The organism is Flagellimonas flava (assembly GCF_900129665.1).
In the GTDB taxonomy this organism is placed as follows: domain Bacteria; phylum Bacteroidota; class Bacteroidia; order Flavobacteriales; family Flavobacteriaceae; genus Flagellimonas; species Flagellimonas flava.
In genome coordinates, this window is the sequence record NZ_FQWL01000003.1 from 115,344 (window position 1) to 230,686 (window position 115,343).

Sequence of the window (115,343 nt, forward strand, 5' to 3'; positions counted from 1 at the left end):
TCATAGAGTTTACAGCGGGATACATTTCCAATGCCCGTACCACAGCTTTAGTGAAAAAGGACATAAATCCTAAGCTTACACCATGCTTCTCTTTAAAAGTTTCCTTGTATTCCTTACGAAGCGCAAAAATAGGCGACATGTCCACCTCGTTAAAGGTGGTCAACATTGCCGTTTCGTTTTTTGCAGCAACCAAACGTTCAGCAACCTTTCTACGCAACATGGAAAGTTTTGAGCGGGATTCACCACGACTGCCGCCAGTTGGTGTTCCCATGGACGGAACTGCTTTTACAGCATCTTCCTTGGTAATTCTACCGTCTCTTCCTGTTCCTGTTACCGCAGCGGCCTCAACTCCTTTTTCATCAAGGATTTTCTTGGCTGCTGGTGATGGTGTTCCAGAAGCGTATGTTTCTTTTTTAGTCTCGGTCGGTTTGGGAGCTTCGGCCTTAGCCGGTTCTTCCTTGGTTTCCTTTGTCTCAGCAGCAGGGGCAGCATCACCTTCGGGCTTTGCGGCACTGGTATCGATCAAACAAACCACTTCCCCTACGGCCACGGCATCGCCTTCCTCTGCCTTCAATGTAATCACTCCGCTTTCTTCCGCTGGCAACTCCAAAGTAGCTTTATCGGAATCGACCTCTGCGATAGCCTGATCTTTTTCCACATAATCCCCATCTTGCACCAACCATTCTGCTATTTCTACCTCGGTAATGGATTCCCCCGGTGAGGGAACTTTCATTTCTAAAACCATCTTATTTTAGTTTTATGCTTTTAAATTTTTTCTGATCATGTTGTCCTTTGACTTATCAAAGACGTATTCCAAAACTTGGGCATGTCTTCTTTGTGAGCGTACTGCGCTACCAGCGGCAGGAGCTCCATAAAATCTTCTTGAAGCCACTCTGAACTCTTTGGCTTCGTCAAAATGCATCAGTAAATGGCCCCAAGCCCCCATATTTCTGGGTTCTTCCTGCGCCCAAACCACATCATCTGCATTTTTGTATTTTTTAATGATGGATCGCATCTCCTCGGCAGGAAGCGGGAACAACTGCTCCAAACGGACCAAAGCCACATCATTTCGCTTGAGACTCTCTTTTTTATCGAGCAAATCATAATAGAATTTCCCGGTGCAGAACACCAAGGTCTTCACCTGGGTCGCTTTTACATTCGTGTCATCTATCAAAGGCTGGAAAGCTCCCTTTGCCATTTCCTCTTTTGTGGAAAGGACCTTGGGATGTCTCAAAAGACTTTTTGGCGTAAAGACGATCAATGGCTTTCTAAAGTTGGCCTTCATCTGTCTACGAAGCAAGTGGAACATATTGGCCGGTGTGGTTACATCTGCCACATACATGTTGTCCTTCGCACATAGCTGGAGATATCTTTCCATCCGTGCCGAAGAGTGCTCCGCACCCTGACCTTCATAACCGTGGGGCAACAATAGCACCAAACCATTTTGAAGCTTCCATTTATCCTCTGCGGAGGATAGGTACTGATCGATTACAATCTGAGCCCCGTTACTAAAATCACCAAATTGTGCTTCCCAAATGGTCAATGTTTTTGGGCTCGCCATGGCATATCCATAGTCAAAGCCCATGACTGCATATTCCGAAAGCAATGAATTATAGATATGGAATTCCCCGTTCTGGTTTTCGCCCAATTCATTCAGCAGTACCACCTCTTCTTCATGCATTTCCGTTTTGATTACAGCATGCCTGTGTGAGAAGGTTCCCCGTTCCACATCCTGGCCGGTCATACGCACATCAAAACCTTCTTCAATAAGGGAACCATAGGCAAGTAATTCGCCCATGGCCCAATCCAATTGGTTGTCCTCAAAGTACATTTTGTTCCTGGCCGTAACCAATCTTTCCAGTTTCCGAAGGAATTTTTTTCCTTCGGGAAGAATTGTGATTCCCTCGGCAATCCTATCCAATTTGGACAATGGATAACTGGTATCTATGTCGCCCAACATGGAATCTTCTGTCACTTGACCAAAACCTTCCCATTCATCTTGCATGAAAGCGGTGATCCTTGTCTTTTCCACCTTCCTAGAATCCAAAAGATCTTCTTCAAGGTTCTTTTTATATTCCGCTTCCAGGCCTTTTACATAATCTTTGTCGATAATGCCCTGGGCAATAAGTTTTTCAGCATAGATATCCCTAGGGTTTTTGTGCTTAGAGATGGACTTGTACAAGAGTGGTTGGGTAAACTTGGGCTCATCCCCCTCATTGTGCCCGTACTTTCTGTATCCCAATAAATCCAAGAAGACATCTCTTTTATAGCGCATTCTGTATTCCAGGGCAAAGGTAGCAGCATGCACTACTGCCTCGGCATCATCCGAGTTCACATGAAGCACGGGTGAAAGGGTCACTTTTCCCACATCCGTACAATAGGTCGATGAACGGGCATCCAAATAATTGGTAGTAAAACCAATCTGGTTGTTCACCACAATATGAATGGTACCTCCTGTGTGGTAGCCATCCAGTCTCGCCATTTGCACAATTTCATAGACAATACCCTGCCCGGCAAAGGCGGCATCACCATGCACAAGGATCGGAAGCACTTCCGAAACATTTTCCTGATGATGACGGTCCTGTTTTGCACGCGAAATACCTTCCACAATGGAGTTTACCGTCTCCAAGTGCGATGGATTGGGAGCTATGTTCATATTGACCACCTTACCAGAATCGGTCTCCCTTCTGGAAGTCCATCCGAGATGGTATTTTACATCACCATCAAAAATGGTTTCCTCGTAATCCTTGCCGTCAAATTCACTGAAAATGTCTTTGGGGGATTTACCAAAAATATTGGTCAATACGTTTAGACGCCCCCTGTGCGCCATCCCCATGACAAACTGTTTTACTCCGGCATCGGCGGCTTTTTCAATAATCACGTCCAAGGCAGGAATCAAAGACTCGCCACCTTCCAAGGAAAATCGTTTTTGTCCTACATATTTGGTATGCAAGAAGCCTTCAAAAGAAACGGCCTCGTTCAGTTTTCGAAGGATGTTCTTCTTTTCCTCTGGGGAAAAGTTGGGATGGTTGTCATTCACATTGAGCCAATCCTGAATCCATTGGATACGTTCAGGGGTTCTGATGTACATGTACTCCACCCCGATGGCATCGCAATAAATCCGTTCCAGATGGGCCACGATATTTTTAAGACTGCTCGGACCAATCCCGATGATTTTACCGGCATCGAAAACCGTTTCCAAGTCTTCATTGGACAACTCAAAGTTTGAAAGGTCCAAACTGGGCTCGTATTTTCTTCTCTCCCGAACTGGGTTTGTCTGAGTGAACAAATGCCCTCTGGAGCGATACCCATTTATCAGTTTAATGACCTGAAATTCTTTTTGAAGTGATTTTGGAATGGTGACTTCCTGTCCATTGGAAAGGGAGAGCACACCATTTGCAGAAGCCAGGTCCAACTCATCCAGAGAGCTTTCCAAGCCAAAATCAAATCCTTGAAAAAAAGCCCTCCAACTGGGTTCAAGACTATCAGGGCTCGTTAGATACTTATCATATAGCTCCGCAAAAAATGAAGTGTGCGCAGCATTTAAAAAGGAATACTTATCCATTGATGTTTTCTAGCAAAATGCTAACCAAAAATTTACTCAAAAATACAACAAATCCGATAGGTTGGTCAACAAACTTGCCCATATTTGACAAAAATGGTCTAGGAGTTATATTTATGCTTAAACCAAACTTTCTGCCATTCCCTTTTCAGAATCAAAAACCCCACTTGCGAAGAGGCATCCACAGCATCCAAAACTGCTAGTTTTTTGATCTCCCTTTCGGAAATATCAACGATATACAAAAGGTTCAGGTATTCCTGAAATTTCTCCAGTATAAGAACATAAAGTTTTTCCTGCACAAGAGCATTCAACGTTTTCGGGTCCATATCCAAATCTATGGCAATGCGCACGTTTGCACGGCTAAAATCCTTCTTCAACTGTGCCAGCAATTGGGTATAGAGGTTTTCTTTTTGTGCGGTTTGGAGTACCTCAAGGCCATTTTTGAACTTAAAAACCATAGGGTACTTACGTCAGATTAAAAGAAAAAGGTTTATTGTGATTTATATACTTTGCCCTCCTTCATAACAAACACAACGTCCTTGAGGGTTTCTACATCTTCTTTGGGATTTTGGTTCACCGCCACAATATCTGCCAAAAAGCCTTCTTTCAGTTGTCCAAGATTGTCTGCCATTCCCAAAAGCTCGGCATTGGTCACCGTTGCTGATTTAATGGCCTCCATAACAGGCATTCCCGCCTCAACCATGTACACAAACTCCCGGGCGTTTTCTCCGTGGGGAAAGACACCCGCATCGGTACCAAAGGCGATGGGAACCCCTTTTTTATATGCCCTTTGGAACATGCCTTGAATCTTTGGTCCTATTTCACTGGCTTTCTTGGCTACCACAGGCGGAAAAAACCCTTCCACCTTGGCTTTTTCGGTAACTTGTTTGCCTGCAGTAATGGTTGGCACCAAGAACGAATTGTATTGCACCATGAGGTCCATGGTCGCATCGCTCATTAAGGTACCATGTTCTATGGTCTTTATTCCACCTTTGACAGCTCTTTGCATACCTTCATCCCCATGGGCATGGGCAGCGGTCAACATACCATAATCTTTTGCGGTATCGGTGATTGCCTTTATTTCCTCAATGGTGAATTGTGGATTTTGACCGCTTTTCGCCACACTTAGAACACCACCCGTAGCCGTGATCTTAATAACGTCGGCTCCATCCTTATATCGCTGGCGGACGGCTTTTCTTGCATCTTCCGGGGAGTTGACCACACCTTCTTTGGGACCTGGATCCCCCATTAGCGCTTTTTTCATTCCATTAGTGGGATCGGCATGTCCTCCGGTTGTTCCAATAGATTTTCCGGCCGTAAAAATACGCGGCCCCTTAACAGTACCCCTCGCTATAGCTTTTTTTAGTGCAATGTTTACACCACTGCCACCCAAATCCCTAACCGTGGTAAAACCCGCCATCAAAGTGTTTTTGGCATGCTGGGAAGCAATAAATGCGACATCGGCCTCATTAAGGGTAAATCGCTGCACATAGGTTTGGGGATTAAATTGTGTTTCGATGTGCACATGCATATCTATAAATCCAGGCAGGACCGTTTTGTCTTTGAGGTCAATAACAACATCCTGATTATTCCCGCTTTGATATCCGTTTTGGATAGCTTTGATGGATTTTCCCGAAACCACTATGGTCTTCTCGGACAATACCTTTCCCGAGTTCACGTCCACAATGCTTCCACATTGCAGGTAAGAGTCTTGCCCTAAGGCAACCGAAACAACTAGTAAGGTTGAAAATAGAAGGAAGTTTTTCATTTTGAATTAGCTATTGGTTATACTGCTAAATGTACGGATTGATTCCTTTTCCTCAACAAATGATGCCCCAACTTTCTATTTAAAAAAATAAAAGCCCGTCGTCTGACAGGCTTTAAATTGTAGCTTAAGATGGCTCTAACTCCGTACTTTTCGTTCCCAATCCCAAGCAGATTTCATGGAATCGTCCAAGGTAGATGCTGCTTGCCAGCCCAGCACATTATTGGCTTTGGCTGTATCTGCATATGCTTGTATAACATCACCTGGTCTTCGGTCCACAATTTGATAGTTCAAATTTTCACCTGAAACACGCTCAAAACTTTGGATTACCTCCAAAACTGAACTTCCTTTCCCAGTACCTAGATTGAATACCTCGTAGTTTCCTTCATTCTTGTCTTCCAACAACCTTTTTAGGGCAACCACATGGGCTTTGGCCACATCAACAACATGGATATAATCCCGAATACAAGTACCATCTTCGGTAGGATAATCATCTCCAAAAACGGATAATTTCTCACGAAGTCCAATCGCTGTTTGCGTAATAAAGGGAACCAAATTTTGTGGAACTCCCAAAGGTAGCTCACCAATTTCAACGGAAGGATGTGCCCCGATTGGATTAAAGTAACGTAACGCTATCGCAGATAAATTCGGATTTACATTGCAGGTGTCGCGGATAATTTCCTCCCCTATCTGTTTGGTATTTCCATACGGAGATTCAGCAGGTTTTACCGGAGCGTCTTCTGTTATGGGCAGTTTATCAGCCTGACCATACACCGTACAAGAGGAACTGAAAATGAAATTGGCATTATCTTTTTTGGTTAGTTCCTGAAGCAAATACACCAAAACACCAAGGTTGTTCTCGTAATACAACAAAGGTTTATCGACACTTTCCCCAACTGCCTTGGAAGCTGCAAAGTGAATTACACCCTGCACATCTCCATGGTTCTGGAAAAATGCCACAACCTTATCTTTATCACGAAGGTCCATTTTCTCAAAAATGGGGCGTTTACCAGAAATGGCCTCGATACCATCCAAGACATCCTCAGAGGAGTTGGAAAGATTGTCGATTATCACTACTTCAAAACCCTCATTCTGAAGTTCAACAACGGTATGTGACCCAATAAATCCAAGACCACCAGTTACCAATATTTTCATAGTTATCCGTTTACGAAGTTAATCACCAAGTTCGTTATAAACTCGATTTGTTCATCGTCCAATTCCGTATGCATCGGCAGCGATATCACCTCTTTCACCAACTGATTGGTAACTGGGAAATTCGCTTCATTGTATCTGTCGTCCCGATAGGCCTTTTGGCTATGCAAGGGAATCGGATAATATACTCCACAAGGAACGCCCTTATCGTTTAAATGTTGCACTAATGCGTCTCTTTTTTCGTTCAATATTCGAAGGGTATACTGATGAAATACATGGCAACTGCAATCCTCACATGGACCCATCTCACAATTTGAGAATTTTGGCACCACAATATTGGACTGACCTTCAAAGGCTTTTGAATATTTTTCCGCAGCATTTCTTCTACTTCTATTGTAGCTGTCCAAATTAGGGAGCTTGGCACGCAGCACACCAGCTTGAATGGAATCCAAGCGGGAGTTCACCCCAACCACATCGTGATGGTACCTTTTATACATCCCATGGTTTACCATTCCCCTAATGGTATGCGCCAGGTCATCATCATCGGTAAAAATGGCACCTCCGTCACCATAGCATCCCAAATTTTTTGACGGAAAGAAGGAAGTGGACGCCACATGGCCAATGGTTCCCGCTTTCTTCTTTTCTCCGTTCTCAAAGGTGTGCGAGGCACCAATGGCCTGTGCATTGTCTTCGATTACGTATAAATTGTGCTTTTCCGCCAATTCCATTATGGCATCCATGTTGGCGCATTGTCCAAAAAGATGGACAGGAACAATTGCCTTGGTTTTCGGTGTAATGGCCTTTTCAATGGCTTTAGGGTCAATATTAAAGGTGTCCGGCTCCACATCTACCAAGACAGGGGTAAGATTCAGCAGCGCTATAACCTCAACAGTAGCTGCAAACGTAAAGTCGGCCGTAATCACCTCATCGCCTGGCTTTAGCCCAAGACCCATCATACAGATTTGAAGGGCATCGGTACCATTGGCACAAGGAATCACATGTTTAACCCCTAAATAATCTTCCAGTTCTTTTTGAAAGGCATGTACATGCGGACCATTGATAAACGTTGATGATTCCAGCACCTCAGTAATGGAATTGTTCACCTCGCTCTTAATCCCTTCGTACTGACCTTTTAGGTCGACCATTTGTATTTTTTTCATCCGACTAAATTGAGTGGCAAAATTAAGAAATAAACATACCATAATCTGCTATTGCCGAAAGAATGTATTTTTGCGGAAATCGATTTCTGTGCGAGGACTCTACAACCTTTTAGTAAGTATTGCTTGGTGGATTTTGCAACTAATTGCCATTTTTAGTTCTAAAATTAGGCTGTTTGTAAAAGGAAGAAAGGCCTCAAAAAAGCTCCTTGCAACTATCTCTACCTCTGACCAACCCTGTATTTGGATGCATGTTGCCTCCTTGGGCGAATACGAGCAAGGACTTCCCATTTTGGAGGAAATCAAACATTCCTATCCGGCACACAAAATCGTACTCACCTTCTTTTCCCCTTCAGGATATGAGGTAAAAAAGGACTCCAAGGCCGCCGACCATGTACTTTATCTTCCCATGGACACACAATCAAATACCAGGCAGTTTCTGGACACCTTCAATCCTTCCTTGACCATATTCATCAAATATGAAATCTGGCCCAATTATCTTGCGCAGCTCAAACAGCGTAAAATTCCAACCTTATTAGTATCCGCTATCTTTTCGAAAAGACAAATTTTCTTTAAACCCTGGGGTGGTTTCATGCGCAAAAGCCTTTTGACATTTGACCACTTTTTTGTCCAAGATCAAAATTCCAAAGTACTGTTAAATACCCTGGGGCATCAGAATGTTACCATAAGTGGAGACACACGTTTTGATCGCGTTTACGAAATACTTAAGCGCGACAATCAGTTGGAATTTATGGCGCGATTTAAGGGCGGAGATTTTTGCTTGGTTGCGGGAAGTACCTGGCCTGAAGATGAAAAAATCTTAGCAGAATACATCAACAATGCCCCAAAAGGTCAAAAATTTGCATTGGCCCCACACACTATAAAACCTACCCATATTCAAAGAATAAAAAATGGTATCTCCAAAAAAACAGTTTGTTTTTCGGAGATGGGCGAAACAGACTTATCACAATACGATGTGCTCATCATAGATACCATTGGGTTGCTGACCAAGATTTATAGCTACGCAGATGCAGCTTATGTTGGAGGTGCCTTTGCTACCGGGCTCCACAACACCTTAGAACCTGCTGTTTATGGTATCCCTGTACTTATTGGACCAAACTATGACGGTTTCAAGGAAGCGGAAGACCTTGTTGCGCAAAAGGGGATTCATTCTATCTCGAATTTAAAGGAGTTCAATTCACGAATGGCCAGTCTTACCACCGACCATCCTTTCAGAACCAAAACGGGCATGATAAATTCAAATTATATCACAAAAAATGTTGGTGCAACCAACCAAGTAATGGATTATGTAAAAACTATTCTTTAATTTTTCCCTAGTTTTAGAAAAATCTGACCTCCATGAACAACCGTATTTTTAGAATTTCCCTCACCGCTGCTCTGGCGGGTTTTTTGTTTGGTTTTGACACAGTGGTAATCTCTGGTGCCAACCTCCCCATAAAAGAACTTTGGAACACCAGCCCATTGTTCCATGGTACTTTTATTATGAGCATGGCGCTTTGGGGAACTGTTCTTGGAGCTTTGCTTGGTGGAATTCCCACAAAAGTATTGGGCAGAAAAAGAACCTTGTTTTGGGTCGGTGTCTTCTTTTTGGTCTCCGCTCTTGGTTGTGCCGTTGCACCTGAACCCTATCTCTTTTCTTTTTTTCGATTTATTGGTGGTGTGGGTGTTGGAGTATCATCGGTGGCCGCGCCTATTTATATCTCTGAAATAACCACCAGCGACAATCGAGGGAAATTGGGTGGATTGTACCAGTTTTGGCTTGTATTCGGAATTTTGGTGGCTTTCATCTCCAATTGGGCACTTAAAGGTTTTGATGGAGGAAATGACTGGAGATGGATGCTTGGAATAGAAGCTGTACCAGCATTGTTGTACACGCTCATGGTATTAAAAATACCCAACAGTCCAAGATGGTTGATTTCGCAAAAGAAAGATGTAGATGCGGCATTGAAGGTGTTCAAGGGCATTTATTCTCCAGAAGAAGCTGAGAATCAAATTCGGGAAATCAAGTCAAATCTCGAAGATTCCACATCCAATGACAGCCTCTTTCAAAAAAAATACTCCAAGGTTCTATGGTTAGGGTTTTTCATTGCATTTTTCAATCAGTTATCTGGGATCAATTTTGTACTGTACTACGCTCCAGAAATATTGGAACAGGCAGGATTGGGTGGAAAAGAGTCACTCTTCAATTCTATAGCCATTGGTATTGTAAATCTGATTTTTACCATTATCGGGGTGCGACTTCTCGATAAATTGGGTCGCCGTCAATTGATTATTATTGGATCCATCGGATATATCTTCAGTTTAATTATGGTGGGAATTTGTTTTCAACAACAACTTGCTCCCTCGTTTACCATTCTATTCATCTGTCTGTTTGTAGCTTCCCATGCCATTGGGCAAGGCGCCGTAATATGGGTATTCATTTCCGAAATTTTCCCAAATCGTGTTCGCGCCTATGGACAATCATGGGGCACCAGCACGCATTGGGTCTTTGCCGCATTGATTACCTTGATTACCCCAATTTTTCTGGATGACCAGGAAGGTTACATGAAGGATTCGGTTTGGTATATCTATTACTTTTTTGCGGCCATGATGATCTTACAACTGTTATGGGCCATCTTTAAAATGCCAGAGACCAAAGGGGTTTCCCTGGAAGAATTGGGCAAAAAACTAAGTTCTGGGAAATAGTCTAAGGCCACACAATTATACAGCACATACCTGAAAGCGCCCATTTAATCGAATATTGGGACTGGTTCCGAGGTGGTTACATGAATAATTCCGTACATTGAAAGGAAATAACACTATTATGACTGATGAAGTTTCTTTTGGCAATAAAATGCTAGTGGGCTTTTTAAGGCTCATGGTTTTTGTATTGGTCCTCATTTTGATCGCTATTCCCGTTTGCATATTATTGGACTTTTTGGGAATTCTGCCCTCATAGGTTCTTTCCTTAAAATGGTGATGAGCAGACCTTCCCATCCACAATGGAGGTCAAGATTAAGGAGGTTGTCAATTCTCCATAAATCGCCAATCTTGTATTTAAATCTTCCAAATGTTTTGGGTCACGGACGTATCCTTTCATTAACATGCAGTCATGCCCAGTCAGCTTATGGCATTCGCATATTTCAGGAACGGAGGCAATGTAGTTTTCAAATTGCTGTACTTGCCCAAATCTAATCTTAATAGAGATATACACTCCCAAGGTATACCCCAGCGAATGCATATTTAATTTGGCATTATAGCCTTGAATAATGCCCGCATCCTCCATTTTTTGAATACGCTCGGCCACAGTAGGCGAAGCCAATCCTACGAGCTTGGAAATTTCTTTCAGCGATATCCTCGCGTCCTGCTGGAGTGCTTCCAAAATTTTCCAATTAATCTCATCAACCTTCATAAATTATGCTTTTTGTTTAAAAAACATTCAAAAGTAACATAAATTATTAATTATACATTATATATTAATTTACAATACAGAGCCTTTGCACTAACTTTGATTTCATTAAACAAAAGCATCTATGAACACATCCGATCTAAAATCCATCGAATACGATCCTTACTATCAAAGATATCTGGATAAAGTCCCACAAGGGACAGAGCTCAAGGAAGGTTTCAAAAAAGGCGGGGACAATATCCTTACGTTTTTCAATTCCATTCCACAAGAAAAGCACAATCATGCCTACCAATTTGGCAAGTGGACCATAAAGGAAGTGTTACAGCACCTTATTGATACCGAGCGGATTTTCATGCACAGGTGTTTTCGAATTGCCCGCGCCGACAAAACTCCTTTGTCCAGTTTTGACCAGAATATTTATGTAGAGCCCTCCCATGCCAACGTGAAAACAATGGCTGCGCTGTTAGAAGAGTTCAGAATCAACCGCCTGGCATCCATTAACCTTTTAAACAGTTTTACCGATGAAGACTTAGAACAGATTGGAAATGCGAACTCCGGAGCAATGTCCGCTAGGGCAGCCGCCTTTACCATTATCGGACATGATATTTGGCATACAGAAATCGTTGAACAAAAATATCTCTAGAAAATGCTAGCTATTAGACCCAATTGCGAACACTGCGACAAAGCTTTACCTAATACCTCCACAGAGGCCATGATTTGTTCCTTTGAATGTACCTATTGTGAAAAATGTGCCAAAGAGGTTTTTAAAAATGTATGTCCAAGCTGCGGAGGCAATTTTGAAAAACGCCCCATCCGACCTTCCGAAATGGTGCAAAAATACCCGGCTAGCACAGAAAAAGTGTTTAAGCCCAAGGACCTTGAGAAAATTCAGCCAAAGATCAGTTTACTGAAGAACATTCCACCCGAAAAAAGATGAGTATGGAATTTGAAGCCTATAGACCCCGAAAAATCAGCTTTCTTCAATTGTCCGAAGTGGATGATTGGAAGGTAAAGATCTATGCAATAACGAATAAAAAGGAGTTTACATCCTACACCATTCTTCAAAAGGCAATCACCAAATTACCCCTTTGGCTGAAAAAGGCTGAAAAATCCAAAATTCCGCTGCACCGAATGGCGTTCCTTATTGTGCACGAGGCCAGGGAAGGAGTTTGGATATTGATCAACTGGTGGACAGGTGGGGAAATGATAGAGACCAAGGTCTATTTTGCGCGCTATAATGCGCCAAACCTCATTCGTAAATCGCCCCACAGCCCCCACTCCCTACTTTGCGTCTGGGAGCTTGAAGTGTTTCTGCATGAACGTAAAACCTGGATCAAGGAAGTGCTTCAAAATCCAGGTCAACCCAGGTTCAACAATTATTTGCACGATGTAATACAGCACTAAAACATGAAGAAAATATTAGTATTAGCATCAGCACTCCTGTGTTGGATGCCAGGAATCCTTTTGTCTCAAGATTCCATCCCAAAACGAATCTACACCACTGCGTCTGTTGGAAAACTTCCATCGCCCAAAATTGATGGCAAGCTTCAAGACAAAGCTTGGGAACTGGTGGAATGGAGCGGAAACTATATAGAGCTAAGTCCACAGGAAAATACCCAACCCACGGAGCAGACCCAGCTCAAAATCATTTATGATGATAAAAACATTTATGTGGCTTTTCGCTGCTTTGATAAAGACCCAGATGGAATTGTTAGAAGACTATCCCGAAGGGATGGTTTTGATGGGGATTGGGTAGAAATCAATATTGACAGTTTTCATGACCTGCGCACCGCTTTTTCCTTTACACTTTCCGTTTCTGGAGTTAAGGGGGAAGAATTCATCACCAATGATGGTGGTAATTGGGACAATACATGGAACCCTATCTGGTATGCCAAAACCAATATTGACGATTTGGGGTGGACCGCTGAAATCCGTATTCCCCTGAGTCAATTGCGATTTGGAAAGGGTAAAGATCAGGTGTGGGGAATCCAATCTACCCGAAGGTATTTTAGGAAAGAGGAGCGTTCCGTTTGGCAACGGAGTCCAATTAACGCGCCGGGCTGGGTAAGCAGTTTTGGGGAATTGCACGGGCTAAAAAATCTGGTCCCGCAGCAGCAATTGGAATTGCAGCCCTACATAGTTTCCTCCATTACTACCTATGAGGCAGAAACCGGAAATCCGTTCAGGGATGGTCGAGATTCGCAATTGAATGCCGGACTTGATGGAAAAATTGGGATCACCAATGATCTGACCTTGGACTTTACCATAAATCCGGATTTTGGACAGGTAGAAGCAGACCCATCTGCCATTGCCTTGGACGGTTTTCAGATTTTCTTTCCTGAGCAACGCCCTTTTTTTGTGGAGAACAAAAATATCTTCGACTATACTTTTTCCGCATCCAGAGCGTGGCTCCCCACTGGAGGAGTGGATAATCTTTTTTACTCCCGAAGGATTGGCAGGGCTCCTCAAGGTTTTGCCAATATTGGTCCATCCGAGTTTGCCGATCAGCCAGCTGTTTCCACTATTTTGGGAGCGGCCAAATTCAGTGGCAAGACCAGGGACGGATGGTCCATTGGGGTTTTGGAAAGTATTACCGAGGAAGAAAAAGCACAGATTTCCGATGGCATTAACGAGCGGAAAGAGGCTGTCGAACCTCTTACCAATTACTTCGTTACCCGAATCCAAAAGGATTTCAACAACAACAATACCTTTATTGGAGGAATCTTTACAGGTGTCAATCGGAAGTTGGTCGACAACCTTGATTTTTTACATAAATCGGCCTACTCTGGCGGTTTGGATGTCACCCATCAATGGAAAAACCGGGCCTATTACCTCAAAGGAAATTTGGTATTTAGTCGGGTAAACGGAAGTGCCAATGCCATTACCAGAACGCAACAATCCATCACCCGTTTGTTTCAGAGGGATGGCGCGGACCATGTATCAGTAGATACCACCAGAACTTCATTGACCGGAACCGGGGGCAACCTACAGTTTGGAAAAGCTTCGGGCAACTGGAGATTTGAAACCGGAGGCACATGGCGTTCCCCCGAACTGGAACTCAATGATGTGGGCTTTCAACTTGTTGCGGACGATTTCAAACACTATCTCTGGGTTCAATATCGCACCACAAAACCACTGGAAAATATCCGGTCCTATGCCATCAATTATACCCATGTGGGCAACCATGATTTTCAAGGCAACTTCAACGACCTTAGTTTTAGGGTCAATGGATGGGTCAACTTCAAAAACAATTGGTGGCTCAATGGCAGCACCACTATAAGTCCCCATCGCTACTCCAATGCCGAACTTAGGGGAGGCCCCCGATTACGTCGTCAGCCCTGGATTGATTACCAATTGGGCATTATATCGGACAGTAGAAAGAAACTACGGTTGAACATGACTTTCAGGGATCTTTACGATTTTGGCACGGACAACAACTACCGGGAACTCAACACCACAATCACCTATCAACCCACAAATGCATTGCAGGTTTCGCTGGCCCCTTTTTATGCTAAAAACAGGAAACAGCTGCAATATGTAACGACTTCAGCCTTCAACAACTCGGCTCGATACATTAATGGAACCATAACTCAAGAAACGCTAAGGTTTCCCCTGCGTGTAGATTATATCATAACCCCAAATCTAAGTTTACAATATTGGGGACAACCATTTGTCTCAAAGGGTACCTACAAGGATTTGAAATACATCACGAATCCATTGGCGAAACGATTCGAGAGTCGTTTTTCTACTTATGATACCCAACAAATCACTTTGGACAACGGTTCATACACCGTGGACGAGGATAGGGATGGAGTCACCGACTATAGTTTTTTCCAACCCGACTTTTCCTTCGTTCAGTGGCGTTCCAATATGGTATTACGATGGGAGTACATTCCCGGTTCCGAACTTTATTTGGTATGGTCCCAGGACATTTCCCAGTTCGGGGATTTTAATGACGGATTGTTTGAAGGACTCAATAACAATATTCTTGATACCAAGCCCCAAAATATTTTCCTATTAAAAGCCACCTACAGATTTAGACGATAACATGAAACTTGATATTAACATCAGACCTGCCAAGCCAGAAGATATTGAGGGCATCATCCCCCTCTGTGCTGCCCATGCAGCTTATGAAAAATGCCCTTACCAGAGTTCCGGTAAAAAAGAAGGGTTAATTACTGCAATTTTTCAGCATCCAAAAAAAATGCATTGCCTAGTTGTGGAGTGCGATAAAATCCTGATTGGCTATGCCACCTACATGGAGCAATTTTCCACCTGGGATGCCAGTCCGTATCTTTATTTGGATTGTATCTTCCTCAAAGAGTATGCAAGAGGGCTGGGGATTGGCGAAAAACTATTGAAACGGATTCAGGATGAAGGCCAACGCATGGGCTGTTTGGAAATGCAATGGCAGACCCCGGTTTTCAATACCAGGGCCGTACAGTTCTATGAACGCCTTGGGGCAAAAAGAAAAAGCAAACTGCGTTTCTTTTTGAACACCCAAGGCTTCAACTAACTAAAATATAACATCTTCCTCCTGCATGGCGGAAGTCATCAATTTGATATAGGCATCAATGGTCTTATCCACTTTGGAAGGCTCCTCAACCTCGAAGTCACCTTTCCAGATAAGCTCCCTTTCCTTGTCCACACAGATACAGTACAATGCGGTTTCTATATGGTACAGATTAAAGGTTTCGTAGTACTCTGGATCGTAGTAAATGTCCTGATGCCCCAAATAATCCGAACTAAAGCGCGTGTAGAGATTACTGAAATTGTTCATCCGCTCCCTAAAAGTGCGCTTGTTCTCCGTACCCACCACCTTGGTAAAAAGTATGGCGTCAAAACCTTTATCCAACAACTGTTGCTCTACTTCGGACAACTCTTGTTCCGATTTCTGGGAGGACGTAAACTCCACATCAAACAGATCTATGCTTCGCATGGCATCAACTCCGGCAGCCTTCAATCTTTCGGTCATACGCGTCTCAAACTCAGTTTGAACCTCCTCATCTTGACTCATCCCCACCACCAATACCTGGTAAGCATCAAACAATACAATATCTGGGTTTTTCCAAGTTCCTACCAACTTTGTTGAAGAACATCCAACCACAAACCACAGTACAAGAAAAATCAACTTTGTTTTCATGGTATTTGTTTTACTATTTTCCTATTGACAATGGGGAATGATCTCAATTAATGTCTGACAAATTGCCCCTGTCTTTTTTCCAATTGTCTTTTTAAATCATCAATTGTTTCGGCCATGGACTTTTCAAAATTATCCGAATTGGACTTCGCAAAAAGCCTAGGTCCGGGTGCACTCAGTTCAATCTCACAGATGTTTCCTTCCCCCGTCCTATCCGGCTCCGTTTTAAATAGGACATTGGCCTTAATGACCCATCCATACTTTGCACTAAGCCTGTTCATTTTTTTCATTAGAATCCTGTTCAAGGATTCGCTGGATTGCATCTTCTGATATTGAATGTTCACAACCATAACGCTATTTTTAAAGTTCTATATAAAACTACTTCTAGCGGTTACGGAATAAAATGACAATTGTCAGGTTTGGGATGCTTCTAAACAAAAAACCCATCAAGTCAAGGGACTTTTAAACTGATGGCTGTTACCTCTTTAATGGAAAAATTTGATCGTGAATGAAGTCATTTCAAAAGAAAAGGCTGGCCGGTACTTTGCAAAACCGAAAACCAAAACTCACTTTCAAGATTGATTTTCTTGCGCTTTTTGGTCACCTCAGAAATAGGGATATAGACAAATTTGTTGTTGACCTTACAGGCAACAAACTTGGTCTTGCCCGCCATGGCACCATGTACGGCATGATAGGCCAATCGGCTGCAATATACACTGTCACGGGAATTGGCCGGCGCACTTCGTACGATATAACTGGGATCAATATACTTGATGGTCACCGGAATGTTCGCATCTTTGAAATAAGAGCCTATTTTTTCCTTTAGGAAAAGACCAATATCTGCATGTTTTATGTTTCCCGAGGCATCTTTAATCCGCTCTTGACCCTGAAAAAGTTGTTGCCCTGCGCCTTCGGCCACAACTATTACTGCATGTTTTTTCCGTTTCAATCGCTTTTGTAAAACACCAAGAAAACCGAGCTCACCTTCCAACTGAAAGTCCATCTCCGGGATAAGGACAAAATTCACGACCGGCATGGCCAAGGCAGCGGAAGCCGCAATGAAGCCGCTATCCCTACCCATCAATTTTACGATGGAGATGCCATTATAAGCACCTGCAGCTTCGTTATGGGCATCACGTATAATTGGACTGGCCACATCAAAGGCAGTTTCAAAACCAAAAGACTCATCTATAAGGTCAATGTCATTATCAATGGTCTTTGGAATACCAACAACACTGATTTTGGCCCCACGTTTTTCAATTTCCTCACCGATGGCGTTTACACCTTTCAAGGTTCCGTCCCCTCCTATGGCAAACAACATATTCACTCCGTTTGCCTCCAAAGTGTCCACCATAACCCCAACATCCTGACCTCCTCTTGAGGATCCTAAGAAAGTGCCCCCAAACTGGTGGATGTCTTTCACCTTATCTGGCGTCAGTTCTACAAAACCATGTCCAATTTCAGGATTAAGACCCTCATAGCCGTATGGAATTCCAATTATTCTTTTTATCCCATAGAAGTAATGCAATCCCATGACCACACCCCGTATCACATTGTTGATTCCCGGACATAGTCCACCGCAGGTTACAATGGCTGCTGTAGCCTCTTTCGGGTCAAAAAAGATGTTTTGCCGCGGACCTGCTTTTTCCAAACATTGCGGTTCCTCCCCATCGGATAGGCATTTGTTATATTGATCCAATGAAATATCAAAGACCAACTTGTCCGATTCGCTGACAAAATTAAATATGTTATCTCCCCTGACAGTACTCAACTGCAGGGGAGATTTAAACTTGGGTTTGCCAAGATCTTCAATATGGAAACTATGGGTGTTGTCCAACTTATGTATTATTAAAAATGTTCGTCCAAACTATGGTGCGAATCAATCAGTGGTCCACCTGCCAATATTTCCTCGGAAGCTTGACTAGCAAACTTGTCAAAGTTAATATGGAACGAATGGGCCAACTGAATGGCCTTGCTTACATAAGCACCTTTTTGCAACCAAGTGTTCATAGGATCCAATATTTCCGTTGGAACGCCTGGACAATATTTTGGCATATGTAAACCAAAGATAGGATGTGCATCGTAATCCACCTCATCCAATTTCCCCTCTAAGATAGCGGAAATCATGGCTCTTGTGTATTTTAACTTGATTCTGGAACCCACACCATAGGGGCCACCGCTCCATCCGGTATTGATCAGCCATACGTTCACGCCCGCCTCGGTCATCTTTTTGCTCAACATTTCAGCATAAGAAGCTGGATGCAAGGGCATAAAAGGCTCACCAAAACATGCCGAAAACGAGGGAACAGGTTCATTGATTCCCGCCTCTGTACCAGCGACCTTGGCCGTGTAGCCTGAAATAAAATGATAGGCGGCCTGACCAGGGGTCAATTTGGATACTGGAGGCAAGACCCCAAAAGCATCACAGGTTAAGAAAAAGATATTTTTAGGATTGGATGCGTAAGAGGGAATTTGAATATTGTCAATATGATCAATAGGATAGCTAACCCGCGTGTTTTGCGTGATGGAACTATCAAAATAGTCTACCTCTTTGGTTCCTTCTTTGAAGACCACATTCTCCAACAGGGCTCCTGGGCGGATTGCCCTATAAATATCCGGTTCTTTCTCCTCTGTTAGGTCGATAACCTTTGCATAGCATCCTCCTTCAAAATTGAAGATGGTATTATCAGCTGTCCAACCATGTTCATCATCCCCGATCAGTTTTCTATCCGGGTCTGCAGAAAGTGTGGTCTTTCCGGTTCCTGAGAGTCCAAAATAGATAGCCGTATCCCCATCTTTACCAACATTGGCAGAACAGTGCATTGGCAATACGTTTCTATCCACCGGAAGAATCAAATTCAAGGCCGTAAAGACACCCTTTTTCATCTCCCCAGGATATTCGGAACCACCAACAAGGGCAATTTTTCTGGTATAATTTAGAATGGAGAAGTTACCTGCAATGATTCCAAATTCTGTTGGGTTTGGACATTCATACCCCGGAGCACATACCACTAACCAATCTTCATCAAAATTTTCCAATTCTTCCTCAGGAAGTCTTAGGAACATATTCTTGATAAAGTAATTGGACCAGGGATATTCTGTAATCGTACGCACATTGGTACGATATTTTGGGTCCGCACATACCGCGGCATCCCTAACATAGATTTCCTTACCGGAAAGATAGTTAGCCACTTCGTTATAAAGCTTATCAAAATTTTCAGGAGAAATGGGCTTATTGATCCTACCCCACCAAATTCTATCCCTGGTATAGTCATCCTTTACCAAAAAACGATCTTTTGGAGACCTCCCCGTAAATTTTCCGGTATTGATACTTAGTGTTCCATTCCCACTTTCCACTCCCATCCCTTTTTCAAGGGTAATTTTCTGTAAAGTTTCTGCGCATAGATTCCAATGCGCAGTTACATTCTCCAAACCATATTTACTAAGGTCTTTGGTTTTTTCAATTACTTCGTCCATAATTTTCTGTTTTAAGGTTAAAAGCTCCATATCATAGGAACCAATACGAGTGTTGCAATAAAAAACAGGAGCAATAAAGGCCCTCCCACTTTTATATAATCCATGAATCTGTATCCGCCGGAGGACATCACCATGGCATTGGTGGTAGTCCCTACCGGTGTTAAAAATGCTGTTGATGCGCTAATGGCCACTGCGATCATATAGGGTTTGGGTGATACCCCCAAGGTTGTCGAGGCCATGATGGCTATTGGTGCCATTAAGACCGCGGTGGCCGAGTTGTTTATAGTTTGGCTAAAGGTTGTGGTAAGCAGAAAAATCCCCGCCAATAAAGCCGTTGGATGTATACTTCCCAAAGCTTCCACCAAGCTATTGGCCGCCATTTGGGCCACACCGGTTTTTTGCAGTGCCAACCCCATTGGTATCATAGCGGCAATCATTACCACACTGGTCCAGCTTATACCCTTGTAAGCCTTGCTTATGGGAACACAACCGGTAAGCATCATGATACCGGCGCAGGCCAGAGCAGCAATTGCCCCTGGGACAATTTTAAATACCAAAAGCAGTACCATTAAGACCAAAGTCCCTAGGGCTATATAACTTCTGGGGGTCAACTCATCCACATTTTTGGACAGGGCCTCTGGACTACCGGAGATTACCAAGTTTTCATACATGGATGTCAGAGCTTCAATGTTCTCCCACTGCCCCCTAATAATGAAGGCATCCCCAGCTACAATCTTAATTTTTCCAGTAAGCGGCCTACTGTTTCTAGAGGCAGCCAACAACTGTACTCCGGCTTGTTTTAGGTAATGCCCAAGTGGAAGAGTTTTGCCCACAAAGACTGATTTGGGGGTTATGATCATTTCGGCCATACCCACCTCTTGGTTGATCAGTTCCTTCTTGAGAAGATCCTTTTCCGGTTTCCAGGGAATGACCCCCAAACTAAGTTTCAATACCAATTTGTCAACATCTCCGGCTTCTCCCTTTACCGTTATGATGTCGTGGTACCTCATCTCTGTCCGAGGGTCGGGTAATTCTACAAATTGATGAATTCCCTGCAAAGGATGGGGATGTCTCCGTTTTAAACGCATCAGGGAAACATTGTGCTCTTCTTCAAAATTCCAGTCCCCAACTTTGGTGTTGATCAAGGGAGACATTGAACGAATGCGTAAACGATACAGGTTATCCCCTATACTGTAATTCTCAATCCATTTATGCATCTCCTCGTCCAAGGCCATGGGTTTATTTTTGGTTCGGTGCTTTGGCAAAAGCCTATATCCCACATATCGGAAATACAAAATGGAAATAAACAACAGCGGTAATCCTATCAAGCTGAACTCAAAAAAGGAAAAGCCTTCAAAACCGTTTTCCACGAGCGCATTACTGGCAATAATATTGGGAGGCGTACCGGTCAAGGTCAGCAATCCACCCGTATTAGATCCAAATGCCACGGGCATCAACAGCTTGGAGGGTAGTGTTCCCGCATTCCATGCGGCTGTAACTGTAACCGGGAGCAAGGCGGCCACCGTGCCTGTATTACTTACAAAACCGGACAGTAGACTGGAACCCAATGTTACGATTACCAATAGTTTTGGAACACTGCTTTTGGCCCATTTTACAAAGCGTTGACCTGCCACGGCTGTCCATCCTGTTCTAGAAAGTCCTTCACCAATAATGAAAAGGGCGGCAATCATAATCACCGTAGAATTACTGAAACCAATCAAAGTTTCATTCAACTCCAAAATACCGGTCAGGTATAACGACAACATAGACATCAGGGCCACCACATCCGGCGGGAACTTTCCCCAAACAAATAATAGAATTGTAATACCAAGTATTACCAAAAGCGTTAGCATAACTGTTGTGTTGGGTGCATCAGTCCAAGGTCAACAAAGGAATCTCGGAGTGCAGCGTTAACAGTTTGGTCAATCGTCCCTCAGATGGGGAACTCAATCGAGTGTGGTTTCTTGGTAAAATTGCCAAAAGATCTATGTTCTTTTTGGTGATATACTCCAAAATACCTTCCTCTACATCTTGGTTCTTGCTAAAGGCATGTTCCACATAAAAATGCTCTAGGTAGTATTCCAGGAGATTTTCAGTACTATCCACAACAGAGTCTTCGGCATAAACCGATTCCTTATATATGGTAAGCACATGTACTCTCGAATTGAAGGTCCGTGCCACATCCAAAAGGGTCTTCAACACTTTCTTATCATCGATCTCCTCTCCACCCATGACCAAAGCAATATCCTTTGGCTCTTTTATGGGGCATCCATAAGGAACAGAAATGACCGGGCAATTAGCCTCCAGTACCAATCGGGAGGTATTGGTAATGGCTTCATCCGTAACCTTATCCCCCATGGTTCCCATCAAAATAATGTCGCTGTCGACTTCATTCTGCTTTTCAAGAATACTGGAGATGACCTCACCGGTAACGGTGGCAAAACTTGGCTTATGCTTTGTTTTCCATTTAAAGGAACCCAATACCTTGTCAAAATCCGTTTTCAATACTTTTTCTTCGGATTCGGAAGTGGGCATAGCGGCCACGTACAATGTTTGAATTTGAATATCCCTTGAAGGGCCAACAAAATTAACTGCATATTCCAGGGCATTTAGGGATGCCTCTGTAAAATCGAACGGAACTAAAATATTCTTGATACCCATACCTAAAAGTTTACTTGATTAAAATCTTCAACTCAAAAGTAGAACTGGACCACCACCTAAAATATGACAGATATCAGGTTTGGATTTTTCACATGGAACGATAACCTTTTCGTAACAAATTTTATGATTTTACATATCTGGCATCTCCATTTTAAATGTCAAAACTTTAAGGAATCCAGCCTAACATGATATGTGTCATATTACACTATATGGTAAATGCCAAACTTTGTGTCGTAATTCCAAAAACACTTGGAAATGGTGTATGTGAAACGCCTGACACTTCCTCTTTTTTTGTTCTTTATCCACATTTCAATTGGGCAGACCTTTGACGAGAATCGTTCGGGATCTTGGTTGGAATTTTCAGGTGTGGGGAAAATTGGAGACGACTGGAGCATTCCCTTGGCTGGGATCTTAAAGCACCGGGATGTATTTGACACTTACGACTTCTCCTTTATTCGAACAGGCATTTCGTACAGGACAAGCCCTTCAACCGTTTTCACCCCGGGAATTGCATTCCTCAATACCAACTCGTTCACAGATAGGGATGCTATATCCGTGACCTCACAATTTTGGGTGTATGAGGAATTTTCCGTGTTCTCGAATCGAAAACGACATGCTTTTTCACATCGGTGGCGATTGGAACATCGGTGGATCCGTAATGACAATAACACCGAATTTAACCATAGGGTTCGCTATAGGCTTCAGTACAAGACTCCCTTACATGGCAATCTATACTTTAAAGTTTGTAACGAGATTTTCTTGAATACGAGGGGACATGCCTTCAACCAAAATCGTTTTTTTATTGGAGTTGGGCGGACACTTTCCGAGTCCATTAAAATAGACCTTGGTTTTTTAAAGAATCATTTCAGGACTTCGGGATACGGTGCCGTTAGAATGGGCCTTTACTTTGACCTTGATTTTACTACTACAGAAGTGGCACAAATTGATAATTAACCAAATTTTAGGCGTTAAAATTGGGAATATTTCAATGAAACTGACTTATATCATGTTATTTGACATTCATTGACTCTACTTTTATTTCAGTTAAATAAGAAAAGTCATGAAACCCAAAAAGAACCCTAACGCTGACATAGGCCGTAATAGCAGCCTATATTTTATGATAGGTTTGACTTCTGTTTTATTTGTTACCTGGCAATCATTTGAGGTCAAGACCTACGAGAAAGAAACCCACGTTTCGGATGTTGTCCACGTTATGGACGATTTAAAAGAGGACGTTCCCGTTACCGAAATTGTGCAGACCACACCTCCACCACCCCCTCCTTCCGCACCAGATGTTATAGAAATTGTGGACGATGTTGAGGATATTGAGGAAACTATAATAGAAAGTACAGAAAGTAACCAAGATGCCTTTATTGAGGATGCCATCGTGAAAATTGATGATGTGATGGTCGAGGAGGAAGAGGAGGAAGAAATTGTTCCTTTTGCCATTATTGAACATGTACCTGTCTTTCCAGGATGTGAAGATTTGACATCTGAAGAAGAGCGCAAGGAGTGCTTTAACCAAAAGGTTCAGGAGCATGTAAAAAACACCTTTAAATATCCAACAGCAGCCTTGGAAATGAATATCACTGGAAAAGTATTTGTTCAGTTTGTGATCGACTCTCAAGGTAGGGTGACCAATATTCAAAAAAGAGGCCCGGATCGATTGTTGGAAAAAGAAGCCGTACGAATAATCTCAACACTTCCCAAGGTTCAACCTGGGATACAACGTGGTAAAGCGGTTAAAGTGACCTACGCCATTCCTATCAGCTTTGTAATGAAGCGGTAGTTTTATTTAACTTGTTCTCTGGCTCCCAGACATAATGTTTGGGAGCCTTTTTTTAGTACCATTTTGAATCTTTGTACTCCCAATTCCGTGAGGCAGCTTCCCTGTTTTTCACAACCAAATGGGTCTTGTCCAATCTTCGAGCACGATAACCTAGCAAATGAAAAAAGGATTTGGCCATAAACCTGGCTATGCGCTGGTCTACAAGAAGTACATCCTTCTTTAATGATGCCCATTGGATACCAGGAAGGTACACCAACAGACCATCTACCCTAAACCATCGAAGTCCCTTGGAAATCCAGAGCAAAACCCTTGGAATTGTCCGGATAAAATAAAAGCCCTCACTTCCCAACTCTTGGTACAACGGCATAAAAATCTGTCGTTTTTTACTGGTCACCAATGGCTTGTTATTCTCTTCAGCGATATCCCTCCCCTTGGGGATAATCTGAAAGTTTCTGAAGCCGGGCAACATCTTAAACCGATTGCCCTTGGTTATCTTATGTTGATAGTAAATCTCATAGAAAGTATTGGTCCTACGATCAGAACTCAAAATCTGTTGTTCCAATACATTTCGCACAGGAGTACTAAGCTGGACAGCACCTGAAATGTTTAAGGTATAGAAGATAAAATCAATAGAATTTCTTATGGAGGAAATATCATCATGCTGTCCGCTTTCATAACCAAGGGAAACATACCCAAGCTCATTGATATAACTTAGTAAGGCCCCAACAAGGTATTCCTCAATTCCAAGTATGATGGGCAAGGGATAGTTAGAGGCAAACTTCCGATTTAACATACTATCGTTCAGCACAACAAAGGGAGCGGTTTCGCTAGAGGTGGTATGCAGGTCAATAAAGTAATAAGGCGCTTTTTCTTGGCTTAATATTTCAAGGAGTAGTTGGTATAGCTCCCAAAGTTCCTTTTCATCAGACCCAAGGTTTTCAGCACTATTTGCAATTTGATTGATTTCCTGAACCGTCCAAATCCGATTAAGGTCTTTCTCCAAGAAGCGAACGTTAGCCTGAAGCGCTTTTAAATTTCCAGCAATAGCGTATATCTGGCCATAAATTGGTGTCTGTCTCACCCGAAGTTCATTCAGCACATGCTTAAGGGCAAAAACCCCTGCTGGCTCATTACCATGAATTCCAGCAAAAAAAACCACTGTGGGACCCGGACAATTTCCAGATAAATGTCCTATTACACGATCAATATTTGTGGACTCCCCCAAGGCGGAACTAAAGACTTTTGCCATAATTATAAATCCACTTTGCTTACAATACCAACCAGATGTGAACCTACACAGACCGGAAGGCAGCCTATTTGATAATCTGCCATTAATTTTTTGGCGGTGGCAATTGTGGTTCTAGGCTGCACTGTTACCACTTTTTTGATCATAATATCGGAAACGCGGGAGTTATTTTCAACCAAATCCGTTTCAAGAGCGGAAAGATGACTCCATGTAAGAAGTCCTGCCAACTCACCCTTGTTATTTTCAACCGGAATATGATGGATGTTATTCCAAGCCATAATGGAAAGCGCTAGGTTTACGTAGTCGTTTTCATATAGTTTATAAAGTCTGGTGGACATGATTTGATCCACCCATTTATAAGGTTCCTTCTTCTTGGATTTGGTGGTAATCAAGGGCCATTCATGAACCGGTGACCGTGATTGTTGATTCTTGTACATGGATTCGGTCAATTTCACCAAAACCGTATCCATTTTCATATGCTTTCTAAGGTTCCTAAAGTTTTTAACCTGCCATTCGGCACCAGTTCCCTTTTTGACCCGTTGTTCTATGATTCCGAGCAAACGGTCACAATCCTCGGCGCTTACCCCATACTTGGTCAAACCATGATGGGCAATGGGAAGGAATTCTTCCAGAATAAGTTTTTTTAGTGTGAGGGTCTTGCCCATCCAAGAGAGTACGGTTTGCCGACCTGTTATGGCCGATTTTACAAAATTGTGTTTGGCCTCCTTAAAGTCCATCACACTGTCCATATCATCAAACTGAACCGGTCTGCCCACCATCAGTCCGACCCAAAAAGCAAAGTTTGCCATTTGATCTATCACTGAGGGGCCAGATGGGATATACCGATTTTCAATACGCAGATGTGGCTTCCCGCCACCTATGCCATAACACGGTCTATTCCAACGGTAAACCGTTCCATTGTAGAGGTTCAAAGCTTCCAGTTTGGGAATGGCACCATGCTCCAGAACCTCCAAGGAGTTTTTGGCAATGGGCTTGGTCAGCACAATTCGGTGCGTAGAGATATCCTCTTTGAATATTTCGGCCACTGATTCCTTTTGCCAGTGGTTTCCAAACCCTACCCTAGCAACCTGTTCCTTAAGTGCGTAAGACCATTTACGTGTGTCCAAGCTCTGCTGAAACAAGGCAATACGGGTTTCTTTCCAAAGTTCCCGTCCCATAAGTAATGGAGAATTGGCACATACACCAAGCACCGGACCGGCTATGGCCTGAGCCCAATTGTAACTGGATATAAAGTCTTCAGGGGGAATCTGAAGGTGTAGTTGAAAGCTGGTATTACAGGCTTCAAAAAGTACGGAATCATGTCTAAGGGTAAGTTCGTCCACGCCCCGTATCTTTAAGGAGAAATGGTCCCCGCGATACTGTTTTAGCACCTCATTAAGCTTATGGTACCTTGGGATGGGCGTCATAAAATCAATTCCCAGTTCACTCTTGCTTATGGTAGGTAAAATTCCTGCCAAAACAATTTTCAATCCAAGTTTTCCAGCTTCACTTTCCGCCTTTTCCAATAATCTTGTCAACTGTTCCTCAACCTCTGAAAAACAGTTTTCCTTAAGCTCAAAAGGGTCCAAATTAGCTTCCATGTTGTAACTGGCCAACTCCGTGGTAAAATGGGAATCGTTAAGATTTTCCAATAAGGTCATGGATGCTCCTGAAGGACGATACGAGGAATCCAACAGACACATTTCCTGCTCGGCCCCAATGCGAACTATATCATCCTCAATTAGGTTTTGTGACAACAGATGCTCCAGTGCTTTTATGTCATCTAAAAGATGCTGCACGAAGGCCTTGCGTTCAATATGATCAAATTTGCTTACGGAAATATGTTCGCCCATATTTAAAGAACTTCACTTTGTATTCAGATGGAATAAAACTACAAAGGGGGCTTTTGTTAAAATATGATTGTTGTCAGTTTGGTTTTGACCCCTTACTGACAATTATCATGTTTTTTGCCAGTGTCCAAGGGTAATTTTGACTTATAAATCTAAACCCCCATGTGTCACTTAGTTCAAAAATATAATGTCCCCGGACCGCGCTACACCAGCTATCCTACCGTCCCGTATTGGGATCAAGATCATTTCTCCGGAAAAAAATGGAAAAGTAGTGTTCTTAGAGCCTATAAGGAATCTGCAAGCGACGGGATAAGTTTGTACATCCACCTGCCATTTTGCGAAAGTATGTGCACCTTTTGTGGTTGCCATAAACGCATTACCAAACGACATGAGTTGGAGCTTCCGTACATCAAGACTGTTCTAAAGGAATGGAAACTATACTGTGATATTTTGGGCTCAAAACCCCTTATTAAGGAACTCCACCTTGGGGGCGGAACACCTACTTTCTTCTCTCCAGAACACTTGAAAATGCTCATAACTGGTTTGTTGCGATGGGGAAAGAAATCTGAAGAAAGTGAATTCAGTTTTGAAGGACATCCAAATAACACAACCAAAGCACACCTGCAGGCTCTTTTTGATGTGGGGTTTAGAAGAGTCTGCCTGGGTGTGCAAGATTACAATCTGACCGTCCAAAAGGCCATTAATAGAATACAGCCCTTTGAAAATGTAAAAAAGGTTACCCAATGGGCAAGGGAAATAGGCTATACTTCTGTGGGGCATGATATCATTTACGGACTCCCTTTCCAGACTTTGAAAAATGTACAGGAAACCGTTGTAAAAACGAACGAACTTCGCCCGGACCGAATCGCATTCTATAGTTATGCCCATGTACCTTGGATGAAAGGAAACGGGCAACGGGGCTATAAAGATTCCGATCTTCCCAGATCTGAAATAAAAAAACAGCAATACGAGTTGGGGAAAAAGCTGCTTACCGAGTACGGCTATAAAGATGTGGGCATGGATCATTTTGCCCTAACAACCGATACATTATACCAAGCCTTGGAAACCGGAACCCTGCACCGAAACTTTATGGGATATACCCCTTCCAAAACCCAATTGATGATAGGTTTGGGGGTTTCGAGCATAAGCGACAGCTGGTACGGATTTGCCCAAAACGTAAAAAGCATTGAGGAATACCAAAATCTTGTTGATCATGGGATCATTCCAATTTTCAGGGGACACATCCTTAACGAAGAAGATGAAACCATTCGAAAACACATATTGAATTTGATGTGCCGGTTTGAGACACAATGGGGGTATGGGGAAACCGGAATTGCAGATTATCAAAAAATAATAGAAAACCTATCGGAACTGGAAGCGGATGAATTGGTCGTTATTGACCCCAACCAAATCAGGGTAACCGAAAAGGGAAGGCCGTTTATACGAAACATCAGTATGGCCTTCGATTTGAAGTTACATCGAAAAAAACCAGAAACCCGATTGTTTTCAATGACAGTTTAACCTTTAAAACCCGAATCCTATGAAAAGTATAATTGTACCCGTAGATTTTTCAGAGCAGTCCGAAAAGGCTCTCAAGGTGGCCGCCACCATAGCCAAGAAGCACGACTCAGAATTGTTGGTTCTTCATATGCTAGAGCTTTCACCTGCTATCATGTCCGAGTCTGGCTATGTATCCCAAGAACAGGTTGTGCACCTTATAAAAATTGGAGAGAAACGATTTAATGACTTTTTGGACAAGCCCTATCTGAAGGGCATAAAAATAATTCCCATAATCAAGCATTACAAAGTGTTCAATGAGGTGAGCGAAGTTGCTGAAAAGCATGAGGCCGACCTCATTGTTATGGGCTCACATGGAACTGATGGTCTTCAAGAGATTTTTATCGGTTCCAACACCGAAAGAGTGGTTCGTACCTCCGAAGTTCCCGTTTTGGTCATTAAAGGCGATATTAAAAAGTTTAAACCAGAACGTTTTGTTTTTGCCTGTGATTTTAAGGATGAAAATATTCCTGCACTTGTAAAAGCAATTAACTTGGCTAAAGCATTTGAATCTAAATTGCACTTAGTGTACATCAACACCCCAGGGGATGAATTCTTAAGCACGGAGGATATTTATAACCGGGTTTCCAAATTCCTAAATCTTGCAAAATTGGGTCTGGAAGTGGAAATCTATAACGACTATACTGTTGAAAAAGGTGTTCTAAACTATAGCGAATCAATTGCTGCGGACCTTATTGGTATTCCCACCCATGGACGAAAGGGCCTATCGCACTTCTTTATGGGAAGCATAGGCGAAAACATTGCCAATCATTCCAACACGGCGGTTGTAACTTTTAAAATCTGATTGGCAATTTAGATTGGGTTTTACGGAGAAAGGGGGAGATTTTAGTTTCCCCCTTTTTTTTGCTTTTTACCTTTCTTGATAAGTTTTAAGGCCCAAACATAGTGACTGGACAGCACTCCAATGATATAGGCGGCCATGGCATTGTTTCCCGTCCATGCATACCTTTTCCTTTCAAACAATTCTTCTTGGGAATGATGCTGAACCAGGTTTGTCACCTCAGCATGGGAATTCGAAAATGCTTTCCTAATGGATTCAAGACTATGGTCTTGGTATTTTTTCCAAATCTCCCGATTGAGATCAGGCAATGTTCTCCAATTGTAGCCTTTTGCAGGTATTGCAGGACGTCCCCCATCCATTCCTTCGGTATACCAACCCAAAAACATAAGGTGCCAATGATGCAGATGCGCAAGTACATCCCTTATATTTCGGTTCATGGTTGGAGTTTCAAAATCACGGAGCTGTTCTTCCAAGGACAAAGAATTGATAAGTCCATTTAGCTTGTCCAAATTTTCTGTGCTTTGGGAAAGAAGCTCGGTTTTGGTCTTGGGTCTGGGCATAGTACGATTTATCTTCCGTTAAATCTCTCGTAGGATGCTTTTTCCAAAACTTCCCGATGCTCGGGATGGGCAATGGAAGTTAATGCCTTCGCCCGTTGTTGCAGATTCTTTCCATATAGATTTACCACACCAAACTCAGTGGCTACGTAATGCACGTGGGCCCTTGTTGTGGTAACTCCGGCTCCCTCTTTTAAAAATGGGACTATCTTGGAAACTCCTTTTTTGGTAACCGATGACATGGCAAAAATGGGCTTGCCCCCTTCTGAGAGTGAGGCACCACGGATGAAATCCATTTGACCGCCCACACCAGAAAACTGGTAACTTCCTATGGTATCCGCACATACCTGGCCGGTAAGGTCTATTTCTATGGCGCTATTGATTGCCGTCACCTTTGGGTTCCTTCGTATTCTAGCCGTATCATTGGTATATCCGGAATCCCTAAAATCGCATATAGGGTTGTCATCAATGAAATCATATAGCTTTCTCGAGCCCACCGCAAAACAGCTCACAATCTTGCCTTTTTTTACAATTTTGTCTTCACCGGTAATCACACCTTGTTCAATCAGTGGTAAAACACCATCGGAAAACATTTCAGTATGAATACCCAGTCTTTGGTGATTTCCCAGATTGTCAAGCACCGCATTGGGGATATTCCCAATACCCATCTGTAGTGTTGCTCCATCCTCGATCAAGGAAGCCACATTGACCCCTATCTCATGTTCAATATCAGAAATGACACCAGGACTATGTTCGTGAATGGGCCTATCCACCTCCGTTGCGAATTCGATCTCATCCACATGGACAATTCCGGTACCGTGGGTTCTGGGTACATGGGGGTTGATCTGAGCTATAATCTTTTTGGCTGTCCGAACTGCTGGTAGTGCAACGTCCACCGAAACGCCCAAAGAGCAATATCCATGTTTATCTGGACTGGACACCTGTACGATGGCCACATCCAAGGGCAAAATATTTCGTTTGAACAACCATGGTATCTCACTAAGAAAAATGGGGATATATCCTGCATCTGGTGTGTTCACACTTTTGCGGACATTCCCGCCTACAAAACACGAATTAAGAGTAAAGGACTCTGAATATGGTTTCTCGGTGTAGGGTGCATTTCCCTCTGTATGGATGGAAACAATTTCAACTTGGTCCAATTCCTTATGACGTTCACAAAGGGCCTCGATCAGTTCATTTGGGGTCATTGCCGCACCTTGGATAAAAACACGGTCTCCAGATTTTACAATTCCAACCGCCTCTTCTGCCGATGTTATTTTCACAATTTTTAATTTTTAAGGTTGATGGCATTCAATGGTTGATGATGCCATGGGAGTCTGTACTTGCTTCGGTGACACATATGGAATTCCCAATCCCATGCCACGAATAATGAACAAAGCTCCAATCAGGATCACAAAAACTGGGATCAATTTTCTGATTCTTGACTTGATTGCATTTCCTATCAAGTTACGGGAAAATACCGTAGCTGTCATTAAGGGAATCGTTCCCATTCCGAAAAGGATCATATACAACCCTCCTTGCCATGGATTCCCCACAGCCAATGCCCCTATCAAAGCCATATAGACCAACCCGCAGGGCAAGAATCCGTTAAGAAATCCAATCGTTAAAAAAGTATCGGGAGTTTTTTTCTTCAGTTCTGCCCCTAATTTTGATTTTAGTTTTCCCAACCATCTATACACGGGTTTGGAAATGATATTAGCATTAAAGGTTTTGGAGGGAATCAGAACAAGGATTATCATAAGCACTCCCATAGCAATGGATAGTTTTTGCTGCATCCCGAAAAGAGAAAGTCCCTTTCCCAAAAAACCGAATACGATTCCAATGCTACCATAGGCCAACATTCTGCCAAAATGATAGATGAAGACCTGAGACGTTTTTTTTGCTATGTTATCGTGGTCCAGTGGCAACATAAAAGCAATGGGGCCACACATGCCCAAGCAGTGCAGGCTTCCCAAAAATCCCAATGCCAAAGCAGATGCCAACATAGTTAATAGGTCAGTTTTTCTTTATGCAAAAAGGTTTTACCTTCATACGTCCACTTTACAGTAATGTCCCAGCGACCGCCCACCAAGCTATTGTCAGGTATGAGCAAATGTGTATTGGACAAACTTATAGGAAAGTCTATATCCAAATGCTTGTTGGACGGTCTGTAAAGGGACACTAATCCTTTTATTTTTTTAGGATCGAACTGTTTTGGAAAAACCACTGTCAATCCGTCCACAGTTTTCTTGATTTTCAATTTGGCATTCATTTTGGAAGCCGAATTGGAAGCGTCTATTTCGTTCTGATAGGCCAATTCTTGCTTGTAATAATCATCGGTCACCAAATCATGGTTGGCACTATCATCCATACTCATCCGTACTACAAAATAAAGTATGAAGCTGATGAAAGCCACAAACGCCAGTACAATTCCCGTTCCCCAGTTTATTTTCATTTTTTCAGTTTTATGCCAATTGTTAATTATAACTTCTTGGTGCCAAGAATTGGGTTACCGTGGTCTCTATCAATTTCTCACCACTGTACACTCCAATCTTCAATTTATCCTTATCACCTGTTAGGGCTGATGCATTAATCTCTATAAACAACGTTCCCTCTGCCAATTCTTCTGCCGGCACTACAAAACGGTCCATGGAAACGAGTTTGATCTGTCCCTTATGTGAAAGTAACTTGAAACTCACATCTTGTACATCCTTAGTGGTCTTGTTCACTAGCTTATAGGTATATACATTGCTAATCATATTGTTTTCCTTTCGCTCATACAACTGACCTGGCAATCTCAAAATATTGGCTTCCAACTCATTTCTCAAGAACAGCATCCCAATCAAAATCCCTGTCAGTATAGCCAGCACAGCAGTATAGCCTTTCATGCGGGGCGTGAACTTGAACTTTGTTTTCTTGTTGATTTCTTCCTCGCTCGCATACCGTATTAGACCTTTGGGCTTTTGGATACTCTCCATAATATGGTCGCATTCATCAATACAGGCCGTACAGTTCACACATTCCAGCTGGGTTCCGTTTCGAATATCTATTCCCGTGGGACATACATTTACGCATTGGAAACAATCAATACAGTCTCCATGACCCAGCACTTCCCGATCTTCGTTTTTCCGAAATTTTTTCCTTCCGCTTTCTCCTTCCCCACGTTTATGGTCATAGGCCACCACAATGGATTTATCATCCAGCAGTACACCTTGTAATCTTCCGTAAGGGCATGCTATGATGCATACCTGTTCCCTGAACCATGCAAAGACAAAATAGAAGACCCCAGTAAAAATCAATAAGGGAACCATGGTGCCCAAATGAGCCATAGGGCCATCAATTACATATCTTATCAGTTTATCGCTCCCAATCAAATAGGCTAAAAACACATTAGCTATGAGGAAGGAAATGATAAAAAACAGGGTCAATTTCAATGATCGTTTCCAGATTTTTTTTCGGTTCCAGGGCGATTTTTTCAACCGTTGCTGCGCACCCCTGTCCCCATCAATCCAATATTCAATTCTTCGGAACACCATTTCCATAAAAATGGTCTGCGGGCATATCCATCCACAAAATATGCGCCCGTACGCCACTGTGAACAGTGCGATAAAAATCACCCCGATAATCATGGAAATCACCACGAGGTGAAAATCCTGTGGCCAAAAGGGAAATCCAAAAATATTAAACCTCCTGTCCACCACATTAAACAGTAAAAACTGGTGCCCCCTTATCTTGATAAACGGCGAAGCAAACAAGAAAAGCAATAAGGCATAGCTTACATATTTACGATACTTGTAGAAATTCCCACTTGGCTTTTTGGGATAGATCCATGCTCTCTTACCGTCATCAGTTATAGTACCTATGGAATCCCTAAAATTTTCCTCCATCGCAATTTTGTTTACCCCTCTGTCCTTTGGACACCTCCCCGAATTTTACGGGGAGGCAATTAATTAAAGTTAGTTCATGGCCACATCTGTGGAGTCTGAGACCTGCTCCATAGGTGCTTCTTCGCTCCCTTCCTCTTCCGGAGCATCGGGATCAATCCAAATCTCTCCCTCAGCTGCCTTTGGATTTGCAGGAGTTGTTCCTCCCATCGTCAGTACATAACTGGCCACCTGGGCAATCTCGGCCGGTTTTAAACTTTGTTTCCATGCCACCATTCCCTTTCCATCGCGACCTCCTTCAGATATGGTGTTGAAAACATTCTTAATACCCCCACCAAGAATCCAATATTCATCGGTAAGGTTGGGGCCAATTCCACCCCCACCATCAGCCATGTGACAGGCTACACAGTTTGTGGTGAATATCTTTTCTCCAGCACTTAAATCGGAAGCCTCGGATAGAAATTCCACGGTATTTACATCCACCAAATCCTTGGCGGTCTTTTTATATTCTTCGATAGCTATTTTTGCTGCCGCTACTTCCTGTTCGTATTCCAAGGCCTGATCGTAATCTCCCATGATATGAAAACGCACGAGATAAACTACTGCAAATACAATGGTACCATAAAATAGGTACACCCACCAGGGAGGTAATACGTTGTCCAGTTCACGGATTCCATCATAATTATGGTCCATGATAATTTCGCTTTCCCTTTCAATCTCCCGACTTTTGGTCAGGCGTCTGTACATATTTTTGGCCCATGTCCATTCCCTTTTCCTTTCCTTTTCCGCTAAATATTTCTCTTTTGCTTCCTCTGAAAGGGTTTGGAACATTACATTTTCAATGGACTTTAGAATAAGCTCTATTGCAATCAAGATCATCAACACCAATAACAGAAAGAACTGGGTTATTGGATATTCAATAATTGCGGGTTTGTCTCCTGAGTCTATAAAGTATTCCATTAATCCGAAGATTAAAAAGAATAATACCGGGATACGAATCCACCAAGGTGTTCTTGTGCTCATAATACTATAGTTTGTTAGGTTGATCGTTATCTAAAGGCAGTTCGCCCATCTCTTTGATATGTTCTTTGGTTGCCGTGAAAACCCACCAAAACAACAAAACAAAAAACACAAAGAAGATCATCAATGATATCATGGGATAGCTTGCTATTCCATCGATACTTTCCATATGGTTTTTTACGAATTTCAACATCTTTTCAGCTTTTTATTCTTTGTTCTGTGATAATAATTCCTCGGTCTCCTGTACTTTGATATCCGTGCCCAAACGTTGCAGATAAGCTATCAGTGCCACGATTTCACGGTTTCGCATTTCCACAAAATCCTCACCATTTTCTTGGGCGTATTTCTTATCCGCCTCATAAGTCTTGGCAAATTCTGGATCTGTGTACAGGTTCTTCTCGATAGTCTCAGCTTGGGTAGCCATGGATTGCTGGGCATTGGCAATGTCCTCATCTGAATAGGGTACGCCAAGTTTTACCATAGCTTCCATTTTGCTTTCCACACCACTGCGGTCATGCTGGTTTCTCACCAGCCATTGGTACGCCGGCATGATGGATCCAGCAGAAGTACTTTGTGGATCGTACATATGATTCAAATGCCAGTTGTCCGAATATTTTCCACCTATACGAAGCAAATCTGGTCCGGTACGCTTACTTCCCCAAAGGAATGGGTGATCATACACAAACTCACCAGCTTTGGCATACTCTCCGTAACGTTCTACTTCGCTTCTAAAAGGTCTGATCATTTGGGAGTGACATCCCACACAACCTTCTCTAATGTAAAGGTCACGACCTTCCAATTCCAAGGGGGTATAGGGTTTGACGCTCGTTATTGTAGGAATATTGGATTTCACCAAGATGGTAGGGACAATTTGAATAATCCCCCCTATTAAAATGGCTACGGTGGCCAAAATGGTAAGCTGCACAGGTCTTCTTTCCAACCAGTTGTGGAAGGTTTCCCCGGCCACACGTCTTTTAGAAACCCTTGTCAAAGCAGGTGCTTCTGCCAGCTCATCCTCAACCTTGCTTCCTTTTCTAATGGTAACGATTACATTATAGACCATTATCAGCATCCCTAAAATGAACATACTACCACCTATGGCCCTCATCCAGTACATTGGGATAATTTGTGTAACTGTTTCCAAAAAGTTACCATAGACCAAGGTTCCGTCCGGGTTAAAGTCTTTCCACATCAAGGCTTGTGTAAACCCAGCAACATACATTGGAAGGGCATATAGAATAATACCCAAGGTGCCTATCCAGAAATGGAAATTTGCCAATCCCTTGGAGTGAAGTGTGGTTTTAAACATCTTGGGAACCAACCAATAAATCATCCCGAAGGTGAGGAATCCATTCCATGCCAGGGCGCCTACGTGTACGTGGGCAATAATCCAGTCGCTAAAGTGGGCTATTGCATTTACATTTTTCAAGGACAGCATTGGGCCTTCAAAAGTGGCCATACCGTAACCCGTAATCGCAACGACCATGAATTTAAGCGTTGCATCACTGCGTACCTTATCCCAAACCCCTCTAAGGGTGAGAAGTCCATTGATCATACCTCCCCAAGATGGAGCTATCAACATCACGGAGAATACCACCCCAAGATTTTGGGCCCAATCCGGTAGTGCAGAGTAAAGCAAGTGGTGTGGTCCGGCCCAGATATAAATGAAAATCAAGGACCAAAAGTGGACTATGGATAGTCGATACGAATAAATCGGTCTATTGGCCGCCTTCGGTACAAAGTAGTACATCAATCCCAAAAAGGGAGTAGTTAAAAAGAAGGCCACGGCATTATGTCCATACCACCATTGTACCAGGGCATCTTGTACCCCAGCGTATACCGAATAACTTTTTAAGGCGGAAACCGGGAGTTCCAAGCTGTTGAAAATGTGAAGCACGGCAACGGTTACAAAGGTGGCGAGGTAAAACCAAATGGCCACATAGAGGTGTCGTTGTCTACGTTTCAGAATTGTAGCGATAAGGTTCCATCCGAAAACTACCCAGACCACGGCAATGGCCAAATCTATGGGCCATTCCAATTCTGCGTATTCCTTGGATGTGGTATACCCCAATGGCAATGTAATTGCAGCGGCCACAATGATCAGCTGCCAACCCCAGAAATTAATATTGCTCAGTGCGTCACTGAACATCCGGGTTTTAAGCAAACGCTGGGTGGAGTAATAGACCCCTGCAAAGATGGCGTTCCCCACAAAGGCGAAAATCACTGCATTGGTATGCAAGGGGCGTAGACGTCCAAAACTGAGCCATGAAATGCCATCAGTAATGTTGGGAAACAAAAACATAAAGGCCAGCAGAAGTCCCACCAGCATCCCAACAACGCCCCAAAGCATGGTGGCGTATAAAAACTTTTGTACGATTTTGTTATCGTAGCGAAACTGTTGTATTTCCATATTTATTGGTTTGATCTTTTAGTTTGTGTGATTTCTTTTTTGGGTTCGGATTGGTCCATATCAGGCTTTACCTCATCATCAAACAACATGCGGACCGACGGGGTATAGGCATCGTCGTATTGTCCGTTTTTAACGGAGAATACGAAGGCGGCAAAAAATATCAATGCAACGGTGATACTTATGGCCAATAACACATATATAACACTCATACCTACCTGAATTATGGTGTAAAACTACTGTTAGGGTCTTGCCAAAAAAATGACATATATCAGCTTTTATTTATTAATCATTCTATTCCTATAATCTTCTTTGAGCAGCGTTAGCAATGCCGCCACAATAATGAGGTTCTTGCCTATATACTGACCGAGCAATGTTGGTACCCATGGAGGTTGTTGAAAAGAGTCCAGGGGAAACAATACCAAAGGGGTGAAGGTGAAGACCATGTGCACCAAAGCGATCAACACCACTTTTCGTTGCCATAGGTTCAAAATCAGAAGGAGTCCTACGGCCACCTCCCATAGTGCCAATAAATTGATGGCCAATCCTTCCGATAAAAAACCGAATGTCAATTGATGGATTGTCCCCTTGGCTAGATTCTCCGCTGGGCTCATGTTTGGGAAAAACTTTAGGCTCCCAAACCAGAGATATACCAACCCAATACTTATGGCCAACATATTTGGCACTATCCACTCCCGAATTCCCAAGATTACCTTCTTTACCATTGTACTGATTTTGTGGGTTGACTTAGTTTTCTTCCTAATAGGTTTGTCATTACCGTTGTAAAAAGCACAATACTTATGGAGCTCAAGGGCATTAAAATAGCTGCAATTACAGGCTGTAATTGGCCCGTTACCGCGAAATAAAGTCCCACAAGATTATAGCACAGCGAGAGTACAAAACTCATCTTGATCACATGAATTGATTTTCGTGATAAAGTCACGAAACTGGAAAGCTGCGTTAGGTTGGTAGCGTCCAAAATGCCATCACAGGCCGGTGAGAATACATTGATATCTTCCGAAACCGCAATACCCACATCACTTTGGGCAAGTGCCCCTGCATCGTTTAATCCGTCACCCACCATCAGCACCCGGTGTTCGGATTGCAATCTTTTAATGTGATTCAGCTTGTCCTCCGGTTTTTGGTCAAAAAGCAATTGGGTCTTAACAGGAAGTATTTTTTCCAGTTGATTTCGCTCACCATCATTGTCCCCGGACAGGATGCCCAGTTGCATGGTTTTCCCCAGTGCTCCAAACAATTCGTGAATACCGTTCCTATAGCTGTTTTTAAAGATGAACTTTCCTTTGAAGTCTTTGCCCGCACTTACATAAACTGAAGTACCCTGCGCTTTACCATCCCCTTGTTGTCCAACATAGGAGGGAGAACCAATTCGAATTGAACGTTCATTGGCCTTTCCTTGAATGCCTTGGCCAGTATGTTCTTCGAATTCGTCCAAGGTCATTATTTCATTGGATTTCAGCAGCCCATACAACGATCTACTCAGAGGGTGGTTGGAAGCTCTCAGGGTAGTTTTGAGCAAGGTGGTTTCTTCCCGAGTGAGTTCCACGCCTTCATAAATGATGGTATCTTTTTGTGTGGTGGTCAAGGTGCCCGTTTTATCGAAAATCGCAGTATCAATTTTAGCGAGGCGCTCAATAACATTGGTGTTTTTTAAATAGAACCTATGTTTGCCAAAAATGCGAAGCATATTTCCTAATGTAAATGGGGCCGCTAGGGCAATGGCGCACGGACAGGCAATAATCAAAACCGCAGTAAAGACGTTCAGCGCCATGCTAGCGTCATAATACAGCCAAAAACCAGTGGATAAGGTAGCGATGGTCAATACAGCTGCGGTAAACCTTTTTCCTATGCTATCCGTTAAGGTTTGAAACGCTCCCGTCTTGTCCTTGGAGAAAACCGCATTGCCCCATAATTGGGTAAGATAACTCTGGGATACCGAATTGAGCACTTCGACTTCCAACGGACCTGAAAGCTGTTTTCCCCCCGCAAACAGTTTTTCGCCAGAATGTTTAAATACTGCATGGGATTCCCCTGTCACAAAACTATAATCAATTTCGGCAGTACCTTTGATCAGGATACAGTCGACAGGAATTATTTCACTGCTTCTAATAAGGAGCTTATCACCTTTTTTTACCTTATATATCTGTACATTTTCTTCAGATTTGTCTCGCTCCAGCTTTGTTACGGCAATTGGGAAGTACGATTTATAGTCCCTTTCAAATGATAAGAAAGCGTAGGTCCTTTGTTGAAAGTATTTCCCTAGCAATAGAAAAAATACCAATCCGGTAAGACTGTCGAAAAAACCTGACCCTAAATCAAAAAATATATCCACTGTACTTCTCAGAAAGAGTGTCAAAATTCCAAGGGCAATGGGGACATCTATATTAAGCAGCTTGGTGCGAATCCCCTTAAAGGCAGAAACGAAGTAATCCCGTGAGGCATAAAAAACTACGGGCAGGGAAAAGGCAAACATCAACCAGCGAAAAACCGGTTTATATTGTTCCAGCCAAAACTCCTCTACCTCAAAATATTCGGGAAAGGACAAGAGCATTACGTTCCCGAATGCAAAACCTGCCACTCCCAATTTATAAATCAGTGAACGGTCGGTCCTTTTATCTTTTTTGTCAAATTCTTCTAGAGAAATATAGGGTTCATAGCCAATACTGCTGAGCATCAGCACCAAACCCTTAAGTGAAAAACCTTCGGTGGCATAGGTTACCCTGAGTGTTTTTTTAGGGAAGTTCACCTGTGAATTGGAAATGGAGGGATGTAGTTTGTTCAAATTTTCCAGTACCCAGATACAGGAACTACAATGGATTGAAGGTATACTCAAATTGATGACCTGCACCCCTTCTTCATTAAATTCGACCAAGCGTTCCACGATTTCAGTATTATCCAGAAAATCGTATTTCTGCCTTACCTCTTTGGGTGTGGTCCCTGCGCCTGCCTCAATATCATAAAAGGTTGACAATCCATGTGACGTAAATATCTCATAGACTGTTTTGCAGCCATGGCAGCAGAAATCCTTGTCATCGAAATGCACCCTATCCCTGCCACAGTCATCACCACAATGATAACATGTCATGTTTGTCATTTACATTTGCTTTACCTATGACAAAATTGGGACGCATCCTTTTCAAAAAATATGACATTTATCAGTTCTTGTTCAATTGTTTAGGCCTAATTTTGTGACATCAGGTAAAGCTAAACGTTATGGAGAGTAGGTGTGAAAATTGTATTATAAGGCAGTTCAATGCCCTAAGGGCCATGAGTAAGGAGGAATTAAAGAAAGTTTCCGATTCCAAAACCACAAAAACAATCAAAAAAGGCGAGCCTCTTTTTGATGAGGGCGATAAGCTCAATGGTGTGTTTTGCGTCCGAAATGGCGTTTCCAAACTTTCCAAACTGAGCGCCAATGGTAAAGATCAAATTGTGAAATTGGCCACCAAGGGCGAAGTAATCGGTCAGCGTTCCGTAATTGCCGAAGAATCTACCAATCTATCTGCTATAGCCGTTAGCGATATGGAAGTCTGTTTTATACCCAAAGAAAGTATCACCAACACCTTACACAAGAATCCGGACTTTACCTTAGAAGTGCTCCGTCATATGGCCCACGACCTTAAGGAAGCGGATGATGTTATTGTAAACATGTCCCAAAAAACGGTAAAACAGCGTATCGCCGAAGCTTTTTTGTATCTCAAAAACAATTTTGGGGAGGATGAGCAGGGATTCCTGGCCCTAACACTATCCAGGGAGGATATTTCCAATGTGGTGGGCACTGCTACAGAGTCTGCTATCCGTATCATCTCTGAGTTCAAGAAAAAGGGACTTATACATACTTCCGGTAAGAAAATTGGCATCAAAAACGAACGAAAGTTAGTGGAACTAGTAGAAGGATTCTAGACCTTCCATTCCAAAAACTGATATTTGTCATAGAATCCCTCTTGGCATAGCGCTAATTTTATTCTGTCTTTATTTTTAGCCAAATGCAGAAAATTTTAATACCTACAGACTTCTCGGATAATGCTTGGAATGCCATTGATTATGCCATGCAGTTGTTCCGAAACAAGGAATGCACCTTCTATCTTCTCAACACCTATACCCCCGTTATTCCAAGCGGGAGGTTTATGGCCAAAATGATTGACGGGGTCCGTATTGTTGATGCAGTGCGCGATTCCTCACAGGAAGGACTCCGAAAAACGGTGGAGCGTATCCAAAGCAAATACCGTAATCCCAATCATAGGTTTGAGACAGTCTCTTCCTTTAATCTGTTGACCGAGGAAGTCAAGGACATTGTGGATTCTTTTGGCATTCATTTGGTAGTAACCGGCACCAAAGGCGCATCTGGAATTGAAGAGGTATTTATGGGCAGTAATACGGTACGCATTATCAAAAACACCAAAAAATGTCCAATTTTGGCCATTCCACAATATTTTGAGTTCGTTACCCCAACCGAAATTGCATTTGCCACCGACTTTAACCGTTTTTATTCTGACTCTGAGCTTGAGCCTTTATTGGAACTATCAAGAATGTTCGATGCCACCATTAGGATCGTGCACGTACAATATGGCATCAAGGCACTCTCCGAACTGCAACAATTTAACCTGAACATGTTACGGAGGTACTTAAATGGGACTGAGCACTATGTGCATACTGTTTCCGAGCTCAATTCAGTTTCCCAAACCTTGGAGGTGTTTTCCCAAGAACTCAACATCCACTTGCTCGCCATGTTAAATTATCAGCACAGTTATATGGAGCAAATGACACGGGAACCTATTGTAAAACGCACTGCGTTCCATACCCAAATTCCATTGTTGGTCATCCCTGAATTGGGCATGGACGGTGTTTCGCCAAACAATTCGAACAAAGTAGAGGAAGTGCTTAAGCACTAGGCTACCTGTTTGTTGTGAAAATCCTCTTTTAGAAAATCAATCTCGTACCTTATTCTGTTTTGGTACCTTTATGGCATTACCATTAAATGAGTTGTTCCACTCTTCAATTATGGTAGGTAGCAGGTATGGCAAACATTATTCAGGAAAAATTACAACGGAGACTACTTAAAATTCGATTGTTCGTGGGCGGTATATATTTTAGCCTGTTCACTAAAACTTATAAACATGCAGGAGTAGTTCTCCATATTCCCTTTGATTTGACGACTTTCAAATTTAGGGGGCGGTTTGCACTGAACCTGTATGAAACGGAAGAGGCGAGATACTTAAAAAAACACCTGTCGCCCAAGGCACATGTATTGGAACTTGGGGCATGCTTGGGGTACGTGTCGTGCTTGGTGAACAATATCCTTGAAAAAAAGGAGATGCAGGTCAGCCTAGAGGCCAATCCCAACTTAATTCCGTGGATAGCAAAGAACAGGGATGCCAACAATTGCAAGTTTAAGGTGGAGCATTCCATTGTTTCAAATCAAAAATCGAATACATTCTACATCCATAGGCTTATAGTTGGTGGAAGTACCAAAAGGGAAACACCCAAGCAAACCGAAGTCAACGGTCTTACTATTGAAGAACTTGAGCAAAAGCACAACATTAAATTTGACACCCTGGTCATGGACATTGAAGGTGGGGAACTTAGTCTTTTGCGAAACTTTAAAGAGCGTATTTCTGGTTTCAAGCAAATCTTTTTTGAAATTCATCCTTTCGCAGGAATACTTACCCAAGAAGAAGCTCAGGAATGTGAGGATATTTTGACCGCTCTGGGTTTCAAATTGATCGTTAGGGATGGACATTTCCAAATTTGGGAAAAATAGGCAAGTCAACTGCTAAAACTGATCTAAAGTCCTTCTGGGTTGTTTCTTTTTTTGGGATTTTAGTGCTACTGCACACCAAAATACCAGCATCATGACAAAAAACACCCTGTACATTATTGGTTTCTTCCTTATCATTTGCTCTATGAACGGCCAGACCTCAAAGGATTCCCTGGAAATCAAACAAGCCGCGTTGGACTATATTGAATCGCAACACAATGTGAAGCCAGAGCAATTTGAACGGTCTGCCCATCCCAGAATGGTAAAGCGCACTTTTTGGACCAATAAGGCCACTCAGAAGGAGTATTTGAGGGAAACCTTTACAGATGCAATGGTGCTATTGGCCCAAACCTACAACCAAAATGGAGATAGGTTCCCGGCCAATCCCAAGAAAGAGGTTATTATCTTGGACGTTTTTGATAAAACAGCTTCCGTAAAACTCATCGCCGATGATTGGATCGACTATATGCACATTGTGAAACTTAATGGCAAATGGCAAATTGTTAATGTACTTTGGCAATTCAACGATTCATCAGTCCATTAATGGAATCCTAAAATTTCTGTCATGAAAAGAAGGAATTTTGTAAAAAATGTTGGGTACTCTTCCCTGTTGTTATCGGGGTTGCCCCTTTTGGGCTGTTCAGGGAATTCCAAACCGCTTAAACTTCTTGTTTTGGGGGGCACCAACTATTTGGGGCCAGCCGTTGTAAATGCAGCCTTGCAGGCAGGACATGAAGTCACACTTTTTAATCGAGGTATTACAAATCCAAATCTATTCCCCAATGTTGAACAATTACTTGGGGACCGTAATTTGGATTCGGAGAATTTGTCCGCACTTGAGACCAATAGAACTTGGGACTACGCTATTGATACTTGGCCGGCCGACCCGCGTATGGTGGAACGAACTACTAAACTCCTTCATGATAGAATTAATGCGTATGCTTTTACCTCATCTATAGCAGTTTATTCCGATAAAACCGTTCCTGGGATTACGGAAAGTTCTCCAATCCATAAAGTGGAAGAATATGTTCCTGGAATGTCCTATTACCAATCCAAAGTCCTCTGCGAGGCGGCGGTCACATCTGTATTCCCGAAAAATCATTTGATTACCCGCCCACCGGGAATCCATGGAAAACGAGACGAAAGTTGGACTCTGGTCTATTGGCTCTGGCGCATAAGAAACGGAGGAGACGTTTTGGCACCTGGAGATGGCAAAGACCCTCTACAGTTCATTGATGTGAATGATGTGGGGCGATTCACGATTCGCGCATTGGAATCCAAAGCCTTTGGACTATATAATACCATTGGACCGAGGAAAGAACCTTTGCAATGGCAAGAGTTTTTGAATACTGTGAATGCCCACTATGGAAACAAAGCCAACTTTATTTGGGTGGACAAGGAGTTTTTAGAAGAAAAACAAATCAGACCCGTAGTAGATCTTCCCATATGGGAACCTCGCACCCGACGAGCCGGTCGCCATACCATGAATTCCCAAAAAGCCGTCGCATCCGGTTTAAATTTCACCGCTATGGGGGAGACCTTCAACAATGCCCTTAACTGGTATGACCACTTTAAATCGCCCACCACCGATCCCGGTTTGGACAAGGACAGACCTTTTAATGGAATTACCCGGGAAAGGGAGTTAGAACTTTTAAAAATGTGGAAACAGTATTCCACCACTTAATTTTTCAAACCGGCCCAAACCCGGCTTTTGATTCTCAAATATTACAATTCAATTTCGGCCTCTAGTTTCATGGCTCTGGAAGAAGCTCCGATCTTAATTTTATAAGCTCCCTTTTCCAAGGCCCAGTTGCCTTTATCTTCATCCCAATAGCGCAAATCTTTTAAGGGGATTACCATTGAAAGACTATCTATAGCTTCTGGCTGTAAGCTTGTAGTTTTGGCAAATGCTTTCAATTCCCTTATAGGACGGTCTATCATGGGGTTTAGTTTTTCAGTATAGCATTGAACCACTTCTTTGCCTTGCACCTGTCCAATGTTCTTAACGGCAAAAGCGATTTTAAGGGTATCATTTTCCACCGTTGTGCTCAAATCGGAGTATTCAAAATTAGTATACGACAATCCATAACCGAAAGGATAGGAAACACTTAGTTTTGCCTTATCAAAATGGCGATACCCTACATAGATTCCCTCATCATAGTGGGTGTAATCCCTATTTTGTACTTTTTCATCCTGAGGACGCTCTTCTGGCGGAAACATAAGTCCCTTTAACAACCCAAAGAATGACAGATGCCCTCCCTGAAGGGGGAAGTCGGAATGGGATGCATGATCGTGGAGGTGCACTGGAAAAGTCATGGGCAACTTACCACTAGGATTTACTTGCCCACTAAGGATATCTGCAACTGAATTTCCACCTTCCTGACCCCCCTGCCACGCCAGAACAATAGCATCTGGCTTATCTTTCCATGAGGCTGTCTCTATTACCCCTCCAATATTTAGCACCACCACTAATTTTTTTCCGGATTCTTGGAAGGCCTTGCTAGTACTCTCAATCATTTCCTGCTCCAAATCGGTCAACAAAAAATCATCCTCTTCAACCCTGTCACCTCCTTCACCGGCGTTTCTTCCAATGGTAAGGATACCCACATCCGAAGTGGCAACAATTTCGTCCAGTTCTTCCTTGGTCAGGTTCAGTTGGGGAGGATTATACGGATTGAACATAGCATCTATACCTTCTGGTTTGACAAAGGCCTCCTCATTGGCTGCTTTATGTATTTCAAAAAGTTCTTTTGCCTTGGAATTGATTTTGAACCCAGCGTTCTTAAGCCCTTCTTCCAATGAAATGGTATACGCCTCGTTCACATCTCCAGAGCCGGTTCCCCCAGCAATAAATTCATAGGAGGTTACCCCAAGCAACGCCACCGTCCCATCAATCTGTATGGGAAGCGCATTTTCATTTTTCAGCAACACAATCCCTTCAGTGGCCGACTGTCTTGTGATGTTCGCATGTGCTTTCAAGTCAGGATTGTTCTCATACTTGTAGTCCTGCATCTTCTTGGTTTGAAAGACCAAATGCAGAATTCTAGCTGCAGACCGATCAATATCGGCCGTGGGCAAGGCTCCATTTTCATGCGCTTCAGTGAGGGCCTTCCATTGCTTTTTTGTTCCTGGTTCCAACAAGTCGTTACCAGCCTTAATTTGGGCTGCGGCATCTTTTCCACCAAACCAGTCAGTCATCACCAAACCTTCAAATCCCCATTCATCCCGAAGGATATCCGTAAGCAACTGTTTATCTTCGGAGGTATAGGTTCCATTGATTTTGTTGTAGGAGGACATTAGGGTCCAAGGTTGCGCTTTTTCTACAATAATTTCAAACCCTTTGAGGTAAATCTCCCTCAATGCGCGATCGGTAATGATCACATCGTTGAAGTTGCGCTCTGTTTCTTGATTGTTGGCCACAAAATGTTTGACAGAAGTGCCCACTCCGTTTGACTCTATACCATTTACTATGGCGGCACCCATATATCCACTAAGTACCGGGTCTTCGGAGTAGTACTCAAAATTTCGTCCACACAACGGATGCCTGTGGATATTGGCCCCTGGACCCAAAATCACATCAATACCATACTCCAAGGCCTCATTACCCATAGCGCTACCCACCTCTTGGACCAACTCCTCATTCCAAGTAGAGGCCAATAATGTGGCAATTGGAAAAGCGGTGCAATAGTAGGTTCGCTCCTCTCCTTCTCTCTTCGGTTCAATTCGAAGACCGGCAGGTCCATCAGATAAATACACGGTCGGAAGCCCCAATCGCGGAGTAGGTACTATGGTTCCCACAGCACCGGGAATGCCCTCTCCCGGCTCAACTGCCCCCATAGCGGATGCCAGACCCGAGCCTTTTAACAGATGGATTTTCTCTTCTAAGGTCATTTGTGATAAAACATCGGCAACCCGCTCCTTGGTTGCCCTTCTATCATCTTCATAAACATCTAGTTCACCATTACCGTTTCTGTCCAAAAAAGTGTATCCATCCAAAGTCAACTTCTTGGGTTGTACATGCTCAACATAATCATCTTCAAAAGACAAAAAAGTGGAGTTGAAATAGTTATATCCCAAGAAACCAAGAATAACGGCCAAGAGAATTAGGGAAGAGAGAAGAATAAGTGTTATTTTAAGGATTCGTTTCATGATAAATCAATTGTGACATGTTGCCACAAATATAGATATTTTTCTTGAATGTGGCATCTTGCCACAATTATTATTTTTGCATTTATGGAAGTACAGGATATCATTGAACATGGCGGAGATTACTTTCTGCCAAATCTATCCATCGATTTTGTGATCATTGGATATAAAGAGGATGAACTAAAATGTCTTTTGCTTAGAATCGGTGATAAATGGGCGTTACCAGGAGGCTACATTGAACTGGATGAGTCTGTGGACACTGCGGTGGGCAGAATACTGATGCAGCGCACGGGTCTGGAAAGGCCCCATTTAAAATTTCTTTCTGTTTTTGGGGATAAAGACCGCAAATTTGATACTGATTTCAAAGCTTTTTTCCAAAGGAAGGGCATGCCTTGGCGCGATGACTACTGGATCAACAATCGATTTGTCACCTTAGCTTTCTATTCTTTGGTTGATATTGATCATACCCATCCAATACCAGGCGAATTTGATGAGGCGGCCGAGTGGTTCAGTTTTGAACAACTTCCCGAAATGTGGATGGATCATAAATCCATAGTAATGGCCGCAAGAGATCGGTTGAAAAATGATATCAAACATGAACAGGTCACCTATAATTTGTTGCCCAAAGATTTTACCATGCCGCAGCTGCACCAATTGCATCAGACCATCTTGAAGGAAAATATAGATCGTAGTCGTTTTCAAAAGAAGATGTTGGCCTCAGGGCTTTTTGAACGCCTGCCACAACTTAAAAAAGAAACCCCTGGTAGAAATCCCTACCTGTACCGGCTAAAAAAATAAAATGGGTGCACGGGCAGGTTCTAATCCCGCTGATAGGTCTTAAAGGAGAACGCTATATTGTCGGTTCCCGAGCTTACCCAAGGATATTGCACGCGCATGGTATTATCCCCATCAAAACTAATTTCGGGGTGTCCCAAAGGATCATTCGGATTATCTGAAAAAATCAACCTGAAATTGGCATTGGGAAAGTTAGTCCCCTCAAATTCGTCATAGGTCCCGTCCCTAGTGCTATCAAAATCGCAATTACTACCATTGGGCCTGAAATTGTCCACCTCAAAGGTATTGTCGGACAAAAACCTATACTTTTGTCCTCCACCGCAGGCATCGGTATCGATTTCCTCACTGCCATCGTCAAAAACTACTCCAAAATTCACCACGGTCCATTCTCCCACAATGGGTCCTTCTTGGGGATCATCCATCATTTGATCATCACTCTCCGAGCTATCAGACGAACAACTTAGTAAAAGAATGGCAAAGCAAAGAGTCATAAGTGTTTTCATGGCGTAAATCTTTTGATAAAAAGTACGATTTTTTCCATAAAAAACCCAGCAGTAAAGCTTTCAAGAAAGAAATATTCACTTACAATTTCAACAAAGTTGAAGCACTCAAAAGTCGAGATATTTACAAAAAAAAAGCAAAGTTTTATTTCTCCAATCTTCCTTGCTCGGAAAAATACTTGTTCTCCAAAAACACTGAAACCCTCTCACGATAGCTTGAACCTATAGGGAATTCTTGTTCACATATCTCAACATCATGTTTTGAGAACCCTGTTAAATATGCGGTATTGATGATATAGGATCGGTGTATTCGCAAAAAACTTGGTTTCAGTTTTTTTTCAAATTCCCCAATATTCTCCTTTACCTTAAGTTCCCCCGTATTTCCATGAATTTTAATGTAATCCTTAAAGCTTTCGATGTACCTTACTTCTTGTAGGTCGACCTTAATTCTACGATGGCCTTGACTTACAAAAAGGTATGCTTTGTCATCTTTTCCGCCTTTTTCCCCAGTCTGGCCATGTTCCCTTTTTTCAACAGCCTTAAAAAATTTCTGGATGGCAAGAAAAAAACGTTCGAAAACTATAGGTTTCAACAGATAATCCACTGCGCTCACCTCAAAACCATCCAAAGCATATTCCCTATATGCCGTGGTAAAAATAACCTGAGGTTTATCCACGAGATTTTTAAAAAAATCGATGCCTTTTATGACGGGCATGTTAATATCCAAAAACAAGAGATCAATTTTTTCCTTGGCTATCAACGAAGAAGCCTCCAACGCATTACTGCACGTGCCCACAACCTTCAATTCAGGTATTTTGGCAACGTACTCCGCTATAAGCTCTTGCGCCAAGGGCTCATCATCAACAATTAGGCAGGTGTAGGTTAGAGACATAACTCCAGTTCAGTGGTGTAGGTATTGGATTTTTCCACAATGTGCAACTGGTGTTTATTAGGATACAAAAGCTCCAGCTGCTGTTTTATGTTCGATAAGCCAAGGGATTTTCGCTCAGTTTCCTGTTGCACCATGCCCGGCTTGGTATTGTTTAACTTAAAAAACAACATATTGTCCCTGTTTTCTACTTGAATGGTGATGGCCGCATTTTCGATAGCCTCGGAAACTCCATGCTTAAAGGCGTTTTCCACAAAGGTCAGTAATAATAGGGGTGCAATTTGCTCCTCTCCGGTAATAGATTCATCAAAGGAAATCTGTACTCGTTTTCCATATCTAATTTGTTCCAGTTCAATGTACTTGTTAATCAGCAAGAGTTCGTCCTTTAGCAGCACATACTTCTTATCACATCGATACAACATATAATCCAAAATATGGGAAAGGTTTTCTATGACCCGCACGGTTTTATCCGATTTTTTAAGTGCCAGAAGATATAAACTGTTCAAAGTATTAAATAAAAAATGTGGATTAAGCTGATTTTTTAGGGCATTCAGTTCAGCTTCCCGTTTTTTCTCATGAAGCATGAGCAATTGCTGCTTTTCCCTGTAAAACAAAATAGCCATAAGGATGATGCATGGATAGGCATAGTACAACGATTTTGAAAAAAACTGGTTAAAGTTAAAATAGATGCCCTGGAAAGAGGTGTTGTCAAATCGTCTTAAGAATGACTCATAGGATGATGGATAGGTAGGCACCAAATACTCCACAAGGTAGAGCGTGCAGACCGCATGAATCAGTGCAAATAGAGTCAAAACCGAAATAGAGAACAGCAAAACTCTCTTTTTGTTCAGCACTTTTGGAACCAAAAATCCAATGATCGTATAAGCCACTGTAATTTGAAGCAGCACCCTAAACCCATACACTTCAAATAGTTCTTGAAGATCCGCATAGTACCAGTTGGCACTCGCCGCTGAGAATGCAAAAACGCAGGCCCAAAAAAACAGGTGCAATAAAGATTCCCGGGTAGATTTTATAGGTTTCATCCTTTACCACAGTTGTTTAGTACTAGACCAAGATACTGGTAATTCCCATAAAACTTTGATGTAGATGACGAATAGCTGATTTCCGCATACGAAGAGTGTTTTTTCCCAAAAAGAAGGATTCATCTCCTAAAACCAGTCATAGTTATCCCAAACCCCATCCTTCGTAAGCGCTTCAAATTTTGCGTTCACCTCGGGATTAGATTTGACCCAAATCAAAAAATCAATTGTTGTGAGATATATCGTAGTGTCTATATTTTTTCTATGGTCCATTATTGCGAACGGACAGTCCTTCGGCTCAATTTCTGGATCGGTCAAGGACAAAATCACTAATCTCCCATTGGCCTTTGCCAGTGTCGTCCTCAAGAACAACCAAGAAAAGGTACTTACCGGTACCATTACCGATGGAAAAGGGATCTTCCAATTTACCGAATTAGCACCTGGAACTTATCTCTTGGAAATTGAGTTTATCGGGTACACAACACAACTTGTTCCGGTTACTTTGAACGACAAGCAAAATGTGGAGTTACCATCTTTGTTCCTATCGGAAAGTGCAGAAATTCTTGAGGGCGTCACCATTACGGCAGAGAAATCCACTATTGAACAACGCCTGGACAGAAAGGTGGTAAACGTGGGTAAAGATTTGATTTCCCAAGGTCCCTCTGCCATCGATTTAATGAACAATTTGCCTTCGGTAAACGTTGGTTCCGATGGAAATATCTCCTTCCGCGGGAGTGAAAATGTGCGAATTCTTATTGATGGAAAATTGAGCAATTTGGAAAACCCGGCAGATGCCCTACAGCAAATTCCATCGAACTCCATTAAGAAAATAGAACTGATCACCAATCCATCGGCCAAGTATAATCCAGATGGGCTTAACGGCATTATCAATATCGTGCTCAAGAAAACCTCACAAGAAGGTTGGAACGTTGCTTTTAGTGCTAATTCCATTATTGCCCAAAGGGAGCGCTATAACAGCAATGTCTCCTTAAATTTTAAGCCAAACAAAACGAATTTCTATTTGGAATACAGTAATGGTTTCGGAGATCAGATAACCGACGGGGTGGTGAATCGTTTTGATTTAAATTCCAACCAGATAACCCGAAACGTTAACAACCGCGAATCCAATGTTATCAGGTTGGGTGCCGACTTCTATCCCTCCAAAAACACCATCTTTTCTTTTTTTACCAATCAAAATTTCTACAATGCGGCCTTTGACGGACAGAAGGATGTGGTCTTTGAGGAAGCTCCGGTGAACGACTTCGCTCTGGACGATTTTTTAACCCGGAACAACCACACCCAAAACTATAATACCGTCTATAAATGGTTGATTGACGGAGCTTCCCATTTTTTGGAGTTTGAGACGAATTACAACCTTTTCACAAGCGATCTGACCAACGATTTTGTATTCCTGGGAAACACCTCAGTTCCCTCGTACATAGAAACTGTAGATGACACACGTTCCGTATTCACTTTAAACTTGGACTATAGTCTAGCTTTAGGTGACAAATCAAAACTGGAAGTAGGTGGGGAAGGCCGAATCAATCGTATTGAAAATGAATATAGCTCCACCAATAACCAACTCCAAAATTCAGTTTTCACATACGATCGGGACATCTTTTCTTCTTATTTCATTTATTCCACCTCCCTTGGTAAGTTTAAGTTGAATTTGGGTTCCAGGTTTGAGCGCTATCTCGTGGATGCCCAATTTGATCAGGAGCAATCAGTAGCAGAAGTGGTAAACCAAGAACTATTCAATGTTTTTCCATCATTGTTTATAAGCTATCAAGATTCAGAAGAAAGTCCACACCAGTATCAATTGAGTTATGGCAGAAGAATAGAACGTCCGTCCTTCAATCAGGTGAATCCCATTCGGCAAACGACAACACCTCAAATTTTGGCCACCGGAAACCTAAGTTTATTGCCCCAGTTCAGCAATACCCTAGAGGCCAACTATTTGTACCGATTTGACAAGGGTTCCATCAGTTCTGGGGTTTTTTACCGACGCATTCAGGATGAAATCAACCGTACTGGAATATTTGATCAGGAAGACCCTAATCTCTTGCGCTTGAGCTATGATAATTTTGAAAGCAATGACGCTATTGGTGTGGAATTGGGAAGTAACTTGAGGATAACGCAATGGTGGCGAACCAATATCAACTTGGAATTTTACAACAGGCAACAACGCGGTTCCATAGAAGGTGAAGCGGTCGAGGTCCAAAACAGTCTGACCAATATAAAGTGGACCCATAATTTTACCCTGGGCAAAAATATCTCCGCATCCCTCTTTGGGTTTTACAGCGGGCCACAAGAAATTCTGCAGTACCGGCTCAAATCCAACTATTTTTTAAATACAGGTCTGCGCTACAATTTTGCCAAAGGAAAGGGGAGCTTAAGCATAAATGCCAACGACATTCTCGGAACTCGTCGTTTTGCATTTAGAACCTTTAGGACCGTATTTCAAGAAGGTGAATTCTTGCGCGACACCCAACAAATCTTTTTTGGGCTTTCCTATCGCCTTGGCGGCAAATTGTCCTCGCTATCACGCAAGAAAAGAAACAGCAATATTAAAGCCGATCGCTTTTTATAAACTCAATTACATCATTTAATCCTATACACATGAAATCATTTCGATTACACTTAACGTCCGTTTTTGTCCTGAGTTTTTCACTATTTTCTTTTGGACAAGACGATTTAGCCACATACAATTTAAAAAAAGGAGAGGCTTTTGACATTCTCTTGATCTCGACAAAACCAAACAGCAAAGAAGCCTTCAAAGAATATCGGGAAAAGGCGTTTCCTGTTGCGGTAGAAATGGGATATTCCTTCCTTCCAGGGTTCAATATCAGCGAAATACTTAAAGGAAGTCTTTCGCCCAAAGGTATGATCATGGGCAAATGGAAGAGTATCGCGCTAAGGGAGAAATTCCTTGCCGAAATTGATTCGCGTGTTCCCAACTTTCACGAAATGCGATCTCAAATTTGGTCTTTCTTTACCGTGACCTATTATGAAGTTCCGACTGATATTTCATTTCAGCTCGACTCAAAAAAAGTGATTGTGGCTACAGCCTTTTGGAAAAAGGAAAAGACACCGTCAAAATTGGACACCTATCTAACCAGGTTTAAAAGTGGAGTAAAAAAGACCGGTGGGACCTTAAAATTGGAGCTGGTTCAAGGCAAATCCCCATCTGGGTATTATTACAATCCGGATTATATGATCATCGCCCAATGGGACAGTCGGGAGGAGTTTGAAACTTTCCAAAAGGAAAATCTTAAGATAGATGGAGATTTCGTAAAGGACATAAACCAATTTATACTGTCCAAGTAGGAAAGCCTCTTCAATTCATTGCTTGTAACTGATCAACCTTAGAGGGAATTGGTAGCTCAATTTCCCTTTTTGGTTTCAGTGTTATGCCCTAGTGATGACCCTTGAAAACCAATACCTCAGCTATCTGTTCAGGTCAGAGCCATTTTTTAGAAGATCAAAAAACTCGCTACGTCTGCTTTCATCAGTAAACGCTCCGCCGTATTCCACGGTGGTTGTTGCGCTTTCCTTATCCTTGATTCCCCTAGAAGATACGCAGAGGTGTTTGGCATGCACTACCACAATGACATCCTCTGTTTCCAGCGTTTCCTGGAGGTCCTTTAAAATTTGTAAACAAAGCCGTTCCTGAACTTGCGGCCTGTGGGAATAATAGTCCACCAAGCGGTTAATTTTGGACAACCCTACGACCCTATCGTTGGGAATATAACCAATATGTGCCTTCCCAACTATGGGTAAAAAATGATGTTCGCAAGAGGAATCTATGGTTATGTCTTGCTCCACCAACATGCGTTTATAGCCGTATGTATTGGGGAATGTGGAGACCTTTGGTCTGTTTTTCGGGTCCAGTCCATAAAACAATTCCTTAACGTACATTTTAGCAAAGCGATATGGCGTTCCCGACAAGCTTTCATCGGTTAAATCCAAGCCCAGTTCCTCCATAATTTTGGAAAAATAGTGCTGAATATGCTCCATTTTTTCCGAATCGGTCCGCTGAAAAGCATCAGCCCTTAAAGGGGTTTCAATAGAAGTTGCAATGTGATTGTCCCCTAGAACTTCAATTTCGGTTTTATCCATATAGGTAATTTGAATTATTATCCCTCAGCGCAGCAGTTCTCATCCTTGCAGTGACAATACTGTCGATTGTAAAAGTGTAGAAAAACTAGGCCTAAGGTGGGTAAGTAAATTACTTGCTCCATCAAATGCACTATCCCCATTTTTTCATTTAAAATAATAAGGGCCAGCACCCCCCAAAGACCCCAGAAACCAACTTTTACCCATCCTTTGGTGGTCTTCTTAGCGGACCAATACACGGCTAAAAGTGAAATGGCAAGAAATCCCATGTCCAAGGTACCCCACCACCACGGATGGGACCCTTCTCCCGCAACCAAACCGGCTTGAACCACAAAAAGGAATGGAGCGGCCAAGCAATGTAAAAAACAGAGAATACTGGCTATAGCGCCAACAACATCGGATTTAGACGAAAGGTTAACCAAGTTGGCCATAAACTAAGGATTTAAGGATATTGATATTTGAACAACCGCTCTTCTACTTTAAATTGGTAGCAAATGTATTCAATTTTTATAAATGCAACTAAGTTGCATTTATATATTTTTTTATTTTTGTCAAAACAAGCTGATGGTTACAACATCGAATCTTTCTTATGCCTACCAAAATGGAAAAGAGATTACTTTCCCAGATATCGATCTTACTCCAGGGGAACACCTTTTAGTGATAGGACCTTCCGGCGTGGGAAAGACCACATTTTTATATTTAATGGCGGGGCTTTTACCTTCATTGAAAGGCAAAGTGTCCATTTCAGGGACAACACTGAACTCCCTGACACGAAGACAAATGGATAGGTTTAGGGGAGAACATATAGGACTGATTTTCCAACAATATCATTTTATAAAATCCTTGAACGTAGCCGACAATCTCAAGCTACGCCAACACTTTCCAAAAAACTCCAATGACAAAACAAGAAGGAACCAACTTGCGGATAGATTGGGATTATCAGAGCATTTACACAAGAAAGTTACAGCATTAAGCCAGGGACAGCAGCAGCGCTTAGGGATTGCCCTTGGTTTGATCCACAGACCCCAGATTATTTTTGCAGATGAACCCACTTCCAATTTAGATGACGTTAACTGTGCAAAAGTCATTGACCTACTCAAGGAGGAAGCCGAAATCTGCAAGAGCAGCTTGCTGATCATTACACATGATCTTCGGGTAATGTCCCATTTTAAAAATCAGGTTACATTATGAAATTAGGTTATCTCGCTTTTAAAAATCTAGTTTCCAAACCGCTGAACCTGTTGTTGAGTTTAATGCTATTATCATTGAGTGTATCACTGGTCACCTTTGTATTGCAATTGAGTCAGCAACTGGGCGGGCAATTGAGCAAAAACATTGCCCCATTTGATATGGTGATAGGCGCCAAGGGAAGTCCCTTACAACTCGTATTATCATCCGTGCTCCATGTGGATGCTCCCACGGGAAATATTAACCTTAAAGACGCCGCCGTACTGAAAAAGCACCCTTTTGTGCAAACGGCCATACCTGTTTCTTATGGTGATAATTACAAAGGTTACCGCATATTGGGCACCGAAGCCAATTATCTGGACCATTACAACGCCGAATTGCTGGAGGGAATGCTCTTTGAAAAGCCCTTTGAAGTGGTTGCGGGACACCATGTTGCACACCTATTAAATCTAAATATTGGAGACACCTTTGTAAGTTCCCATGGTTTGGCCTCCGGTGGCACTGAGGTGCACGATGAACACCTCTTTACCATAAAGGGAATTTTGAAGCCCTCAGGGACCGTGGTGGACCAGCTTTTGGTTACTAATCTAGAGAGTATCTGGTTGGCCCATGATCATGAGGAGCATTCTGAAGAGGAGGAACATATTGATAAAGAAGACCATGCCAAGGAAAGTGGGAATCACCAAGAGCACGATCATCATGGAGAGGACCACGACCATGAAGAAGCCCACTTGGGGGATGAACACCATGAAGAAAAGGAAATTACCTCCTTACTGGTCAAATTTAAAAGCCCTTTGGGCATGGTCCAGCTACCGCGGTTTATCAATGAGAACACCTCCATGCAAGCGGCCCTTCCCGGTTTTGAGGTTCAACGGCTTATGAGGTTGCTAGGTTCAGGGGTGCAAACCATCAATGGTATTGCCTTGGCGATTCTTTTGGTATCTGGGCTCAGTATTTTTATAAGTCTTTTAAAGACCATTCGAGAGCGAAAACAAGAATTGGCACTGCTTAGGACCTACGGGCTTCGCACTGGGCAGCTTTTAGGACTGGCATTGTTAGAGGGCCTCTTCTTGGCGCTCATTGGCTTTGTATTGGGGTGGCTATTAGGTAGATTAGGCATATGGGTTGTTTCCCGGTACATGCAAAATGAATATGGGTACGGCTTGCAAATCAATGCCCCAGAACAGTTTGAATTTTATCTTTTAGGCCTTATCTTGGTACTGACCACTATAGCTACTATGTTGGCTTCCCGTTCCATTTTCAAATTAAATGTTGCCAAAACCTTATCGGATGTATAGACCATTTTTAGTTGTTTTGTTCGTAATTTTTGTTAGCGCATGCGGGACTTCACAAGTTAAGTTGACCTGGGACGATTTTGCAGACGTTAGTTTTGAGCCGGAGTACAATGCAGTTTATGATGTGAATTTTTTAATGCCACAATTTGGTGACCAGATACAGGCCTTCAAAGGTGTACAGGTTCGGATAAAAGGTTATTTTCTTGACATTTCGGGAAGTGGTGAGATTTTTTTGGTTTCCAAAAACCCTATGGCCTCGTGTTTTTTCTGTGGAGCCGCAGGGCCGGAAACCATAATCGAAGTGCGCTTTAAAAAAACCCCTCCGTTTAAAACCGATCAAATCGTTACTATCACAGGTACCCTTGAACTAAATAGAGACGATGTGGAACATTGTAATTATATATTGAAAGAGGCCACGGGGCAGCTGGTAAACTAAAAAATGAGGTATTTCCTTTTGATAATATTGTTTTGGGTAGGAAACTATGGCAATTCGCAGACGGTTTTGGAATGGTCCGATCTCTCAAAGGGAATTTCATGGGAACAATCTTCACCCGAAGCTCTTTTCCCTGGGTTCCAAAGGGCTACTTTTTCACCTAAAATGAAGAACTTGGAAGGGAAACAGGTCATCATCACCGGGTATTTGTTGGTTTTGGACGGTAAACAATCCGTTTATCTGCTTTCCAAAAATCCAATGGCCTCATGTTTCTTCTGCGGTAATGGTGGACCCGAAACCATAGTCGATTTGAAATTTGCCGAAAAACCATCATTTGCGATGGATGAACTGCTTTCTGTAAAAGGAACACTTCACCTGAACGAGAATAATCCAAATGGATGTTATTATCGCATTGAAAATGCCGATACCCTGAGCTTTGAATAAAAATTCTTTTGATGAAAAACGAGAACCATGAAGTACTGCTAGAACAAAAAGGGTTGAAAAAAACCAAGGTCCGTATGGCCCTGCTTCAACACTTCATGGGTTTGGACCATGCCCAATCCTACAGTGACTTGCAGACAGCCCTGGCCAAAGAGGTGGACAAATCCACCCTTTACCGGAACCTGACCAGCTTCGAACAAGCAGGAATCATCCATCGTATCAACGACCATAGCGGAGTTTCCAAATATGCATTCGGAGAATCTCCGATTCAAGGAAACGAACATGCACATTTTGTCTGCGAGTGCTGCGAAACGGTATATTGTATGGAAGGGCTTGCCCCGCTCCAACTCAAGGTTCCGAAAGGATTCAAAACCAAGAAGGTACAGACCATAATTCGGGGGATTTGCGCGGCATGCTAACAGAAATTCTTTATTAACGCATTTCATAACCAACCTCAACACCCGTTTCACTTTTAGTAACCGTACTAATAATTGTCTAAAAAATAGAAATCAGACATGGAATATAATCGCAGAAAATTTATCAGTTTCTTGGGAAAAGCCAGCATTGGGACGGCAGTACTACCACCGTTTTTAATGAGCTGTGGAAATACCGCCAAACCAACGGAAAAAGACTTAAAAACCAGCAGCCAAATCTTAGATAAACTAAAACAATTGACAATTAAGGGGCTTTCGCCATCCAACGAGGATAATTTGGTATTGGCCAATGGCTTGGATTATCATGTTATTGTCCGATGGGGCGATAAAATTTCGAAAGAGGACTATTTTGGTTTCAACAATGATTTCACTTGTTTTATCCCTTTTGATGATAAGGACCCTACAGATGGATTGTTATGGGTCAACCACGAGTACGTCAATTCATTGTTTGTATCCGGGTTTGATGCCAATAAAAACGAGAATCCCGATGCCCATAGGACAAAGGAGCAGGTAGATGAAGAAATGTACAATGTGGGAGGTAGCATTGTTCGTATAAAACAGACCGATGGTATATGGAAAGTGGTGGAAAATGACCCCCATAATCGTCGCATTACGGCCAAAACACCCATCAAGCTTAACTGGGACCATCCCATTAAAGAAGCTTCCACAGTGATAGGGACCCACAGCAATTGTTCAGGGGGAATTACGCCTTGGAATACCTTTTTGACCTGTGAGGAGAACTACGACAGCTTTTTTGGAGAAACCGTTTACAATCCAAATAACCAAGCAACACACCGACCCAGCTCCTACGGTTGGGAAAAATACTATCCTTATCCGCCAGAACATTACGGTTGGGTAGTAGAAGTAAACCCGAAGGACGGAACAGCTCAAAAACACGTAGCCATCGGAAGGTATGCCCACGAGTGCTGTACCCTTTATGAATTGGAAGACAAACGTGTTGTGGCCTATTCTGGAGATGATAAAAACAATGAGCACCTTTACAAATTTATCTCCTCCCAACCTGGCTCTTTAAAAGAAGGCACGCTCTATGTTGCCGATACCATAAATGGAAAATGGTTGCCTCTCGATTGGGACACCCAACCGGTTTTGCAGGAACGATTTAAAGACCAGACCGAGGTATTGGTTCGTACCCGGGAAGCCGCGAAGATTTTGGAGGCCACCGAACTGAATCGTCCCGAGGATATTGAAATTGACCCCATAACCGGCAATGTTTTTGTATCACTCACCAATAACTATGGAAAAAATGATTTTCACGGATCTATTCTGAAAATTGAGGAAACCGAAGGCAAATATGACGCCCTGACCTTTAAAGCTTCTACTTTTATGGCGGGAGGAGAGGAAAATGGTTTTTCCTGCCCCGATAACCTCGCCTTTGACCTAGCGGGTAATTTATGGTTTACCTCGGATATGTCTGGCAGTAAAATGAACAAGGAAGAGGGTCCTTATATGGCATTTAAAAACAACAGTCTTTTTGTAATCCCGCGACATGGGGAAGAAGAAGGAAAGGTGATTCGACTCGTTTCTGCCCCCATGGATGCGGAGCTTACCGGCCCGTGGTTTTCTCCGGACGGCAAAACCCTATTTTTAAGTGTACAGCACCCAGGCGAGCAAACGAAGGACCTTACGAATCCGACAAGTACATGGCCTTTTGACGAGGACGGTATTCCCAAACCCGCAGTGGTGGCCATTACTGGAGACCTTGTGGAGAAGATGAACAAATTGCACCTGATCGAAAAAGCCTAGCATATTCGATTTTGGTGATCGATAATAATCAGTCACTGGTTAGCCATCAAATACTGTCTTATAGGCCGAGTTCTTTTGGAATTCTTTTTTCATCGAGATTAACTCGATTACATTGGGGCAACACTTTCCATGACAGCTCAGTTATGATTCCGGTTTAATGGAAATTATTCTTAAATGTTTAGAAATAAAAGACTTTACCTTATGGAAGCTTGCTTTCCCAGAATAATGCCCATGATGGTCAGCTAAAGTGTTCGGAAGACAGTTCCTGAATCAAATTTTTCAACATATCCACTCCCTTTTCCAGCTGTTCGCGTGCTATATATTCATTGGCTCTGTGGGCTTGCGCTATGGATCCTGGACCACAAATTGCCGACTGAAATCCTTCATTGGCAAACTGCCCGGCCTCCGCTGCATAAGACACTGTATTTAAGTTTGAATTTCCTGATATCCTTTGGGTCAAATCCACCACCTCATCGTCAGCTTTGGTATCTAAATGGGGAACAGGTGGATGGTTTTCAACAGTTCGTATGGAAAAGTCCGGGAAAATGGCCCGAAGTTTTTCTTCCTGACTTCGACAAAAGGTCTCAAATTCTTCAACAATTCCATCAATATCATCCATGGGAATGGTTCTTAGATCCCAATAAAAATGAGCCTTATCAGCAATGACATTTGGAGCGATCCCTCCTTGGACCAAACCTATATGAATGGAGGAATGAGGTGGGTGAAAACGTTCATCCAATCGCTGGTCGGCAATTAATTGGTTCATCTTATTTTCCAACCATTGTATTAACCGCATGGATTCATGGATAGCGCTAATCTCTTGCTTTATGCGACTGCTATGCCCAGCCGAACCATTGACATAGGTCTCTAAAATATAAATACCTTTTTGCCCTACGATGGGTTCCATCATTGAAGGCTCGCCAATAATGGCATATTTCGGAGTTTCCCTGTAATGGGTCCTGAGAGTATTGGCCAGTTCAGGTCCGGCCAAACAACCTACCTCCTCATCGTAGGAAAATGCAAAATAGATGGGTTTTTTCAAGTCTGCTTTGACCATTTGGGGAAGTACTGCCAAACAGCAAGCGATAAAACCTTTCATATCACAGGAACCTCTACCATACAGTTTTCCGTCCCCTTTATCCGTTAGCACAAATGGATCTGTGGTCCATTCCTGACCTTCAACCGGGACAACATCCGAGTGGCCCGAAAGGATAACACCACCATCTACATCCGGTCCAATTCGGCAATGGAGCGACGCTTTGTTTCCTTCTGCATTGGGCAGCAAGTTTACCTCAATTCCATAAGTTTCAATATGCTCCTTTATCCAATGAATGATACTTAAATTACTCTCACCCCCCAGTACGGGAAACGAGACGAGTTTGGCAAGGATATTTTCAACAGTCATATTAGCTATAATTAATTGCTACCGCCACCACCAAACCCAATATGGCAATGCACAGTAGACTTATCAGCGCGGGAAATATAAAACGAATCCATCGGTCTATGGGTACCCTACACATACTCAACATCGCAATCAGCCCTCCCAAAGTAGGGTTCACAAGATTGGATATCCCATCCCCAATTTGAAATGCCAAAATGGTGATTTGCCTGGTTAGACCCAAAGACTCGCCTAGGGGAAGCATCACGGGCAAAGTAGCCAGGGCCTGTCCGCTACCCGAAGGAATGAAAAAGTTTATCATGGTCTGGGAGATGGACATACAAATGGCCGAGGCATACAATGGCAAGCCCTGCAAAGCCACTGAAAGCTGGTGCGAAATAGTGTCGCCAATATTGCCCATTTCCATGAGCACCTTTATGGAGGTGGCAAAACCGACCATAAATGCGCCGGGAGCTGCCAATCCCACCGACTTCAACACCGTCTCACTCATTGTGGTTGCACTCATTCTTGACACCAAGCCGGAGAGAAAAGCTACCATGAGGAAAATAGCGGAAAGCTCATTGATGTACCAACCCAGATTGAAAACCCCATATAACACTACCAACAGTCCCATGACAAATATGGAAATGACCATCCAGTTTTGCCTACTCAATCCATAGTCTTGCAAAGGTTTGGACAATGCCAGGTTACTAATATCCAGACCTTGGCCCAGACTTTTATTTGGGTTCAAGGTTATCTTTTTGAAGTAGCGCACATTGTGGTAGGCCATAATGGACAAGGCCAGAAAACAAAGTGTACTTCTCAGTAAAGCTCCTGAAAACATGGGAAGTTCGGCAATCTTGTGCCCTGTCCCAACTGTGTACGGGTTAATTGGTGACAATCCAAATCCAATAGTCATTGCGCCTACGGAAATGCCTGCTGCCAAAATCAAATCCCCTCCCAAGGCCAGACTAAGTACTGCCGCAATCGGTACCATGGCAATATTGTTCTCATAACCAACAGCAACTCCGAGAATTCCGTAAATGAAGGTCATGATTACGATAATCATATGCTTTTTCTCCAGACCCAATTTCTTCACCAAGGTTCCCACGGCATTCTCAACAGCCTTTGATTTTTCCATAAAACCAAACATGATTCCACCCGACAGCACAATAAAGATAATTTCCACCGCAGCCTTGAACCCTAATGGAATTGCTTTGAACATGTCCAGAACACCAACCGGGGTTGAGGAAATGGTGCGATAGGAATTGGGCACAACGGTACTTCGTCCATCTACCAAAACCCGCTCATAAGAGCCAGCCGGTAACAGATAGGTTAAAATGGTTACCAATACTATGATACCAAATAGCATGGTTATCGCATGGGGTATGCGCTGAAAAAAAGAAAGGGCTTTGGTGTTGGTTTGGCTCATTAATCTTAAGGGAACAGCTTCACATTTTTCAGTTTTGAACTCAAACTTTTCGAATTTTCTTCGGAGATCAATTTAAGCTAAAATTCTCGGCACAAACCAAATCAGCATAGATTTTATAAAATGTATTGTTTGTCCCATCATAAATCTTACCTCCAATTTTCAATCGATAACCGCCAACATCAAAGGCCAGCTGCCATTCCTTTGTTTTCTCGTTCAGAGAGTATCAAATAAGAGCAAACCATTGGTTTTGAGGTCCAGTCCTGATGTTTGAGTTGTATTAGTAGCCAGCAGCCTGTCCATCTTTCCGGCTTTCCGAAGCGCCGTGATAGACCTTGTTTTTATCATCCCATAAAATTGCCTGGTAGCCTCCATAAATTCCGCGGGCTGTTCCCATTTTATGGCCTTTGTCCATAAGCCCACGAATGGTAGTATAAGGGATTCCGGATTCGGTTCGAATTAGGCCCGAGTTCTCTGTAGTTTTTCCCAACGGGCTCGCTCCACCAGTGTGGTCCCAGCGCGGGGCATCCCCAGCTTCTTGGAGATTCATTCCAAAGTCGATAAGGTTCATCACAATTTGTGTATGGCCCATTGGCTGAAAATCTCCACCCATAACCCCAAAACTGACAAAGGGCTTACCATCTTTGGTGACAAATGCCGGAATAATGGTATGAAAAGGTCGTTTCCCGGGTTCGAAGGTATTGGCCTGACCACGTTTTAGACTGAAAAGCTCCCCACGATCCTGAAGCATGAAACCCAATTTTGGCGGCGCCATTCCGGAACCCATCCCACGGTAGTTACTCTGAATCAACGAAATCATGGTGCCTTCATCATCGGCTACTGTCATATAAATGGTCTCACCAGCGGAAATCTCACCCGCAGCATAGGTTCCAGCCCGCTCACCAATTTGTTTTCTTCGACCTTCGGCATAATCCTCCGATAATAATTGTTCTACGGGCACATCAAAAAAATCCATATCAGCATAGTATTTTGCTCGGTCTTCAAAGGCCAATTTTTTAGCTTCCGTAAACAAATGCAAATGCTCCGCGCTGCCAAATTCAATGTCTGAAAAGTCATACCCTTCCAAGATTTGCAACATTTGGAGCGCAGCAATCCCCTGTCCATTTGGAGGCAGTTCCCAAACATCATATCCTCGATAATTAATGGATACCGGTTCTACCCACTCCGATTTATGTGCCGCCAAATCTTTGGCCGATAAAAAACCGCCTTGTTCCTTGATAAATTTACCAATGGTTTTGGCAATATCACCTTTATAAAAAGCATCTCGGCCTCCTTCGGCAATTTTTCTATAAGTGTTTGCGAGATATGGGTTTTTGTAGATTTCCCCTTCGTTAGGTAGTATTCCTCCATTCTGTGATCTATAGGTATCCTTAATATTGGGAAATCCTTTTGATTCGAAAAAGGGCACCGTGCGTTGTATATACCAGGCTATCAGCTCGGTTAAAGGAAAACCCTTTTCTGCATAATTAATAGCCGGGTCAAGAATCTCCTTCATGGATTTTGAACCAAATTTTTGGTGCAGTTCAAACCAGCCATCCACAGCTCCGGGAACACTTACCGGAAGAGGTCCATGAGATGGAATTTTCTCCATACCCTGCTCCTCAAAATATTCCAAAGTCAGCTTTTGGGGTGAACGCCCACTGGCATTTAGTCCATAAAGTTTTTTGGTTTTCCCATCCCATACAATGGCAAAGAGATCCCCTCCTATCCCACAGCCCGTGGGCTCCATAAGTCCCAGCGCTGCATTGGCCGCAATAGCGGCATCTATGGCATTACCGCCTTTCTTCAGCATCTCCAAGCCTATTTGGGTGGCCAATGGGTGGCTTGTCGCCACCATCCCGTTTTGGCCCAATACCACTGAACGGGTTGCAAATGACTCTCCCGTGATTCGGTCTTGGGCGTTTAAAATCTGAGTGACAAGAAAAAGGGAAACAAAATAGCTCAGGAAAGACTTCATCTTTATTTTTTAGGTTTTATAAATGGAAATTTATCGCAACAACAAGCAGAAATTGAGTGTAACTGCTATTAAAATACCTCTGTTAGCATTTGCTGCAAACTTTCCCAAGATTTTTGATCCGCTTCCGCATCGTAGGCCAACGGTAACTGAAACTTTTCCCCATTGGCATCCGCTTCCTTGGAAGTAAAGCTGTGCTTTACCCCAGGGTACGAGATATACTCATACTTGGCTCCAATAGAATCCATTGCAGTGGTAAAAGCAGTGATGGATTCTGGACTGATAAAGGGATCATCCGCACCATTGCATACCAATACTCTGGCTTTAAGGTCCTTATTGGGAGGTATAGGTAGCCCTACCCCGCTATGAAAGGCAGCCACGGCAGCAAGGTCCGCTCCACTGTTGGCCATAGTCAACGCCACACTCCCGCCAAAACAATAACCGATGGCAGCAATTTTCTCCGTATCAACGGATTCCTGCTGTTTTAATATGTTCATAGCCGCATTGAAACGCGCTTTGGCCTCAGGCAGATTGGTCATCACACTCATGGCAAACTTTCCAGCATCATCTGGATGGTTCGCCTGCTTACCATCTCCATACATATCTATGGCAATGGCCGTATAACCCAATTCGGCCAGCATATCAGCACGCTCTCTAACATAATCATTATGGCCCCACCATTCATGAACAATTAAGACCCCTGGTCGCTTCTCCGTTTTATTCTCATCATAAGCGATATAGCCTTTTAAACTAGTGGAGTCGGAAGCATATTCAACTTCCATCCCCTTTACTTTTACAGCTACGGGTTCCGGTTTCTTTTCAGTTTCTTTTTTTTGTTTGCACGAAAAGCCGAGGACTATTGCAGCAAACAGGACATAAGTGGAAAGTAGTTTCATTTTCAACAAATTTTATACTATAAATGTACGGATTGCTATCCTTATATAAAGTTGTAAACATCTTAATGCACCAAAGTGGGCCATTTTCAATGTGGAATGACAATTCATGGTTCCTGAGAATCTTACCCCATTTGCTTCCTTGACTCCTATTTTTTGGGTAATTTGTTGGTCCTTAACGATTAGCTAATTCCTTTCATCATGAAACACTCTCTGCTGTTATCATTTATTTGTTTTGCCTTAAGTGTAGACTTAGGTTTTTCCCAAAATAATAACTATGCCGATGCGCTCAAATCCTATGAATGGAGAGCAATTGGACCCGCCAACATGGGGGGCAGGGTAACCGATATTGATGGCATTCCAGGAGACCCTAGCACCTTTTATGTTTCCGGAGCGGATGGGGGAATCTTTAAGACCACTAATGGAGGGGTTGATTTCAATCCCATTTTTGAAGGGCAAAGGGCCTACTCGATTGGAGCGCTCACCCTTGCCCCTTCCGACCCCAATGTATTGTGGGTGGGTACGGGAGAAGGTGACCCTAGGAATAGTGTTGGGTATGGCTGGGGTGTATATCGCTCGGTAGATGCCGGTAAAAACTGGATCCATCTTGGTTTAAAGGAAACCGAGCGAATCAAACGAATTGTAGTGGACCCAACGAACCCTGATGTGGCCTGTGTATGTGCACTAGGCAAGGAATGGGGGCCTAATCCAGAGAGAGGTGTTTTCAAAACTACTGATGGAGGAAAAAGTTGGGAGAAAATATTGTATATCGATGAGGACACTGGCTGCGCGGATATTGCCATGGAAATGAGCAATCCGCGAATCATGTATGCGGGCATGTGGACCTTTAGAAGAAAACCTTGGCGTTTTGATGATGGAGGAAAAAACACAGCCATTTACCGTACTATGGACGGTGGCAAGACCTGGGAAAAAATTATGAATGGTCTCCCAAAAACACCTATGGCCCGCCCAGGCATCCACATTGCCAAAAGCCAGCCCAATATCATCTATTTGATGACCGAATTCCAAGGAGGGGGCACTGTCTTTCGGTCGGAAGATCGGGGGGACAATTGGGTCATGGTCAATGATGACCCCAACGTTAACTTTCGTCCCTTTTATTATAGTGATGTACGGGTAGACCCTAACAATCCAGATATTCTGTTTTCAATCTCCGGTAGGCTCAGCCGATCTGAAGATGGTGGCAAAACTTGGGAGCAAATCGCCAAAACAGTGCATGGTGACCACCAGGCCCTTTGGATAGACCCAGTAAATTCGAATCGCATTCTAAATGGTAGTGATGGTGGGTATCAAGTATCTTATGATGGTGGTGATAGTTGGGAAATTATCAATAATGTGGAGCTATCGCAGTTTTATCAAATCTTTATAGACAACAAAGACCCCTATAACATTTACGGAGGCCTACAAGATAATGGAACTTGGGTGGGGCCAAGTAATTCACTTTATACGGCAGGCATCTTAAAGAGACACTGGAAAGGGTTGGCCTATGGTGATGGTTACTATGCAGTGCCCATTCCGGGCAGCGAACACGAAGTGTACGCCAATTTACAAGGCGGGGTGATTTTTCACGTGGATTCCCGACACGGTAATGTGCGCAACATTCATCCTTATCCTAAAATTATCGGATCTGCAGGTGATGCAATTGAAGACCACAAATACCGATTCAACTGGGACTCCCCTATCCTGATCTCGCCCCATGACCCCAACACGGTGTATTTTGGCGGCAATGTAGTTTTTAAATCAACAGATCGGGGAAATTCATGGGAGGAGATCAGTGGTGACCTCACCACCAACGATAAATCCAAACAAAGAACATCGGGCGGTGAAATCTATCAGGACAATACAGCTGCTGAGTTCCACTGCTCTATTCTATACATTGACGAATCTCCGGTGGAAAAAGGTGTCATTTGGGTTGGAACGGATGATGGAAACATTCAGCTGACCCGAGATGGAGGGGCTACCTGGACAAATCTCAAAGACCGTATTAAAGGACTTCCAGCCTTTGCGTGGGTTGCCAAAATACATGCTTCCGAACACGATGCAGGAACAGCATTTGTGACCGTGGATCAACACAGAATGGATGACTTTAAACCTTACGCCTTTATGACCACAGACTATGGACGAACCTGGGCCAAAATTAGCGATGGCCTTCCACAAGATGACTATGTCAAAGTGGTGCGGCAAGACCCCATTAATCCCAACATAGTCTATGCAGGCATGGAGCATGGAATTTTCATGAGTTGGAACAAGGGTAAGTCTTGGAGTAAAATCAATAATAACTTACCCAATGTATCGGTCAGAGATCTTCGGATTCAAGGCAGAGATCGCGATTTAATTGTGGGTACCCACGGAAGAGGTGCCTGGATTTTGGATGATATCAGACCTATGCAGGAGATGGCGGATACCCAAGGAAAATCCACACATCTTTTTCCTGTTCGACAATCTACCCTGTGGCATCTTTTTTGGCGAATTGAAAACCTAGGTGATCGCCATTACAAAGCCAAAAACCCTGATTTTGGTGCCAATATCAATTACTATTTGGCTAAAGAAGAAAAAACAATGCCAGTGGTTGAAATTGCAGATGCAACGGGAAAGATTATCCGAACATTGACGGACTCAACGGCGACAGCCGGTGTAAACAGGATTGTATGGGATTTGGGGCATGAAGCCGCAATGAAGCTAGAAAACGACCCAGGTGAAGGCTTCTTCTCTGGACCAATTCATCCTTTGGTTGTTCCCGGCACCTACACAGCCCGGCTGAAGGTCAATGGAGTGGTATTGGAAACTCCTATAGAGGTTCGTCCGGATCCAAGGATAGAATTAGATGAAGCTTCGTATGAAGCTAAAACACAGGTTGCGCTTGAACTTCGGGAATTGTTATCCAAGACCCATACGTTGATCAACAACACTGACACCTACATGGCCCAACTAAAAGCGTTGAAGAAAAAACTGGAACAAAGCGACAGTAGTAATTCGGATAAGGCTCTATTTGATGGCATTGATGAAGCCATGAAAAATATTTCAGCATTAAAAGATGATATTTTAAAAAGACCGCCACCAGCCATGACATACAGGCAGCGACCAAGATTACGTGAGGAAGTCCGCTCTGTATTGAGAGCTGTTAATAGTGCTACGGCTGGACCCACCCAACCGCAACGTTCAAGGTTGGAGCAATTAAAAGGTGAAGTCAATACGGCACAAGCCACATTAAAGCGAATCATTGTCGAGGATATTCAAAAAATAAATGAACAGACGAAAGACATCCCTCAGGTAACTGTTGGCAAAAAATAAAAGGAAATATCCGGGCGCCGCTTTATAGTAATAGCTGCATCTAATCCAAAACGCTACGGTATTATCTATTAACGTAATTATTAAAAATGAGTATCCGCATACTTTTGGGACTTGTGTTTTTTTCCTGCCTTGGAATCCTTGGTTGTAAAAAAACCGACAAAGAAAATCCAAGCGCTCCTATCAAAACATACGCGTACGATGCTATTGAATATCCCACTGGGAACATTCAAATTGCAGATACCCTTAAAAAGGAATTTCTGAAGAATTTTTTTGCGCCATGGAGCATAACTCCTGAAAATTTATCTACTGAGTTAGATGCTTTACCTGGAAGGAAATTGTCCTATTTAGAAAATTATTTGAATGATGACGACTGGTACGGTGAAAACAAAAAGAAACACAAAAGATGGCAGCGGGAAGAAATTGTGGCAAATGTTAACGAGGTAGGTTTTCCCAACTTTCTCAAAAAGGGGATTACCATCTCGCATACCAATCTTAGGCGAATTCCATCCAACAAACCTGGATTCGATACATACTCAAAAGCTGGAGAGGGGTTCCCATTCGACTATTTTCAAGAAACAATGTTGTGGGCCAATACTCCCGTACTGATTGTGCACACTTCCATTGACAAGCAATGGAGCTATGTGGCAAGCCCTTATTACAAAGGTTGGGTTTCTATGCACGATTTGGCAATCGTTAACGAGGATTTTGTTACACAATGGGTCAATGGACCTTACTGTATGCCGCTATCAGATCAGGTTAATCTAAGTGATAAAGCATCCAACTTTGCCATAAACGCTAAAATGGGGATGGTTTTGCCCTATGAGGAAATCCCAGATAACCCGGACCAAATTTTGGTTTCCTATACCAATACCGATGCCTATCAAAATGCAAACATCTTAAAAGCCAAAGTGAACAAAACCGCTGTGGCATTAAATAACTATGAATTTAATGGACAGAGTGTGAATAAACTGGTCTCCAACTTTATTGGAAGACCTTATGGATGGGGAGGAAATCTGAAAAATAGAGATTGTTCATCCCTGATTCGTGATTTATTGGGCACGTACCGTATCTGGCTTCCAAGGGATTCCAAAGATCAAATTGAGATTGGCCATCCAGTCGATTTGCCGGATTCCACAGCAGAAAAACTAGCTTTTATTAAAGAGAATGGGATTCCCTTCTTGACCATTTTAAGAAAAAAGGGACACAATATGCTGTACGTTGGTATCAATCCAGATGGGGAACCTTTGATTCTTCATGCTATCTGGGGGCTTAAAACCTCCTATTCGAACGAACAGCTAGCCAATTTTGTTGAAAATTACCCTTTGGAGGGCATCCACCAAGATGAGGACGGAAAACTTAAGGGAAGACATCTCATCGGGGAAGCCGTCATAACTTCCGTCAACATTGGAGCTGATAACAATGATGTCACTATTCCCTTGATTGATGAGATTTACGCTATGACCAATATATTGGGAGACCCTACGAAATAGGGAAGTCGGGCTAAATGCTTAAAACTTCCCATTCATAAAATATAAAAAAGGCCCTTCCCACTGTTCCGAAAAGGCCTTTCAAGCTTTTTAATTTTGGGACAGCCTATTCTTTTAGTGTCTCAATTCTGGCGACCGCATTAAATGGCCCAGGAATCATATTGCCATCGGCATCAACTAGTTCCAGCGAAATGGTCACTTCACCCATAGGCAATCCTCTCACTACATGGGGAACCCATGAACAATACCAGCAGTGCAGAAAAGACTCTAGAAATAAACAAGTTACTTGTCAAGTAGCACTAATAGGGACATCAAAAACCCCTCCGAAGTCCACGAAAAGAGTGTACAGAAACCTAATGGTCCAGTTGGAATACAATGTTGAGGTTTGTATAGGCAAGCACCACTCATATCTCATTTCCAATATCAGGCAGTTCTTTGATATTGTATAACGCAGTTAGGGTTTCATCTGTTTATGGAAAATTTAAACAGACTGTTTGTCCGATAAATTTTGTGGTATAGACAATTTTCTTTTAGTTCGTTGAAAAGTTTCCTTGTGAGAAAAATTTTACCTATACTGTTGGCATTTGTTTTGGCTTCCTGTTCCTCAGATTCATCCGAAAGTAACACAGGTCCTGAAATTGACTTCAACGCATTTGACATGTCCATAGATTTGGACAGGACTGTTTTTGGCATTGATGAAAGAATAACTATAAATGCATCTTCCACTGAAACCTTGGGTACTGGATGCATTAAATCAACTTATTTCACTCAAGATGGATCGCAGAGTGGAGTATGTGTCAGTGGGGGCATTGGCAATGGTTTTCAAATAAATCTTAGTTTTCAGACTATAGGTACAAAAACCTTTATCGTTGAAGGACAGACATCTGATGGTAAAGTAAGCAGAATAGAAAGACAAATAGAGATTGATTCAACGACCAATTCTGTCAGAATATCAAAGGTTACTGTAAACAAGTACCCAAGTATGGGACTGGCACAGGACCCAGAGTTTTCTGATTCTGATTCTGAACGGCTTGCCGATTTAATTTTCCGTATTGAGAAAAGATATGTCGATATTACCGTTGGAGATGATGCTCCCAAATACCGCAATGCGGACCATTCAGAGTCTGCTGTAATAGAGAACGAAAACGGTTTTGAATGGAATTATGAAGGAAATGAGCTGCGCTTTAGCAGAGACAACGTATTACTTTTCCAATTGTATGACTTTGATGGAGGTCTTGACGTTGACCAAAATCTTGGTCATGTATTTGTAATATTTGGTGACTATGTCGAGGAACGACCTAGTCAGGTTAATATTGTTGAAGGGGGAGGCAGTATTGACATTACCATTGACCTTGAATGGAATTAACTGATTGTTGTTTTTCAATTCTAAAAGCCCCAAGTTATCGCTCGTCGTTTGTTTAATTTTCCATTACTAATCATTCTACTGTTTGCAGGGATTGGTTGTTCATCACATAAAAAAGCTAATAGGCTTGCATCCAAAATCCATTGTAATCGAACGATTTATTTTGTGTATGATGAAAGGAGCAACGATGTAGGATTTGAATACTCCGGGAAACATTGGGGCCAGTCAGATTATCCAGATTTTAAAGAGACTTTCAAAAAATCCATTGAGGATTTAGATAGGCACACTTCGATGGATTTGGTTTACTTGAATGGAAACATTTTGCCTACTGGTGACTTAACTGTAGCCAAAGTACGAATCAAGAAAATCCGTTGGCATTTTGGATTTTCCAGGATGATAATGGAAGTCGATTTATTATATGATGTTGAGGGCGTTACCGTGTCTATAACAGGCAAAAACAAAGTTCAAGTGGTCGCTACCAAGGAGGGCAATCTTTTCAAATCATTGAAGCATGGTCATTATTTGTTTTTATCCAATCTTTGTGAACGATAAATGGCCCAAAAATCCTGATTATATAAGTTCTTCGGGTAGCATAATCGAAGTCTTTCTTCACATCAATATGCGCGCACATCGTTTTGATTTTTGAATTCATGTTTGATTAATCATGATTTTTTCAAGCTCAGAAAAGGATTATTTTAATATGGCCATTGAATAACTAATTGTGCTAAAACAAATGATTCAGACAGATATGGTAAATGATTAACGAAAGGGTAGCGAAAATTGCCCTTTAAAGAAGTTATGGAAGACGATTTTTTTGATAGTCCTAAAACAATTTCCATAGATGAAATGTGCACCAAATTGTCCTTGAAATAGTGTATTTGGCACAATACATGTTGCTCTTTAATTCATGAGGTATGTCTGTCTTATATTCTGTTTGATGATGTTGGGCTGCCATGATGCCCAAGTCACCACTTTGGAGGAGATTATCCATCAAGAGAAACAGTTCTTCACCCCCAACTATCTCCAAAGCAATATGGAAGAAGGTTTCGAGGTGCTCAATTTAGATACCTATAATAATTATGGGGATTTGTTGGACGCTATGGAAACCTTATCCTGCGAGGAAAAAGGGATTGGGCTCAAGTTTGAACATGAAGGTATATCGTATCATACTACGGGGTTCGCCGAATGCCCAACAAGTTGGGTAATTGACTGCTACTTCAATCGGAACATGGTGATGGTAAAAAACGATTCCTTGCGCCATTTCACAAAAAAAAGGCATATAAGTGAGTTGCAGAATGAAATAATGGAATTTAATGATTATTCCGGATACCAAGGACTGCGTGGAAACAGAAGATTGAAGCCGTCATTGCTTTTTCTGTATGTGGAAGATAAATACCCTATTGCCAAGACAAAAGAAGTGCTTAAGGAAATCGTAACTCAGTTTGAAGGTATAAACAAGGAATTGGGACACCAAAAATATAGATATCACTTACAATTTGAAAGATTCTCAAATTTCGATATCCCGCCTCCGCCTCCGCCACCAGCCTTGGATGAATAGGTTTTGTTAGCACCATGTCTAAATGATCAGAGCAGAAGAAATAGTTGACAATAGGTTGACAGAATTAAAAAAACAAAAAACCTTAATCGTTGATATTTAACGATTAAGGTTTGCTCTTTTGTGCGGGTGAAGGGAGTCGAACCCCCACGCCTCGCGGCACTAGATCCTAAGTCTAGCGTGTCTACCAATTCCACCACACCCGCAAAAGGAGTGCAAATATAATCCAATTTTCTGATTACCAAATACACTCTTTTTAAAAACTTGTTTTTTGTACTTTTAGTACCCTTATAAAATGCTAAATGGAACAAATAAACAACTACATTGAAACCCATAAAGACCGCTTCATAGATGAATTGGTCGAACTACTTAAAATTCCTTCTATAAGCGCCGATACAGCTTTTTCACAAGATGTGCTGGAAACTGCCAAAATGGTGGAAAAATCGCTTGCAGATGCTGGTTGCGACAAGACCCAAATCTGCGAAACCAAAGGATATCCCGTGGTCTACGGTGAAAAAATAATTGACCCCAACCTACCTACGGTACTGGTATATGGTCATTATGATGTGCAACCACCAGACCCTATGAATCTATGGGATTCCCCGCCTTTTGAGCCTATCATCAAGGAAACCGAGTTGCACCCACATGGGGCCATCTTTGCGCGTGGTGCCTGTGATGACAAAGGCCAGTTCTTTATGCATGTGAAGGCAGTAGAATTCATGATCCAAAACAATACGCTTCCCTGTAATGTAAAATTCATGATTGAGGGCGAGGAAGAAGTCGGTAGCGATAGTTTGGCCGACTTCCTTATGGAAAATCAAGAGCTGTTGGAAAATGATATCATTCTCATTTCGGATACAGGGATTATTGGCAATGATGTACCTTCCATTACTACAGGACTTAGGGGATTAAGCTATGTAGAGGTTGAAGTGACTGGTCCCAACCGGGATTTGCACTCAGGAATCTATGGGGGAGCCGTTCCCAATCCCATTAATGTGCTTTCCAAAATGATTGCTTCCTTACATGACGAAAACAACCATATCACCATTCCGGGTTTCTATGATAAGGTGGAAATTCTTTCCGAAGCCGAGCGGTCGGAAATGGCCAAGGCACCTTTCGATTTAACGGAGTACAAGGAGGCTTTGGACATTGATGACGTATACGGTGAAACCGGGTATTCTACCTCAGAGCGCTACTCCATTCGCCCCACCTTGGATGTCAACGGTATATGGGGCGGGTACACTGGCGAAGGCGCCAAAACGGTTATTGCCAGCAAGGCATTTGCCAAAATTTCCATGCGGTTGGTGCCCCATCAAGATTGGAATGAAATCACGGAACTTTTTACCAAACATTTCCTCTCCATTGCACCTAAAGGAGTAAAGGTGAAGGTAACACCGCATCATGGCGGGCAAGGTTATGTTACACCCATTGACAGTGTTGGCTATAAAGCCGCTTCCTTGGCCATGGAAAAGACCTTCGGCAAAAAACCGGTGCCACAACGAACTGGAGGTAGTATTCCCATCGTGGCCTTGTTTGAGGAAGTACTGAAAAGCAAGACCATCCTTTTAGGATTTGGGTTGGATAGCGACGCTATTCATTCCCCCAACGAACACTTTGGAGTATGGAACTTTTTAAAGGGCATAGAGACCATTCCATACTTTTATAAGTACTACACCGAGCTTGCCAAATAAAATAAAGCCCTGATTTCAGGGCTTTTCTTGTAACAATTTGATAAAAACTGCGTTCTAATACCATTGTCAAGGAAATTCCAACCTATTAGGACCAAGAAGCATCAACCAACCTCTCTTCTTGGTTCTCAACAACATCCTTGGCTAAATTTTTATTATCAGAACCAAACGAACACTATCATGTTACAACGATTTTTTATTTTCTGTTCGGGTGCCGACACCCAAATTTTAGAAACCTGTTCCAATGGGGAACGGAACAAATATGTTGGGATTGGGGCAACCGTATTCTTTACCGCAGTCATGGCTTTTATTGCCAGTGGTTATGCGCTCTACACCGTTTTTGACAATATTTATACTGCCGTCTTCTTTGGGTTTATTTGGGGGTTATTGATTTTCAACCTGGACCGCTATATTGTCTCCACCATAAAGAAAAGGGACCACTTTAAAAGTGAATTACTACAAGCAGCGCCACGGATTGTCTTGGCCATCATCATTGCAGTGGTGATTTCCAAACCGCTTGAAATGAAAATCTTTGAGAAGGAAATCAATCAGGTGCTGTTGGAGGAAAAAAATGCCATGACCCTAGCCAACCAAGAGCAGATTGCCCTGCAATACACTCCTAAAGTTGATGCTATAAATCAGGAGATTTCCCATCTTAAAAATGAAATAGCAGCTAAAGAATCAGAAACCAATGCCTTGTACGATGTTTATATTTCTGAGGCAGAAGGCACCGCTGGCACTGGGCTTTTGGGAAAGGGACCGGTATACAAAGAAAAGCGGGAAAAACATGATGCCTATTTGGCTGAATTGAGGCAGCTCAAGGAAACCAACGGTCAAAAAATTCAGGCTCTTGAGGCCCAAATTATAGCATTGGGAACGGATTACCAGACAGCGGTCACTGATTCACAGCCCATTATTGATGGGTTTGATGGCCTTATGGCGCGCATCAATGCCTTAGGCAAACTTCCGTGGTTTCCTTCCTTTTTTATTTTTCTTTTGTTCCTAGCCATTGAAACAGCTCCAATCATTGCCAAGCTTTTGGCCCCCAAAGGCGAATACGACTATAAGTTTGAAGAACAGGAAAGTGTGGTGGCCACTTGGGTGACCCAAAAGGTGGCACAGCGTAAATTGCTAATGTCTACAGACGGAGCTGTGAACGAACAGGTCTATGCCGACATTAAAAATGAGCAAGAACTGTACCGGTACAAAAAAGAGAAAGCAGAGGAACTGCTTCGGTTACAGGCCGATTCTTTCCACAATGTGCAGATGAAAGGACTTTAAACTCCCCGAGGTCGGGTTCAGGAGTTAATCTATCTTTATTTTGGAATATGCGTTTAACGCAACAGCCAAGCTGTCCTTCCAATGAGGAATTTGCAAGTTAAAAGTGTTTTTGATTTTGGATTTATCCAACACACTAAATTTGGGGCGTTCGGCAGGGGTTGGAAATTCCTCGGAACGAATCGGTTTTAGGTCAACATCCAAATTATATAAATCAAAAATGGTCTTGGCAAAATCGTACCAACTGGACACTCCTTCATTACTATAATGGTAGACTCCGTAGTCTATGCTATGTGCATTGATGATATGTAGTACTACCTGTGCCAAATCCAAAGCATAAGTTGGGGTCCCAACCTGATCGTATATCACGGCAAGTTCGTCTCGTTCCGTTCCCAATCGCACCATAGTCTTCATGAAATTATGTCCAAACTCAGAATACAACCATGATGTCCGTATAATAAAATGCTCCTCCAAGTTACCCACAATGGCCCGTTCACCTTTATATTTGGTATCTCCATAAAAACCAATTGGGCGGGCTATGTCCTCCTCCAAATAAGGTGTATTTAAGAAGCCATCAAAAACAAAATCCGTAGAAATATGAATCAAGATGGTATTGCTCTCATTGCAATTCATAGCCAAGTTTCGAGCACCGGTTACATTCACCTGATATGCCAAATCATTTTCTGATTCAGCCTTATCTACATTAGTATAGGCCGCACAATTGATACAATAGGCATAGTTGGAAGCTACCAACACATTTCGTACAGCATCAAAATCAGTAATATCCAATTCCGAGGCAGATTTAAAGTCAAAATCCAATTCATTGGCAAGTCCCTTGGACTCTAAAGCTTTAAATGTACTACCCAATTGTCCGGAAGCGCCGGTCACCAATATTTTCATTCTAAAACGGTATTAATGGATTATTGCCTCGTTAAATGCGGGCAAAATTTTATCTTTTTCCGAAATAATCAAGTCCTCAGTATTCAAAATCCAGTCGATATTGAAGGTTGGGTCGTTATAAATTATTCCCCCTTCCGAAGCTGCATGGTAGAAATTATCGCATTTATAAAAGAACTTGGCGGTATCGCTCAAAGTTACAAAACCATGGGCACAGCCTCTTGGAATGAACATTTGATTTTTATTCTGTGAAGAAAGTAGAATGGATACCACTTTACCAAATGTCTTGGAGTTGGGCCTTATATCAACAGCCACATCCAATACCTCCCCTTCCAAAACCCTGACCAATTTGGCCTGGGCATGCACGCCTTTTTGAAAATGAAGTCCGCGAAGCACACCCTTCACAGAAAGGGACTCATTGTCCTGAACAAAATGGGGTTTAGCTCCTGTTAGGTGTTCAAATTTTTCTTGATTATAGCTTTCCATAAAGTAGCCCCTCTTATCTTCAAAGACTGTGGGCTCCAATATAAAGCATCCTTCTATTTCAGTTTGTTGTACTTGCATGAGTTAGGTTAAAACTTCCAACAATCTGGTGCTGTAACCACTTTTCAAAAACGGCTCCGTTAATTTTTTAAACTGACTTTTGGTGATGAATCCCATTTTATAGGCCGAAGATTCTATTGCCCCAATTTTAAGTCCCTGTCTTTCTTCAATCACTTGCACAAACTGTGAAGCTTGCATCAATGATTGAAAGGTTCCGGTATCTAACCAAGCCGTTCCTCGATCCATAATACTCACTTTGAGTTTACCTCGATTCAAATACTCGCGATTAACATCGGTAATTTCCAATTCGCCTCTTTTACTGGGTTGAATGTTTTTGGCAATTTCAACTACCTCGTTATCATAAAAGTAAATTCCGGGTACTGCATAACTCGATTTTGGATGTGTCGGTTTTTCTTCGATGGAAATGGCATTGCCTTCTTCATCAAACTCCACCACCCCATACCGCTCAGGGTCATTTACGTGGTAGGCATATATTATCCCACCATCTGGATCATTGTTAGATTGTAAAAGATCTTCCAATCCCGTCCCATAAAAAATATTGTCACCCAAAATCAGGGCCACCTTATCATCACCTATGAATTTTTCACCAATGATAAAGGCTTCAGCCAAGCCGTTGGGCTCATCTTGCACCGCATACTCAAACCGGCAACCATACTTTCTCCCGTCACCCAACAAACGTTGGAACATCGGTAAATCATGCGGAGTGGATATAATCAAGATTTCCCATATCCCAGACTCAATTAAGGTAGATAAGGGGTAATAAATCATAGGTTTATCGTATACAGGCATCAATTGTTTGCTTACTGCCAACGTAATGGGATGTAAACGTGTCCCAGAACCTCCTGCTAAAATAATTCCTTTCATTGCTTTTAGGGTTTAAAGTACTTGCCTCCTACTCAGGCCAGACTTTTTGTTTCGTTTTCAATAAACTTGTTCAAATACCAATCGATGGTTTTTTCTATTCCACTTTCAAAGTTCTCATCGGCCCTCCAACCTAGGTGGTTTTCAATTTTAGCGGCATCGATGGCATATCTAAAATCATGTCCCGCCCTGTCTTTGACATAGGTAATCAGGTCCTTGTATGAAGTCTTTTCTTTTTTCGGGAGCTTTTGATCCAGAATCTCACACACCTTTTGGGCGATATATAAATTGTTTCGTTCATTTCTACCACCAATGTTGTAAGTCTCACCAGAAACACCCTTGTCAAATACCAAGGCTATCCCTTTACAGTGATCCAACACATATAGCCAATCCCTAATATTGGAACCGTCTCCATATATGGGGATAGAGTCCCCTGATAAGGCTTTTCTTATAATGGTAGGAATCAGTTTTTCATCATGTTGTTTTGGCCCATAATTGTTGGAACAGTTTGTAGTCACAACGTTCATACCATAGGTATGGTGGTAACTTCGCACAATAAAATCCGACGAAGCTTTGGAGGCACTGTAGGGACTGTTAGGTGCGTAAGGAGTAGTTTCCATAAACAAACCCTCCTTGCCCAATGTACCATAGACCTCATCCGTAGAAACGTGATGAAATCTGGAATTTTTATAGGCTTCCTTGTACACTCCCGGGCCAACCATCCAATGCCGCTTAGCTACATCCAAAAGCGTAAATGTTCCCATAATATTGGTTTGCATAAAAGCATCTGGATTGGCTATGGAGTTATCCACATGTGATTCAGCTGCAAAGTGTATAACGCCTTGAATATCATATTTTTCAAATAGTTGTTCTATAAGTTTTCGGTCGCAAATGTCACCTTCTACAAAGGTGTACCGCTCATGATTTTCCACTTCTTTGAGGTTGCTTAAGTCGCCAGCATAGGTAAGCGCATCAATGTTCACTAAATGAACATCTGCATTTGCTTCCAAAAAAAAGGGGATAAAGTTGGAACCGATAAATCCCGCTCCTCCGGTTACCAATATATGTGTCATATTTTGCTATTATTTCTTAGTATGTAAATATAATCCTACTTTAATTAGGTGGTCAATTTATGTTGTGAACGGCTGGTTTTTGTTGGTAGAATCGGTTAATATAGACTTTAAGGTAGCACAAAACAATTTATTCAACCTTTTCACCTTTTATCGAAAGATATTCCTGAACAAACCTAAAATCTTTTTCCTACTTTCGCAAAAGGTCTTTTAGTCTTAAATGGTACACCAAGTTACGGAAAAACCTTATATCCTTGCGGTTGATGACGAACAACTTAATTTAGAGTTGTTACGATTTATCCTGGAACGAAATAATTACGAATATCAAGGAACAAGTGACGATGATTACTTCTTTGAGTTATTGGAAGATCGCAAACCTGATTTAATCCTTTTGGATGTAATTATGCCACGGATCGAAGGTTTTGAGCTGTGCCAGAAGATCAAGGAATTCAAGCAATATCGGGATATTCCCATTATTTTTCTTACCGGAAAGGTAAATGTAAAGGATAAGGTGAAAGGGTTTGAAGTTGGTGGGGTGGATTACGTTACCAAACCTTTTAATGAACAGGAACTCGTTGCCCGAATTCATACCCATGTTGCGTTGGTTCGCGCCAAAAATCAGATTGAGGAGCAAGCTCAAAACTTAAAGCAGTCCAATGACCTCAAAGACAGAATGTTTTCCATTATTGGGCACGACCTGCGGTCCCCCTTAAGTGCTGCCAAGCTTAAAATGGACTTCATTATGAGGGGCATTATTGACCCAAAGGACGATAAATTCCTGGACGAAACGGTTTTTGATCTTTTAAAGACCATGGACGAGGCGCTTAACCTGCTCCAAAACCTTCTGGGTTGGGCCAAATCTGAAAGTGATCAGATTCAAATGATTCCGGAGAAGCTTAATCTAACCGATTTGGTGGAGCAAACTTTTAGGTTGCTCAAGTTGGGAAGTGACCATAAGAGAATAGAGATGCAGAACAATGTTCCAGAAGGGGCATTGGCCTTTGCCGATAACAATATGATCAAAACGGTGCTGCGGAACATCGTTTCCAACGCCATTAAATTTACCCCGGTGGAGGGCATGATCAAAATCAATGGCAAACTAAAAAAAGATAGGCTTGTCATCGAAATTGAGGATAACGGCAATGGTATTCCAAAAGAAGACATCAAAAAAATATTGAATCCCAATGAGCATTTCAGCAAGTTGGGAACCGAAAAGGAACCCGGTACCGGCTTGGGACTTATCCTTTGTCAAAATTTTATGGAACGAAACGGTGGGGCGCTAAAAATCCGAAGTGAGGTAGGTAAAGGAAGTACCTTTTATTTTGACCTTCCCCTTTATTCCGACAAGGATTAGACGGCGGCTTCTGTTTGTACACCTCTTTTTGCGCGTTCCCATTTTACCGACTGATTCCCCTTAAGATATCTTCCAAATCCAAGAAATACAGAAAGGTTCATGATAAAAAAGTAATAGGGTATAAACAAAACCTTCAAGCGTATCTGCCTGTTTTCCAAAAACCAACCCAACAAAGCTGCTGCATAAAAAAGCACTTGTCCCCAAAAAAGTACACTAAACAACCCAAGGTCAAATAGTCCCTCGTTCTTTGCCAAAACAAAATTCATTGGGATAATAAGCAGCAATAATAAAGGTGTCAGGGTCCAGCGTAGCACACGATGCGAGATATACTGAAAAGACAGAGTTCCATATCTGAAGACATTAAGAAGTGCCCGCAGTCTTACTACCGATTGTATACCTCCCGCCGATATTCTAACTTTTCGCTTCAGTTCTTCCTTCACATTGGCAGATGCTGTTTCTATGGCATACGCCTCTGGGTTATATTGAATGGTATAACCAGACATGGCCACACGAAGAGAAATCATAAAATCATCCAAGAGGGTATCTTTTTCCACCTCTTGCCATAGTTCGGTCCGAATGGCAAAGAGTTCTCCCGCAGCTCCAACCACAGAATACAATTCTGCATCCCACTTTTTAAGTTGGGACTCATATTTCCAGTACATTCCCTCTCCTGCTCCAGCAGCGTTGTCGGCATCCTTGGCATAAATTCTTTTTTCTCCCGAAACACAGCCTACTTTAGGGTTGCGGAACAAGCGTACAATTTCTTTGATGGAATCTTTGCCCAAATCCGTATTTGCATCTGAAAAAATAACGATAGGAGTATCAACAAATTCCATTCCGCGGTTCATGGCCGCTATCTTGCCGGCCCGTTCGTTTCGGTGATAAACTTCAACACCCTCATACTTGCGCAATAGTTCAGGTGTGCCGTCATCCGATCCGTCGGTCACCCAAATTTGGGTCACTTTTTTCTGGGGATAATTCAAACTTTTCGAATTCTTGACCTTCCGGTCTAAGAAATCTTTTTCGTTAAAAGCGGAGACAAACAAGGTGACCTCTGGTTCATAATTTTCATTCCCTTTAAATTGCTTTGCCAATCCAAGAGTTCTTCTCAACTTAATGATTAGGAACAACAAGATTCCATATCCCAGATAGGAGTAGAAAATGATAAAAAGTGAGACCCAAAAAATTATTTCCAAAGCTTCCATATTCAAAATCTTTATATCTTTTAAACTAAACTGTCACTAGACCTTTTTTAGCGACTTTCTCCCATTCGCCTGTGCCATGGTTGTAAGTTTTAACCACTCTCGCCGGATTACCAACTGCTACGGAGTAAGGGGGAATATCCTTGGTCACCACACTGCCTCCAGCAATAATGCAATGCTTGCCAATGGTTACCCCGGCCACGACCACGGTATTGGCACCAATCCAGGTTTCCTCTTCCACAACAATGGTTGCAGTGGACACTCCCTGGGCATGTATGGGCTGAGTGACATCTTCATAATTATGGTTGAGTCCGGACAGCACAATGTTCTGCGCCAATCTCACATCGTTTTCTATAATGACAGGACCTATAATGGTATTGCCAAGACCAATGCGGGTTCTATCCCCAATCTTAACTGGCCCCACACCATTGTTGATGGTTGAAAAGTCCTCTATGGTAGAGTTGGACCCCAGTTCGAAACCATTCCAAGGCAGTACATCCATCCGGGTCCTACGGCAGATCGTTGCCCCTTTTCCTTTTTTGCGATAGAAGGGATTGACAAACCAACGCACCCAAAGTCTTGGCCTAGCTTGATTTTTTGGAACCAATAACCAATGGACAAACCTTTTTATTTTTTCGTTGTTTTTGATGTTATCTTTTAGTCCCATGATCTTTCTTTTTAAGCAGATTTTTTAATGGCTTCATAGATGGCCCTTACATTGTTTTCCCAAGTATGGCTCTTCGCAAACGCAATACGATTTTGCTGTCTTTCCAAGGAATTCTCGGCCAGCGCCTTTTCAGTCAATTGGATGTATTCGTCCTTTGAGCTTCCCAAATACACATAGTCTTTGAACATTTCCATGGCCTTGGTTCTCGTGGCCAGGGTTGGCTTACCCATGGCGAGATATTCGTCTATTTTTCTTGGGTAGTTTCCAATGGTCCAATCATTGACCACCTGAGGGTTCATGGCCACATCAAAACCTTTGACATAAGCGGGCAATTGTGATCCATCCTTGCTTCCCAGAAAGAATACGTTTTCCATTTGGTGCAACGCTGACTTTTGGAAATCATCATCTTCCGGACCTACCAAAACAATGCTCCACTCCTTTTTTGTTTTGGCCAAATGCTCCAATAAATCTATATCCAACCGCATACTGGTCAAATAGCCTACATATCCAATGATCGGACCTGGAATCCCATTGAATTCTTCTGGAATTTCAATGGTGTCATTTTCATCATTAAATAGGGAAACATCGCAACCTTGGCCCACCATATAACTGTTGTGATTATACTTGGAACCATACTCGGCATATAGTGTGGAGTTGTTTACCACTGTGTCCGCTTTTTTGATTACCTGGGGCTCTATCCGTTCCCCATGCCTTCTCCAATAGGGCACTTTAATCAAATAGTCGCGCATGTAATACGTGTAACTTTTTGGATTCAAGAATTCCTTGAGGTGAAGACCCAAGAACATGGAACTATCATTGAACAGCAATACATCTTTGAAATTGAGCTGCTTCATGGCCTCAAGAATATCATTGCTGAAAATTCGGGCATTTCTTTTGTTCAAAATTTTAAAAAGACCGTGGGAAGGAATCCAATTAATGGATTCGGTCATGGATTTTGGGTATAGATTCCAAAGGTTCTCTTGTATGGGTACCAATCCAGTGTCCTCCCCATTCCGAATGCGGAGTCTTTTCTGGACCTTTTCTGAATTTTTATCCCGGCGCAATGTAGCCCTGTCCAAAGGCGGATTCACATAAAGCACCCGGTTATGGCGGGAAAATTCCGTAGCAATGTTTTTACAATTACTCCCAATTTCAATATCCCATGCCTGGATACCCACTACAATTATATCTTGACCTGTAATCATGCTAGTTCTTTTTTAGTTCGTCATAGACATCCTCATACAGTTCGAGCACATTTTTCGCCATAGCATCCCATGAGAAATCCTTGGCTCTTTCAATTCCTTTTTCCGATAACAGTTTTGCGAATATTTTATCCTCTACCAATCTTCGCATGGCTTCAGTGATTTCGATTGGTTTAGCAGGGTCAACCATTAGGGCTGTATCCTCTCCGGCCACCTCTGGCATGGAAGAGGTATTCGAGGTGATTACAGGCACACCGCAAGCCATTCCCTCCAAAATTGGGATGCCAAAACTCTCCCGCAGGGAGGGATATAGGAAAATAGTTGCCTGATTAATGATTGCCGGTAGGTCTGTATTGGGCACGTAACCCGTTAAATGGATCAGTTCTCGAATTTCCGTACAATCGATACTATCCAATAGTCGCAATAACTCCAACTCATCATAATCCAACATAACCAAATGAAATTGCTTCGGATATATTCTGTTGAAATCGGCAAAGGCTTTCAAAACCCCTTTGGTATTCTTCTTGGGGTCTGTGTTCCCCAAAAAGAAAAAGAAATTGTCCGGTAAGTCATACTGCGTCTTTATTTTCGCCAATCTCACAGGATTGGCCACCTTTTTAAAATGAGAGCCCACACCATTATAAATTGCCGTTAGTCTACCATCACTAAACCCAAAATGACTGTTTATCCGTTCCTTTTCATAATTGGATACGGTTATCACCTTTTTACTTTTTCGGATTACTGGAGGAACAAAATACCTTCGGTACATATTCCCTAATTTTTGATACCATGTACCTTCCTTTTTGAATAAACTGATACTTTCCAAATAGATAATATCATGCAAAGTGGTAATTAAGGGTACGCGAGAAAACAAAGGACCGGTATTACTGGTACAGTGTAGTACATCGCATCCTTCCTTTCTGGCCGCTCTGGGTAAAACAAACTGTTCCCAACCTGGATAGCCCCATCTGGACTCCAATTCCACAATCTTGAAATTATCCGCCTTTGGAATACAGGTGTCATCAAAATCGGGTCTTACAAAGACCACATATTCATTTTTATAGTCAATTTTTTGGAGGCTTTTGATGAGCTCCAAAGCCACCATGTCCATACCGTGCTTTTTTTTCCTGAAAAGACGTTGTCCTTCTATTCCAATTTTCATGTTGTTATTATGGGGTGTTAACCGTACCGTGTTGTGTATGGATAAATTTTTTGTTTGCGCCTTTTAATCTAAAAAGGGAAAGAAACATGAGCATAAATGCCTTGGGTAAGGTCAAAATTGCACCCAAGGTCCTTGCACTGTAATATTTTCGGGGGATCGCAAAGGCAAAAGCCAATGCAACAAATCCGAAACAAGCATACCAAAAGAGACTAGGAACCCACAGTTGATTTTCCGGCAGGAATAGTTCGAAGCCCAGATAGCATAATGCAATAATGGTCACCAATCCAAGTAATAATACCCGTGGCGGGGATACCATTTGATATACCTTATCAAAAAAATCAATATTGCCCCTGGTAAAAAGTTCCTTTAGACCTGGCATGAAGTAGCGACCAAAGTAGACGAACTGAGCGGATAGCCAGCGCTTACGCTGGTTGGCGAACACTTCCGATTTTTGCACTTTTTCATCCAAAACCAAAGCATTGTCCAAGTATTCAATTTTAACCCTGTTTTTCAGTAGCTTCAGCTCCAATTCTTTATCAAAACCGCCCACCGCGTTTACTTTGGCCATGGTCTTTTTGAAAAAATGGTAATCGAACGCCATCCCAGAACCAATCAAAGCGGAGGACAAACCCAAAACGCGATGTCCTTTTCTAAAGATGTGATTGTTGATCTCCTCACTTATGGCATCTAATATTGCAAATGAAGTATTGGTATTCTTGGCCACTCTATGGCCTTGGACCACCTTATACCCTTGATTGAAGGATTCATTGACCTTTTCCAAAAAGCTCTCCTCCATGATGTTGTCCGCATCAAGAATAAGCGCTATATGGTAATCATCTCCGATTACCTCCATTGCTTTGTTCAAAGCCTTGGATTTTGTACTTTTTTCAAAAGAAACCTCAACTACCCTAATGGGCAATTTCTTTAAAACTTCTAAAGTTTCAGTTTTAAACGAGTCCGCAATGACCACAACTTCAAACATTTGGGACTGATATGTCTGTTTCAGTGCCTGCTTGGCCACATCCACAATGACATTGTCCTCTTTGTATCCAGGAATTAGTACGGCAAATTTTCGCTGGCGTGCCATGATCGACTCTCGTTGCCGCGCCCTAAAAAGTCCCGCTACGGAAAACACAAATACATAAATGGATGCAAATCCAAAGTAACCCAATACAAGAATTTCGAGACTGTTCAGTACAACTTTGACTACATCCATAACGCTCTTTTTATCCTTCTACCAATTCTTTGATCGACTTTTCTTGCAACAGATTGTTGAAGTACTCGATGGTCTTTCCAAGACCCTCGCGCAAATCAACCGATGGACTCCAATCCTGTAGTTTTTCTTTTGCCAATGAGATGTCCGGTTTGCGTTGCATAGGATCATCTGATGGCAACGGTAAATGAATAATTTTGGATTTGGTTCCAGTAAGATCAATTATATTTTGCGCCAACTCCAGCATGGTAAATTCTCCTGGGTTTCCGATGTTGATAGGACCAATGAAATCATCCTCCGTAGCCATCATTTTTATCATTCCATCCACCAAATCACTCACATACTGAAAACTTCGTGTTTGGGTTCCGTCACCGAAAATGGTGATGTCCTTACCTTGTAGTGCCTGCATGATAAAATTGGAAACCACCCGGCCGTCATCTGGCTCCATTCGAGGCCCGTAGGTATTGAATATCCGTACGATCTTCACCAATACGTCATTGGAGGTATGGTAGTTCACAAAGAGTGATTCTGCGCATCGTTTGCCCTCATCGTAACAGGAGCGAATTCCGATTGGGTTCACATGTCCCCAATAGCCTTCTGGCTGTGGGTGCAACTCCGGGTCACCATAGACCTCGCTAGTGGAAGCCTGTAGGATTTTGGCATTGATTCGTTTTGCCAATCCCAACATGTTTATGGCACCTAGAACAGAAGTTTTGATGGTCTTTATTGGGTTGTGCTGATAATGCACTGGAGACGCCGGACAGGCCAGGTTATAAATTTCATCCACCTCCAAGAAATAGGGAAGGGTTACATCATGGCGAATCACCTCAAAATATGGATTGCCCAATAGATGAACAATCTTACTTTTTCTTCCCGTGAAATAGTTGTCCATGCTTATGACCTCATTTCCTTCGTTCAAAAGTCTCTCACATAAATGGGAACCCACAAATCCTGCTCCCCCTGTTACCAATATTCGTTTCATCTTGTTTAATTAAATTTTAACGGTTTCTTCCTTGGTGCTCAACACAGCATCCCTACCAATACTGTAATAGGTAAACCCGAGTTCTTCCATTTCCTCAGGGTCGTATATGTTCCTGCCATCAAAAATGGACTTGTTGATCATCAGCTTTTCCAATATTCTGAAGTTGGGCATCCTAAATTCTGACCACTCCGTTACCACGATCAAAGCATCTGCGTCAATAATGGCATCGTACTCATCCTTGGCATATTCTATCTTATCGCCCAAGATGCGTTCCGCTTCTTCCATGGCTACTGGATCATAGGCACGAATATTGGCTCCAAGGGCCTTTAATTCATCTATAATGACAAGCGATGGAGCTTCCCTCATATCATCTGTTTTGGGCTTAAAGGCCAGTCCCCAAAGTCCAAATTGCTTGCCCTTGAGGTTCTTTCCAAAATGGTTCTTGATTTTCTCCACTAAGACTGATTTTTGCCTGTAGTTCACACTTTCCACAGCTTTCAAAACCTCTAGGGAGTGTCCGTATTCATCTGCTGTACGTACCAAAGCCTGCACATCTTTGGGGAAACAGCTACCACCATATCCCGTACCGGGGTAGATGAACTTGTTCCCTATTCTGGAGTCTGATCCGATTCCTTTACGCACCAAATCCACATTGGCACCCACCAATTCACAAAGGTTGGCGATATCGTTCATAAAACTGATTTTGGTCGCCAACATGGAATTAGCTGCATATTTTGTCATCTCCGAAGAGAAAATATCCATGAATAGAAGTGGATGACCGTTCATTAGGAAGGGTTTGTACAAACGCTTCATGACTTTTTCGGCCCGCTTACTTTCCACACCAACCACAATTCGATCGGGTTTTAAGAAATCGTCCACGGCACTCCCTTCCTTCAAAAACTCTGGGTTGGAAGCCACATCGAAAGGAATACGAACATCTCTTTTAGCTAACTCCTCCTCTACTGCAGATTTCACCTTAAATGAAGTTCCCACAGGAACCGTACTCTTGGTAATGATTACTTTGTAATCTTCCATATGCTGTCCTATTTCCCGGGCCACACCAAGAACATACTTCAAATCCGCGCTTCCATCCTCATCTGGAGGTGTACCCACGGCAATGAAAATGGCATCACTATTTTTGATTCCCTTTTCCAAACTTGTGGTGAAGGAAATTCGTCCTTTGTCCATATTGCGTTCCAGAAGCACATCCAGGCCTGGTTCGTAAATGGGGATTTCCCCATTTCGCAACTTTTCCACTTTTTTCTCATCAATGTCCACACAGACCACGTTTATCCCGGTTTCTGCGAAACAGGTACCTGTTACCAAGCCTACGTAACCTGTACCAATTACTGTTATATTCATAATTTGAAGTGTATTTAAGGTTTGTTCTATTTTAATTTTTTGATTTATCGTATGTACCAGTCCAAATCTTGGGTGCCGCCCGAATTTGCCCAGTTGACAAACTTGGGATACTCAATGGTTATCGGAACTGATTCTTGGGGAGCCACAAAATCATCAAAGATGTTCAAGGCCCATGGCAAGTTTCTATCTGTCTTGTAAAAACGATCCAAACTTGGATCACTATCGTCATCTGATGTCCCCAGTGAAGCGGCCTTACTTGTTGGCGTGTAATCCGGTAGATGAATTTCATTGGAACGGGTACCATTGGAAATTAAAAAGGGATTGAAAGGCACCAAGCCCAAATTCTCATAACTCATGGGAGTGTTAAAATCGATTCCCAATTCAATAGTTTCACCTTCCATGGCAATTGTATTTCCTGCCACAAAAATGACTGTCTCGTCCGCAGCGGTTCCTGACTCCGTGCCGTTGGAGTTTAAGTTGATGTAATCGGCATTGATAACCTGACCTTGTACATCGTCTACCAGAGCTGGATCAATGGGGAAAGCCAAGGCAAAACCATTATGGAGCGCACCTCCAATATTATCAATGACAAAGGTTCCCTCTATCCTAGTTATTAAGTTTGAAGCGTTGGTAATCAAGTTATAATCATAGGTTACCACCAAATCATTAAAGTCGTAATCTCCCTGACTGGGCCACAAATCTTCGAAGGCCAATGCCCCGGATAAGTTGGCTGTTGGTGAGAAGTTGTTGAAGGCCTTGTTGACGTCAAACGGGAATTCGTCGAGCTCATCATTCACACCGTCACCATCCTCGTCATTCGCTGGAATCAAGGCCACCACATTTGTAAGTTCTATGGATTCCACAGGATTGGCCCTAGCGTAAAACACTGCATCATTGAAATCATCGTCGGACCCCTGGTCCCTTCTCAAATCTTCGAAGGCCAGAAAATTGATTTCCCGCGCACTATCATACAATTGCACAACGTGCGTATTCAGACTTGAGTTTTCTGGGTTAAAGCTGGGTTCCGAGTAGTAAACACCCCTACCATCTCCAACACCGGAACCTGTCCAGCCGTTGGCCACAACAAACCATGAGATGACGGTGTTCGGGGGAAATCTTCCCAAATACACACGATCTCCGGGCACCAATCCTCCAGATGAACCCACCATGGATACGTTAGGAAAAATAATGTTGTGGGCTGCGATATCGTCCACCGTTGCAGGATCGCTTCCCAATGGGTAAGAATAGTACCCCAATGCATTTCTATAGCCTGCGCCTTCGGAAACAAAGGTGACCCACACATCGGCCAAATCGGTAAGAATCATACTGCTTTCGCTAGAGTTGTCCAGGAATTGCGGATTGGCTATGGGCACCCTGCTCCTTTCCGGTAGTGAGGCATTTATATCATCCAGGAGATTTTGTTGGATTACATCCGGTAATTCCAACTCAGTGGGTACTCCCTGGCCGTCAAATCCCGTCACATAAGTGTAATCAACCTTTGCCGTAGTGCTTGATCTACCCTTCCTAGCTTTAGGACTAATATCTTTTTTGCTCGCTGTTGTTCTTTCATATAGTGGCCTATAATCATAGGTGATTTGATCACTCTGAACGGCCAGCCTAATATCCTTGGTCAATCCGATATAATCGGAATATAACAAGACACTATCTGCTTGCGCCTGAATAGCGAACCGTTGCTCGAAATGACCATTGGAATCAAACATTGCCCTCCCAAAAGGAATACTATCTTGGTTCCCAGTTTTACTGTAAAGTGAAAAAACGGCCTTGCTCAAAAAAGCTGGAACATCCAGGGTGACCTGAATTTCTTGACTAGTTGCGTAATTAAAACTTGCTGACACGTTGAGGGCTCCCAAGGGGCCATCATCGTCCATTGAAACGGGGTCGTCCTGTGGGGGGTCCAAATCTTTCTCGCTAACACATCCGACTATTGCAAATGATATGGTGAACAAGAAAATAACTTTTAACTTTTCAAACATTATAGTAGGCTTCATAATATTTGTAAATATTATCCTACATTTTAATTAAGAAAAGTATTTGTTGTGAAGCTAGTGATTCGTGTTGTAAATGGATGACAAGTATATATCTAGAAGCTTTAAAACCAGCAGCTCACAGTTGTTTAGCAGTTGTTCCATGGGTCAGGTTCCAACTCACGGCGTTCCAAAACGCCTTCAAATGTCCAAACTTGCGTTTTACTAGGAATGTAAGAACATTTTTTGGAATAGAAACCAATCCTTGGAACAGCATGCTCACAAATAACGGAAAGGGTTTGAAATTCCTTCGTGCGAACAAAATTCTATTTCTGGAAATATAGTAGGTCTTCAACGGACTGAACTTTCCTGTAGAAACCGATTCCTTATGAAGGATATATGACTTGGGTTGGTAGTAAATCTTATAGCCGGCCCGTTTTACCATTTCGGCCCAATCGTGTTCTTCATAATATAGAAAATAGATTTCCGTCATAGTTCCCACTTTTTCCACAATTCTTTTAGGAACCATCATGGCAGCACCATGAATGGATTGTGTTTCCCCAGGTTGATCAAAAGTCCCATCATCCTTTTGATGGTATCCTATGCTATTGTTGCGAATAGTCCAGTGACTCATTGGGGTATATCCCGCGTATTGAATGAGTGATGGGTCCCAATGAAATTTAATTTTTGGACTCACCATTCCAATAGTTTCATCATCTTCCAGGGTTTCCACTAAAGGTTCGATAAAATTTTCCGGTACAATGGTATCATTGTTTATGAACAACAAATAATCCCCATTGGCTTGCTTTACACCCAAATTGTTCCCTCCGGCAAAACCAAGGTTTTCTTTACTCTTGATCAGGTTCACTTCTGGGAATTGTTCCTTAATTACATCCGGATTGTCTTCGGGCGAAGCATTATCCACAACGACTACCTCATAGTTCGGATAAGAAAGTCCACGAATAGATCGCAACAAATCCAAGGTTACCCCGGACTCGTTGTAGTTGATGGTTATAATAGATACCAATGGTTTCATAGGTTGATTTTTACACAGCCGTTCCCAACTGCAATTGAACTTCTTTTTCTTCTCGGATTTTCTCATCCAGCCTTGGGGCAATGAACATAAATACCATGCCCGTATACATTAAAATGCAGGTAGGGAACTGTCCGAAAACACCATTCCCATAGGAAGCCAACATAATCCCGGCCATCCCACAGACCAAGGCTGTAATCTGTCCCTTTAACCAATCGTCCCGTATTTTGAACATGCAGTTGTAGGCTCCTGTAATAAGGATAAAGAATAAAATAAATAGGTGTAGGTACAGCCCTACGATGCCCGTATCCGCCCACACCGCTACAAACCAGCTATCTGTTGCCGTATTGGCCAAAAAAGTATTTGGTGAAAACCGTTTGCCCCAGTTGCCTGTAGATCCAATACCCCCGCCCAATGGACGCGTAGCCAAATATCCCCTCAGTTTTTCCTGATTTATTTTACGCATCTGCAAGGATGCATCATTTGGGTCGAAGGCCGTTCGCATTCGTCTGATCTGATCATTGTCGTTCCCAATGGTAGTGTACTTGAAAAACACAAATACCCCAATCCCCACAAGAACTCCAAGAACAATACTGGGAATATGCTTGCGCACTAAGATGAACATCACACCACCCATGGCAGGTACCGCAATGGCGCCACGTGTACCTGAAATCATCATCCCCAAAAGTCCGGCCATGGCCACTATCCCACAAAAAATTTGGAACCTTCGGTCCTTGGCGAACAGCGCCAGAACTCCGAAAACCACACCTGTATGCCCTTGTGAAGCACCGAATTGGCCCGCATCAGAATAAAAAGAGAATATACGCAACTTGCCAAACAGGATATGTGTGACATCCCCACCGGCATCCAACCATGCCTGTTCGTAACTATCGACACCAAAAATCAATTGTTGCATGCCCTTCATGGTCGCCAAAACTGAAAGCGTACCCCAAATCAAAAAGAACAGGTGTAAATCCTTTCGCTTGTTGAACAACAAAAAAACCAATGGCACAAACAGCCACTGATATAGCGCCAAGCCTCGCATGGCATAAAACCAAGCTGCCACACTTACTGCTTCCGGGTTGACAATCTGCAGCACTGCATAGCCAAACCAAATCGTCACCAAAAGTGTCAGTTGCGAATTGGCCCTTACCCAAGGTACTTTTATCCTAAAAGCTTTGAAAAATAGGGCTAAATACATCAGTACCATGAGGCCATCCATTAGAAGGCCCCAGGTCATTGGAATATACCTGCCAATTCCCAATACGAAGAAGTTAAAAATCAGTATGGTAATGACCCCAATCCTAGGGTTTACAAACAAAGCTCCCAAATAGATAATGGCAAATGGAATTACCATCACTCCAATACCAGCCACTAAGCCTTTTGTTGCTGTTAGATGTGCCGTAGTCAACACCACAGATAACAAAATGAGAATAGGCAATGGTTTTCTCAACAGGTCGGAACCATGTGTAGTTTCGAAAGTACTCATCAGCCCAAATGTGTTTTAAGGTTTTTGATGAAATGCATGCTTTCCGAAACAATGTGCCTTCCCTTTACCTGAATTTCCTTTTTTAGATAATGGAATCCAAGGAAAATACCCATGAGAGTGAACATAACCGTTCCAATGGCCACTGCCACCAAGCTTTTGAATACAAAAACTGCCAAAAGATTCAATATGATATTGGCAAAAGTCATTACCAACACCTTATACAGATTTAGTTTAGGCCTATTAATACTATCCAATAAAACACCAGTAAAGCGGTCCAACGGCAATAACATAATATATACCGTGAATACCCTAAAAATAAGTGTCAACAAAGGAAGTGAGTCCAAATATTCGTTCCCTCCCAGAAAAAGCACCAGATACTCTGCAAACACGAAACTCCCCAAGGCCACAGGGAAAAACAAAAGCGTAATGATGCCCACGTAGGAATAAAAAATCTTCTTGGTTCCGAGCAAATCACCCTCCAAGGCTTTTTTGGACATTCTTGGGTAGGCCGTCATAGCGAAGCTATGCAGTGGTATACCCAAAAGGTCCGTCAGTTTTAACGGAATAGCGTACATGGCAATACCCGCAGATCCCAAAAAAGGACTCATCCCAATAATAAAAGTATCCGAGCTTTTCAGCAGGCTGGAACTAATCAGGGTTCCCATTGAATATTTACCGAAGTTGACCAATTCCTTTTCCATCTTCCGTTGGGCATATTTCAAATAAAATAGCCCGTCCCAGCTTTTTACCGTACACCAAATGCTGGAAACGGCATTCACAGCTACATTCATCCAAATAATTTCTATAATTCCAAGCTTTAACCACCATTGGTTAAGCAACAGAAAAACACAGAACAGGCCCACATTGGAAATGCGCACCACCATCATTCGTCTAAAATTCTGCTCGGCCTGAAAAAGGGACATGGCATTGTTCCAACTTAAATTGGACAGGGCCAAAAAGGGGTAATAGAACAAAAACAGACGATATCCATTGTTGATTTGGATACCATAGAATTCCAATAGTCCGAAGATAAGCCAGCAAAGGAAGGTCAAGATTAATAGGAGAATCAAGTTGATTCTAAATGAGGCACCCAGAATGCTTTTTTGCAATGTACTATCCGCTCCTGACAACTGTCTGACCGATGAAGTCCTTGTTAAGCCAAAACGAAGAAGGTCAACAAAGGTGGCCAACGTGATAAAGAGCACCCATTCACCAAAAAGCTCCTTGTCCAACTGTCTCGTGAGGAGCATAAAACTAACCAATCCCATAAAGGCTACGCTTACATTGGCCATAAGCGAGGACAGATTTTTTTCCTTACCGATATGTTTCAGCTTACCCCACATTACATTACTGTTTTCTTGGTGAAGAATCTAAATTGAACCACCTTTTTGATCCAACTCCGGATCAAAGATCTTTTCTTGGGTAAGTCGCCGACAACGGTCTCCATTTCCAGCACTTTTACTCCATTTAAAATGATGGTCGGTTCAGGTCCCGTGGTCGCCTCATTGAACAAAGTCAGCGCATTTACATCAGCCTCGCCCCAGGCACGATTTGCCCTGGTAACCAAAAAGGTATAATCCATGGTAGAGGCCAACTTTACCGGGAAAGGGTTTTTTATGATACTTGGAATCTCAAGAACGACAAAGTCAAACTTGTTGAAGTCGGAAATGGTCCCATCCGTATCAAATTCTTGGATGTTCGAAATCTTGTACAGCTGATCACTAATTGGGTACAAAATCTTCTGGTAACAATCTCCAAGTAAACCCAAATTCTCTTCATCATAGGTTACGTGGAGGATGTTGTAATCCAACTCACAAAGCTTCGCAATCAAATTTTTGCATATAAATGTCTTGCCCTCATTTTCTTGGGTGGAAAACAACATGTTCACCACAGGTACATGCTCTTTTTCCTTTTTGAACTGGTTCAATATGATGTTCCTGGAAATGGCATTGACCGCCTTATTCTGCAAATAATCATAATCAATCTTGTTCTTTTTACTGCTGATGACTGGAAAAATGGAGGAAACCTTCAGTTCTATCTTGTCCTCAGCTCTTTTGGCCGTGTTAATGTTCCCGTCCAAAAGTTCCAGGATCAAGATGGTTGCAGCCACCAAAATAAAGCCCACCATTCCCGCAACGATCACTAGGAGCATTCGCTTACTGGGTTTGGGGCTAATGGGGAAGAAAGGAACTTCCGTTAGCTTAATATTTGATTTTAGCTCTACGTTCTGCTGCCTTAATTTAGCAAGACCCAAACTATGTAACAGGCTTAAATACTCCCGTTCTGCAATATCTATCTTTCGCTCCAAGCGTTTCATTGTGGCTCCCAAGGGCGAGAATTCCTGGTATAACTCTTCAAACTCCTCGCGCTTTTTCTCCATCACTTTTAGCTGGGCACCATACCCTTCATATTCAATGGTATTTTGCAGCCAATCCGACAATACACTTGTAGATGCAATGCTTTTAGTACTATAGTCCGTAGTGTACAAGGTGTCAATATGCGCTGCAAGTTTTCCCTCCAAGGCTTCTATACGTCGCATCTTTTCTGCCACTTCCTTGGCATCATTCTCCCTTTGCACCGAGTCTTTTTCAAAGCCCAAGGTTTTCATAGAAACCTCAAAATTTAACTTAGACAGCTCTTTTCTGACCTCCATGATGTTTTGACTTGAAAGTCTTTTTCGGTCGTGGGTCTCCAACTTGGATTCCAAAACCGAAAGGACGGCCTTAGAGGCATGGTACTTTCGCTGAACTTCAAAATATTTAATTTCAAACTCCTCCTTTTCTGCCGCAATGTGTTTCGTCTGCTCGTAGTAGTTGATGATGTTATTGGTCCGGTTGAAATCCAAAAGTTCGTCTTCCGCACCGCGTAATTGATCCGTGGATTTGTTCAGTTGTCCTTGAAAATACTTGACCACGGCATCTGACTGATTCACCTTTATATCAGCATTGAGCTGGACAAACACCTCGCACAAAATCAACAAGGTGTTTTGGCATATACCCGGGTCTTCCGATTCAAACTCGATATCCACAAAATCACTATTGGAGATACGCCGCAAACCCACTCTACCCAGTATCTTTTCGATACTATAATCCGGATGGTCAAGGTTCAGTAATTGATAGATGTAGTTGGTATGATTGGATTCCTTAAGCTTGACGAAGTTATCATACGTCTTTTCGGCATCTCCCTTTACAACCAATTCCTTGACCTCTTCTGGGACGGCCTCCATCAAGTTCCTGAACTTTTCACGGGAAATGATCTTGATATCGGCACTGTCCAATACCATATGTTGTGTGAACAGTTTTAGACCCACAATTTCTATAGTGGTCCTGGCCTTGATAAGGTTCAATAGGTTATCATAGGCCGTGTTGGTAGCCCGGAAATCGATCTTGGTATTTTCAAGTTCTATATTGGAGCCTGTGGCTATTCCTGTGTATACCCTAGCTTTGGAATTGAAGATTTTGGGTTCATCCCTGGTGAGATAAAACACCATGGAAGCCAATATAATCGGCATGACTATAAGCAAGCCCATATGCCTTAGTAAAAGGCGTACAAAAAAAAGGAGGTTAAACTTCATTCCTAAATATTCAATTCTGCCCCAATGATGTTTTCCAAGGCCATCACTGAAGAAATAAATTCGGACCGCTGGAGTTCAAAACCCATGGTCGCTTGGTTCATCATTTGCTGCAAACGCGTATACTCTGTTATATTGATTACCCCATTGGCAAAGTCTTTTTCCGCTCTTATGGACTGTACCCTAAAATTGTCCACTATAGATCCGGAAATAAAAAAAAGCCGGTGCGATTTAAGCAGATCGTTATAGAGTTCGGCTACTTTTTGTTCCAATTCAACCTCGGCTACCTGAGTCTCATACCTAGCCTTCTCGGCCTCTCCCTTTGCGCTCAAAATTCTTGCCCTTCGGTTTACAATGGCCGACAGGGGCAATCGCAGGGAAACCCCTACGGTATATCTACTTTGCTCCGTAGAAAAAAGTGTTTGACTTTGGGGGTCACCGGCAATCTGCGCATTACTTAGGTTGTCAAAAATGCCGTAGTTATAGCCGGCTTCAAGGTTAATGTATTGCAGCCAAGCTCTTTGCTCAGCGGATACCACACCATCCCTATATTGTTGTTCTGAGACCGTGACCTTAATAAAGGGCGAATAGTCTTTCGCCATGGCTACCAAAGTGTCCAATGGCGGCAGTTTTTTGGCAATATCGTTGTCCTTTAAGCTTTTTTCAATAAAGTCATTGATGGACTGTCCAAAGGACAGATGGCAAAACAGCACCAAGAGTAAAAAAACGAGCTGACTTTTTTTCATTATACGTTCTCTTTCTGGAACACTGCTTTGAAGGTTCTAAGCACAATCCACATATCTATAAGAAATGCGTATTTGCTATTTGCATATTTTACGTATTTGATATCAAGGCTTTTACGTTCTTCAGGAGACATCTTGGAACTTCTTCCCCTGGCCTCTACCTGCCAAAGTCCCGTAATTCCCGCAGGGCCATTGAATCTATCCGTCCATTCATCAGTGGTCAGTACTTCCGCTTCATAAAGTGGCAGTGGCCTATTTCCAACTATCGACATATCTCCCTTTAATACATTGATCAATTGGGGCAGTTCATCAATGCTTAGTTTTCTAATGATTTTTCCCACTTTGGTAATCCTGGGGTCATTATCAAATTTTACAAAGGCACTTTTTGCACTTTCTTTACGCTTGATATTATGTTGTAACTCATCCACTTCCGTATCATCACCTATTAGCACAGTGCCGGCAGCTGTTTTTGTTTGGTCCTCTTGGTCATCCAGAGATTCCTCTTCATCCTCATGTACATATTGGTTCAAATGCTCAAATTCTTTGAGTCGCTTATCAGCATCCGGGTACATGGATCTCAGTTTGTAGAAATCGAAAATCTTGTAGCCAGTGCCCACTCTTTTCGAGATGTAGTATACCTTACCCTTGGATTCTAAACGGATAGCAAGAATGAAAAGCAATAGAAATGGTGAAGCACACAAGAGTGCCAAACTGGCCACGGCAATATCGAACGATCGCTTCCAAAATCCTATTTTATATTCGCCATCATCACCGCTTGAGGGTGAGATTTTTTCTTTTTGCAAGTTGGCCTTCAACTCCTTGAGAAACCTTACCCGATCCAGAATATTAGTGGTGGACAAAGGCTGAACGTAGAAATCGTCAATCCCATTTTTCACGGCTTCGGACAGGTCATTCTTATCCCGGTTTTTGGCGACCAGGATAAATGGGATTGCATGCTTGTTTGCAAAACGTTCGCGTAATGTTCTATGGAATTCAATCCCGGTCTGTCCAGGAATTTGCTTTTCACATAGAATGGCATCCACTTCAGGGTTTTCTTCCAACCATCTGATTGCCAAAACGGCATTTTTGGCGATGTGAAAATCCACTTTTTGGGGATGGTCCATAAATTGATCCACCACGGTTTGATCCATGCCTATATATAATAGGCAAACCTTCTTGTCCGAAACTACTTCCATGATACTTACTATGCTCTGATGAGTAATTTTTCTACGCGAATCAACAGTTCTTCAGGATTAAAAGGCTTCACCAGATAATCATCCGCCCCTAATTTCAGACATTGGATTCGGTCAGAACTGCTATCCCTGCAACTCAAAACAATAATGGGAATGTTGGAGAAATATCCACTTTCCTTGATTTTCTGGATCAGTTCAAAACCGTCCATATTTGGCATCTCCAAGTCCGTAATTACCAAATCGGGGATATTACCTTCCTGCATCCAGGCCAAAGCGGCCAAACCATCTTCCATGGTAGTAACTGTGTAGGATTGCCCTAAAAACTGTGAAACCAGCTCGCTCAGGGATTGTTTGTCGTCAACAACTAAAATTTTCATAAGATCGATTTTTAATTTGTAGTACTAAACACAATTGCAAAGTAGGATTAATATTACTTTTGAATAATTCTATGTTGTAAAACCGAGGTAGCATGTTGTAAGCACTGTTATATCGGAGGTCAGGTCTTTGTTCCACTTATCGATGAACAACATCGGTGTTTTTTAAAAGTGCTTGAAGGTGGTTAGGATAGATTCCTATGAAAGGAATTCCGCCCCTCTTTGTGGAGCAGGAAAAATTGGAATTTATTTGGTTGTTTGGTCTATTTCCAGCTCCTGAAATGTCCTCTCCAATGGTTTTTTGGAAGGAAGGAATCTTTCGTTGCAGAATGGAAATGGTTTACCTGGTTCCCGCTTTGGCGGAAGTGCAGTGTATACATCCACATTTATGTATTTTGACCTACCCATATTGTGCAAATGCATGGCGAGCATGCCATCATCACAGCCGGAAACTATCCGTAAATCGGTTTCATAGCCAATTGGAGTGAGTACTTCCCTACGCATTGCCATACACACTGCCCTTATATGCTTGATCTTGTTGGTAAAACCTCTTGAAAACTTCCATCTGAAATAAGCCACTTTCAGCCGATTTCGAAAATGCATTTTGGTAGAAAGTTGAAAATCCTCTTCATAACTCTGGGAAACGGAATAGCAAAGCACCAAATCCTTATCCATAAAAAAAGGAAGAGCCATTTTATCAATGTAATAAGGGTCGTAGATAGAATCGGGATCCATAGTACATATAATTTGCCCCTTGGCTTCTTCCAATCCTTTTTGACGGGCATAGGTAATCCCCTGGCGAGGTTCACTCACCACGTTGGCACCCAACTGCTCCAAAATCGATAGGGTTTCTTTATCCGCATTGTTTTCCACAAAAATGATTTCGTAGGGGATTATGGTTTTTAGATTTGTCAAGCCCATAATATGCGCTATCAAAGTGTCTTTTGCCTTAAATACCGGTGTTACCAAGCTAACAACTGGCTTTTTAACCTCAGCGAGCAGCTCAAAATAGGTTGTTAACCTCTTAAAGTCATAATCGTTTAAAGTTTGAGGAGTGGCCTTAAAATATGATTGGTAGTCGGTAATTGTCATCTGCTGGATTTTTAGAGGGATTAAATCCTATCCGGGCTTAAAATGTAGTTGGTCTTAGTGGTTTTTAGAATTTCCATTAGTGTATCGTTCTGCCTCCCAATTAAAGAAACCACCTTGTTGTTTTCGGCAGAACTACGATATAATTTTTCAAAAAAATGAGCAGCGGAAGTATCCATTTGGGTGACTTTTTCCAAACTTATAACAATGTTGTCCTCTTGTTCCAGCACGGCATTGAAATAGGAATTCAAAGCTCCCAATTGTTGTGTTGATACTTTTCCCAAGATTTCGAAGATTCCTCGGTTTTCACGTATTTCCAATGACATATGCTAAAAGATTTAATGGTTATTCGCTTGTTTCCTTAACATTTTCAAAAGTGTCTAACTATCTAACGTAAAAGAAACCTATTATTGTAGTATTTTTCTTTCTTTTTAAAGCAGGTTTAGTCGTTGCATTAATTCTGGGCGGTTGGAACGACTTATGGGTATTACGCTTCGCTCTATTAAAACACTATTATCCTGGATATCCACGATTTGTGCAAAATTGATGATGTACGAGCGATGTATCTGTAAAAACCTTGACTCTGGCAGTTTTTCCTTGATTTTTTTTAAGGTGGAATGAACCCGATACCTTTCTTTTTTGGTCTGTATCTCTATATAGTCCCCTTTGGCCTCAATCAATTGGATATCCCCAAATTTAAGTTTGATGAGTCTTCTATCAATATTAATATAAAGATCTTCATCCTCTCCTGGCCCCATTTGATGATCGTCATCAGAACTGTTAATGGCCCGAAACGCGTTGCGCAGCTTTATTGCGCATTTCTGAAAACGCTCTGGGGAGATGGGTTTTACCAAATAGTCTACTATGAATTCATAGCCATAGGCCTCAATAGCAAACTCCTTATCGGATGTGGTCAACACTATTTTGGGTGGATTACTTACAGTTTCTATGAAGTCCACCCCAGTTAATTTGGGCATGTGGATATCCAAGAAGATGAGATCAACCTGGTTATGCTTTAAAAATTTTAACGCTTCAAGGGCATTGGGGAATTCCGACACTACCTCCATTTCAGGGATAGTGCGACACAACTCCAGCACAATGGCCCTTGCACTCGCTTCGTCATCAACAATAATACACCTCACTTTACGCTATTTTTAAAATAAACTCCTCTACCGCCGCCAAAATCTCCTGAAATTCTTCTCTGAGATTGGTATTGCCATATTTAAGGTCTTCCTCATATTTTATGGCCAATTTGTATCCTCCCGTAAGGCCCAAAATACCCAACTTATGTTTGATCTTGTGAACGATTTTGGCAGATTCCTCCAAATCGTTGGATTCCAAAAAATCCAAATAATCATTCATTTCCTTGGGAAACTCCGTCTGGATAATGTTTAGGAATTTTTTCTCGAATTCCTCATTTCCTCCGGAAATTTCCTTTATATAATCAAGGTTGGGTATTTCAGCCATCTTGTATGTTTTTAATGGTAAAAAAGAAGGTAGTTCCCCTATCTTCTTCAGAGGACAACCATATATCCCCTTTATAATAGTTTACAATTTTCTTCACCAAAGCCAGTCCAATTCCAGTTGCGCCAGCACTGTTCTCCAACTTCTTGAACATTCCAAAAATTCCGGTCTGAAGGTGTTTTGGTATGCCCTTGCCGTTGTCCGTGATGCTAAATAGCCATCCGTCCTTTTCCTCTTTTACATCAATCATGATACAACCATCTTCCTTATGCTCCGTAGCGGTTATGGCATTGGTAATAAGATTCTTGAACAATTGTTCTATGCGATACTTTCCAGTATATATTTTTGGTAGGTTCTTACTTCTTTTAATGGTGATATTATCGGGGACAAAAATGGTCCGTTCAATCTCATCGATCATAAGGTTCAGATCCACCACTACGGCATTTTCCTGTATGGAATCTATGGTGGAGTGCCTAAGGATACCATCGATCAGGCTATCCATTTTGGCCAGGTTCTGAAAAATGAGTTGCACGTTTTCCTGACTTTCGGCTTTAAAGGCTTTTTTCGCATCGTCAAAAACCCAACTTACTAGAGAATGTACATTTCGGATGGGCGATTTTAGATCGTGCGAAACCATATGTGCGTAATTGTTCAAGGACTCGTTTTGCTGCTCCAAGTTTCTCAAGAGCATGTCCTTTTCCGCGGTCATTTTCACCAATTTGTGCGCCTGTTTCTCAATATCTTCAACCAACTGTTGCGGATTAAAGTCCAACCCATTGATACGATCACTGGTCTTGTCCTGCATTGAGGCCACAGCCTTGCTTAGTGACTCCAACACCTTACGCTGACTTTCCGTTTCCCGGTTGAGTCTTTGGTTGGCCAAATACAATTCCTCCAAGCCTAAAGACGATGCTCTTTGGGTCATTTTCAACTTTTCATCAAAGTCTGAATACGACCTGTCCACCGCATCAAAGAAAGCTTCCAATTCTGGATGCTCTGCCCAATCTTTGGCCAAGAGTTTTCTTATTTGTCTTTTAAGCAGGGAATGCATTTATTCACTCAATAAGGTTAATGTCATGGTTTGGTTGTGCAATTGGCACTCGTTCTTTCCGGCAAAAGGTGCCATTTCCCCATAAGAATAAAAGCCTGCTATGCTGGCTTGCTCTCCAATTACTTCGGCTACCTCTTCTATTTCATCCTCGGTGCGTTGGTCCAATACCAATTTTCTTCCCACACAACTGACCAAAATGGCAAGCTCGGGTTTTTTCTTTCTACCGCGCATGGCCAGTTCCGCAGCGCTCGAGGCTCCTTCCGCAATGTCATCCGTGGTTGACATCATTAATTGTACCTTAGAATGCATGGGAACATCCCCGGCCAAAATCATTGAATTTTCTTTTTCGTCAATATTCAAAATGGTCCGTACCAAGGGTTCAGAGCTTTCCGTTTGCTGCACGGTAAGTGGATAGAGCAATGCAGCCTGGGGGAGTTCATTTGCTTTTTCACCCAGATATTTTTTGTAGAGATCCAATGCCGGTTTACCATCAATCTCGAACAGTACATTCCCCTCGGATCGGGTAATGGTACGTTCTGGGCCGAAAGGGGTCCAACCTCCAAAATTTGCATAGCTCACTTCCAATTCTTCCCCGTAGAAACCAATGGCCACGACCTCGCCCTGTTTGGGATTTTCGTTGTATGAGGTCAATGTCTTCTCAAAACGAGCACCATCGCCACACAGTCCACCCGTTATGGATGCGCTAAATCCTTCTACAGATTCCAGTCCTTCTATGAGGCCACTTCCGTTGACAAAACTTCCGTCCGATACGATAAAAAGATGATTGAGTTCCTCCATCCTGAATTGGTTGGAAATGGAAGCTCCCATTTTTCCGATATCCACATAATCCTTAATGTTTTCGCTAATGATGGAAAACTTCGTATGCTCAAATTCTATAGCGGTTAAGGTGATACTTTCCTCGTAAACATTGGTTTCCATAATTTCACCGGAAGTAGACCCAAAAACAAGATGTCCATCGGGATATAAATCCCGGATTTCCTGGAATAAGTTTTCAGATTCCAATAAAAACCTATCCCCAAATATCAATACCAAGGGTTCTTTTAAGGGTTGATCCTGTATAAATTCCCATGTTCCGCCTTTTAAGCGTTTCGCCTGATTTAATTTCATTTTTCCTTGTTTTTAGGTTGTTTCTGTAATGTGAAGTAAAAGGTGGTTCCTTTTCCAATCTCGCTTTCCAGCCAGACTTTTCCATTATATCTATCGATGATTTTTTTTACGATAGAGAGCCCAATCCCGGTAGAACGCTCCTTGTTCCCAATGGACTGGAAAATTTGAAAGATCTTTTCGTGGTACTCTTCTGGAATTCCCACTCCATTATCCTTGACACTGAACTCCCAATGTGTAGTATCTTCTTTGTAATCAATCTCAACAAGTCCATCCTCTTTTTCAATGTTTACCACTGCATTGCTCAAAAAGTTCTGGAACAATTGATGGATTTTTGTTTTATCGGCCTGAATAGTCGGCAGTTTCTTTTTAGCCTTTATTTCTACATTTTCAGGAATGTAGATAATCTCACTAATGTCTTTTATTACCTCGTTTACATCCACTTGGGTATCATCAAGAACATCACTGTTTACGGTGGAATACTTCAAAATTCCAGTTATCAGTTTATCCATGCCCTCAATTTTCTCTTGCATCATCTTAAGATTGTACCTGCCATTTTCGTCAAGGGTATCCTTGTAGTCGTCATAAAGCCATGTAGCCAAAGCACTTACACTTCTAAGTGGGGACTTTAGATCGTGCGAAACGATATGTGCATACTCTTGTAACCCTTTATTACTTGCTTCCAGTTCCCGAAGTAGGTTTTCTTTCTGCAGTTCCAGGCTTTTTTGGTCCGTTATGTCCAGGTGAACCCCGATTGAGCCAATGATGTTTCCGGCATCATCGTACCTTGGAGCCCCACTTACCAACCAAAACCTTTTCTCTCCGTTGGCAACTTTAACGGCCACTTCATAGGAATCTGAAATTCCTTCCCTTTTCTTTTTGGTCTGAAGTTTCAGTTCATCCCCTTCGCTGGATATGATTGGCATGGCTTCATACAGGTTCCGGCCTATCAATTCATCGATGGTGTACCCGATCATATCACTAAAACTCTGGTTCACCATGAGAATATTCCCATCAATATCCACCTCTACCAAGCCCAGATTCATATTGGCGATGATACTACTATACTTTTCCTTCTGGATTTCAAGATTTCTTCTATAATTCTTTCGGAGGGTTACGTCGTTATAACTCCATAAATGACCTTGGTACACACTGTTGTTGAAAAGCGGAATGTAGTCGCGCTCAAAAGTTCGGCCGTCCACCAATTCCATTTCATCTGCTGTGACAACTTCTTTTTTCTTCACAACATGACCGATTCGGTTCAGTGCGGTATCCGGCTCCAAGAACATTTTCTTGTATTTATGAATCGATTTTTCACTGTCCACTCCTTTAAGAACATCCGGTGAAACCGGAATTCCAAAAAGGTCGCAGAACTTTTGGTTCGCCAAGACAATCTTGCGGTCCTGATCTTCCAACAGGATTCCCGTCTGAAGGTTTTTGATTAGGGTGGCCATCCTTTCTTCGGATGCTTTAATTTTCTCCTCCGCTATTTTTTTTCGGGTAATGTCCTCTATCATCGCAACACTATATTCTATGTTTCCGTCGGCATCCACTACCGAGCTCATTGAAGTTTTCCCATATAAGGTTTCCCCATTCTTTTTATAAAACTTTCGAACAATGGAAAATTTCTTGGTATCATCCTCAATACTCTTTCGCAATAAATCTTCATAAAGGTTGCTGTCCTCAAGGGAGGAAACATCATTGATGGTCAGTTTTTTAAGCTCAACCTCGGAATAGCCCAAAAGATCCACAAAGGACTTATTGGCCTTGATAATTTTGTCGTTTACAATCAATAGGATACCTAAAGACGAATTTTCAACAATGATGTCCTGCTGCTTTTTTTGATCCTCCAAGAGTTTTCTAATTTCTACTTCTTGGGTAATGTCCCTTATAACACCCTGAGCAGCTATCGGTTGACCTGTTTCATTATAAATAAGACTGGCATTGATGTTGACATACTTCTCCTCGCCATTCTTGGTAATTATTTTTGCCGAGTAGTTTTTTAGAATGCCCACTTGAAGTAAGGTTTGGAACGATTCTGCGGTGTATTCGATGTAATCCGGGTGCACCAAATTGGACAACTGAAGTTCCTCCTTGGTATGATCATATCCTAAAAACTCCTTTGCAGAAACGTTCATATTGATGACGTTGGTCATCATATCCATGACCACATAGGGGTCAATAATATTTACGAATGCGCTGTCTATCCTACTTCCTTTTTTGTTTAATATGGATTCCAACTTACCGTTGGCTTCCTTTAAATGAAGGGAAGCGTCGTAAAGCTCTTTGGCTTTGTTTTCCAAAAGTGTTTCAGCACTTTTTCTGGCCCTCTTTTCCCTGGCCAATGCGCGTTTTAATATGGTGATTTCGTTACTATCCATTTTGGACAATGGCAAACTTGACCTCGGTGCCGTTTTCCTCTAAAAGTTTATAATCTACTTGAACCGTTTTCCCAAAGTGCTCAAATGTTTTTTCGATAAGGCCATGTGCCAAGGCATAAAGACCACGGGACGATTGATAAATCATCTCCAAAGAGTTTTCCGTTTTAGAAAGAATTTTGAATTGGGGGAGTTCTGCATCCGGATAGAGTTTTCTAACATGAACATGGATATGATCCTCAATACAGGTAAGTAACCCAATGGGATTTTTATAACTTGTCACCACTTCAGGGTGTGCAGATACCAGACCATTAAAAAGGTAATGCCCAAAAGAATACAACAGTTTTTCATGGGCAATTCCGGTTACCTTTCCCAATTCGGTCAGCAAGGTCACCATCTCATTGAAGTCGTATGTGCCAACAGAGGTGTAGGCACCTCCGGAGGGAAGTTTACAATTTTCAATAAGGGCATCCACGGTCTCCAATCCATAAGAGGATTCGACCATTTCCAAAAACTCGGTAAATACAATTCCTTTCACAATACAGAATATTATGATTTAAAAGTAGGAATTGTACTACCTTATATAAAAAAGAATGTTGTGAAAACGTGAATTTTGTTAGCGTTTGATCAATTCGCTGATTTCCCAATATTCAAAAACCTTTTGAAGTTTGGATTCGTAATCCTCATATTTTAAAGGCTTTATGATATATCCAGCGATACCGATCTCAAAACATTTTAGAAGATCTACCCGATTTTCGGATGTGGTCAAAATGATTGTTGGCAAATATTTTAACCGTTCATCAGCCTTAAGCACTTGAAGAAATTCTATTCCGCTCATTCGAGGCATGTTAAGGTCCAACAAGATGATATCGGGCAAGCTCCCATCCTTCAAAATTTCCAAAGCTTCTTCTCCATTTTTAGCCTCAGTAATCTGATGTTTGGTTTGAAACTTGGAAATCGCACGTTGCAATTTCATGGTCTCTATCATATCGTCCTCTATGAACAGCACATTCATGATCTTTCAGTTTAAGGTTCAAATGTCTAAAATACTAATCAGAAAAAGACTACAAAATGGTTAAACCTAAAAAAACTATCGACGAACTGTAGATTACTATCGGTGAACCTATTCCGGTTTTTTGGACTATTCCATTCCAGACAAGGCCTCTTTCAGCTTTTTTGTAAGGCCGGAAACCACCAGTTCATAGGAATGCTCCAACAGCTCCACAATCAGCTTTGGTGGAAGGTTATCCAACAACAAGGTGTTCCAATGCTTTTTGCTCATATGATATCCTTGGATAATATCCCCATCATATTCTTCCCTAAGTCCAATGGCCTTTTCCGGGTCACATTTTAAATTACATTGTGGCGGTTTGCGTTCCAGTGCAATAAGGGCAAACATTTTGCCCATTACCTTAAACACCAATGTACTTTCATCAAAAGGAAATTCCTCTGTCACACCTTTTTTGGAGATACAAAGTTCCCTAAGTTGCTCTACATTCATTCCGCTATTCCAAAAGAATCATAGACGATAACCTTTTCCCAAAGATGCTTACATTCCTCTATAAAGGTAAGATGCGCTTGTTCCTTTTGGTAGCCTTCTTGTGCTTCCGCCGATTCAAAGGTGACTATAAGGGAATAGGTGAACGAACCGTCCACAACATCCCTAGTGGCCACAGGCGGCTTACCGATAAAGTTGGTTTTCGCAAATTGGGAATGTTGCAGAAACTTCTTAAGCGAAGCTTCAAACAATGCCCTATCGGATGTATTGTCAGGATCTTTAAACCAGAAATATACGGTATGGGCAAAAGCAGGATCAAAATTTTTCATGCTGTCTTTGGTTTGTGCAAAGGTGCTGGTCGTTACGCCAACAATAAAAAGGGTTAGTATAAGGTTTCTCATGGCTTACGCTTCTATGGATCTTTTTTCTGAACTGGAAATTTCAAGTGCGGAATAATCCAAGGTCCAGCCTATGGTCTCCACAATCTTCTCTACCAAAAGTACGGCTTGCAATGCTTCTTTCCTAGCGGTATCCATTAATCCACTATCTGGTATCTTTTGCCTGACATGGTCCTTAGCCTCTTGGTTAAGGTTGGTCAAATCGTCTGGTGAAAAGCTGTTGAACAAACCGTTTTTAATATCATAAAACTGAAGGTCCGGTTCTATGGAAAGCACTTCAGGTTCTGGAAAATTACCAAGGATGATGGTTTTCTTTTCCTCATCTGCCTTGAGGTTCAGTTTGGAGAGATCATATCCAATGTGCGCTTTTGCCTTTACAATGATCAACGCCTTTTTTTTACTGCTCAACAAGCTAAAAAAGCCTTCCTTGGTATTCTCGTAGTTATAGATTTCAGCAAAATCGCCTTCAACAGACACCAATTTGCAGACGCTCTTGATCTTATCCAAAAGCACGGTGGATTGTTGCTTGGTAACATCCTTACTTTTCTTTTTCCTAAAAAAAGAAAACAGCCAATACATTAAAATGGCACCCAGTACAAGACCTAACAAAGTATCCAGAAGATTGTCCATACCTAAATATATAAAGTTTCAGAAAACATCAATCAAGTGGTTTGTATAGTACGGGTCTACTTGGACTGGCATCATTTTCAAATGGGGCTACCTGTAAATTCAGAAAATAGCAGCCGTCCTCCACTGTATTCGGCACATAAATAAATTCGGTAATGGTGGCACTCTTTCTCGGTTGGCCATCCACGTCCCAAAATGCTTTATGGGACAAAAGTTTCCCATCGTCCTTTTCCCGATCTACGGAGGGAAGATCAATCAACAAATGGTTGATTCCTTTGTCCACCAAATATTTTGTAGCTTCCTGTAACAGATATGGCGGGTTGGTATTGGAATAGTCCACCGAACGCTTAGTTTCCAGATTGGGTATGGTGCGAATTACCAAAGCATCCCTCTTTTTATTTCCCAATGCATATCGCAATTGCTTATCCGAGATTACAAAATCGTCTCCCTGCTTTTCCGGGGCCACAGTAATCACTTCAGTCAGAAAAAAATATGTATTCAGGTTTTGGTTGATGGAATTAAAGGCTTTGGTAATATGACCCAGGCATTCTGTGTGCGTCACATGCGAGTGGGGGTTGAAGAAGACATCATTAAAGTTGACCGGGGCACCTTCAGATACTTTTCCAATAAACCCATCTTCTTGGTGGGGTTTGATTTCTGGCGAATCCAAATACCAAGCGTTGATATTGGACGCCCCCCCTTTCAAAGGTATAGAAATATCCAAGGGCTGGGTAAGGTCTATTCTGAACGTTTTTGAATTGAACTTAATGGTGGCGATCATGATTCCAAGTTAATCATAAAAAGGTCGGAGGCAATTCCGTCCACCAAAAACTTTCCTTTTTTAGTTGCCACCCAGTTCTCTGTTTCAAGTTGCAGATGACCCGAGTCCAAATATTTCTGCGCATGCTGTCTGAAATATTCCAAGTACATAGGTCCAAAGTCGGACGCAATCTTGTTTTCGGAAACACCCCAAACTGTTCGAAGTCCGGTCATCACATATTCGTTGTATTGATCTTTAACCGATAGGGTTTCCTTTTCCATGGGCAATTCACCATGCTCCAGGGACTTTATATATAAGGTATTGTTGGCAACGTTCCACCCCCTGATCTTTCCGTCAAATGAATGGGCTGAAGGTCCAATACCCAGATAGGTTTTACCTTTCCAATACGAAGTATTGTTTCTTGAAAAATAGCCTGGTTTGCCAAAGTTGGAGATTTCATAATTAATGTACCCTCTGTTTTCAAGTTGCTCCAACAGCATATAAAACTGGCGTTGTGCCTGTTCATCGTCCACATCATCCATAATGCCTTTGTCTATAAATTTTTTTAGCGCGGTCTTGGGTTCAACGGTAAGGGCATAGCTGGAAACATGCGGAAGGTCATAGGACAGCGCAGTCTCAATATTTTCCAACCAACGCTTGTCAATCATCCCCGGAATTCCATAGATGAGATCGATGGAAATATTGTCAAAATGGGATTTGGCCTCTTCGATACAACTTCGGGCTTCCGCTGCGTCATGCGCTCTGTTCATCAATTTCAGGTCCTCTTCAAAAAAAGATTGAACGCCAATGCTCAAGCGATTTATTGGACTTTTGGATAGTTGCGCTACCCGATTCCCGGATAAATCATCGGGATTCGCTTCAAGGGTGATTTCTGGCTGCTCGGTGCATTGATAGTTGTCATAGATGGTTTCAATCAGCGCGTTAATTTCATCGGTTTCCAAGACTGATGGAGTACCTCCTCCAAAATAAATGGTATCTACCATTTCCCCTCCCAATTCGTTTTTGCGGAGCTCCAATTCTTTTTTTAACGCTCCCAACATAGGGACTTTCTTTTTCAGTTGGGTGGAAAAGTGGAAATCACAATAATGACAGGCCTGTTTACAAAACGGGATGTGGATATATATTCCTGACATTACAATTAATAATTATGAATTTTTAATTATTAATTTTTTTGGGGTTCTGCTTCACAAAGGCCTCCCATCCAGTGTAGCTCTTTCCCACTTCCACTCGACCTTCATTATAAAAATGACAAACGGCGGCGGCCAGTCCATCCGTACTGTCCAAGTTTTTTGGAAGGGTCTTAAGGTTGAGCAAACCCTGAAGCATTTTGGCCACCTGCTCTTTGCTCGCATTTCCATTCCCCGTTATAGCCATTTTAATTTTCTTGGGCATATATTCCGTAATCGGAATTTGACGTGATAGTCCGGCCGCCATGGCCACCCCTTGCGCCCTGCCCAACTTGAGCATAGACTGTACATTTTTTCCGAAAAAGGGCGCCTCAATTGCAATCTCATCTGGGTGGTAGGTGTCTATGAGTTCCAAAGTGCGCTCAAAAATTAGCTTTAGTTTGGTATAGGGATCATCATATTTACGTAGCAGCAATTCATTCATCTGGATAAAATGCATGCGCTTGTTCACCACTTTGATGATTCCAAATCCCATCACCGTGGTACCCGGGTCTATTCCTAAGATAATTTTTTCTGAAGCCAAGTCCTTACTGGGTATTTAAAACGATAGGGATTCTAAAACGTAGGCTAACCGGAATTCCCCGTTTTAAGGCTGGGGCTACCGTTAGGTCCTTTAAAGTGTTGGATATTTGGGTATTGAAATCCCCAATCTCGTTCAGCACATTCTGCTTTTCCTCAATATCGACTATGGAAATAAAGCCATGCTCGTCCACAACTAAGTCAATAAATATGGTATCCTCCAAATCTTGTTGCACCTCAAATCGCAAGCTGTCCAAAGCCTTGGATGCAATTTTCAGTATTTCGGTCTGAAAACATTCTCTTTGTATTTCCTTGCTGACGGTCTCATCACAGGCCTCAAAAAGCGGGTACTGATCTACATCGTTCCAATCAATGGCCAACAGTTCTTCATTGACCAATTGCTTGGTCTTGTCCTCTTTGGACATAAAAAGTTCACAGGAGGCGAGCAAAGCCAAAAAGAATAACGTCAAAAATTTCCGCATACAGCCCCAAGAATTTCGCTGAAATTACGATTTTTTGAGGAGTTTGGCTTTCTAGAAATTTTACAATCTGAGCTCTTCGCGCTGTAACATTTAGCCCCTATATTTGTCTCATAACCAAAAGATCGTATGGACATAGCTTTGCTGATTTTGGGTTTTATCTTAATGCTGGTTGGTATTCTGGGCAGTTTTCTTCCTGTACTTCCAGGTCCACCCGTAAGCTGGGTCGGACTTTTGTTGCTGTATCTTACCAAAGCGGTACCAGATAATTGGTGGATTCTTGGCGGCACGCTAATACTGGCCCTTGGCATTACAGTACTGGATTATGTCATTCCCGCAGCAGGAACTAAAAAATTTGGAGGAAGCAAGGCTGGTATGTGGGGTAGTATCATCGGTCTGTTAGTTGCCATTTTTGTGCCTATTTTAGGGCCTTTTGGCATTATTATCTGGCCTTTTGTGGGTGCCTTGGTGGGAGAACTGCTGAATAAGGCCGATCAAAAAACCGCCATGAAGGCCGCCTTTGGGTCTTTTATTGGCTTTTTGACCGGTACTTTTTTAAAATTTGTGATTACCGCAGGTTACTTCGTCTTTTTCATAGTTGTGGCCATAAAATATGCAGGAGATATTTTCTCATTCTAACCACTGCACTTTCTCCTCCATCGGTCTGCGTTCAGCTGTTGGAAGTTCGCCATCATAATGCCCCATATAAAAGAAGCCCAAACACTTTTCGCCTTCGTTCAAATCCAAAAACTCGTGCATATATTTGATCAATCCAGGTGAGCTCCAATAGCAGCCAATTCCTAGTTCAGTACAGCTCAACCACATATTTTGAACGGCCATGGCCGTTGCAGCCAACTCTTCCCATTCTGGAAGGCTTTCTTCGGGGTCTCTTTGCATGCAAATGGCTATCACCGCACCTGACCTAACGGGGTTTTCCTGCAGTTTTTTTATTTTAACCTGCTTGGGCTTGGCATCTATCTCCTGGTATTTTTTTGCCAGAAATTGTCCCAACTCCCCTCTTTTATCGCCCATGACCACTTTAAACCTCCAGGGTTCTGTCTTCTTATGATTGGGCGCCCAATTGGCCGCTTCCAATAACTTTTCAATGGTTTCTTTTGAGATGGGCTTGTTGTTGTATTGTGCTGGAAATACACTTCTTCGGTTCTGAATCAGGTCAAAAATCATCAATAGCAATTTAGAATCATAAAGATACGCTTCAAGCTTATTCTATCTAAGGTTTCAGCAACAAATCCATACAATTTTTGAGTGCCGGGTTCCTGTTATCCTCTTTCCAGACCATGGAGAGTACTGCCCGTTGTTTGATACGTTTCAGTTCAATAAACTTCACCTTCATTTGAAATCCGTCCTGCAGTGCGGTCGGTACAATGGCAATCCCCAATTTGTTTTCCACCAACTTGAATATGGTCTGGGCATGCACCGATTTATGCGAAACCTTTGGACTAAATCCGCCATCCTCACAAATACTGATTACCGTATCGTAATATAGTGGACTGTAATCTTGGGAAAACAGAATGAAATCATCTTCCGAAACCTGCTTGATATTTTTAAAGGTACTTGCATCCAAAGGATGGTCTTGGGGCAATACCAAGGAAAAAGTATCCTCGTACACCGGTTTTAACTTGAGTCCCTTCGGCACTCGCGAAAGCCGCACAAAGCCAAGGTCCAATTGATCGTGCAAAATGTCACGGATTTGGGCCCTATTCGACAGTTCTTCCAGACTGGTGTGTATCAATGGAAATTCCTGTTTTAAGTCCAGCAGTAAATTTGGCACTACATTCTGCATAGCTGAGCCCAAAAACCCAATCCGTATTTCTCCCAAATGACCTTGATCAATCAATTTGAGCTGTTTTTTGGTCTGTTCCAAATGATTGAGTATAAACTCCACCTCTCCTTTAAGATAGGCCCCTGCCGGGCTCAACCTAACCTTTTTTTTGTCTCGAACAAACAGCTGTGTGCCAAGGATTTCTTCCATTTGTTTGATTTGCGTACTCAATCCCGGTTGGGAAATGAACAACTTTTCTGCTGCCTTTCTGAAGTGCAACTCCTCTGCAACAGCAAGGAAATACACAAAATGCCGTAATTCAATTTGATAATCCATAGTTATTGATTCATACAAAAATAAGTATTGGTAATTATTAAATTGTCATGGTACCTTTATCTTTTTAATGTACTAATTATGCAACTCCCTGAAACATTTCATTTTGGAGAAGAACATTTAACAGCCGGCATCGCCTTGGGTATTGCTAAAGGAGCGGTTAAGGGAGTTTTCTCTGAAAACTGTCTTCAAAAAGTGAGGACAAGTAGTCAACGTGTGGAAAATATTGTGGCCAAAGGTGATACAGTCTATGGTATCAATACCGGATTTGGTCCCTTGTGTAACACCAAAATATCGAGGGAGGATACCAAAATATTGCAATCCAACATCTTGCAAAGTCATAGTGTGGGCGTGGGGGAACCCATATCCCAAAAACTGGCCAAGCTTATGTTGATTCTAAAAATCCATGCCTTGGCCAAAGGGTATTCCGGAATCGCGGAAACCACCCTACAACGGATGTTATGGCATTTGGAAAATGATGCTATTCCGGTCGTGCCATCCCAAGGTTCTGTAGGGGCCTCTGGCGATTTGGCGCCGCTCTCCCACTTATTCCTGCCATTGATTGGTTTGGGAAAAGTCGACTACAAAGGCGAAGTTATTCCAACAGGAGAGTTGTTTGTCAAAACCGGGTTGAAGCCATTGGAACTGGGTCCGAAAGAAGGGTTGGCTTTAATCAATGGCACCCAGTTTATTGCCGCCCATGCCGTGCTGGTGCTTCAAAAATTGCAATACGCACTCCGTCATGCCGATATTATTGGAGCTATGATGTTGGAGGGGCTACAGGGATCCATGAAACCGTTTCATGAAAAGTTGCATGAGGTTAGACCCTTCAAAGGTAATCAGCATGTTGCCGGCAGAATTCGCACCTTACTTCAAGGTTCCGAAATCTTGGAAGATCATATAGATTGTGAACGGGTGCAGGATCCCTATTCCTTGCGGTGTATGCCCCAGGTTCATGGAGCTTCAAGAAACGCCTGGCTTCACCTGAAAGAACTTTTGGAAGTGGAGTTAAACTCGGTTACTGATAATCCCGTTATCATAGATGACGAACTCACTATCAGCGGTGGAAACTTTCACGGTCAACCCCTGGCAATGGC

At 42.3% G+C, this 115,343-nt stretch carries 108 protein-coding genes and 1 tRNA gene (2 of these 109 cut by a window edge); 35 read left to right on the plus strand and 74 right to left on the minus strand.

Features of this window, described 5'->3' with window-relative positions:
• The 6 genes from odhB to BUC10_RS10150 form a co-directional block, all read right to left on the minus strand.
• On the minus strand, positions 1-745 hold the 5' portion of the coding sequence (gene odhB / locus BUC10_RS10125; protein ID WP_073179142.1) for a 2-oxoglutarate dehydrogenase complex dihydrolipoyllysine-residue succinyltransferase. It extends 476 nt beyond the left edge of the window; 745 of the gene's 1,221 nt are visible here — the first part of the coding sequence; the start codon lies at positions 743-745; its stop codon lies off the left edge, out of view.
• A gap of 12 nt (positions 746-757) precedes the next feature.
• On the minus strand, positions 758-3,565 hold the full coding sequence (locus tag BUC10_RS10130; protein ID WP_073179144.1) for a 2-oxoglutarate dehydrogenase E1 component: 2,808 nt from the start codon (positions 3,563-3,565) through the stop codon (positions 758-760).
• 98 nt (positions 3,566-3,663) lie between these two features.
• Entirely contained in the window at positions 3,664-4,020 is a 357-nt protein-coding gene (locus BUC10_RS10135) for a hypothetical protein (RefSeq protein WP_073179146.1), read from the minus strand.
• 32 nt (positions 4,021-4,052) lie between these two features.
• Positions 4,053-5,330: a metal-dependent hydrolase family protein gene (locus tag BUC10_RS10140; protein WP_073179148.1), complete on the minus strand. Its 1,278-nt coding sequence runs from the start codon at positions 5,328-5,330 to the stop codon at positions 4,053-4,055.
• 135 nt (positions 5,331-5,465) lie between these two features.
• Complete coding sequence (gene galE, locus BUC10_RS10145; RefSeq protein WP_073179150.1) at positions 5,466-6,482, minus strand: UDP-glucose 4-epimerase GalE; 1,017 nt, start codon at positions 6,480-6,482, stop codon at positions 5,466-5,468.
• 2 nt (positions 6,483-6,484) lie between these two features.
• On the minus strand, positions 6,485-7,639 hold the full coding sequence (locus tag BUC10_RS10150; protein WP_073179152.1) for a DegT/DnrJ/EryC1/StrS family aminotransferase: 1,155 nt from the start codon (positions 7,637-7,639) through the stop codon (positions 6,485-6,487).
• Between the two features lie 88 nt (positions 7,640-7,727).
• Between BUC10_RS10150 and BUC10_RS10155 the strand changes: the two genes are divergently transcribed.
• A complete protein-coding gene (locus BUC10_RS10155; RefSeq protein ID WP_116465765.1) occupies positions 7,728-8,963 on the plus strand; it encodes a 3-deoxy-D-manno-octulosonic acid transferase in 1,236 nt (411 codons plus the stop codon).
• Between the two features lie 32 nt (positions 8,964-8,995).
• Positions 8,996-10,342: a sugar porter family MFS transporter gene (locus BUC10_RS10160; protein WP_073179154.1), complete on the plus strand. Its 1,347-nt coding sequence runs from the start codon at positions 8,996-8,998 to the stop codon at positions 10,340-10,342.
• A gap of 262 nt (positions 10,343-10,604) precedes the next feature.
• Here BUC10_RS10160 and BUC10_RS10165 read toward each other — a convergent pair whose 3' ends face one another.
• The gene (locus BUC10_RS10165) at positions 10,605-11,048 is read right to left on the minus strand and encodes an Lrp/AsnC family transcriptional regulator (RefSeq protein WP_073179156.1); all 444 of its coding nucleotides are present in this window, start codon (positions 11,046-11,048) and stop codon (positions 10,605-10,607) included.
• A 121-nt stretch (positions 11,049-11,169) separates the two neighbouring features.
• Between BUC10_RS10165 and BUC10_RS10170 the strand changes: the two genes are divergently transcribed.
• Genes BUC10_RS10170 through BUC10_RS10190 form a run of 5 tightly spaced genes read left to right on the plus strand, consistent with a single transcriptional unit; the run spans position 11,170 to position 15,561 of the window.
• On the plus strand, positions 11,170-11,688 hold the full coding sequence (locus BUC10_RS10170) for a DinB family protein (protein ID WP_073179159.1): 519 nt from the start codon (positions 11,170-11,172) through the stop codon (positions 11,686-11,688).
• A 3-nt stretch (positions 11,689-11,691) separates the two neighbouring features.
• Positions 11,692-11,982, plus strand: coding sequence for a DUF1272 domain-containing protein (locus BUC10_RS10175; protein WP_073179161.1), 291 nt, complete (start codon positions 11,692-11,694; stop codon positions 11,980-11,982).
• Positions 11,983-11,984: 2 nt separating this feature from the next.
• On the plus strand, positions 11,985-12,449 hold the full coding sequence (locus BUC10_RS10180) for a hypothetical protein (protein ID WP_131819063.1): 465 nt from the start codon (positions 11,985-11,987) through the stop codon (positions 12,447-12,449).
• A 3-nt stretch (positions 12,450-12,452) separates the two neighbouring features.
• Positions 12,453-15,092, plus strand: a complete 2,640-nt coding sequence (locus tag BUC10_RS10185; RefSeq protein WP_073179174.1) for a DUF5916 domain-containing protein — start codon at positions 12,453-12,455, stop codon at positions 15,090-15,092.
• A 1-nt stretch (position 15,093) separates the two neighbouring features.
• Positions 15,094-15,561 (plus strand): GNAT family N-acetyltransferase, encoded by a 468-nt coding sequence (locus tag BUC10_RS10190; RefSeq protein WP_073179176.1) that lies wholly within the window; start codon positions 15,094-15,096, stop codon positions 15,559-15,561.
• On the opposite strand, the gene BUC10_RS10195 is transcribed toward BUC10_RS10190, so the two are convergent.
• The 6 genes from BUC10_RS10195 to BUC10_RS10220 all read right to left on the minus strand — a co-directional run bounded on the left by BUC10_RS10195 (position 15,562) and on the right by BUC10_RS10220 (position 22,323).
• Positions 15,562-16,188 carry a hypothetical protein gene (locus BUC10_RS10195; protein ID WP_073179179.1) on the minus strand — a complete coding sequence of 209 codons (627 nt, stop codon included), beginning with the start codon at positions 16,186-16,188 and terminating at the stop codon, positions 15,562-15,564.
• 47 nt (positions 16,189-16,235) lie between these two features.
• The gene (locus BUC10_RS10200) at positions 16,236-16,535 is read right to left on the minus strand and encodes an HPF/RaiA family ribosome-associated protein (RefSeq protein WP_073179181.1); all 300 of its coding nucleotides are present in this window, start codon (positions 16,533-16,535) and stop codon (positions 16,236-16,238) included.
• Between the two features lie 164 nt (positions 16,536-16,699).
• A complete protein-coding gene (locus tag BUC10_RS10205) occupies positions 16,700-18,022 on the minus strand; it encodes an ATP-dependent 6-phosphofructokinase (RefSeq protein ID WP_073179183.1) in 1,323 nt (440 codons plus the stop codon).
• A gap of 11 nt (positions 18,023-18,033) precedes the next feature.
• Positions 18,034-19,662, minus strand: a complete 1,629-nt coding sequence (pckA, locus tag BUC10_RS10210) for a phosphoenolpyruvate carboxykinase (ATP) (protein WP_073180073.1) — start codon at positions 19,660-19,662, stop codon at positions 18,034-18,036.
• 17 nt (positions 19,663-19,679) lie between these two features.
• Positions 19,680-21,515: an SLC13 family permease gene (locus BUC10_RS10215; RefSeq protein ID WP_073179186.1), complete on the minus strand. Its 1,836-nt coding sequence runs from the start codon at positions 21,513-21,515 to the stop codon at positions 19,680-19,682.
• Positions 21,516-21,534: 19 nt separating this feature from the next.
• Positions 21,535-22,323, minus strand: coding sequence for a universal stress protein (locus BUC10_RS10220; RefSeq protein ID WP_073179188.1), 789 nt, complete (start codon positions 22,321-22,323; stop codon positions 21,535-21,537).
• 255 nt (positions 22,324-22,578) lie between these two features.
• On the opposite strand from BUC10_RS10220, the gene BUC10_RS10225 reads away from it, so the two are divergent.
• Both BUC10_RS10225 and BUC10_RS10230 read left to right on the plus strand, forming a co-directional pair.
• A complete protein-coding gene (locus BUC10_RS10225) occupies positions 22,579-23,277 on the plus strand; it encodes a DUF2490 domain-containing protein (RefSeq protein WP_073179191.1) in 699 nt (232 codons plus the stop codon).
• A gap of 106 nt (positions 23,278-23,383) precedes the next feature.
• Positions 23,384-24,112, plus strand: coding sequence for an energy transducer TonB (locus BUC10_RS10230; RefSeq protein WP_073179193.1), 729 nt, complete (start codon positions 23,384-23,386; stop codon positions 24,110-24,112).
• Between the two features lie 52 nt (positions 24,113-24,164).
• Here BUC10_RS10230 and BUC10_RS10235 read toward each other — a convergent pair whose 3' ends face one another.
• Positions 24,165-25,361 carry a succinylglutamate desuccinylase/aspartoacylase family protein gene (locus tag BUC10_RS10235; RefSeq protein WP_073179196.1) on the minus strand — a complete coding sequence of 399 codons (1,197 nt, stop codon included), beginning with the start codon at positions 25,359-25,361 and terminating at the stop codon, positions 24,165-24,167.
• Positions 25,362-25,363: 2 nt separating this feature from the next.
• Positions 25,364-27,211 (minus strand): glutamate-cysteine ligase family protein, encoded by a 1,848-nt coding sequence (locus BUC10_RS10240; RefSeq protein WP_073179198.1) that lies wholly within the window; start codon positions 27,209-27,211, stop codon positions 25,364-25,366.
• Positions 27,212-27,370: 159 nt separating this feature from the next.
• Here BUC10_RS10240 and hemN point away from each other — a divergent pair, with 159 nt between their 5' ends.
• Both hemN and BUC10_RS10250 read left to right on the plus strand, forming a co-directional pair.
• Entirely contained in the window at positions 27,371-28,729 is a 1,359-nt protein-coding gene (hemN, locus tag BUC10_RS10245) for an oxygen-independent coproporphyrinogen III oxidase (protein ID WP_073179201.1), read from the plus strand.
• A gap of 19 nt (positions 28,730-28,748) precedes the next feature.
• Positions 28,749-29,570, plus strand: a complete 822-nt coding sequence (locus BUC10_RS10250; RefSeq protein ID WP_073179203.1) for a universal stress protein — start codon at positions 28,749-28,751, stop codon at positions 29,568-29,570.
• Positions 29,571-29,611: 41 nt separating this feature from the next.
• On the opposite strand, the gene BUC10_RS10255 is transcribed toward BUC10_RS10250, so the two are convergent.
• The 11 genes from BUC10_RS10255 to BUC10_RS10305 form a co-directional block, all read right to left on the minus strand.
• Positions 29,612-30,127, minus strand: a complete 516-nt coding sequence (locus BUC10_RS10255; protein ID WP_073179205.1) for a ClbS/DfsB family four-helix bundle protein — start codon at positions 30,125-30,127, stop codon at positions 29,612-29,614.
• A gap of 8 nt (positions 30,128-30,135) precedes the next feature.
• Complete coding sequence (locus BUC10_RS10260) at positions 30,136-31,407, minus strand: acetyl-CoA hydrolase/transferase family protein (protein ID WP_073179208.1); 1,272 nt, start codon at positions 31,405-31,407, stop codon at positions 30,136-30,138.
• 12 nt (positions 31,408-31,419) lie between these two features.
• Positions 31,420-32,130 carry a sulfite exporter TauE/SafE family protein gene (locus BUC10_RS10265; RefSeq protein WP_073179210.1) on the minus strand — a complete coding sequence of 237 codons (711 nt, stop codon included), beginning with the start codon at positions 32,128-32,130 and terminating at the stop codon, positions 31,420-31,422.
• Between the two features lie 2 nt (positions 32,131-32,132).
• Positions 32,133-32,579, minus strand: coding sequence for a FixH family protein (locus tag BUC10_RS10270; protein WP_073179212.1), 447 nt, complete (start codon positions 32,577-32,579; stop codon positions 32,133-32,135).
• A 22-nt stretch (positions 32,580-32,601) separates the two neighbouring features.
• The gene (gene ccoG, locus BUC10_RS10275; protein ID WP_073179214.1) at positions 32,602-34,011 is read right to left on the minus strand and encodes a cytochrome c oxidase accessory protein CcoG; all 1,410 of its coding nucleotides are present in this window, start codon (positions 34,009-34,011) and stop codon (positions 32,602-32,604) included.
• Between the two features lie 69 nt (positions 34,012-34,080).
• Positions 34,081-35,031 carry a cbb3-type cytochrome c oxidase N-terminal domain-containing protein gene (locus tag BUC10_RS10280; RefSeq protein WP_073179216.1) on the minus strand — a complete coding sequence of 317 codons (951 nt, stop codon included), beginning with the start codon at positions 35,029-35,031 and terminating at the stop codon, positions 34,081-34,083.
• A 4-nt stretch (positions 35,032-35,035) separates the two neighbouring features.
• Positions 35,036-35,221 carry a cytochrome C oxidase subunit IV gene (locus BUC10_RS10285; RefSeq protein ID WP_073179218.1) on the minus strand — a complete coding sequence of 62 codons (186 nt, stop codon included), beginning with the start codon at positions 35,219-35,221 and terminating at the stop codon, positions 35,036-35,038.
• Between the two features lie 12 nt (positions 35,222-35,233).
• On the minus strand, positions 35,234-37,438 hold the full coding sequence (gene ccoN, locus BUC10_RS10290) for a cytochrome-c oxidase, cbb3-type subunit I (RefSeq protein ID WP_073179220.1): 2,205 nt from the start codon (positions 37,436-37,438) through the stop codon (positions 35,234-35,236).
• A gap of 2 nt (positions 37,439-37,440) precedes the next feature.
• Complete coding sequence (gene ccoS, locus BUC10_RS10295; protein WP_073179222.1) at positions 37,441-37,647, minus strand: cbb3-type cytochrome oxidase assembly protein CcoS; 207 nt, start codon at positions 37,645-37,647, stop codon at positions 37,441-37,443.
• A gap of 66 nt (positions 37,648-37,713) precedes the next feature.
• A complete protein-coding gene (locus BUC10_RS10300) occupies positions 37,714-38,160 on the minus strand; it encodes a DoxX family membrane protein (protein WP_073179224.1) in 447 nt (148 codons plus the stop codon).
• Complete coding sequence (locus BUC10_RS10305; RefSeq protein ID WP_073179226.1) at positions 38,154-40,550, minus strand: heavy metal translocating P-type ATPase; 2,397 nt, start codon at positions 40,548-40,550, stop codon at positions 38,154-38,156. The genes BUC10_RS10300 and BUC10_RS10305 overlap by 7 nt, the downstream gene beginning before the upstream one ends.
• Positions 40,551-40,669: 119 nt before the next feature.
• Here BUC10_RS10305 and BUC10_RS10310 point away from each other — a divergent pair, with 119 nt between their 5' ends.
• From BUC10_RS10310 to BUC10_RS10330, 5 genes are all read left to right on the plus strand, one after another.
• Positions 40,670-41,359, plus strand: a complete 690-nt coding sequence (locus BUC10_RS10310) for a Crp/Fnr family transcriptional regulator (RefSeq protein ID WP_073179228.1) — start codon at positions 40,670-40,672, stop codon at positions 41,357-41,359.
• An 83-nt stretch (positions 41,360-41,442) separates the two neighbouring features.
• Positions 41,443-42,348 carry a universal stress protein gene (locus BUC10_RS10315; protein ID WP_073179230.1) on the plus strand — a complete coding sequence of 302 codons (906 nt, stop codon included), beginning with the start codon at positions 41,443-41,445 and terminating at the stop codon, positions 42,346-42,348.
• Positions 42,349-42,473: 125 nt separating this feature from the next.
• Positions 42,474-43,217 carry an FkbM family methyltransferase gene (locus BUC10_RS10320; protein ID WP_073179233.1) on the plus strand — a complete coding sequence of 248 codons (744 nt, stop codon included), beginning with the start codon at positions 42,474-42,476 and terminating at the stop codon, positions 43,215-43,217.
• Positions 43,218-43,308: 91 nt separating this feature from the next.
• Positions 43,309-43,758, plus strand: coding sequence for a nuclear transport factor 2 family protein (locus BUC10_RS10325; protein ID WP_073179235.1), 450 nt, complete (start codon positions 43,309-43,311; stop codon positions 43,756-43,758).
• 21 nt (positions 43,759-43,779) lie between these two features.
• The gene (locus BUC10_RS10330; RefSeq protein ID WP_084732618.1) at positions 43,780-44,898 is read left to right on the plus strand and encodes an NAD-dependent epimerase/dehydratase family protein; all 1,119 of its coding nucleotides are present in this window, start codon (positions 43,780-43,782) and stop codon (positions 44,896-44,898) included.
• Between the two features lie 41 nt (positions 44,899-44,939).
• On the opposite strand, the gene BUC10_RS10335 is transcribed toward BUC10_RS10330, so the two are convergent.
• Positions 44,940-47,363: a glycoside hydrolase family 3 C-terminal domain-containing protein gene (locus BUC10_RS10335; RefSeq protein WP_073179238.1), complete on the minus strand. Its 2,424-nt coding sequence runs from the start codon at positions 47,361-47,363 to the stop codon at positions 44,940-44,942.
• An 84-nt stretch (positions 47,364-47,447) separates the two neighbouring features.
• Between BUC10_RS10335 and BUC10_RS10340 the strand changes: the two genes are divergently transcribed.
• Positions 47,448-48,158, plus strand: a complete 711-nt coding sequence (locus BUC10_RS10340; protein ID WP_073180077.1) for an NUDIX hydrolase — start codon at positions 47,448-47,450, stop codon at positions 48,156-48,158.
• A 20-nt stretch (positions 48,159-48,178) separates the two neighbouring features.
• On the opposite strand, the gene BUC10_RS10345 is transcribed toward BUC10_RS10340, so the two are convergent.
• The 3 genes from BUC10_RS10345 to BUC10_RS10355 form a co-directional block, all read right to left on the minus strand.
• Positions 48,179-48,658 (minus strand): lipocalin-like domain-containing protein, encoded by a 480-nt coding sequence (locus tag BUC10_RS10345; protein WP_073179240.1) that lies wholly within the window; start codon positions 48,656-48,658, stop codon positions 48,179-48,181.
• A gap of 142 nt (positions 48,659-48,800) precedes the next feature.
• Entirely contained in the window at positions 48,801-49,547 is a 747-nt protein-coding gene (locus BUC10_RS10350) for a LytR/AlgR family response regulator transcription factor (RefSeq protein WP_073179241.1), read from the minus strand.
• Complete coding sequence (locus tag BUC10_RS10355) at positions 49,538-50,587, minus strand: sensor histidine kinase (RefSeq protein ID WP_073179242.1); 1,050 nt, start codon at positions 50,585-50,587, stop codon at positions 49,538-49,540. The genes BUC10_RS10350 and BUC10_RS10355 overlap by 10 nt, the downstream gene beginning before the upstream one ends.
• A 229-nt stretch (positions 50,588-50,816) precedes the next feature.
• Here BUC10_RS10355 and BUC10_RS10360 point away from each other — a divergent pair, with 229 nt between their 5' ends.
• Positions 50,817-53,174: a TonB-dependent receptor gene (locus BUC10_RS10360; protein ID WP_165614884.1), complete on the plus strand. Its 2,358-nt coding sequence runs from the start codon at positions 50,817-50,819 to the stop codon at positions 53,172-53,174.
• 29 nt (positions 53,175-53,203) lie between these two features.
• Positions 53,204-53,911, plus strand: a complete 708-nt coding sequence (locus BUC10_RS10365) for a hypothetical protein (RefSeq protein ID WP_073179244.1) — start codon at positions 53,204-53,206, stop codon at positions 53,909-53,911.
• 120 nt (positions 53,912-54,031) lie between these two features.
• On the opposite strand, the gene folE is transcribed toward BUC10_RS10365, so the two are convergent.
• Positions 54,032-54,703 (minus strand): GTP cyclohydrolase I FolE, encoded by a 672-nt coding sequence (folE, locus tag BUC10_RS10370; protein WP_073179245.1) that lies wholly within the window; start codon positions 54,701-54,703, stop codon positions 54,032-54,034.
• Between the two features lie 17 nt (positions 54,704-54,720).
• Positions 54,721-55,131, minus strand: a complete 411-nt coding sequence (locus BUC10_RS10375) for a MerC domain-containing protein (protein WP_084732620.1) — start codon at positions 55,129-55,131, stop codon at positions 54,721-54,723.
• 133 nt (positions 55,132-55,264) lie between these two features.
• On the opposite strand from BUC10_RS10375, the gene BUC10_RS10380 reads away from it, so the two are divergent.
• From BUC10_RS10380 to BUC10_RS10405, 6 genes are all read left to right on the plus strand, one after another.
• Positions 55,265-55,891, plus strand: coding sequence for an ABC transporter ATP-binding protein (locus BUC10_RS10380; protein ID WP_073180081.1), 627 nt, complete (start codon positions 55,265-55,267; stop codon positions 55,889-55,891).
• Entirely contained in the window at positions 55,888-57,186 is a 1,299-nt protein-coding gene (locus BUC10_RS10385) for an ABC transporter permease (protein ID WP_073179246.1), read from the plus strand. Before BUC10_RS10380 ends, BUC10_RS10385 begins: the two co-directional genes overlap by 4 nt.
• On the plus strand, positions 57,179-57,619 hold the full coding sequence (locus BUC10_RS10390; RefSeq protein ID WP_073179247.1) for a hypothetical protein: 441 nt from the start codon (positions 57,179-57,181) through the stop codon (positions 57,617-57,619). The genes BUC10_RS10385 and BUC10_RS10390 overlap by 8 nt, the downstream gene beginning before the upstream one ends.
• A gap of 3 nt (positions 57,620-57,622) precedes the next feature.
• Positions 57,623-58,060, plus strand: a complete 438-nt coding sequence (locus tag BUC10_RS10395; protein ID WP_073179248.1) for a hypothetical protein — start codon at positions 57,623-57,625, stop codon at positions 58,058-58,060.
• An 11-nt stretch (positions 58,061-58,071) separates the two neighbouring features.
• Positions 58,072-58,476, plus strand: coding sequence for a Fur family transcriptional regulator (locus BUC10_RS10400; protein ID WP_073179249.1), 405 nt, complete (start codon positions 58,072-58,074; stop codon positions 58,474-58,476).
• A 96-nt stretch (positions 58,477-58,572) separates the two neighbouring features.
• Positions 58,573-60,255, plus strand: a complete 1,683-nt coding sequence (locus BUC10_RS10405; RefSeq protein ID WP_073179251.1) for a PhoX family protein — start codon at positions 58,573-58,575, stop codon at positions 60,253-60,255.
• A 238-nt stretch (positions 60,256-60,493) separates the two neighbouring features.
• On the opposite strand, the gene argE is transcribed toward BUC10_RS10405, so the two are convergent.
• The 4 genes from argE to BUC10_RS10425 all read right to left on the minus strand — a co-directional run bounded on the left by argE (position 60,494) and on the right by BUC10_RS10425 (position 65,933).
• A complete protein-coding gene (gene argE / locus BUC10_RS10410) occupies positions 60,494-61,660 on the minus strand; it encodes an acetylornithine deacetylase (protein WP_073179253.1) in 1,167 nt (388 codons plus the stop codon).
• A gap of 1 nt (position 61,661) precedes the next feature.
• Positions 61,662-63,065, minus strand: a complete 1,404-nt coding sequence (locus BUC10_RS10415; RefSeq protein WP_073179255.1) for a YfcC family protein — start codon at positions 63,063-63,065, stop codon at positions 61,662-61,664.
• Between the two features lie 277 nt (positions 63,066-63,342).
• On the minus strand, positions 63,343-65,040 hold the full coding sequence (gene ggt, locus BUC10_RS10420; protein ID WP_073179258.1) for a gamma-glutamyltransferase: 1,698 nt from the start codon (positions 65,038-65,040) through the stop codon (positions 63,343-63,345).
• 68 nt (positions 65,041-65,108) lie between these two features.
• Positions 65,109-65,933, minus strand: coding sequence for a dienelactone hydrolase family protein (locus tag BUC10_RS10425; RefSeq protein WP_073179260.1), 825 nt, complete (start codon positions 65,931-65,933; stop codon positions 65,109-65,111).
• A 198-nt stretch (positions 65,934-66,131) separates the two neighbouring features.
• Between BUC10_RS10425 and BUC10_RS10430 the strand changes: the two genes are divergently transcribed.
• The 5 genes from BUC10_RS10430 to BUC10_RS10450 all read left to right on the plus strand — a co-directional run bounded on the left by BUC10_RS10430 (position 66,132) and on the right by BUC10_RS10450 (position 73,647).
• Positions 66,132-69,239, plus strand: coding sequence for a WD40/YVTN/BNR-like repeat-containing protein (locus BUC10_RS10430; protein ID WP_073179263.1), 3,108 nt, complete (start codon positions 66,132-66,134; stop codon positions 69,237-69,239).
• 86 nt (positions 69,240-69,325) lie between these two features.
• Positions 69,326-70,729, plus strand: coding sequence for an SH3 domain-containing C40 family peptidase (locus BUC10_RS10435; protein ID WP_073179265.1), 1,404 nt, complete (start codon positions 69,326-69,328; stop codon positions 70,727-70,729).
• 550 nt (positions 70,730-71,279) lie between these two features.
• Positions 71,280-72,092, plus strand: coding sequence for a hypothetical protein (locus BUC10_RS10440; RefSeq protein ID WP_131819064.1), 813 nt, complete (start codon positions 71,280-71,282; stop codon positions 72,090-72,092).
• A gap of 162 nt (positions 72,093-72,254) precedes the next feature.
• On the plus strand, positions 72,255-72,641 hold the full coding sequence (locus BUC10_RS10445; RefSeq protein ID WP_073179271.1) for a hypothetical protein: 387 nt from the start codon (positions 72,255-72,257) through the stop codon (positions 72,639-72,641).
• A gap of 355 nt (positions 72,642-72,996) precedes the next feature.
• Positions 72,997-73,647: a hypothetical protein gene (locus BUC10_RS10450; protein ID WP_131819065.1), complete on the plus strand. Its 651-nt coding sequence runs from the start codon at positions 72,997-72,999 to the stop codon at positions 73,645-73,647.
• A 121-nt stretch (positions 73,648-73,768) separates the two neighbouring features.
• On the opposite strand, the gene BUC10_RS10455 is transcribed toward BUC10_RS10450, so the two are convergent.
• A tRNA-Leu gene (locus BUC10_RS10455) sits at positions 73,769-73,850 on the minus strand.
• Positions 73,851-73,946: 96 nt separating this feature from the next.
• On the opposite strand from BUC10_RS10455, the gene BUC10_RS10460 reads away from it, so the two are divergent.
• Positions 73,947-75,335: a dipeptidase gene (locus tag BUC10_RS10460; protein ID WP_073179275.1), complete on the plus strand. Its 1,389-nt coding sequence runs from the start codon at positions 73,947-73,949 to the stop codon at positions 75,333-75,335.
• A gap of 177 nt (positions 75,336-75,512) precedes the next feature.
• Positions 75,513-76,613, plus strand: coding sequence for a DUF4407 domain-containing protein (locus BUC10_RS10465; protein ID WP_073179276.1), 1,101 nt, complete (start codon positions 75,513-75,515; stop codon positions 76,611-76,613).
• Positions 76,614-76,637: 24 nt separating this feature from the next.
• Here BUC10_RS10465 and rfbD read toward each other — a convergent pair whose 3' ends face one another.
• From rfbD to rfbB, 4 genes are read right to left on the minus strand one after another with little or no spacing between them, the layout of a single operon-like run.
• Complete coding sequence (gene rfbD / locus BUC10_RS10470; RefSeq protein ID WP_073179278.1) at positions 76,638-77,510, minus strand: dTDP-4-dehydrorhamnose reductase; 873 nt, start codon at positions 77,508-77,510, stop codon at positions 76,638-76,640.
• 12 nt (positions 77,511-77,522) lie between these two features.
• The gene (rfbC, locus tag BUC10_RS10475; protein ID WP_073179280.1) at positions 77,523-78,071 is read right to left on the minus strand and encodes a dTDP-4-dehydrorhamnose 3,5-epimerase; all 549 of its coding nucleotides are present in this window, start codon (positions 78,069-78,071) and stop codon (positions 77,523-77,525) included.
• 3 nt (positions 78,072-78,074) lie between these two features.
• Positions 78,075-78,935, minus strand: coding sequence for a glucose-1-phosphate thymidylyltransferase RfbA (gene rfbA, locus BUC10_RS10480; protein WP_073179283.1), 861 nt, complete (start codon positions 78,933-78,935; stop codon positions 78,075-78,077).
• A gap of 32 nt (positions 78,936-78,967) precedes the next feature.
• Positions 78,968-80,005 (minus strand): dTDP-glucose 4,6-dehydratase, encoded by a 1,038-nt coding sequence (gene rfbB, locus BUC10_RS10485; RefSeq protein WP_073179285.1) that lies wholly within the window; start codon positions 80,003-80,005, stop codon positions 78,968-78,970.
• A 217-nt stretch (positions 80,006-80,222) separates the two neighbouring features.
• On the opposite strand from rfbB, the gene BUC10_RS10490 reads away from it, so the two are divergent.
• Positions 80,223-81,356 carry a hybrid sensor histidine kinase/response regulator gene (locus BUC10_RS10490; protein ID WP_073179287.1) on the plus strand — a complete coding sequence of 378 codons (1,134 nt, stop codon included), beginning with the start codon at positions 80,223-80,225 and terminating at the stop codon, positions 81,354-81,356.
• On the opposite strand, the gene BUC10_RS10495 is transcribed toward BUC10_RS10490, so the two are convergent.
• The 31 genes from BUC10_RS10495 to BUC10_RS10645 form a co-directional block, all read right to left on the minus strand.
• Complete coding sequence (locus BUC10_RS10495) at positions 81,353-82,561, minus strand: glycosyltransferase family 2 protein (protein ID WP_073179289.1); 1,209 nt, start codon at positions 82,559-82,561, stop codon at positions 81,353-81,355. The two genes, BUC10_RS10490 and BUC10_RS10495, sit on opposite strands and share 4 nt — an antisense overlap.
• Before the next feature lie 25 nt (positions 82,562-82,586).
• On the minus strand, positions 82,587-83,225 hold the full coding sequence (locus BUC10_RS10500; RefSeq protein WP_073179291.1) for an acyltransferase: 639 nt from the start codon (positions 83,223-83,225) through the stop codon (positions 82,587-82,589).
• Positions 83,226-83,236: 11 nt separating this feature from the next.
• A complete protein-coding gene (locus BUC10_RS10505) occupies positions 83,237-84,430 on the minus strand; it encodes a glycosyltransferase (RefSeq protein ID WP_073179293.1) in 1,194 nt (397 codons plus the stop codon).
• Between the two features lies 1 nt (position 84,431).
• Positions 84,432-85,589, minus strand: a complete 1,158-nt coding sequence (locus BUC10_RS10510) for a glycosyltransferase family 4 protein (protein ID WP_073179295.1) — start codon at positions 85,587-85,589, stop codon at positions 84,432-84,434.
• 7 nt (positions 85,590-85,596) lie between these two features.
• Positions 85,597-86,805, minus strand: a complete 1,209-nt coding sequence (locus BUC10_RS10515) for a glycosyltransferase family 2 protein (protein WP_222843722.1) — start codon at positions 86,803-86,805, stop codon at positions 85,597-85,599.
• A 10-nt stretch (positions 86,806-86,815) separates the two neighbouring features.
• Positions 86,816-87,784, minus strand: a complete 969-nt coding sequence (locus BUC10_RS10520; RefSeq protein ID WP_073179297.1) for a UDP-glucuronic acid decarboxylase family protein — start codon at positions 87,782-87,784, stop codon at positions 86,816-86,818.
• Positions 87,785-87,793: 9 nt separating this feature from the next.
• Positions 87,794-89,146 (minus strand): UDP-glucose dehydrogenase family protein, encoded by a 1,353-nt coding sequence (locus BUC10_RS10525; protein WP_073179300.1) that lies wholly within the window; start codon positions 89,144-89,146, stop codon positions 87,794-87,796.
• A gap of 44 nt (positions 89,147-89,190) precedes the next feature.
• Positions 89,191-91,113: an LruC domain-containing protein gene (locus BUC10_RS10530; RefSeq protein WP_165614885.1), complete on the minus strand. Its 1,923-nt coding sequence runs from the start codon at positions 91,111-91,113 to the stop codon at positions 89,191-89,193.
• 157 nt (positions 91,114-91,270) lie between these two features.
• Complete coding sequence (locus BUC10_RS10535) at positions 91,271-92,167, minus strand: glycosyltransferase family 2 protein (protein WP_073179304.1); 897 nt, start codon at positions 92,165-92,167, stop codon at positions 91,271-91,273.
• A 10-nt stretch (positions 92,168-92,177) separates the two neighbouring features.
• Positions 92,178-93,653: an O-antigen ligase family protein gene (locus BUC10_RS10540; RefSeq protein WP_073179306.1), complete on the minus strand. Its 1,476-nt coding sequence runs from the start codon at positions 93,651-93,653 to the stop codon at positions 92,178-92,180.
• Complete coding sequence (locus tag BUC10_RS10545; RefSeq protein ID WP_073179309.1) at positions 93,653-94,996, minus strand: oligosaccharide flippase family protein; 1,344 nt, start codon at positions 94,994-94,996, stop codon at positions 93,653-93,655. The genes BUC10_RS10540 and BUC10_RS10545 overlap by 1 nt, the downstream gene beginning before the upstream one ends.
• A complete protein-coding gene (locus BUC10_RS10550; protein ID WP_131819066.1) occupies positions 94,996-97,182 on the minus strand; it encodes a GumC family protein in 2,187 nt (728 codons plus the stop codon). Before BUC10_RS10550 ends, BUC10_RS10545 begins: the two co-directional genes overlap by 1 nt.
• Positions 97,183-97,229: 47 nt before the next feature.
• Positions 97,230-97,970 (minus strand): TolC family protein, encoded by a 741-nt coding sequence (locus BUC10_RS10555; RefSeq protein ID WP_073179313.1) that lies wholly within the window; start codon positions 97,968-97,970, stop codon positions 97,230-97,232.
• Positions 97,970-99,163, minus strand: a complete 1,194-nt coding sequence (locus BUC10_RS10560; RefSeq protein ID WP_073179315.1) for a sugar transferase — start codon at positions 99,161-99,163, stop codon at positions 97,970-97,972. The genes BUC10_RS10555 and BUC10_RS10560 overlap by 1 nt, the downstream gene beginning before the upstream one ends.
• An 8-nt stretch (positions 99,164-99,171) precedes the next feature.
• Positions 99,172-99,537: a response regulator transcription factor gene (locus tag BUC10_RS10565; RefSeq protein WP_073179318.1), complete on the minus strand. Its 366-nt coding sequence runs from the start codon at positions 99,535-99,537 to the stop codon at positions 99,172-99,174.
• 243 nt (positions 99,538-99,780) lie between these two features.
• Positions 99,781-100,626, minus strand: coding sequence for a glycosyltransferase family 2 protein (locus tag BUC10_RS10570; protein WP_073179320.1), 846 nt, complete (start codon positions 100,624-100,626; stop codon positions 99,781-99,783).
• 20 nt (positions 100,627-100,646) lie between these two features.
• Complete coding sequence (locus BUC10_RS10575; RefSeq protein WP_073179322.1) at positions 100,647-100,949, minus strand: STAS domain-containing protein; 303 nt, start codon at positions 100,947-100,949, stop codon at positions 100,647-100,649.
• A 105-nt stretch (positions 100,950-101,054) separates the two neighbouring features.
• A complete protein-coding gene (locus BUC10_RS10580) occupies positions 101,055-101,765 on the minus strand; it encodes a LytR/AlgR family response regulator transcription factor (RefSeq protein WP_073179324.1) in 711 nt (236 codons plus the stop codon).
• Position 101,766: 1 nt separating this feature from the next.
• A complete protein-coding gene (locus BUC10_RS10585; RefSeq protein WP_073179327.1) occupies positions 101,767-102,090 on the minus strand; it encodes an Hpt domain-containing protein in 324 nt (107 codons plus the stop codon).
• A complete protein-coding gene (locus BUC10_RS10590; RefSeq protein ID WP_073179329.1) occupies positions 102,083-103,138 on the minus strand; it encodes a sensor histidine kinase in 1,056 nt (351 codons plus the stop codon). The genes BUC10_RS10585 and BUC10_RS10590 overlap by 8 nt, the downstream gene beginning before the upstream one ends.
• Complete coding sequence (locus tag BUC10_RS10595) at positions 103,139-104,266, minus strand: FIST signal transduction protein (protein WP_073179332.1); 1,128 nt, start codon at positions 104,264-104,266, stop codon at positions 103,139-103,141.
• A complete protein-coding gene (locus BUC10_RS10600) occupies positions 104,263-106,644 on the minus strand; it encodes a PAS domain-containing sensor histidine kinase (protein ID WP_073180085.1) in 2,382 nt (793 codons plus the stop codon). The genes BUC10_RS10595 and BUC10_RS10600 overlap by 4 nt, the downstream gene beginning before the upstream one ends.
• Positions 106,637-107,179 carry a heme NO-binding domain-containing protein gene (locus tag BUC10_RS10605; protein ID WP_073179334.1) on the minus strand — a complete coding sequence of 181 codons (543 nt, stop codon included), beginning with the start codon at positions 107,177-107,179 and terminating at the stop codon, positions 106,637-106,639. The genes BUC10_RS10600 and BUC10_RS10605 overlap by 8 nt, the downstream gene beginning before the upstream one ends.
• 78 nt (positions 107,180-107,257) lie before the next feature.
• Positions 107,258-107,656, minus strand: a complete 399-nt coding sequence (locus BUC10_RS10610) for a response regulator (protein WP_073179337.1) — start codon at positions 107,654-107,656, stop codon at positions 107,258-107,260.
• Between the two features lie 126 nt (positions 107,657-107,782).
• On the minus strand, positions 107,783-108,142 hold the full coding sequence (locus BUC10_RS10615) for an MmcQ/YjbR family DNA-binding protein (protein WP_073179339.1): 360 nt from the start codon (positions 108,140-108,142) through the stop codon (positions 107,783-107,785).
• Entirely contained in the window at positions 108,139-108,540 is a 402-nt protein-coding gene (locus BUC10_RS10620) for a Dabb family protein (RefSeq protein WP_073179342.1), read from the minus strand. The genes BUC10_RS10615 and BUC10_RS10620 overlap by 4 nt, the downstream gene beginning before the upstream one ends.
• Positions 108,541-108,543: 3 nt before the next feature.
• On the minus strand, positions 108,544-109,167 hold the full coding sequence (locus BUC10_RS10625) for a DUF4230 domain-containing protein (RefSeq protein ID WP_073179344.1): 624 nt from the start codon (positions 109,165-109,167) through the stop codon (positions 108,544-108,546).
• 28 nt (positions 109,168-109,195) lie between these two features.
• Positions 109,196-109,945, minus strand: a complete 750-nt coding sequence (locus tag BUC10_RS10630) for a cyclase family protein (protein WP_073179346.1) — start codon at positions 109,943-109,945, stop codon at positions 109,196-109,198.
• Positions 109,942-111,078 carry a radical SAM family heme chaperone HemW gene (hemW, locus tag BUC10_RS10635; protein WP_073179348.1) on the minus strand — a complete coding sequence of 379 codons (1,137 nt, stop codon included), beginning with the start codon at positions 111,076-111,078 and terminating at the stop codon, positions 109,942-109,944. Before hemW ends, BUC10_RS10630 begins: the two co-directional genes overlap by 4 nt.
• Before the next feature lie 22 nt (positions 111,079-111,100).
• The gene (gene ruvC, locus BUC10_RS10640; RefSeq protein WP_073179351.1) at positions 111,101-111,655 is read right to left on the minus strand and encodes a crossover junction endodeoxyribonuclease RuvC; all 555 of its coding nucleotides are present in this window, start codon (positions 111,653-111,655) and stop codon (positions 111,101-111,103) included.
• Positions 111,656-111,659: 4 nt separating this feature from the next.
• Positions 111,660-112,133 (minus strand): hypothetical protein, encoded by a 474-nt coding sequence (locus BUC10_RS10645; protein WP_073179353.1) that lies wholly within the window; start codon positions 112,131-112,133, stop codon positions 111,660-111,662.
• 126 nt (positions 112,134-112,259) lie between these two features.
• Between BUC10_RS10645 and BUC10_RS10650 the strand changes: the two genes are divergently transcribed.
• On the plus strand, positions 112,260-112,769 hold the full coding sequence (locus tag BUC10_RS10650) for a DUF456 domain-containing protein (RefSeq protein WP_073179356.1): 510 nt from the start codon (positions 112,260-112,262) through the stop codon (positions 112,767-112,769).
• On the opposite strand, the gene BUC10_RS10655 is transcribed toward BUC10_RS10650, so the two are convergent.
• Together BUC10_RS10655 and BUC10_RS10660 are read right to left on the minus strand one after the other, a co-directional pair.
• Positions 112,761-113,315 carry a nitroreductase family protein gene (locus BUC10_RS10655; protein WP_073179358.1) on the minus strand — a complete coding sequence of 185 codons (555 nt, stop codon included), beginning with the start codon at positions 113,313-113,315 and terminating at the stop codon, positions 112,761-112,763. The two genes, BUC10_RS10650 and BUC10_RS10655, sit on opposite strands and share 9 nt — an antisense overlap.
• A 46-nt stretch (positions 113,316-113,361) precedes the next feature.
• Positions 113,362-114,249, minus strand: coding sequence for a LysR family transcriptional regulator (locus tag BUC10_RS10660; RefSeq protein ID WP_073179361.1), 888 nt, complete (start codon positions 114,247-114,249; stop codon positions 113,362-113,364).
• A gap of 78 nt (positions 114,250-114,327) precedes the next feature.
• Between BUC10_RS10660 and hutH the strand changes: the two genes are divergently transcribed.
• On the plus strand, positions 114,328-115,343 hold the 5' portion of the coding sequence (gene hutH, locus BUC10_RS10665) for a histidine ammonia-lyase (RefSeq protein ID WP_073179364.1). It continues 562 nt past the right edge of the window; only the first 1,016 of its 1,578 coding nucleotides appear in the window; the start codon lies at positions 114,328-114,330; the stop codon falls past the right edge of the window.

Excerpts from the sequence above, each read along its gene's own strand:
- BUC10_RS10130 (WP_073179144.1), bottom strand. The coding sequence starts at position 3,565 with ATGGATAAGTATTCCTTTTTAAATGCTGCGCACACTTCATTTTTTGCG.
- BUC10_RS10135 (WP_073179146.1), bottom strand. The coding sequence starts at position 4,020 with ATGGTTTTTAAGTTCAAAAATGGCCTTGAGGTACTCCAAACCGCACAA.
- BUC10_RS10140 (WP_073179148.1), bottom strand. The coding sequence starts at position 5,330 with ATGAAAAACTTCCTTCTATTTTCAACCTTACTAGTTGTTTCGGTTGCC.
- galE (WP_073179150.1), bottom strand. The coding sequence starts at position 6,482 with ATGAAAATATTGGTAACTGGTGGTCTTGGATTTATTGGGTCACATACC.
- BUC10_RS10150 (WP_073179152.1), bottom strand. The coding sequence starts at position 7,639 with ATGAAAAAAATACAAATGGTCGACCTAAAAGGTCAGTACGAAGGGATT.
- BUC10_RS10160 (WP_073179154.1), top strand. The coding sequence starts at position 8,996 with ATGAACAACCGTATTTTTAGAATTTCCCTCACCGCTGCTCTGGCGGGT.
- BUC10_RS10165 (WP_073179156.1), bottom strand. The coding sequence starts at position 11,048 with ATGAAGGTTGATGAGATTAATTGGAAAATTTTGGAAGCACTCCAGCAG.
- BUC10_RS10170 (WP_073179159.1), top strand. The coding sequence starts at position 11,170 with ATGAACACATCCGATCTAAAATCCATCGAATACGATCCTTACTATCAA.
- BUC10_RS10175 (WP_073179161.1), top strand. The coding sequence starts at position 11,692 with ATGCTAGCTATTAGACCCAATTGCGAACACTGCGACAAAGCTTTACCT.
- BUC10_RS10180 (WP_131819063.1), top strand. The coding sequence starts at position 11,985 with ATGGAATTTGAAGCCTATAGACCCCGAAAAATCAGCTTTCTTCAATTG.
- BUC10_RS10185 (WP_073179174.1), top strand. The coding sequence starts at position 12,453 with ATGAAGAAAATATTAGTATTAGCATCAGCACTCCTGTGTTGGATGCCA.
- BUC10_RS10190 (WP_073179176.1), top strand. The coding sequence starts at position 15,094 with ATGAAACTTGATATTAACATCAGACCTGCCAAGCCAGAAGATATTGAG.
- BUC10_RS10195 (WP_073179179.1), bottom strand. The coding sequence starts at position 16,188 with ATGAAAACAAAGTTGATTTTTCTTGTACTGTGGTTTGTGGTTGGATGT.
- BUC10_RS10200 (WP_073179181.1), bottom strand. The coding sequence starts at position 16,535 with ATGGTTGTGAACATTCAATATCAGAAGATGCAATCCAGCGAATCCTTG.
- pckA (WP_073180073.1), bottom strand. The coding sequence starts at position 19,662 with ATGGACGAAGTAATTGAAAAAACCAAAGACCTTAGTAAATATGGTTTG.
- BUC10_RS10215 (WP_073179186.1), bottom strand. The coding sequence starts at position 21,515 with ATGCTAACGCTTTTGGTAATACTTGGTATTACAATTCTATTATTTGTT.
- BUC10_RS10220 (WP_073179188.1), bottom strand. The coding sequence starts at position 22,323 with ATGGGTATCAAGAATATTTTAGTTCCGTTCGATTTTACAGAGGCATCC.
- BUC10_RS10225 (WP_073179191.1), top strand. The coding sequence starts at position 22,579 with ATGGTGTATGTGAAACGCCTGACACTTCCTCTTTTTTTGTTCTTTATC.
- BUC10_RS10230 (WP_073179193.1), top strand. The coding sequence starts at position 23,384 with ATGAAACCCAAAAAGAACCCTAACGCTGACATAGGCCGTAATAGCAGC.
- BUC10_RS10235 (WP_073179196.1), bottom strand. The coding sequence starts at position 25,361 with ATGGCAAAAGTCTTTAGTTCCGCCTTGGGGGAGTCCACAAATATTGAT.
- BUC10_RS10240 (WP_073179198.1), bottom strand. The coding sequence starts at position 27,211 with ATGGGCGAACATATTTCCGTAAGCAAATTTGATCATATTGAACGCAAG.
- hemN (WP_073179201.1), top strand. The coding sequence starts at position 27,371 with ATGTGTCACTTAGTTCAAAAATATAATGTCCCCGGACCGCGCTACACC.
- BUC10_RS10250 (WP_073179203.1), top strand. The coding sequence starts at position 28,749 with ATGAAAAGTATAATTGTACCCGTAGATTTTTCAGAGCAGTCCGAAAAG.
- BUC10_RS10255 (WP_073179205.1), bottom strand. The coding sequence starts at position 30,127 with ATGCCCAGACCCAAGACCAAAACCGAGCTTCTTTCCCAAAGCACAGAA.
- BUC10_RS10265 (WP_073179210.1), bottom strand. The coding sequence starts at position 32,130 with ATGTTGGCATCTGCTTTGGCATTGGGATTTTTGGGAAGCCTGCACTGC.
- BUC10_RS10270 (WP_073179212.1), bottom strand. The coding sequence starts at position 32,579 with ATGAAAATAAACTGGGGAACGGGAATTGTACTGGCGTTTGTGGCTTTC.
- ccoG (WP_073179214.1), bottom strand. The coding sequence starts at position 34,011 with ATGGAGGAAAATTTTAGGGATTCCATAGGTACTATAACTGATGACGGT.
- BUC10_RS10280 (WP_073179216.1), bottom strand. The coding sequence starts at position 35,031 with ATGAGCACAAGAACACCTTGGTGGATTCGTATCCCGGTATTATTCTTT.
- BUC10_RS10285 (WP_073179218.1), bottom strand. The coding sequence starts at position 35,221 with ATGTTGAAATTCGTAAAAAACCATATGGAAAGTATCGATGGAATAGCA.
- ccoN (WP_073179220.1), bottom strand. The coding sequence starts at position 37,438 with ATGGAAATACAACAGTTTCGCTACGATAACAAAATCGTACAAAAGTTT.
- ccoS (WP_073179222.1), bottom strand. The coding sequence starts at position 37,647 with ATGAGTGTTATATATGTGTTATTGGCCATAAGTATCACCGTTGCATTG.
- BUC10_RS10300 (WP_073179224.1), bottom strand. The coding sequence starts at position 38,160 with ATGGTAAAGAAGGTAATCTTGGGAATTCGGGAGTGGATAGTGCCAAAT.
- BUC10_RS10305 (WP_073179226.1), bottom strand. The coding sequence starts at position 40,550 with ATGACAAACATGACATGTTATCATTGTGGTGATGACTGTGGCAGGGAT.
- BUC10_RS10310 (WP_073179228.1), top strand. The coding sequence starts at position 40,670 with ATGGAGAGTAGGTGTGAAAATTGTATTATAAGGCAGTTCAATGCCCTA.
- BUC10_RS10315 (WP_073179230.1), top strand. The coding sequence starts at position 41,443 with ATGCAGAAAATTTTAATACCTACAGACTTCTCGGATAATGCTTGGAAT.
- BUC10_RS10320 (WP_073179233.1), top strand. The coding sequence starts at position 42,474 with ATGGCAAACATTATTCAGGAAAAATTACAACGGAGACTACTTAAAATT.
- BUC10_RS10325 (WP_073179235.1), top strand. The coding sequence starts at position 43,309 with ATGACAAAAAACACCCTGTACATTATTGGTTTCTTCCTTATCATTTGC.
- BUC10_RS10330 (WP_084732618.1), top strand. The coding sequence starts at position 43,780 with ATGAAAAGAAGGAATTTTGTAAAAAATGTTGGGTACTCTTCCCTGTTG.
- BUC10_RS10335 (WP_073179238.1), bottom strand. The coding sequence starts at position 47,363 with ATGAAACGAATCCTTAAAATAACACTTATTCTTCTCTCTTCCCTAATT.
- BUC10_RS10340 (WP_073180077.1), top strand. The coding sequence starts at position 47,448 with ATGGAAGTACAGGATATCATTGAACATGGCGGAGATTACTTTCTGCCA.
- BUC10_RS10345 (WP_073179240.1), bottom strand. The coding sequence starts at position 48,658 with ATGAAAACACTTATGACTCTTTGCTTTGCCATTCTTTTACTAAGTTGT.
- BUC10_RS10350 (WP_073179241.1), bottom strand. The coding sequence starts at position 49,547 with ATGTCTCTAACCTACACCTGCCTAATTGTTGATGATGAGCCCTTGGCG.
- BUC10_RS10355 (WP_073179242.1), bottom strand. The coding sequence starts at position 50,587 with ATGAAACCTATAAAATCTACCCGGGAATCTTTATTGCACCTGTTTTTT.
- BUC10_RS10365 (WP_073179244.1), top strand. The coding sequence starts at position 53,204 with ATGAAATCATTTCGATTACACTTAACGTCCGTTTTTGTCCTGAGTTTT.
- folE (WP_073179245.1), bottom strand. The coding sequence starts at position 54,703 with ATGGATAAAACCGAAATTGAAGTTCTAGGGGACAATCACATTGCAACT.
- BUC10_RS10375 (WP_084732620.1), bottom strand. The coding sequence starts at position 55,131 with ATGGCCAACTTGGTTAACCTTTCGTCTAAATCCGATGTTGTTGGCGCT.
- BUC10_RS10380 (WP_073180081.1), top strand. The coding sequence starts at position 55,265 with ATGGTTACAACATCGAATCTTTCTTATGCCTACCAAAATGGAAAAGAG.
- BUC10_RS10385 (WP_073179246.1), top strand. The coding sequence starts at position 55,888 with ATGAAATTAGGTTATCTCGCTTTTAAAAATCTAGTTTCCAAACCGCTG.
- BUC10_RS10390 (WP_073179247.1), top strand. The coding sequence starts at position 57,179 with ATGTATAGACCATTTTTAGTTGTTTTGTTCGTAATTTTTGTTAGCGCA.
- BUC10_RS10395 (WP_073179248.1), top strand. The coding sequence starts at position 57,623 with ATGAGGTATTTCCTTTTGATAATATTGTTTTGGGTAGGAAACTATGGC.
- BUC10_RS10400 (WP_073179249.1), top strand. The coding sequence starts at position 58,072 with ATGAAAAACGAGAACCATGAAGTACTGCTAGAACAAAAAGGGTTGAAA.
- BUC10_RS10405 (WP_073179251.1), top strand. The coding sequence starts at position 58,573 with ATGGAATATAATCGCAGAAAATTTATCAGTTTCTTGGGAAAAGCCAGC.
- argE (WP_073179253.1), bottom strand. The coding sequence starts at position 61,660 with ATGACTGTTGAAAATATCCTTGCCAAACTCGTCTCGTTTCCCGTACTG.
- BUC10_RS10415 (WP_073179255.1), bottom strand. The coding sequence starts at position 63,065 with ATGAGCCAAACCAACACCAAAGCCCTTTCTTTTTTTCAGCGCATACCC.
- ggt (WP_073179258.1), bottom strand. The coding sequence starts at position 65,040 with ATGAAGTCTTTCCTGAGCTATTTTGTTTCCCTTTTTCTTGTCACTCAG.
- BUC10_RS10425 (WP_073179260.1), bottom strand. The coding sequence starts at position 65,933 with ATGAAACTACTTTCCACTTATGTCCTGTTTGCTGCAATAGTCCTCGGC.
- BUC10_RS10430 (WP_073179263.1), top strand. The coding sequence starts at position 66,132 with ATGAAACACTCTCTGCTGTTATCATTTATTTGTTTTGCCTTAAGTGTA.
- BUC10_RS10435 (WP_073179265.1), top strand. The coding sequence starts at position 69,326 with ATGAGTATCCGCATACTTTTGGGACTTGTGTTTTTTTCCTGCCTTGGA.
- BUC10_RS10450 (WP_131819065.1), top strand. The coding sequence starts at position 72,997 with ATGAGGTATGTCTGTCTTATATTCTGTTTGATGATGTTGGGCTGCCAT.
- BUC10_RS10460 (WP_073179275.1), top strand. The coding sequence starts at position 73,947 with ATGGAACAAATAAACAACTACATTGAAACCCATAAAGACCGCTTCATA.
- BUC10_RS10465 (WP_073179276.1), top strand. The coding sequence starts at position 75,513 with ATGTTACAACGATTTTTTATTTTCTGTTCGGGTGCCGACACCCAAATT.
- rfbD (WP_073179278.1), bottom strand. The coding sequence starts at position 77,510 with ATGAAAATATTGGTGACCGGCGCTTCCGGACAATTGGGTAGTACATTT.
- rfbC (WP_073179280.1), bottom strand. The coding sequence starts at position 78,071 with ATGCAAGTACAACAAACTGAAATAGAAGGATGCTTTATATTGGAGCCC.
- rfbA (WP_073179283.1), bottom strand. The coding sequence starts at position 78,935 with ATGAAAGGAATTATTTTAGCAGGAGGTTCTGGGACACGTTTACATCCC.
- rfbB (WP_073179285.1), bottom strand. The coding sequence starts at position 80,005 with ATGACACATATATTGGTAACCGGAGGAGCGGGATTTATCGGTTCCAAC.
- BUC10_RS10490 (WP_073179287.1), top strand. The coding sequence starts at position 80,223 with ATGGTACACCAAGTTACGGAAAAACCTTATATCCTTGCGGTTGATGAC.
- BUC10_RS10495 (WP_073179289.1), bottom strand. The coding sequence starts at position 82,561 with ATGGAAGCTTTGGAAATAATTTTTTGGGTCTCACTTTTTATCATTTTC.
- BUC10_RS10500 (WP_073179291.1), bottom strand. The coding sequence starts at position 83,225 with ATGGGACTAAAAGATAACATCAAAAACAACGAAAAAATAAAAAGGTTT.
- BUC10_RS10505 (WP_073179293.1), bottom strand. The coding sequence starts at position 84,430 with ATGATTACAGGTCAAGATATAATTGTAGTGGGTATCCAGGCATGGGAT.
- BUC10_RS10510 (WP_073179295.1), bottom strand. The coding sequence starts at position 85,589 with ATGAAAATTGGAATAGAAGGACAACGTCTTTTCAGGAAAAAAAAGCAC.
- BUC10_RS10515 (WP_222843722.1), bottom strand. The coding sequence starts at position 86,805 with ATGGATGTAGTCAAAGTTGTACTGAACAGTCTCGAAATTCTTGTATTG.
- BUC10_RS10520 (WP_073179297.1), bottom strand. The coding sequence starts at position 87,784 with ATGAAACGAATATTGGTAACAGGGGGAGCAGGATTTGTGGGTTCCCAT.
- BUC10_RS10525 (WP_073179300.1), bottom strand. The coding sequence starts at position 89,146 with ATGAATATAACAGTAATTGGTACAGGTTACGTAGGCTTGGTAACAGGT.
- BUC10_RS10535 (WP_073179304.1), bottom strand. The coding sequence starts at position 92,167 with ATGAAACCATTGGTATCTATTATAACCATCAACTACAACGAGTCCGGG.
- BUC10_RS10540 (WP_073179306.1), bottom strand. The coding sequence starts at position 93,653 with ATGAGTACTTTCGAAACTACACATGGTTCCGACCTGTTGAGAAAACCA.
- BUC10_RS10545 (WP_073179309.1), bottom strand. The coding sequence starts at position 94,996 with ATGTGGGGTAAGCTGAAACATATCGGTAAGGAAAAAAATCTGTCCTCG.
- BUC10_RS10550 (WP_131819066.1), bottom strand. The coding sequence starts at position 97,182 with ATGGGCTTGCTTATAGTCATGCCGATTATATTGGCTTCCATGGTGTTT.
- BUC10_RS10555 (WP_073179313.1), bottom strand. The coding sequence starts at position 97,970 with ATGAAAAAAAGTCAGCTCGTTTTTTTACTCTTGGTGCTGTTTTGCCAT.
- BUC10_RS10560 (WP_073179315.1), bottom strand. The coding sequence starts at position 99,163 with ATGGAAGTAGTTTCGGACAAGAAGGTTTGCCTATTATATATAGGCATG.
- BUC10_RS10565 (WP_073179318.1), bottom strand. The coding sequence starts at position 99,537 with ATGAAAATTTTAGTTGTTGACGACAAACAATCCCTGAGCGAGCTGGTT.
- BUC10_RS10570 (WP_073179320.1), bottom strand. The coding sequence starts at position 100,626 with ATGACAATTACCGACTACCAATCATATTTTAAGGCCACTCCTCAAACT.
- BUC10_RS10575 (WP_073179322.1), bottom strand. The coding sequence starts at position 100,949 with ATGTCATTGGAAATACGTGAAAACCGAGGAATCTTCGAAATCTTGGGA.
- BUC10_RS10585 (WP_073179327.1), bottom strand. The coding sequence starts at position 102,090 with ATGGCTGAAATACCCAACCTTGATTATATAAAGGAAATTTCCGGAGGA.
- BUC10_RS10590 (WP_073179329.1), bottom strand. The coding sequence starts at position 103,138 with ATGCATTCCCTGCTTAAAAGACAAATAAGAAAACTCTTGGCCAAAGAT.
- BUC10_RS10595 (WP_073179332.1), bottom strand. The coding sequence starts at position 104,266 with ATGAAATTAAATCAGGCGAAACGCTTAAAAGGCGGAACATGGGAATTT.
- BUC10_RS10600 (WP_073180085.1), bottom strand. The coding sequence starts at position 106,644 with ATGGATAGTAACGAAATCACCATATTAAAACGCGCATTGGCCAGGGAA.
- BUC10_RS10610 (WP_073179337.1), bottom strand. The coding sequence starts at position 107,656 with ATGAATGTGCTGTTCATAGAGGACGATATGATAGAGACCATGAAATTG.
- BUC10_RS10615 (WP_073179339.1), bottom strand. The coding sequence starts at position 108,142 with ATGAATGTAGAGCAACTTAGGGAACTTTGTATCTCCAAAAAAGGTGTG.
- BUC10_RS10620 (WP_073179342.1), bottom strand. The coding sequence starts at position 108,540 with ATGAGAAACCTTATACTAACCCTTTTTATTGTTGGCGTAACGACCAGC.
- BUC10_RS10625 (WP_073179344.1), bottom strand. The coding sequence starts at position 109,167 with ATGGACAATCTTCTGGATACTTTGTTAGGTCTTGTACTGGGTGCCATT.
- BUC10_RS10630 (WP_073179346.1), bottom strand. The coding sequence starts at position 109,945 with ATGATCGCCACCATTAAGTTCAATTCAAAAACGTTCAGAATAGACCTT.
- hemW (WP_073179348.1), bottom strand. The coding sequence starts at position 111,078 with ATGTCAGGAATATATATCCACATCCCGTTTTGTAAACAGGCCTGTCAT.
- BUC10_RS10645 (WP_073179353.1), bottom strand. The coding sequence starts at position 112,133 with ATGCGGAAATTTTTGACGTTATTCTTTTTGGCTTTGCTCGCCTCCTGT.
- BUC10_RS10650 (WP_073179356.1), top strand. The coding sequence starts at position 112,260 with ATGGACATAGCTTTGCTGATTTTGGGTTTTATCTTAATGCTGGTTGGT.
- BUC10_RS10655 (WP_073179358.1), bottom strand. The coding sequence starts at position 113,315 with ATGATTTTTGACCTGATTCAGAACCGAAGAAGTGTATTTCCAGCACAA.
- BUC10_RS10660 (WP_073179361.1), bottom strand. The coding sequence starts at position 114,249 with ATGGATTATCAAATTGAATTACGGCATTTTGTGTATTTCCTTGCTGTT.